At 54.5% G+C, this 115,343-nt stretch carries 101 protein-coding genes, 1 tRNA gene and 1 pseudogene (2 of these 103 only partly in view); 58 read left to right on the forward strand and 45 right to left on the reverse strand.

Features of this window, described 5'->3' with window-relative positions:
• Nucleotides 1–12 carry the start of an anaerobic glycerol-3-phosphate dehydrogenase subunit A gene (gene glpA, locus ACQ3G7_RS01825; RefSeq protein ID WP_430888628.1) on the reverse strand. Its footprint begins 1,611 nt before the window's first position, so only the first 12 of its 1,623 coding nucleotides appear in the window; its start codon is at nucleotides 10–12; its stop codon lies beyond the left edge, outside the window.
• A gap of 276 nt (nucleotides 13–288) precedes the next feature.
• Between glpA and glpT the strand changes: the two genes are divergently transcribed.
• Nucleotides 289–1,641 (forward strand): glycerol-3-phosphate transporter, encoded by a 1,353-nt coding sequence (gene glpT, locus ACQ3G7_RS01830; RefSeq protein WP_263100046.1) that lies wholly within the window; start codon nucleotides 289–291, stop codon nucleotides 1,639–1,641.
• A gap of 17 nt (nucleotides 1,642–1,658) precedes the next feature.
• Nucleotides 1,659–2,726: a glycerophosphodiester phosphodiesterase gene (glpQ, locus tag ACQ3G7_RS01835; RefSeq protein WP_430888890.1), complete on the forward strand. Its 1,068-nt coding sequence runs from the start codon at nucleotides 1,659–1,661 to the stop codon at nucleotides 2,724–2,726.
• A gap of 45 nt (nucleotides 2,727–2,771) precedes the next feature.
• Here glpQ and yfaE read toward each other — a convergent pair whose 3' ends face one another.
• The 4 genes from yfaE to ubiG all read right to left on the reverse strand — a co-directional run bounded on the left by yfaE (nucleotide 2,772) and on the right by ubiG (nucleotide 7,569).
• Nucleotides 2,772–3,026 (reverse strand): class I ribonucleotide reductase maintenance protein YfaE, encoded by a 255-nt coding sequence (gene yfaE, locus ACQ3G7_RS01840; protein WP_061499845.1) that lies wholly within the window; start codon nucleotides 3,024–3,026, stop codon nucleotides 2,772–2,774.
• 2 nt (nucleotides 3,027–3,028) lie between these two features.
• Nucleotides 3,029–4,159 carry a class Ia ribonucleoside-diphosphate reductase subunit beta gene (nrdB, locus tag ACQ3G7_RS01845; RefSeq protein ID WP_263100047.1) on the reverse strand — a complete coding sequence of 377 codons (1,131 nt, stop codon included), beginning with the start codon at nucleotides 4,157–4,159 and terminating at the stop codon, nucleotides 3,029–3,031.
• Nucleotides 4,160–4,212: 53 nt separating this feature from the next.
• Nucleotides 4,213–6,498, reverse strand: coding sequence for a class 1a ribonucleoside-diphosphate reductase subunit alpha (gene nrdA, locus ACQ3G7_RS01850; RefSeq protein ID WP_263100049.1), 2,286 nt, complete (start codon nucleotides 6,496–6,498; stop codon nucleotides 4,213–4,215).
• A 342-nt stretch (nucleotides 6,499–6,840) separates the two neighbouring features.
• Entirely contained in the window at nucleotides 6,841–7,569 is a 729-nt protein-coding gene (gene ubiG, locus ACQ3G7_RS01855; RefSeq protein WP_430888629.1) for a bifunctional 2-polyprenyl-6-hydroxyphenol methylase/3-demethylubiquinol 3-O-methyltransferase UbiG, read from the reverse strand.
• Between the two features lie 158 nt (nucleotides 7,570–7,727).
• On the opposite strand from ubiG, the gene gyrA reads away from it, so the two are divergent.
• Both gyrA and rcsC read left to right on the forward strand, forming a co-directional pair.
• On the forward strand, nucleotides 7,728–10,364 hold the full coding sequence (gene gyrA, locus ACQ3G7_RS01860; RefSeq protein WP_263100052.1) for a DNA topoisomerase (ATP-hydrolyzing) subunit A: 2,637 nt from the start codon (nucleotides 7,728–7,730) through the stop codon (nucleotides 10,362–10,364).
• Between the two features lie 114 nt (nucleotides 10,365–10,478).
• On the forward strand, nucleotides 10,479–13,322 hold the full coding sequence (gene rcsC, locus ACQ3G7_RS01865) for a two-component system sensor histidine kinase RcsC (RefSeq protein ID WP_430888630.1): 2,844 nt from the start codon (nucleotides 10,479–10,481) through the stop codon (nucleotides 13,320–13,322).
• A gap of 43 nt (nucleotides 13,323–13,365) precedes the next feature.
• On the opposite strand, the gene rcsB is transcribed toward rcsC, so the two are convergent.
• Entirely contained in the window at nucleotides 13,366–14,016 is a 651-nt protein-coding gene (rcsB, locus tag ACQ3G7_RS01870; protein WP_017458563.1) for a response regulator transcription factor RcsB, read from the reverse strand.
• A gap of 16 nt (nucleotides 14,017–14,032) precedes the next feature.
• Entirely contained in the window at nucleotides 14,033–16,702 is a 2,670-nt protein-coding gene (rcsD, locus tag ACQ3G7_RS01875) for a phosphotransferase RcsD (RefSeq protein WP_430888631.1), read from the reverse strand.
• An 842-nt stretch (nucleotides 16,703–17,544) separates the two neighbouring features.
• Between rcsD and ACQ3G7_RS01880 the strand changes: the two genes are divergently transcribed.
• The 6 genes from ACQ3G7_RS01880 (at nucleotide 17,545) to mgtE (ending at nucleotide 24,916) form a co-directional block, all read left to right on the forward strand.
• On the forward strand, nucleotides 17,545–18,684 hold the full coding sequence (locus ACQ3G7_RS01880) for a porin OmpC (protein ID WP_430888632.1): 1,140 nt from the start codon (nucleotides 17,545–17,547) through the stop codon (nucleotides 18,682–18,684).
• Nucleotides 18,685–18,794: 110 nt separating this feature from the next.
• Complete coding sequence (gene apbE, locus ACQ3G7_RS01885; protein ID WP_430888633.1) at nucleotides 18,795–19,832, forward strand: FAD:protein FMN transferase ApbE; 1,038 nt, start codon at nucleotides 18,795–18,797, stop codon at nucleotides 19,830–19,832.
• A gap of 72 nt (nucleotides 19,833–19,904) precedes the next feature.
• Nucleotides 19,905–20,966 (forward strand): bifunctional DNA-binding transcriptional regulator/O6-methylguanine-DNA methyltransferase Ada, encoded by a 1,062-nt coding sequence (gene ada, locus ACQ3G7_RS01890; protein WP_430888634.1) that lies wholly within the window; start codon nucleotides 19,905–19,907, stop codon nucleotides 20,964–20,966.
• Nucleotides 20,966–21,616 carry a DNA oxidative demethylase AlkB gene (gene alkB, locus ACQ3G7_RS01895; RefSeq protein WP_430888635.1) on the forward strand — a complete coding sequence of 217 codons (651 nt, stop codon included), beginning with the start codon at nucleotides 20,966–20,968 and terminating at the stop codon, nucleotides 21,614–21,616. Before ada ends, alkB begins: the two co-directional genes overlap by 1 nt.
• A gap of 73 nt (nucleotides 21,617–21,689) precedes the next feature.
• The gene (locus tag ACQ3G7_RS01900) at nucleotides 21,690–23,333 is read left to right on the forward strand and encodes a multidrug ABC transporter permease/ATP-binding protein (protein ID WP_430888636.1); all 1,644 of its coding nucleotides are present in this window, start codon (nucleotides 21,690–21,692) and stop codon (nucleotides 23,331–23,333) included.
• A gap of 146 nt (nucleotides 23,334–23,479) precedes the next feature.
• The gene (mgtE, locus tag ACQ3G7_RS01905) at nucleotides 23,480–24,916 is read left to right on the forward strand and encodes a magnesium transporter (RefSeq protein ID WP_430888637.1); all 1,437 of its coding nucleotides are present in this window, start codon (nucleotides 23,480–23,482) and stop codon (nucleotides 24,914–24,916) included.
• Here mgtE and ACQ3G7_RS01910 read toward each other — a convergent pair.
• Nucleotides 24,879–26,114, reverse strand: a complete 1,236-nt coding sequence (locus ACQ3G7_RS01910) for a SulP family inorganic anion transporter (RefSeq protein WP_430888638.1) — start codon at nucleotides 26,112–26,114, stop codon at nucleotides 24,879–24,881. The genes mgtE and ACQ3G7_RS01910 overlap by 38 nt on opposite strands.
• A 273-nt stretch (nucleotides 26,115–26,387) precedes the next feature.
• Between ACQ3G7_RS01910 and mqo the strand changes: the two genes are divergently transcribed.
• Nucleotides 26,388–28,043: a malate dehydrogenase (quinone) gene (mqo, locus tag ACQ3G7_RS01915; protein WP_263100063.1), complete on the forward strand. Its 1,656-nt coding sequence runs from the start codon at nucleotides 26,388–26,390 to the stop codon at nucleotides 28,041–28,043.
• A gap of 26 nt (nucleotides 28,044–28,069) precedes the next feature.
• Here the strand turns inward: mqo and ACQ3G7_RS01920 are convergent.
• Nucleotides 28,070–28,285, reverse strand: a pseudogene (locus tag ACQ3G7_RS01920) (cation efflux transmembrane domain-containing protein); the annotation flags it as partial.
• Nucleotides 28,286–28,453: 168 nt separating this feature from the next.
• Between ACQ3G7_RS01920 and ACQ3G7_RS01925 the strand changes: the two are divergent.
• Together ACQ3G7_RS01925 and cybB are read left to right on the forward strand one after the other, a co-directional pair.
• Entirely contained in the window at nucleotides 28,454–29,143 is a 690-nt protein-coding gene (locus ACQ3G7_RS01925; RefSeq protein ID WP_430888639.1) for a VIT1/CCC1 transporter family protein, read from the forward strand.
• A 31-nt stretch (nucleotides 29,144–29,174) separates the two neighbouring features.
• Nucleotides 29,175–29,711 carry a cytochrome b561 gene (cybB, locus tag ACQ3G7_RS01930; RefSeq protein WP_430888640.1) on the forward strand — a complete coding sequence of 179 codons (537 nt, stop codon included), beginning with the start codon at nucleotides 29,175–29,177 and terminating at the stop codon, nucleotides 29,709–29,711.
• Between the two features lie 150 nt (nucleotides 29,712–29,861).
• Here the strand turns inward: cybB and ACQ3G7_RS01935 are convergent.
• The 3 genes from ACQ3G7_RS01935 to ACQ3G7_RS01945 form a co-directional block, all read right to left on the reverse strand.
• A tRNA-Pro gene (locus tag ACQ3G7_RS01935) sits at nucleotides 29,862–29,938 on the reverse strand.
• A gap of 76 nt (nucleotides 29,939–30,014) precedes the next feature.
• Nucleotides 30,015–31,775, reverse strand: coding sequence for an LPS biosynthesis-modulating metalloenzyme YejM (gene yejM, locus ACQ3G7_RS01940; RefSeq protein ID WP_430888641.1), 1,761 nt, complete (start codon nucleotides 31,773–31,775; stop codon nucleotides 30,015–30,017).
• A gap of 18 nt (nucleotides 31,776–31,793) precedes the next feature.
• Complete coding sequence (locus tag ACQ3G7_RS01945; protein ID WP_061493966.1) at nucleotides 31,794–32,021, reverse strand: YejL family protein; 228 nt, start codon at nucleotides 32,019–32,021, stop codon at nucleotides 31,794–31,796.
• A gap of 136 nt (nucleotides 32,022–32,157) precedes the next feature.
• On the opposite strand from ACQ3G7_RS01945, the gene yejK reads away from it, so the two are divergent.
• Nucleotides 32,158–33,165 carry a nucleoid-associated protein YejK gene (gene yejK / locus ACQ3G7_RS01950; RefSeq protein WP_061493967.1) on the forward strand — a complete coding sequence of 336 codons (1,008 nt, stop codon included), beginning with the start codon at nucleotides 32,158–32,160 and terminating at the stop codon, nucleotides 33,163–33,165.
• 91 nt (nucleotides 33,166–33,256) lie between these two features.
• Here the strand turns inward: yejK and rplY are convergent, their stop codons facing one another.
• Both rplY and radD read right to left on the reverse strand, forming a co-directional pair.
• The gene (gene rplY / locus ACQ3G7_RS01955) at nucleotides 33,257–33,541 is read right to left on the reverse strand and encodes a 50S ribosomal protein L25 (RefSeq protein WP_263100070.1); all 285 of its coding nucleotides are present in this window, start codon (nucleotides 33,539–33,541) and stop codon (nucleotides 33,257–33,259) included.
• 125 nt (nucleotides 33,542–33,666) lie between these two features.
• The gene (radD, locus tag ACQ3G7_RS01960; protein WP_430888891.1) at nucleotides 33,667–35,427 is read right to left on the reverse strand and encodes a DNA repair helicase RadD; all 1,761 of its coding nucleotides are present in this window, start codon (nucleotides 35,425–35,427) and stop codon (nucleotides 33,667–33,669) included.
• A gap of 149 nt (nucleotides 35,428–35,576) precedes the next feature.
• Between radD and rsuA the strand changes: the two genes are divergently transcribed.
• The 3 genes from rsuA (at nucleotide 35,577) to ACQ3G7_RS01975 (ending at nucleotide 38,173) form a co-directional block, all read left to right on the forward strand.
• The gene (rsuA, locus tag ACQ3G7_RS01965; protein WP_430888642.1) at nucleotides 35,577–36,284 is read left to right on the forward strand and encodes a 16S rRNA pseudouridine(516) synthase RsuA; all 708 of its coding nucleotides are present in this window, start codon (nucleotides 35,577–35,579) and stop codon (nucleotides 36,282–36,284) included.
• A 15-nt stretch (nucleotides 36,285–36,299) separates the two neighbouring features.
• Entirely contained in the window at nucleotides 36,300–37,493 is a 1,194-nt protein-coding gene (locus ACQ3G7_RS01970) for a Bcr/CflA family multidrug efflux MFS transporter (RefSeq protein WP_263100072.1), read from the forward strand.
• Nucleotides 37,494–37,828: 335 nt separating this feature from the next.
• Nucleotides 37,829–38,173 carry a YejG family protein gene (locus tag ACQ3G7_RS01975; RefSeq protein ID WP_263100073.1) on the forward strand — a complete coding sequence of 115 codons (345 nt, stop codon included), beginning with the start codon at nucleotides 37,829–37,831 and terminating at the stop codon, nucleotides 38,171–38,173.
• Nucleotides 38,174–38,176: 3 nt separating this feature from the next.
• Here the strand turns inward: ACQ3G7_RS01975 and yejF are convergent, their stop codons facing one another.
• The 9 genes from yejF to ACQ3G7_RS02020 form a co-directional block, all read right to left on the reverse strand.
• Nucleotides 38,177–39,766, reverse strand: a complete 1,590-nt coding sequence (gene yejF / locus ACQ3G7_RS01980) for a microcin C ABC transporter ATP-binding protein YejF (RefSeq protein ID WP_430888643.1) — start codon at nucleotides 39,764–39,766, stop codon at nucleotides 38,177–38,179.
• Nucleotide 39,767: 1 nt separating this feature from the next.
• Nucleotides 39,768–40,793 carry an ABC transporter permease gene (locus ACQ3G7_RS01985; RefSeq protein WP_430888644.1) on the reverse strand — a complete coding sequence of 342 codons (1,026 nt, stop codon included), beginning with the start codon at nucleotides 40,791–40,793 and terminating at the stop codon, nucleotides 39,768–39,770.
• Complete coding sequence (locus ACQ3G7_RS01990; RefSeq protein WP_061493974.1) at nucleotides 40,793–41,893, reverse strand: microcin C ABC transporter permease YejB; 1,101 nt, start codon at nucleotides 41,891–41,893, stop codon at nucleotides 40,793–40,795. The genes ACQ3G7_RS01985 and ACQ3G7_RS01990 overlap by 1 nt, the downstream gene beginning before the upstream one ends.
• Nucleotides 41,894–41,902: 9 nt before the next feature.
• A complete protein-coding gene (locus ACQ3G7_RS01995) occupies nucleotides 41,903–43,711 on the reverse strand; it encodes an extracellular solute-binding protein (protein ID WP_430888645.1) in 1,809 nt (602 codons plus the stop codon).
• A 95-nt stretch (nucleotides 43,712–43,806) separates the two neighbouring features.
• Nucleotides 43,807–45,366, reverse strand: coding sequence for a cyclic di-3',5'-guanosine monophosphate phosphodiesterase PdeN (pdeN, locus tag ACQ3G7_RS02000; protein ID WP_430888646.1), 1,560 nt, complete (start codon nucleotides 45,364–45,366; stop codon nucleotides 43,807–43,809).
• Between the two features lie 165 nt (nucleotides 45,367–45,531).
• A complete protein-coding gene (gene mepS / locus ACQ3G7_RS02005) occupies nucleotides 45,532–46,095 on the reverse strand; it encodes a bifunctional murein DD-endopeptidase/murein LD-carboxypeptidase (protein WP_061493977.1) in 564 nt (187 codons plus the stop codon).
• A gap of 424 nt (nucleotides 46,096–46,519) precedes the next feature.
• Nucleotides 46,520–47,221 (reverse strand): phosphatase PAP2 family protein, encoded by a 702-nt coding sequence (locus tag ACQ3G7_RS02010; RefSeq protein ID WP_430888647.1) that lies wholly within the window; start codon nucleotides 47,219–47,221, stop codon nucleotides 46,520–46,522.
• Nucleotides 47,222–47,264: 43 nt separating this feature from the next.
• The gene (locus ACQ3G7_RS02015) at nucleotides 47,265–48,242 is read right to left on the reverse strand and encodes a CobW family GTP-binding protein (RefSeq protein ID WP_430888648.1); all 978 of its coding nucleotides are present in this window, start codon (nucleotides 48,240–48,242) and stop codon (nucleotides 47,265–47,267) included.
• 117 nt (nucleotides 48,243–48,359) lie between these two features.
• A complete protein-coding gene (locus ACQ3G7_RS02020) occupies nucleotides 48,360–49,826 on the reverse strand; it encodes a mannitol dehydrogenase family protein (RefSeq protein WP_430888649.1) in 1,467 nt (488 codons plus the stop codon).
• A 204-nt stretch (nucleotides 49,827–50,030) separates the two neighbouring features.
• Here ACQ3G7_RS02020 and uxuA point away from each other — a divergent pair, with 204 nt between their 5' ends.
• Nucleotides 50,031–51,221 carry a mannonate dehydratase gene (uxuA, locus tag ACQ3G7_RS02025; RefSeq protein ID WP_430888650.1) on the forward strand — a complete coding sequence of 397 codons (1,191 nt, stop codon included), beginning with the start codon at nucleotides 50,031–50,033 and terminating at the stop codon, nucleotides 51,219–51,221.
• An 80-nt stretch (nucleotides 51,222–51,301) separates the two neighbouring features.
• Here the strand turns inward: uxuA and yeiP are convergent, their stop codons facing one another.
• Complete coding sequence (gene yeiP / locus ACQ3G7_RS02030) at nucleotides 51,302–51,874, reverse strand: elongation factor P-like protein YeiP (RefSeq protein WP_061493982.1); 573 nt, start codon at nucleotides 51,872–51,874, stop codon at nucleotides 51,302–51,304.
• A 165-nt stretch (nucleotides 51,875–52,039) separates the two neighbouring features.
• On the opposite strand from yeiP, the gene ACQ3G7_RS02035 reads away from it, so the two are divergent.
• Nucleotides 52,040–52,294 (forward strand): YkgJ family cysteine cluster protein, encoded by a 255-nt coding sequence (locus tag ACQ3G7_RS02035; RefSeq protein ID WP_430888651.1) that lies wholly within the window; start codon nucleotides 52,040–52,042, stop codon nucleotides 52,292–52,294.
• Here the strand turns inward: ACQ3G7_RS02035 and setB are convergent.
• Nucleotides 52,291–53,472, reverse strand: coding sequence for a sugar efflux transporter SetB (gene setB, locus ACQ3G7_RS02040; protein WP_430888652.1), 1,182 nt, complete (start codon nucleotides 53,470–53,472; stop codon nucleotides 52,291–52,293). The two genes, ACQ3G7_RS02035 and setB, sit on opposite strands and share 4 nt — an antisense overlap.
• Nucleotides 53,473–53,838: 366 nt before the next feature.
• On the opposite strand from setB, the gene fruB reads away from it, so the two are divergent.
• From fruB to fruA, 3 genes are read left to right on the forward strand one after another with little or no spacing between them, the layout of a single operon-like run.
• On the forward strand, nucleotides 53,839–54,969 hold the full coding sequence (gene fruB / locus ACQ3G7_RS02045; protein WP_430888653.1) for a fused PTS fructose transporter subunit IIA/HPr protein: 1,131 nt from the start codon (nucleotides 53,839–53,841) through the stop codon (nucleotides 54,967–54,969).
• Nucleotides 54,970–55,908 carry a 1-phosphofructokinase gene (gene fruK / locus ACQ3G7_RS02050; protein ID WP_061493985.1) on the forward strand — a complete coding sequence of 313 codons (939 nt, stop codon included), beginning with the start codon at nucleotides 54,970–54,972 and terminating at the stop codon, nucleotides 55,906–55,908.
• Between the two features lie 16 nt (nucleotides 55,909–55,924).
• Nucleotides 55,925–57,616 (forward strand): PTS fructose transporter subunit IIBC, encoded by a 1,692-nt coding sequence (gene fruA, locus ACQ3G7_RS02055; protein WP_430888654.1) that lies wholly within the window; start codon nucleotides 55,925–55,927, stop codon nucleotides 57,614–57,616.
• A gap of 51 nt (nucleotides 57,617–57,667) precedes the next feature.
• Here the strand turns inward: fruA and nfo are convergent, their stop codons facing one another.
• Entirely contained in the window at nucleotides 57,668–58,525 is an 858-nt protein-coding gene (gene nfo / locus ACQ3G7_RS02060; RefSeq protein ID WP_430888655.1) for a deoxyribonuclease IV, read from the reverse strand.
• Between the two features lie 70 nt (nucleotides 58,526–58,595).
• The gene (locus ACQ3G7_RS02065; protein ID WP_430888656.1) at nucleotides 58,596–59,645 is read right to left on the reverse strand and encodes a YeiH family putative sulfate export transporter; all 1,050 of its coding nucleotides are present in this window, start codon (nucleotides 59,643–59,645) and stop codon (nucleotides 58,596–58,598) included.
• Nucleotides 59,646–59,748: 103 nt separating this feature from the next.
• On the opposite strand from ACQ3G7_RS02065, the gene yieE reads away from it, so the two are divergent.
• The 7 genes from yieE (at nucleotide 59,749) to cirA (ending at nucleotide 67,526) form a co-directional block, all read left to right on the forward strand.
• Nucleotides 59,749–60,615, forward strand: coding sequence for a DNA-binding transcriptional regulator YeiE (gene yieE / locus ACQ3G7_RS02070; RefSeq protein ID WP_263100090.1), 867 nt, complete (start codon nucleotides 59,749–59,751; stop codon nucleotides 60,613–60,615).
• Nucleotides 60,616–60,791: 176 nt separating this feature from the next.
• Entirely contained in the window at nucleotides 60,792–61,577 is a 786-nt protein-coding gene (locus ACQ3G7_RS02075) for a transporter substrate-binding domain-containing protein (RefSeq protein ID WP_061499851.1), read from the forward strand.
• Nucleotides 61,578–61,581: 4 nt separating this feature from the next.
• Nucleotides 61,582–62,247 carry an amino acid ABC transporter permease gene (locus tag ACQ3G7_RS02080; RefSeq protein ID WP_263100091.1) on the forward strand — a complete coding sequence of 222 codons (666 nt, stop codon included), beginning with the start codon at nucleotides 61,582–61,584 and terminating at the stop codon, nucleotides 62,245–62,247.
• Nucleotides 62,247–62,903: an amino acid ABC transporter permease gene (locus tag ACQ3G7_RS02085; protein ID WP_263100092.1), complete on the forward strand. Its 657-nt coding sequence runs from the start codon at nucleotides 62,247–62,249 to the stop codon at nucleotides 62,901–62,903. Before ACQ3G7_RS02080 ends, ACQ3G7_RS02085 begins: the two co-directional genes overlap by 1 nt.
• Nucleotides 62,884–63,621 (forward strand): amino acid ABC transporter ATP-binding protein, encoded by a 738-nt coding sequence (locus ACQ3G7_RS02090; protein WP_430888657.1) that lies wholly within the window; start codon nucleotides 62,884–62,886, stop codon nucleotides 63,619–63,621. Before ACQ3G7_RS02085 ends, ACQ3G7_RS02090 begins: the two co-directional genes overlap by 20 nt.
• A gap of 181 nt (nucleotides 63,622–63,802) precedes the next feature.
• Entirely contained in the window at nucleotides 63,803–65,272 is a 1,470-nt protein-coding gene (locus ACQ3G7_RS02095) for an amino acid permease (protein ID WP_263100095.1), read from the forward strand.
• Between the two features lie 271 nt (nucleotides 65,273–65,543).
• Nucleotides 65,544–67,526, forward strand: coding sequence for a catecholate siderophore receptor CirA (gene cirA / locus ACQ3G7_RS02100; RefSeq protein ID WP_430888658.1), 1,983 nt, complete (start codon nucleotides 65,544–65,546; stop codon nucleotides 67,524–67,526).
• Between the two features lie 38 nt (nucleotides 67,527–67,564).
• Here cirA and fghA read toward each other — a convergent pair whose 3' ends face one another.
• Nucleotides 67,565–68,401 carry an S-formylglutathione hydrolase gene (gene fghA, locus ACQ3G7_RS02105; RefSeq protein ID WP_430888659.1) on the reverse strand — a complete coding sequence of 279 codons (837 nt, stop codon included), beginning with the start codon at nucleotides 68,399–68,401 and terminating at the stop codon, nucleotides 67,565–67,567.
• A 148-nt stretch (nucleotides 68,402–68,549) separates the two neighbouring features.
• Here fghA and ACQ3G7_RS02110 point away from each other — a divergent pair, with 148 nt between their 5' ends.
• The 9 genes from ACQ3G7_RS02110 (at nucleotide 68,550) to ACQ3G7_RS02150 (ending at nucleotide 77,788) form a co-directional block, all read left to right on the forward strand.
• Nucleotides 68,550–69,698, forward strand: a complete 1,149-nt coding sequence (locus ACQ3G7_RS02110; RefSeq protein ID WP_430888660.1) for a YbfB/YjiJ family MFS transporter — start codon at nucleotides 68,550–68,552, stop codon at nucleotides 69,696–69,698.
• 104 nt (nucleotides 69,699–69,802) lie between these two features.
• A complete protein-coding gene (gene folE / locus ACQ3G7_RS02115; RefSeq protein ID WP_061493997.1) occupies nucleotides 69,803–70,471 on the forward strand; it encodes a GTP cyclohydrolase I FolE in 669 nt (222 codons plus the stop codon).
• A 19-nt stretch (nucleotides 70,472–70,490) separates the two neighbouring features.
• The gene (yeiB, locus tag ACQ3G7_RS02120) at nucleotides 70,491–71,651 is read left to right on the forward strand and encodes a DUF418 domain-containing protein YeiB (RefSeq protein ID WP_430888661.1); all 1,161 of its coding nucleotides are present in this window, start codon (nucleotides 70,491–70,493) and stop codon (nucleotides 71,649–71,651) included.
• A 155-nt stretch (nucleotides 71,652–71,806) separates the two neighbouring features.
• A complete protein-coding gene (galS, locus tag ACQ3G7_RS02125) occupies nucleotides 71,807–72,832 on the forward strand; it encodes an HTH-type transcriptional regulator GalS (RefSeq protein WP_263100102.1) in 1,026 nt (341 codons plus the stop codon).
• 293 nt (nucleotides 72,833–73,125) lie between these two features.
• On the forward strand, nucleotides 73,126–74,124 hold the full coding sequence (gene mglB, locus ACQ3G7_RS02130; protein ID WP_263100103.1) for a galactose/glucose ABC transporter substrate-binding protein MglB: 999 nt from the start codon (nucleotides 73,126–73,128) through the stop codon (nucleotides 74,122–74,124).
• An 86-nt stretch (nucleotides 74,125–74,210) separates the two neighbouring features.
• On the forward strand, nucleotides 74,211–75,731 hold the full coding sequence (gene mglA / locus ACQ3G7_RS02135; protein WP_061494001.1) for a galactose/methyl galactoside ABC transporter ATP-binding protein MglA: 1,521 nt from the start codon (nucleotides 74,211–74,213) through the stop codon (nucleotides 75,729–75,731).
• A gap of 15 nt (nucleotides 75,732–75,746) precedes the next feature.
• Nucleotides 75,747–76,757 (forward strand): galactose/methyl galactoside ABC transporter permease MglC, encoded by a 1,011-nt coding sequence (gene mglC / locus ACQ3G7_RS02140; protein WP_263100105.1) that lies wholly within the window; start codon nucleotides 75,747–75,749, stop codon nucleotides 76,755–76,757.
• 167 nt (nucleotides 76,758–76,924) lie between these two features.
• Nucleotides 76,925–77,152, forward strand: coding sequence for a BssS family protein (locus tag ACQ3G7_RS02145; protein WP_263100106.1), 228 nt, complete (start codon nucleotides 76,925–76,927; stop codon nucleotides 77,150–77,152).
• A 210-nt stretch (nucleotides 77,153–77,362) separates the two neighbouring features.
• A complete protein-coding gene (locus ACQ3G7_RS02150; RefSeq protein WP_430888662.1) occupies nucleotides 77,363–77,788 on the forward strand; it encodes a hypothetical protein in 426 nt (141 codons plus the stop codon).
• Nucleotides 77,789–77,795: 7 nt separating this feature from the next.
• Here ACQ3G7_RS02150 and sanA read toward each other — a convergent pair whose 3' ends face one another.
• The 4 genes from sanA to ACQ3G7_RS02170 all read right to left on the reverse strand — a co-directional run bounded on the left by sanA (nucleotide 77,796) and on the right by ACQ3G7_RS02170 (nucleotide 80,745).
• Nucleotides 77,796–78,515, reverse strand: a complete 720-nt coding sequence (gene sanA, locus ACQ3G7_RS02155) for an outer membrane permeability protein SanA (RefSeq protein WP_263100108.1) — start codon at nucleotides 78,513–78,515, stop codon at nucleotides 77,796–77,798.
• A 125-nt stretch (nucleotides 78,516–78,640) separates the two neighbouring features.
• Complete coding sequence (cdd, locus tag ACQ3G7_RS02160) at nucleotides 78,641–79,525, reverse strand: cytidine deaminase (protein ID WP_430888663.1); 885 nt, start codon at nucleotides 79,523–79,525, stop codon at nucleotides 78,641–78,643.
• Nucleotides 79,526–79,654: 129 nt separating this feature from the next.
• The gene (locus ACQ3G7_RS02165) at nucleotides 79,655–80,350 is read right to left on the reverse strand and encodes a CidB/LrgB family autolysis modulator (RefSeq protein WP_430888664.1); all 696 of its coding nucleotides are present in this window, start codon (nucleotides 80,348–80,350) and stop codon (nucleotides 79,655–79,657) included.
• Entirely contained in the window at nucleotides 80,347–80,745 is a 399-nt protein-coding gene (locus ACQ3G7_RS02170) for a CidA/LrgA family protein (protein WP_263100111.1), read from the reverse strand. The genes ACQ3G7_RS02165 and ACQ3G7_RS02170 overlap by 4 nt, the downstream gene beginning before the upstream one ends.
• A 229-nt stretch (nucleotides 80,746–80,974) precedes the next feature.
• Here ACQ3G7_RS02170 and dusC point away from each other — a divergent pair, with 229 nt between their 5' ends.
• The 6 genes from dusC (at nucleotide 80,975) to ACQ3G7_RS02200 (ending at nucleotide 88,804) form a co-directional block, all read left to right on the forward strand.
• Complete coding sequence (gene dusC, locus ACQ3G7_RS02175) at nucleotides 80,975–81,931, forward strand: tRNA dihydrouridine(16) synthase DusC (RefSeq protein WP_430888665.1); 957 nt, start codon at nucleotides 80,975–80,977, stop codon at nucleotides 81,929–81,931.
• Between the two features lie 258 nt (nucleotides 81,932–82,189).
• Entirely contained in the window at nucleotides 82,190–83,512 is a 1,323-nt protein-coding gene (locus ACQ3G7_RS02180) for an OprD family outer membrane porin (protein WP_430888666.1), read from the forward strand.
• Nucleotides 83,513–83,528: 16 nt separating this feature from the next.
• Nucleotides 83,529–84,401 (forward strand): 5'/3'-nucleotidase SurE, encoded by an 873-nt coding sequence (surE, locus tag ACQ3G7_RS02185; protein ID WP_430888667.1) that lies wholly within the window; start codon nucleotides 83,529–83,531, stop codon nucleotides 84,399–84,401.
• 158 nt (nucleotides 84,402–84,559) lie between these two features.
• A complete protein-coding gene (bglG, locus tag ACQ3G7_RS02190) occupies nucleotides 84,560–85,393 on the forward strand; it encodes a transcriptional antiterminator BglG (RefSeq protein WP_430888668.1) in 834 nt (277 codons plus the stop codon).
• 144 nt (nucleotides 85,394–85,537) lie between these two features.
• Nucleotides 85,538–87,397, forward strand: coding sequence for a PTS beta-glucoside transporter subunit IIABC (gene bglF / locus ACQ3G7_RS02195; RefSeq protein WP_430888669.1), 1,860 nt, complete (start codon nucleotides 85,538–85,540; stop codon nucleotides 87,395–87,397).
• 15 nt (nucleotides 87,398–87,412) lie between these two features.
• A complete protein-coding gene (locus ACQ3G7_RS02200) occupies nucleotides 87,413–88,804 on the forward strand; it encodes a glycoside hydrolase family 1 protein (RefSeq protein ID WP_430888670.1) in 1,392 nt (463 codons plus the stop codon).
• A gap of 39 nt (nucleotides 88,805–88,843) precedes the next feature.
• On the opposite strand, the gene ACQ3G7_RS02205 is transcribed toward ACQ3G7_RS02200, so the two are convergent.
• Nucleotides 88,844–89,758 carry a LysR family transcriptional regulator gene (locus ACQ3G7_RS02205; protein ID WP_430888671.1) on the reverse strand — a complete coding sequence of 305 codons (915 nt, stop codon included), beginning with the start codon at nucleotides 89,756–89,758 and terminating at the stop codon, nucleotides 88,844–88,846.
• 73 nt (nucleotides 89,759–89,831) lie between these two features.
• Here ACQ3G7_RS02205 and ACQ3G7_RS02210 point away from each other — a divergent pair, with 73 nt between their 5' ends.
• Nucleotides 89,832–90,785 carry an MBL fold metallo-hydrolase gene (locus ACQ3G7_RS02210; protein ID WP_430888672.1) on the forward strand — a complete coding sequence of 318 codons (954 nt, stop codon included), beginning with the start codon at nucleotides 89,832–89,834 and terminating at the stop codon, nucleotides 90,783–90,785.
• A 40-nt stretch (nucleotides 90,786–90,825) separates the two neighbouring features.
• Here the strand turns inward: ACQ3G7_RS02210 and ACQ3G7_RS24780 are convergent, their stop codons facing one another.
• A complete protein-coding gene (locus tag ACQ3G7_RS24780) occupies nucleotides 90,826–90,912 on the reverse strand; it encodes a small membrane protein YohP (RefSeq protein ID WP_088238073.1) in 87 nt (28 codons plus the stop codon).
• A 107-nt stretch (nucleotides 90,913–91,019) separates the two neighbouring features.
• Here ACQ3G7_RS24780 and ACQ3G7_RS02215 point away from each other — a divergent pair, with 107 nt between their 5' ends.
• Complete coding sequence (locus tag ACQ3G7_RS02215) at nucleotides 91,020–91,793, forward strand: SDR family oxidoreductase (RefSeq protein ID WP_430888673.1); 774 nt, start codon at nucleotides 91,020–91,022, stop codon at nucleotides 91,791–91,793.
• Here the strand turns inward: ACQ3G7_RS02215 and ACQ3G7_RS02220 are convergent.
• Nucleotides 91,790–92,377 (reverse strand): DedA family protein, encoded by a 588-nt coding sequence (locus ACQ3G7_RS02220; RefSeq protein WP_430888674.1) that lies wholly within the window; start codon nucleotides 92,375–92,377, stop codon nucleotides 91,790–91,792. The genes ACQ3G7_RS02215 and ACQ3G7_RS02220 overlap by 4 nt on opposite strands.
• Nucleotides 92,378–92,550: 173 nt before the next feature.
• Between ACQ3G7_RS02220 and ACQ3G7_RS02225 the strand changes: the two genes are divergently transcribed.
• A complete protein-coding gene (locus ACQ3G7_RS02225) occupies nucleotides 92,551–93,138 on the forward strand; it encodes a Yip1 family protein (RefSeq protein ID WP_263100123.1) in 588 nt (195 codons plus the stop codon).
• A gap of 182 nt (nucleotides 93,139–93,320) precedes the next feature.
• Nucleotides 93,321–94,268 (forward strand): D-alanyl-D-alanine endopeptidase, encoded by a 948-nt coding sequence (pbpG, locus tag ACQ3G7_RS02230; protein ID WP_061494020.1) that lies wholly within the window; start codon nucleotides 93,321–93,323, stop codon nucleotides 94,266–94,268.
• Here pbpG and ACQ3G7_RS02235 read toward each other — a convergent pair whose 3' ends face one another.
• Together ACQ3G7_RS02235 and dld are read right to left on the reverse strand one after the other, a co-directional pair.
• Nucleotides 94,269–94,823, reverse strand: a complete 555-nt coding sequence (locus ACQ3G7_RS02235) for a GNAT family N-acetyltransferase (RefSeq protein ID WP_263100125.1) — start codon at nucleotides 94,821–94,823, stop codon at nucleotides 94,269–94,271.
• A gap of 106 nt (nucleotides 94,824–94,929) precedes the next feature.
• Nucleotides 94,930–96,657 carry a D-lactate dehydrogenase gene (gene dld, locus ACQ3G7_RS02240; protein WP_430888675.1) on the reverse strand — a complete coding sequence of 576 codons (1,728 nt, stop codon included), beginning with the start codon at nucleotides 96,655–96,657 and terminating at the stop codon, nucleotides 94,930–94,932.
• Between the two features lie 188 nt (nucleotides 96,658–96,845).
• Between dld and bglX the strand changes: the two genes are divergently transcribed.
• From bglX to ACQ3G7_RS02265, 5 genes are all read left to right on the forward strand, one after another.
• Nucleotides 96,846–99,143 carry a beta-glucosidase BglX gene (gene bglX / locus ACQ3G7_RS02245; RefSeq protein WP_430888676.1) on the forward strand — a complete coding sequence of 766 codons (2,298 nt, stop codon included), beginning with the start codon at nucleotides 96,846–96,848 and terminating at the stop codon, nucleotides 99,141–99,143.
• Between the two features lie 148 nt (nucleotides 99,144–99,291).
• Entirely contained in the window at nucleotides 99,292–100,209 is a 918-nt protein-coding gene (gene osmF / locus ACQ3G7_RS02250) for a glycine betaine ABC transporter substrate-binding protein OsmF (protein ID WP_430888677.1), read from the forward strand.
• Between the two features lie 8 nt (nucleotides 100,210–100,217).
• Nucleotides 100,218–101,369 carry an ABC transporter permease gene (locus ACQ3G7_RS02255; RefSeq protein ID WP_263100129.1) on the forward strand — a complete coding sequence of 384 codons (1,152 nt, stop codon included), beginning with the start codon at nucleotides 100,218–100,220 and terminating at the stop codon, nucleotides 101,367–101,369.
• Entirely contained in the window at nucleotides 101,366–102,313 is a 948-nt protein-coding gene (locus ACQ3G7_RS02260; RefSeq protein WP_430888678.1) for an ABC transporter ATP-binding protein, read from the forward strand. Before ACQ3G7_RS02255 ends, ACQ3G7_RS02260 begins: the two co-directional genes overlap by 4 nt.
• Entirely contained in the window at nucleotides 102,297–103,034 is a 738-nt protein-coding gene (locus ACQ3G7_RS02265) for an ABC transporter permease (RefSeq protein WP_430888679.1), read from the forward strand. The genes ACQ3G7_RS02260 and ACQ3G7_RS02265 overlap by 17 nt, the downstream gene beginning before the upstream one ends.
• Here the strand turns inward: ACQ3G7_RS02265 and ACQ3G7_RS02270 are convergent.
• Nucleotides 103,009–103,122 carry a protein YohO gene (locus ACQ3G7_RS02270; RefSeq protein WP_263100133.1) on the reverse strand — a complete coding sequence of 38 codons (114 nt, stop codon included), beginning with the start codon at nucleotides 103,120–103,122 and terminating at the stop codon, nucleotides 103,009–103,011. The genes ACQ3G7_RS02265 and ACQ3G7_RS02270 overlap by 26 nt on opposite strands.
• Nucleotides 103,123–103,180: 58 nt before the next feature.
• The gene (gene mlrA, locus ACQ3G7_RS02275) at nucleotides 103,181–103,903 is read right to left on the reverse strand and encodes an HTH-type transcriptional regulator MlrA (protein WP_430888680.1); all 723 of its coding nucleotides are present in this window, start codon (nucleotides 103,901–103,903) and stop codon (nucleotides 103,181–103,183) included.
• Between the two features lie 210 nt (nucleotides 103,904–104,113).
• On the opposite strand from mlrA, the gene ACQ3G7_RS02280 reads away from it, so the two are divergent.
• The 3 genes from ACQ3G7_RS02280 to ACQ3G7_RS02290 are packed head-to-tail and all read left to right on the forward strand — an operon-like array spanning nucleotide 104,114 to nucleotide 107,039.
• Nucleotides 104,114–105,802, forward strand: a complete 1,689-nt coding sequence (locus ACQ3G7_RS02280) for a LytS/YhcK type 5TM receptor domain-containing protein (RefSeq protein ID WP_430888681.1) — start codon at nucleotides 104,114–104,116, stop codon at nucleotides 105,800–105,802.
• Nucleotides 105,796–106,515 carry a two-component system response regulator BtsR gene (gene btsR, locus ACQ3G7_RS02285; protein WP_061494030.1) on the forward strand — a complete coding sequence of 240 codons (720 nt, stop codon included), beginning with the start codon at nucleotides 105,796–105,798 and terminating at the stop codon, nucleotides 106,513–106,515. Before ACQ3G7_RS02280 ends, btsR begins: the two co-directional genes overlap by 7 nt.
• A 53-nt stretch (nucleotides 106,516–106,568) precedes the next feature.
• Nucleotides 106,569–107,039: a YehS family protein gene (locus ACQ3G7_RS02290; protein ID WP_263100139.1), complete on the forward strand. Its 471-nt coding sequence runs from the start codon at nucleotides 106,569–106,571 to the stop codon at nucleotides 107,037–107,039.
• A gap of 87 nt (nucleotides 107,040–107,126) precedes the next feature.
• Here ACQ3G7_RS02290 and ACQ3G7_RS02295 read toward each other — a convergent pair whose 3' ends face one another.
• Entirely contained in the window at nucleotides 107,127–107,582 is a 456-nt protein-coding gene (locus ACQ3G7_RS02295) for a YehR family lipoprotein (protein ID WP_263100140.1), read from the reverse strand.
• A gap of 70 nt (nucleotides 107,583–107,652) precedes the next feature.
• A complete protein-coding gene (metG, locus tag ACQ3G7_RS02300; RefSeq protein WP_430888892.1) occupies nucleotides 107,653–109,686 on the reverse strand; it encodes a methionine--tRNA ligase in 2,034 nt (677 codons plus the stop codon).
• Nucleotides 109,687–109,850: 164 nt separating this feature from the next.
• Between metG and apbC the strand changes: the two genes are divergently transcribed.
• A complete protein-coding gene (gene apbC / locus ACQ3G7_RS02305; RefSeq protein ID WP_430888682.1) occupies nucleotides 109,851–110,960 on the forward strand; it encodes an iron-sulfur cluster carrier protein ApbC in 1,110 nt (369 codons plus the stop codon).
• A gap of 83 nt (nucleotides 110,961–111,043) precedes the next feature.
• Here the strand turns inward: apbC and ACQ3G7_RS02310 are convergent, their stop codons facing one another.
• From ACQ3G7_RS02310 to ACQ3G7_RS02325, 4 genes are all read right to left on the reverse strand, one after another.
• Nucleotides 111,044–111,472 carry a GNAT family N-acetyltransferase gene (locus ACQ3G7_RS02310; protein ID WP_430888683.1) on the reverse strand — a complete coding sequence of 143 codons (429 nt, stop codon included), beginning with the start codon at nucleotides 111,470–111,472 and terminating at the stop codon, nucleotides 111,044–111,046.
• Nucleotides 111,473–111,485: 13 nt separating this feature from the next.
• Nucleotides 111,486–111,815 (reverse strand): RcnB family protein, encoded by a 330-nt coding sequence (locus ACQ3G7_RS02315; protein WP_263100143.1) that lies wholly within the window; start codon nucleotides 111,813–111,815, stop codon nucleotides 111,486–111,488.
• Between the two features lie 199 nt (nucleotides 111,816–112,014).
• Complete coding sequence (locus ACQ3G7_RS02320; protein ID WP_430888684.1) at nucleotides 112,015–113,028, reverse strand: zinc-binding alcohol dehydrogenase family protein; 1,014 nt, start codon at nucleotides 113,026–113,028, stop codon at nucleotides 112,015–112,017.
• A gap of 139 nt (nucleotides 113,029–113,167) precedes the next feature.
• Nucleotides 113,168–114,277 carry an ABC transporter ATP-binding protein gene (locus ACQ3G7_RS02325; RefSeq protein WP_263100145.1) on the reverse strand — a complete coding sequence of 370 codons (1,110 nt, stop codon included), beginning with the start codon at nucleotides 114,275–114,277 and terminating at the stop codon, nucleotides 113,168–113,170.
• Between the two features lie 353 nt (nucleotides 114,278–114,630).
• Here ACQ3G7_RS02325 and ACQ3G7_RS02330 point away from each other — a divergent pair, with 353 nt between their 5' ends.
• Nucleotides 114,631–115,343: the 5' portion of an extracellular solute-binding protein gene (locus tag ACQ3G7_RS02330; RefSeq protein ID WP_430888685.1), read on the forward strand. The gene runs 523 nt beyond the window's last position; 713 of the gene's 1,236 nt are visible here — the first part of the coding sequence; its start codon is at nucleotides 114,631–114,633; its stop codon lies off the right edge, out of view.

The raw sequence follows: 115,343 nt of genomic DNA on the forward strand, positions 1-115,343 counted from the left end.
GGAGTTGCGCATGTTCGCGTCCTTCTGTTCGACGTTCTTTAACGACCATTTAGCCACACTCTTGCTGTGGTTTGTTTGATATCGCGCATATTCGAGCAAAAAACGAAAGTTCGGTGTGCTTTTATGCGTGAATGGAGACTTTTTGTCATATTTCTGTAACATTCTGTGCGACAACTCACCCTCTCTGATTAAAACTTTCAATACAATTCGCCGCGACTAACTGAGGTTATGTTCGTTTTCACTCATTGATGACAGGCATCATGAGTTCACCGCGCCACGGAGGCCGTTATGTTGAGCATTTTTAAACCTGCCACCCATCAGTCGCGTCTGCCCGCAGAGCAGATCGACCCAACCTACCGTCGTTTACGCTGGCAGATATTTCTGGGGATTTTCTTTGGTTACGCCGCCTATTACCTGGTGCGTAAAAACTTTGCATTGGCGATGCCGTATCTGGTTGAGCAGGGGTTTTCGCGGGGTGATTTAGGCTTTGCGTTGTCGGGCATTTCAATCGCCTATGGTTTTTCAAAATTCATTATGGGTTCGGTGTCTGACCGCTCGAACCCGCGCGTGTTTCTGCCTGCCGGGTTGATTCTGGCGGCAGCGGTGATGCTGTTTATGGGCTTTGTGCCGTGGGCAACCTCCAGCATCGCCATTATGTTTGTGCTGCTGTTCCTGTGCGGTTGGTTCCAGGGCATGGGGTGGCCACCGTGCGGGCGCACCATGGTGCACTGGTGGTCGCAGAAAGAGCGTGGCGGTATCGTGTCGGTATGGAACTGCGCGCATAACGTTGGCGGTGGTATTCCGCCATTGCTGTTCCTGCTCGGTATGGCGTGGTTTAACGACTGGCATGCGGCGCTCTATATGCCTGCGTTTGGCGCGATCCTGGTGGCAATTTTTGCGTTCGCACTGATGCGTGATACTCCGCAATCCTGCGGTTTGCCGCCGATTGAAGAGTACAAAAACGATTACCCGGATGATTACAGCGATAAGCATGAAGAAGAGCTGTCGGCAAAACAGATCTTTATGCAGTACATCCTGCCCAATAAGCTGCTGTGGTACATCGCGGTGGCGAACGTCTTCGTTTATCTGCTGCGTTACGGCATCCTCGACTGGTCGCCGACCTATCTGAAAGAGGTGAAGCACTTCGCGCTGGATAAATCCTCGTGGGCGTACTTCTTTTATGAATATGCGGGGATTCCCGGTACGCTGATTTGCGGCTGGATGTCGGACAAAGTCTTCCGCGGCAATCGCGGCGCGACCGGGGTGTTCTTTATGACGCTGGTGACCATCGCGACGATTGTTTACTGGCTAAACCCGGCGGGTAATCCGACCGTGGATATGGCCTGCATGATCGTGATTGGTTTCCTGATTTACGGCCCGGTGATGTTGATTGGTCTGCATGCGCTGGAGCTGGCACCGAAAAAAGCCGCAGGCACGGCGGCGGGCTTTACCGGTCTGTTTGGTTATCTTGGCGGGTCGGTGGCCGCCAGCGCAATTGTCGGTTATACCGTGGATTTCTTCGGCTGGGATGGCGGCTTTATGGTGATGATTGGCGGTAGCATTCTGGCGGTATTGTTGCTGATTATCGTGATGATTGGCGAGAAGCGCCACCATGCAGATGTGCTTGCGCGTCGCCAATAATGAATAAAGGAGCCATGATGAAAAGCACCTTCACCCGTATGACCACCGGTTTGCTGTTGGCGGGACTTGCCTCCTGCCAGGCGCTGGCGGCAGATCAAATCGTTATTGCCCATCGCGGCGCCAGCGGTTATTTACCGGAGCATACCCTGCCGGCGAAAGCGATGGCCTATGCGCAAGGCGCGGATTATCTCGAGCAGGATCTGGTGATGACCAAAGACGACCAGCTGGTCGTGCTGCACGATCATTACCTCGATCGCGTTACGGATGTGGCGGAGCGCTTTCCGGACCGCGCCCGTAAAGATGGCCGTTTTTACGCTATCGACTTTACGCTGGATGAGATCCGTTCGCTGAAATTTACCGAAGGTTTTGAGCTGGAGAAGGGAAAAAAAGTGCAGGTTTTCCCGGGGCGCTTCCCGATGGGCAAATCCGATTTCCGTATTCATACCTTTGAAGAGGAGATCGAGTTTGTGCAGGGGCTGAATCACTCCACTGGTAAAAACATTGGTATCTATCCGGAAATCAAAGCGCCGTGGTTCCACCATCAGGAAGGGAAAGACATTGCCGCGAAGACGCTGGACGTGCTGAAAAAGTACGGCTACACCAGCAAGCAGGACAAGGTGTATCTGCAATGCTTTGACGCCAATGAACTGAAGCGGATTAAGCATGAACTGGAGCCGCAGAGGGGGATGGATCTCAATCTGGTGCAACTGATTGCCTATACCGACTGGAACGAAACGCAGGAGAAGCAGGCGGACGGCAAATGGGTGAACTACAGCTACGACTGGATGTTTACACCCGGTGCGATGAAACAGATTGCGCAGTACGCCGACGGGATTGGCCCGGATTACCATATGCTGGTGGCGAAAGGCTCAACGCCAGGGCACGTTACGCTGACGGCGATGGTGAAAGAGGCGCATGCCAGCCATTTGCAGGTGCATCCGTTTACCGTGCGTGCGGATAAACTGCCGGGTTATGCCAGCAATGTGGACCAGTTGTATGAGGTGTTGTATCGCCAGGCGGGCGTCGACGGTGTATTTACCGATTTCCCGGACAAAGCCGTGCAGTTTCTTCACCGGCAACCGTAAATAAAAAAGGCCTGAAAAGGCCTTTTTTTATGACGCTGACCCGGCTTACATCTCGATTTCAATGTCGCCTTTTGCCCGGCAGCAGCAGGGCAAAATTTCCCCGTCGTTGATAAAAGCCAGCGGTTCGGCAATCCAGTCCACCTGGCCTGCCACCAACCGACAGCGGCAGGAGCCGCAGTAGCCTTCACGGCACTGGTACTCCACTTCAACCTGTTGTGATTCCAGCGCCACCAGCAAAGAGGGGTGTTCATCCCGGCACAGGACCTGGGTGCCGGAAAGGCGCAGCGTGATGCGGCTCATCATCAGAGCTGGAAGTTGCTCAAATCGTCAGTATCCACTTCCGCGTCGATCTGACCAACGAGGTAGGAGCTGACTTCCACTTCCTGCGGCGCCACCTGCACGTTATCGGACACCAGCCAGGTGTTGATCCACGGAATCGGGTTGGAGCGGGTCTGGAACGGTAAATCAAGGCCCACCGCCTGCATACGGATGTTGGTGATGTACTCGATGTACTGGCAGAGAATGTCTTTGTTCAGGCCGATCATCGAGCCGCCCTGGAACAGATATTCCGCCCACTCTTTTTCCTGCAATGCCGCCTGCACGAACAGGTCATAGCACGCTTGTTTGCACTCTTGCGCAATCTCCGCCATCTCCGGATCGTCCACGCCAGAACGCAACAGGTTCAGCATATGCTGGGTGCCGGTCAGGTGCAGCGCTTCATCACGGGCGATCAGACGGATGATTTTTGCATTGCCTTCCATCAATTCGCGCTCGGCAAAGGCAAAGGAGCAGGCAAAGCTGACGTAGAAGCGAATCGCCTCCAGCGCATTGACGCTCATCAGGCACAGGTAGAGTTTCTTTTTCAACTCGCGCAGGTTCACGGTGACGGTTTTGCCGTTTACCGTGTGCGTGCCTTCACCCAGCAGATGCCAGTAACTGGTCATCTCGATCAGGTCATCATAGAAGTGCGAAATACCTTCTGCGCGCTTGAGGATCTGCTCGTTGGTGACGATGTCGTCAAACACCACCGCCGGATCGTTAACGATATTGCGGATAATGTGGGTGTAAGAGCGGGAGTGTATCGTCTCTGAGAACGCCCAGGTTTCGACCCAGGTTTCCAGTTCCGGAATGGAAATCAGCGGCAGCAGTGCGACGTTCGGGCTGCGGCCTTGAATGGAGTCCAGCAGCGTCTGGTACTTCAGGTTGCTGAGGAAGATATGTTTTTCATGTTCCGGCAGTGCCTGGAAGTCGATGCGATCGCGGGAAACGTCCACTTCTTCCGGACGCCAGAAGAAGGAAAGTTGCTTTTCAATCAGCTTTTCGAAGATGTCATATTTTTGCTGATCGTAGCGCGCCACGTTAACCGGCTGGCCGAAGAACATCGGCTCCTGCAGCTGATCGTTTTTCGTCTGTGAAAAAGTGGTGTATGCCATTGAATGTGGGTCCTGTCTTGCGAAAGAAAAGGGCGGGTTTCCCCGCCCCTTTGTTAGATCTTACATGCGCCGCTTTCGCAGCCGTCGTCCTGGATGGAAGGCACCAGATCATCCTGGGCATCTTCTGCGCCATCGCGGGTGTTCTGATAATACAGCGTCTTCACACCAAATTTGTAGGCGGTGAGCAGGTCTTTCAGCAATTGTTGCATCGGCACTTTACCCGACGGGAAACGTGACGGATCGTAGTTGGTGTTTGCTGAAATCGACTGGTCGATAAATTTCTGCATGATGCCAACCAGTTGCAGGTAGCCGTCATTGTTCGGCATTTCCCACAGCAGTTCATAGGCGGTGCTCAGTTTTTCGTAGTCCGGCACGACCTGGCGCAGGATCCCGTCTTTCGACGCTTTGATGCTCACATGACCGCGCGGCGGCTCAATGCCGTTGGTGGCGTTGGAGATCTGCGACGACGTCTCTGACGGCATCAGCGCGGAGAGCGTGGAGTTACGCAGACCGTGCGTTTTGATAGATTCGCGAAGCGCTTCCCAGTCGTAATGCAGCGGCTCGTTGGTAATGCCGTCGAGATCTTTCTTATAGGTATCGATCGGCAGAATACCCTGCGAGTAGGTGGTTTCGTTAAACCACGGGCACGCGCCTTGCTCTTTCGCCAGCTCGTTCGAGGCTTTCAGCAACCAGTACTGAATGGCTTCAAACGTCTGGTGCGTCAGGTTATTGGCGCTGCCGTCGGAGTAACGTTTACCGTTTTTCGCCAGCCAGTAAGCAAAGTTAATGACACCAATACCCAGCGTACGACGGCCCATCGCACCGCGTTTTGCGGCGGGGATCGGGTAATCCTGATAGTCGAGCAGGGCATCCAGCGCACGTACCGCCAGCGTTGCCAGCTCTTCCAGCTCATCGAGGTTTTTAATCGCCCCGAGGTTAAACGCGGAAAGCGTACAGAGCGCGATTTCGCCGCTCTCGTCGTTGACGTCGTCCAGCGGTTTGGTCGGCAGCGCGATTTCCAGGCACAGGTTGGACTGACGGACCGGTGCAACCACCGGATCGAACGGGCTGTGCGTATTGCAGTGGTCCACGTTCTGAATGTAGATACGGCCGGTAGAGGCGCGTTCCTGCATCATCAGCGAGAAGAGTTCGACGGCTTTCACACGCTGTTTGCGGATGCTGTCGTCTTTTTCGTATTTCGTGTACAGGCGTTCAAATTCGTCCTGATCGGCGAAGAACGCATCGTACAGCCCCGGAACGTCGGACGGGCTGAACAGGGTGATCTCTTCCCCTTTCAGCAGGCGGGTGTACATCAGTTTGTTGATCTGCACGCCGTAGTCCATATGACGCACGCGGTTGCCTTCGACGCCGCGGTTATTTTTCAGTACCAGCAGGCTTTCCACTTCCAGGTGCCACATTGGGTAGAACAGTGTGGCCGCACCGCCACGCACGCCGCCCTGAGAGCAGGATTTCACCGCCGTCTGGAAGTGTTTGTAGAACGGAATACAGCCAGTGTGGAAGGCTTCGCCGCCACGGATCGGGCTACCCAGCGCACGGATGCGACCGGCGTTGATGCCGATGCCGGCACGCTGGGAAACGTATTTCACAATCGCGCTGGAGGTGGCGTTAATGGAATCCAGGCTGTCGCCGCACTCGATCAGTACGCAAGAGCTGAACTGACGAGTAGGGGTACGCACGCCGGACATGATCGGCGTCGGCAGCGAAATTTTGAACGTGGATACCGCATCGTAGAAACGCTTTACATAATCCAGACGGGTTTCACGCGGGTAGTTCGAGAACAGGCACGCTGCAACCAGGATATAGAGGAACTGCGCGCTCTCGTAGATCTCGCCGGTCACGCGGTTCTGAACCAGATACTTGCCTTCAAGCTGTTTTACTGCAGCGTAGGAGAAGTTCATATCACGCCAGTGATCGATAAACCCATCCATCTGCTTGAACTCTTCTTCCGTGTAGTCTTCCAGCAGATGATGATCGTATTTGCCCAGTTCGATCATTTTGGTGACGTGATCAAACAGAGCCGGCGGTTCGAACTGACCGTAAGCTTTTTTACGCAGGTGGAAAATCGCCAGGCGCGCTGCCAGATATTGGTAATCCGGCGCGTCGCGGGAGATCAGGTCCGCGGCAGCTTTAATAATGGTTTCGTGAATGTCAGACGTTTTGATCCCATCATAGAACTGAATGTGCGAACGCAGCTCGACCTGAGAGATGGAGACGTTATTCAGCCCTTCTGCCGCCCAATCCAGCACCCGATGAATTTTGTCGAGATTGATGCGCTCTGTGCCACCGTCACGCTTTGTCACCAGCAGACTCTGATTCATGTGATTACCTGTCCGTGAAATAAAAGTATCCCCCCTTTATCCACAGTCAGACGCTGTGACTAACTCTGTGGATAAATACTAGATATAGGGGGTTTGCGATAAGAAAAACGCTATATGGTGAGTATTCTAGTAAGGATTCTTTTCAGTACAAGAGTTGATTTTGAGGTTAAATTGAGGTTGCGAAAGCGTAATAATCGCTAAGTCCTCGTACCGTAAGGCCTGGCGGGGATGTCAATATTTCGCAAAAAAAAATGAATTTTTGATCAAGTGCTGATTTCTTCATCGGGAATGACAACTGCGCAGTTTGACACTGCGCAATCTTTATAACTTTAACTGATGACCTTAGTCGTTTTTTGCCGTTGTATGTAACATGTAATTAACATCAACACCTGGCCCTAAGGTAAATTTATCCAGTAACGGATTATAGTGTAACCCGGTGATGTGACGCTCTTTTAACACGGTGCCATCGACCCAGGTGAGCAGCTCGGCAGGTTTGATGAATTTTTTCACGTCGTGCGTGCCTTTCGGCACCATCCGCAGAACATATTCCGCACCGACCACCGCCATCAGCCAGGCTTTGCCGTTGCGGTTAATGGTGGAAAAGAACACGTGGCCGCCGGGTTTGACCAGGTGCGCACAGGCTTTCACGACGGATTGCGGGTCCGGTACGTGCTCCAGCATCTCCATGCAGGTGACGACGTCGTATTGCCCGGCGTGTTTCGCCGCATGCTCTTCGACGGTTTCCTGCACGTAATTCACCTGAATGCCCGATTCCAGCGCATGTAAGCGCGCGACCTGCAAAGGTTCAAAGCCCATATCCAGGCCGGTGACGTTAGCGCCTTCGCGCGCCATGCTCTCCGCCAGAATACCGCCGCCGCAGCCCACATCCAGCACGTTTTTCCCAAACAGGCCATCCGCATGCCCGGCAATATAGTTCAGGCGCAGGGGGTTAATGCGGTGCAGGGGTTTAAACTCGCCCTCTTTATCCCACCAGCGCGAGGCGACCGCTTCAAATTTGGCGATTTCAGCATGATCAACGTTCTGAGCGACCGACGATTTTTCGGCATTCATGGGGGCAATTACTCCTCTCAAAAGTAGACTGCCGAGTATATCAGGCCGACGGGATGAATAAACCTTTGCGCGGGTGTTATAGATTTACCTGTCTCAAAGCGGTTGTGTTATAATTTGCGACCTTTGAATCCGGGATACAGTAGAGGGATAGCGGTTAGATGAGCGACCTTGCGAGAGAAATTACACCGGTTAACATTGAGGAAGAGCTGAAAAGCTCCTATCTGGATTATGCGATGTCGGTCATTGTCGGCCGTGCGCTTCCGGACGTCCGAGATGGCTTAAAACCGGTTCACCGTCGCGTACTTTACGCCATGAACGTATTGGGCAATGACTGGAATAAAGCCTACAAAAAATCTGCCCGTGTCGTTGGTGACGTAATCGGTAAATACCATCCTCATGGTGATTCCGCGGTGTATGACACCATTGTCCGTATGGCGCAGCCGTTCTCGCTGCGTTACATGCTGGTTGATGGTCAGGGTAACTTCGGTTCCATCGATGGCGACTCCGCGGCGGCGATGCGTTATACGGAAATCCGCCTGGCGAAGATCGCCCATGAATTGATGGCCGATCTGGAAAAAGAGACGGTGGATTACGTCGATAACTACGACGGCACCGAAAAAATTCCTGATGTAATGCCTACCAAGATCCCGAACCTGCTGGTTAACGGTTCTTCGGGTATCGCGGTCGGTATGGCGACCAACATTCCGCCGCACAACCTGACGGAAGTGATCAACGGCTGTCTGGCCTATATCGACAATGAAGACATCAGCGTTGAAGGGCTGATGGAGCACATTCCGGGGCCGGACTTCCCGACCGCCGCCATTATTAATGGCCGTCGCGGCATTGAAGAGGCTTACCGCACCGGTCGCGGCAAAATCTATATTCGCGCCCGCGCAGAAGTGGAAACCGATGCGAAAAGCGGTCGTGAAACGATCATCGTTCACGAAATTCCGTATCAGGTGAACAAAGCGCGTCTGATCGAGAAGATCGCCGAGCTGGTAAAAGACAAACGCGTGGAAGGCATCAGCGCGCTGCGTGACGAGTCTGATAAAGACGGCATGCGCATCGTGATTGAAGTGAAGCGCGATGCGGTGGGCGAAGTGGTGCTGAACAACCTCTACTCCCAGACGCAACTGCAGGTCTCCTTCGGCATTAACATGGTTGCTCTGCACCATGGTCAGCCGAAGATCATGACGCTGAAAGAGATCCTGGCAGCGTTTGTTCGTCACCGCCGTGAAGTGGTGACGCGCCGTACAATTTTCGAACTGCGTAAAGCGCGCGATCGTGCGCATATCCTTGAAGCGCTGGCGGTTGCGCTGGCGAATATCGACCCGATCATTGAACTGATCCGTCGTGCGCCGACACCGGCGGAAGCGAAAGCGGGCCTGATCGCACAGCCGTGGGATCTGGGTAATGTCGCCTCTATGTTGGAGCGCGCTGGTGATGACGCTGCGCGTCCGGAGTGGCTGGAGCCGGAGTTCGGGATTCGCGATGGTAAATACTATCTGACCGAACAGCAGGCACAGGCGATTCTGGATCTGCGCTTGCAGAAACTGACCGGCCTTGAGCATGAAAAACTGCTCGAAGAGTACAAAGAGCTGCTGGAGCAGATCGCTGAACTGCTGCACATTCTTGGTAGCGCAGAGCGCCTGATGGAAGTGATCCGCGAAGAGCTTGAGCTGGTTCGCGAACAGTTTGGCGATGCGCGTCGCACGGAAATTACCGCCAATACCGCGGATATCAATATCGAAGACCTGATCAACCAGGAAGACGTTGTTGTCACGCTGTCGCATCAGGGCTATGTGAAGTATCAGCCGCTGACCGATTACGAAGCTCAGCGTCGTGGTGGAAAAGGGAAATCCGCTGCGCGTATTAAAGAAGAAGACTTTATTGACCGTCTGTTGGTGGCCAACACCCACGACACGATCCTCTGCTTCTCCAGCCGTGGTCGTCTGTACTGGATGAAGGTTTACCAGTTGCCGGAAGCGAGCCGTGGGGCGCGTGGTCGTCCGATCGTTAACCTGCTGCCGCTGGAGCCGAATGAACGTATTACGGCGATCCTGCCGGTGCGTGAGTACGAAGAGGGCGTTAACGTCTTTATGGCGACCGCCAGCGGCACCGTGAAGAAAACGGCGCTGACCGAATTCAGCCGTCCGCGTTCCGCCGGGATTATCGCCGTTAATCTGAATGAAGGCGATGAGCTGATTGGCGTGGATCTGACCTCGGGCAATGACGAAGTGATGTTGTTCTCCGCCGCCGGTAAAGTGGTGCGCTTTAAAGAGGGTGCGGTGCGTGCGATGGGTCGTACGGCGACCGGCGTACGCGGCATTAAGCTTGCCGGAAACGACAGCGTCGTTTCGCTGATTGTTCCGCGTGGCGAAGGCGCCATCCTGACGGTGACGCAGAACGGTTACGGTAAACGTACTGCGGAAACGGAGTACCCGACTAAATCTCGTGGTACGCAGGGCGTTATCTCCATCAAGGTCACCGAGCGTAATGGCGCTGTGGTGGGCGCGGTGCAGGTTGATGATTGCGACCAGATCATGATGATTACCGATGCCGGTACGCTGGTGCGTACGCGCGTGTCTGAAATCAGCGTGGTGGGCCGTAATACCCAGGGCGTTATTCTGATCCGCACCGCGGAAGACGAAAACGTGGTGGGGCTGCAACGTGTCGCTGAGCCGGTGGACGACGAAGAGCTGGACTCCATCGACGGTAGCGTAGCGGAAGGGGACGATGATATCGCGCCGGAAGCTGACACCGATGATGATGTCGCAGACGACGACGCCGAATAATGCGTTTCAAAGGGCCGGTTTCCGGCCCTTTTTCATGGCCGTTGCGGGCTTCGCGTTTTACCGCTACCTTAACCACACCCTTTTTTATCTTCCTTGTGGCGGAGTTTTTCCAGGTTGAAATACCTTGTCTCTTTTCGCAGTACCCTGAAAGTCTCCCGCTATCTGTTCAGGGCGCTGGCGCTACTGCTTTGGCTATTGATTGCCTTTTTCTCCGTCTTCTACATCGTTAACGCTCTGCATGATAAAGAGTCCGAAATCCGCCAGGAGTTTAACTTAAGCTCCGATCAGGCGCAGCGCTATATCCAGCGCACCTCGGATGTGATGAAAGAGCTGAAGTATATTGCTGAGAATCGCCTGACGGCGGAAAACGGCATTCTCACTTCGCGCAACCGCGACGATAAAACCGATGTGCCAACGTTCTCGCCGCTGTTCCCGGATTCCGACTGTTCAGCGATGGGCAATTCTTGGCGCGGCTCGCTGGAGTCGCTGGCCTGGTTTATGCGCTACTGGCGCGACAATTTCTCTGCGGCTTACGATCTCAACCGCGTATTTTTAATCGGCAGCGATAATCTCTGTATGGCGGATTTTGGCCTGCGGGATCTGCCCGTTGAGCGGGATGACACCCTGAAAAGCCTGCACGAACGCATTGTGAAATACCGCAATGCGCCACAGGATGAACGCAGTAACAATGTCTACTGGATGAGCCAGGGGCCGCGTCCGGGTATTGGCTACTTTTATGCGCTGACGCCCGTCTATCTGGGGAATCGTCTGCAGGCGCTGCTGGGCACTGAGCAATCTATCCGCATGGAGAATTTCTTTACCCCAGGCAGTTTGCCGATGGGGGTCACGATTCTCGATGAAAGCGGACACTCGCTGATTTCGCTCGCCGGGCAGGATAACGGGATTTCTGCTGATCCGCGCTGGATGCAGGAGCGCTCCTGGTTTGGTTATACCTCCGGTTTTCGCGAGCTGATCCTGAAAAAGAGCCTGCCGCCGTCGTCGCTGAGCGTGGTCTACTCCGTACCGGTTGATATGGTGCTGGAGCGCATTCGTATGCTGATCCTCAACGCCGTGTTGCTCAACGTGCTGGTGGGTGTGGCGCTGTTTACCCTCGCGCGAATGTATGAACGACGTATTTTCATTCCGGCGGAAAACGATGCGCAGCGGCTGGAAGAACATGAGCAGTTCAACCGCAAGATTGTTGCCTCGGCGCCGGTTGGCATCTGTATTCTGCGTACTCAGGATGGGACCAATATCCTGAGTAACGAACTGGCGCATAACTACCTGAATATGCTGACGCATGAAGATCGGCAGCGGCTGACGCAGATCATTTGCGGCCAGCAGGTCAATTTCGTCGATGTGCTGACCAGCAATAACACCAACCTGCAAATTAGCTTCGTCCACTCACGTTATCGTAATGAAAACGTGGCGATTTGCGTGCTGGTGGACGTCTCTGCGCGCGTAAAAATGGAAGAGTCATTGCAGGAGATGGCGCAGGCGGCAGAACAGGCAAGTCAGTCGAAATCAATGTTCCTTGCGACCGTCAGCCATGAGCTGCGCACGCCGCTGTACGGCATCATTGGCAACCTCGACTTGCTGCAAACGAAAGAGCTGCCGAAAGGGGTCGACAGGCTGGTGACGGCGATGAACAACTCTTCCAGTCTGCTGCTGAAAATCATCAGCGATATTCTCGATTTCTCGAAAATTGAGTCCGAGCAGTTGAAGATTGAACCGCGCGAGTTTTCTCCGCGTGAAGTGATGAGTCATATCACCGCGAACTATTTGCCGCTGGTCGTGCGTAAACAGCTCGGGCTGTACTGTTTTATCGAACCCGATGTTCCCGCAACGCTCAATGGCGACCCGATGCGTTTGCAACAGGTGATCTCTAACCTGTTGAGCAATGCCATCAAATTTACCGATATTGGCTGCATTATTTTGCACGTCCAGCGCGATGAGGATTACCTCAGCATCCGTGTACGGGACACTGGCGTCGGCATTCCTGGTAAAGAAGTGGTGCGGTTGTTTGATCCTTTCTTCCAGGTCGGGACCGGCGTGCAGCGCAACTTCCAGGGAACCGGGCTGGGGCTGGCGATTTGCGAAAAGCTGATCAGCATGATGGATGGCGATATTTCGGTGGATACCGAACCGGGCATGGGTAGCCAGTTTACTATTCGTATCCCGCTGTATGGCAGCGTGCCTCCTGCGCCGGTGGACGTGGATGGACTGGCTGATACCTGCTGCTGGTTGGCGGTGCGTAATGCGTCACTGTCCGGGTATCTGGAAACCTTGCTTAAGTGGCAGGGGATCACGGTGAAACAGTATGACGGGCGGACGCCAGGCAACCTGGACACGCTGATCACCGACGATGAACTCTCCTCGCCATGGACCGGTCGTGCAGTGGTGACTTTCTGCCGTCGCCACATTGGCATTCCGCTGGAGCGTGCGCCGGGAGAATGGTTGCACAGCGTGGCATCTCCGCACGACCTGCTGGCGCTGTTGGGGCGTATTTATCGCGTGCAGGTTGTTGAAGATCAGGTTGACGCCTTGCCAGAAACGGTTATCGAGGCGGCGCGCAATGACGATATGATGATTCTGGTGGTGGACGATCATCCTATCAACCGGCGTTTGCTGGCCGATCAACTGGGTTCGCTGGGGTATCAATGTAAAACCGCGAACGATGGCGTGGATGCGCTGAATGTCCTGAGCAAGAACCATATCGACATCGTTCTGAGCGATGTCAACATGCCGAATATGGATGGTTACCGTCTGACGCAACGTATTCGCCAGCTTGGCCTGACGCTGCCAGTGATTGGCGTAACGGCCAATGCGCTGGCGGAAGAGACACAGCGTTGTCTGGAGTCGGGGATGGATAGCTGTCTGTCGAAACCGGTCACGCTGGATGTGATCAGGCAAACACTGGCGGCTTATGCCACGCGAGTCAGAAACAACCGGCGGTAATGCGGATAAAAAGAACCCCGGCAGAGGCCGGGGTTTCGGGGAATTACTCTTTTTCCGTTTGCGTCAGCGTGACGGAGGAGAGGTAGTTCAGCAGCGCGATATCGTTGTCCACGCCCAGTTTCATCATTGCGGATTTTTTCTGGCTACTGATGGTCTTGATACTGCGGTTCAGTTTTTTGGCGATTTCCGTTACCAGGAAACCTTCTGCAAACAGACGCAGTACTTCGCTCTCTTTCGGTGACAGACGTTTGTCGCCATAACCCCCGGCACTGATTTTCTCCAGCAGGCGTGAAACGCTTTCCGGGGTGAACTTCTTCCCTTTTTGCAGCGCTGCCAGCGCTTTTGGCAGATCGGTCGGCGCGCCCTGTTTCAGCACGATGCCTTCAATGTCCAGATCCAGCACAGCACTCAGGATTGCCGGGTTGTTATTCATGGTCAGCACAATAATCGACAGCGTCGGGAAATGACGCTTAATGTACTTGATCAACGTGATGCCATCGCCGTACTTGTCGCCTGGCATTGACAGATCGGTGATCAATACATTTGCCTCAAGTTTCGGCAGGTTGTTGATGAGCGCTGTAGAGTCTTCAAATTCACCGACTACATTGACCCATTCGATTTGTTCGAGTGACTTACGAATACCGAACAGTACAATCGGATGGTCATCGGCAATAATTACGTTCATATTGTTCATGTATTAGGCTACCTTGCTACAGCAAGCTCTTGACGTAAGCGTCAATGTCGCTGATGTAATTTTCTATACCTGGAGCATCTGATTCACGAATTAATTGCTCCAGCGTTTCGCATAACTGCTTACCAGGTACCAGATTAAGCATGGCAAACACGCCTTTCAAGCGGTGTGCCGTCTGCGCCAGCGCAGCGAAATCGCTCAACGCCGACTCAGTATACAACCTCTTAACATCATCGGGTACTGTGTCAACAAACAGCGCGTAATAGCCGCTGGCGTGGAGTTCGGCGTTTTCGTCACCCCCCAAAGGCGACTCCGGTACATCCTCCTGCGCCAGTTGCTCCTCAATAAGCTGCAATATTGCTCCTTGCATTGCATTGCTCATATTAAAGTTGACGCGCAACTGACCAGGGCCAATTTTCCGCACGCCTGCCTCATCATCGCTTAAAAGCAAGCCCGAGGCAGTAAGATTAGACGGATTATCTGTCAAAAAGAGATCATATTCTTGACTCGAAAGCCGTTCATCCGGGGAAATACAGCTTGCGCCCCAGTTTTCCAACTGGCGAACGACAATATTGCGGATTTCAACCGAGGTAATATCAATCATCGCCACGACGTCATCGAGCAATTTTTCTTCGCTTTCTTCCTGCTGCGGACGGGCGGCCATTTTCACATGCAGTGAATAGCGGGTGCCAAGATCTTCCCGTGCCTTGATGTTCAAATGCCCACCCAGTTTTCTGGCCAGTTGATCGCATAACCAGAAGGTGAGGGCGTCGGCTTTACCGTACTGGTCGCCCTGCGTGGGATTCAGGAACGGGAAGTGCAGATTATCGATCTCACTGTTGCTCACCCCAATGCCGGTGTCGAGGATACGGAACGTCAGACGATCGCCCGCTGACTCGTCCATATTCACCTCAAGGGTGATTTTGCCCATCTGCGTGGTTGTTACCGCATATTGGATCAGCAGCAGCAATATCCGGCGCAGCGCATCACGGTCACCGTGGCGTTCTTCGTTCGCCGGAAGATGGTTGTTAATCAGCAACTGCAAGCCTTTGCGTTTGATGACCGGCAGAACGTCCGGCACCACTTCATCGATCAAATCCTGGATGGAGAACAGAGTTGACGAGCCTTTCCAGCTATCGCTTTCCAGCATGTTCGCCAGTTGGATCTCATCAACCAGTTGCACCAGCCTGTCGGCGTGATCCGCCAACTGGTTGCCTTCCTCGGTTTGTAATGCGGCGGCTTCGCTGGCCAGCGTTTTCACCGGTAGTTTCAGCGCATCCGCGAGATTGTTCATAAAGATGGCGCGGCCCTGTTGGTTTTTTTCATACAGACGCTGTGCCTGTTTCAACTTTTTATTCACCAGCACTTCTCTGTCCTGGTCGCGAATAATAAAGATCTGCGTGCGCGAGGCAACCTGGCTGCGGAACTGACGGATCTCGTACAGCTCATTATTTACCGTCGCCTGAATCACCCCCTGATGCTGGTCCGCCATGGCGGTGATGTTTTGCAGATTCAGGTGCGGTAAGAGATGGTCGGCAATCTTATTACTCAACACCGTGCGGTTCGCTTCCAGGTCATGCACCAGCAGACCGAGCGGCAGCAATGAAACAATCTCTTCATTAAAGGCGCGCATCACGCGCAGCTCATTACTCGTACCGGCAGGCGCCAGCGTATCGTTTTTACGTCCCGTTTGATGGCGGAAGGTGGTGTAGCCGAACAGCGCCAGCGCAAGCAGGCCGATATTCAGCAGTAAGGGCAGTAAGATATTTTGCAGGGTATCAAGCAGGAGTGTGCCAAACGGCACCTGCCAGATCAGCCGCAGCCCGGTGCCGTTAAGCGAAGAGGAGATCTCGATTTTAGCGCTGTTAAAATTGACCGAGGCGCTGTCGGCAGCGTCTTTATCCTGCGTGCGAGCGTTTGTTTGCGCGGTATCGGGGTCAAGGCGAAAGCTGTCCAGCGTCATCCCCGGAGGAATCAGATCGTTAATCGGCAGATCAAAGGCGACGACGGTCGCCAGATGCCCAGGCTGGTTAAACGTTGTGCGCAGCGTAAAGTAGTGCCCATTTTGCCAGGCCAGACGGCGCAGAGGAGAGAAACTTTCGCGCTCATCCAGCGCATTGGCCTGCTGCAACATTTCCGCCCGGCGGGAGTCGACAATATTGCTGATAGTGGTGTCTTTAAAGCCGGAGGAGAGATCTTTCAGCGGCAGCGTGGAGACCAGGATCATGCTGTTGTCCTGGCCATTGAGGTAGTACATAGACCATGGCACCGTTTCTGCACCCCAGAGCGTATCCAGATAGGTGGAGATACGCTGGGTCATTTCCAGAGTGGAGCTGTCATGCGAGCCGAAGATCAGCGCTTCGGTTTTTCGCCGGGTTTTTTCCAGGTAGTAGACATCCTGTTTTAACCGGGTTTCCTGCAGACCATCACTGGGACTGGAAGCGGGTGCCGCGGCGATATTGTCGTAGATCTGCCAGGTTGCGTAGCGCCAGGTATCTATACGTTTATGAATCGCATGCGTCACATCGACGATTTGATAGCTTTTATCCTTTAGCCAGGCGTTGACCGCACTTTGGATCATCACGCCTAACGTCACCAGCAGGACAATTATCAGCAAAAGAAAGAAACGGGTAATGTTGCCCGGTATCAGGGAAAATTTGCCAGGGATCATTGTGTCAGATCGACTCATTCGTGTGTGTAACCCGTTATGACAACACTGCCAGGACATTCAGCGGTGTTCGCTGAGACAATGTTGCTGCCATGCCGTAAGAACCGCCTGTTGTCTGCACGGCGTACTAATAGATGTCGTGTTGCAGAGCAGTGCACAGCAGGCAGTATATCGGTTAATCAATGAATTTCCAGACTCTCTTTCAGTGAATGCCTGACGCCTTATTGAAGCAGGCGCTTCGGTAAGCGCAGCGGTAAAAATGTACAACGGCGTAAAAACCGTACAAATATTTACCGTTACGCTTCAGAAAGATCGCACGAAATAACAAGAAATTAATTATGCCGACATGGCAATAGGAAAAATCTGGCATGGATATTGATTAATTAATAGTCGTTACAAATAGTGATTATATGTATATTGATATTCAAGCTGAGTAAAGAAAGGTAAAAAAAAACCGAATGCGAAGCATCCGGTCATAAGAGGGGTAAACAGACATTCAGATTCGAATGACGGTAATAAATAAAGTTAATGATGATAGCGTTGATAATATTAGTTGCGATCGAAGATGAGAGTTTTGCATTCAGTGCTATAACGTTATTTTCTAATAACTCATTGTATTTATTGTTATTTTTAATATGTTTTGATTATTTGTGCGCTATTTTTTGTCTATTTGTGCTAAAAAAAGTTCCCTCATATTTACATCTTGAAACATCTATTGATGAATATGAAACATCTTAAAAGTTTTCGTATCATATTCTAGTTGGATTATTCTTCTTTTTTAGAGAGAATGAATTTGCCAACTGATTAGAGGGTTAGTCAGTAAGCAGTGGCAATAAAAATGCATATAACAGAGGGTTAATAAAATGAAAGTTAAAGCACTATCCCTCCTGGTACCGGCTCTGCTGGTAGCAGGCGCAGCAAATGCGGCTGAAGTTTATAACAAAGATGGCAACAAATTAGATCTGTACGGTAAAGTCGACGGCCTGCACTATTTCTCCGACGACAAAGGCAATGATGGTGACAAGTCGTACGTGCGTTTCGGCTTTAAAGGCGAAACTCAGGTAAACGACCAGGTTACTGGCTACGGTCAATGGGAATACAACGTTCAGGCGAACGAGAGCGAATCCGCCAGCGATCAGGCATGGACCCGTCTGGCATTCGCCGGTATCCGCGTGGCTGACGCCGGTTCTATCGACTATGGTCGTAACTACGGCGTGATCTACGACGTAACCTCCTGGACTGACGTACTGCCGGAATTCGGCGGTGATACCTACGGTTCTGATAACTTCATGCAATCCCGTGCTAACGGCGTTGCAACTTACCGTAATACCGACTTCTTCGGTCTGGTTAACGGCCTGAACTTTGCACTGCAGTATCAGGGCAAAAACGGCAGCGTAAGCGGTGAAAACAACAGCGGTCGTAGCACATTGCAACAGAATGGCGACGGTTACGGCGCATCCCTGACCTACGATCTGGGCGCAGGCTTCAGCGTGGGTGGTGCAATGTCTTCTTCCCGCCGTACTGCTGACCAGAACGCAACCAGCGCTGCACTGTACGGTGAAGGCGACCGTGCTGAAGTGTACAGCGGCGGTCTGAAATACGACGCCAACAATATCTACCTGGCGGCGCAGTACACTCAGACCTACAACGCAACCCGTTTTGGTACCTCTAACGGCTCCAGCCCGTCCGACGCTTACGGTTTTGCTAACAAAGCGCAAAACTTCGAAGTGGTTGCACAGTACCAGTTCGACTTCGGTCTGCGTCCGTCCATCGCTTACCTGCAGTCCAAAGGTAAAGACATCACCAACAACACCGGTACGGTTAACTACGGTGATCAGGATATCCTGAAATACATCGATGTTGGCGCGACCTACTACTTCAACAAAAACATGTCCACCTATGTTGATTACAAAATCAACCTGCTGGATGAAAACGAGTTCACTCGTGCTGCCGGTATCGGTACCGACAACATCGTTGGCGTAGGTCTGGTTTACCAGTTCTAAGTCAGCAACCAAAAATTATTCAGGGGCCGGAAGGCCCCTTTTTTATTGTCGGTATCTTTTAAATAGAACGATTTGGTGTACGCTTGCCGCCAGCAAGGAGGTCACAAAACATGGCGATAACTTTTCTTCGTGCCGGCATGATGGCGGCACTTTTGTTACTGGCGGGTTGCGACAACGGCGAACAGGCAAAGCCGACGGTGCTCGAAGGCAAAACGATGGGTACCTGGTGGCGTGTCAGCGTGGTGGATATCAACACGCAACAGGCGCAGGCGTTGCAGCAAAAAATTCAGGCTCAACTGGATGGTGACGACCACTTACTGTCCACATGGAAGAACGACTCAGTGCTGATGCGTTTTAACCACGCCACCAGCACCGCGCCCTGGCCCGTCAGCGCTGCCATGGCGGATATCGTCACCACGTCGTTGCGCGTTGGCGAGAAAACCGACGGCGCGATGGATATTACCGTGGGACCTCTGGTGAATTTGTGGGGCTTCGGGCCGGACAAACAGCCAGTCAAAACGCCGGAACAGGCGCAGATTGACGCGGCGAAAGCGCGTACAGGCCTGGCGCATTTAATGGTAATTAACCGCGCAGGTGAGCAGTTCCTGCAAAAAGATCTGCCCGATCTGTTTGTTGATTTATCGACAGTGGGCGAGGGTTATGCAGCGGATCATCTGGCGCGGCTGATGGAGCAGGAAGGGATCGCCCGCTATCTGGTGTCCGTTGGCGGTGCGCTCGCCAGCCGTGGTATGAATGCCCAGGGGCAACCCTGGCGCGTGGCGATTCAGAAACCTACCGATCGCGAAAATGCCGCCCAGGCGGTCGTGGACATAAACGGTCACGGCATCAGCACTTCCGGCAGCTACCGTAATTACTACGAGCTTGATGGTAAACGCATCTCGCACATTATTGATCCACGCAACGGGCGGCCGATCCAGCATGCGCTGGTCTCCGTTACGGTGATCGCGCCAACGGCGCTGGAAGCGGATGCCTGGGACACCGGTCTGATGGTGCTCGGTACTGAGCAGGCAAAAGAAGTCGTGAAGCGCGAAGGGTTGGCGGTATTTATGATAATCAAACAGGGAGAGGGGTTCACCACCTGGATGTCACCGCAGTTCTCCACCTTTTTGATCAGCGAAAAAAATTAAACCGCAAGATTGCAGGTGTCAGGTGGCGCGCTAACGGGCACAGTGAGGCTAAGCTTATATGAGGAGCCTGACATGAATAACGCCATTTTATCTGATGAACAGCGCTGGCAGGCGGTGCTGGCGCGCAGCCCACAGGCCGATGGTCAGTTCGTTTTTGCCGTACTGACCACCGGTATTTTCTGCCGCCCCTCCTGTACGGCGCGCCATGCGTTGCGCCAGAATGTGCGTTTTTACCCGGACGCGCAAAGCGCCGTAGCTGCCGGGTTTCGTCCGTGCAAACGCTGCCAGCCGGATACTATCCACCCGCAGCAACAGCGGCTGGATAAAATCGCTAATGCCTGCCGTCTGTTAGAGCAGGATGCGCCTGTCACACTGGCGCGGCTTGCTGAGCAGGCGGCGATGAGCCCCTACCATTTTCATCGTTTATTTAAGTCCGCCACCGGGATGACGCCAAAAGCCTGGCAACAGGCATTTCGCGCCCGGCGCTTACGCGCGACGCTTGTGGACAGTGACACCGTTACTGACGCGGTGCTGGCGGCGGGTTTCCCGGACAGCAGCACGTATTACCGCCATGCAGACGCCTCATTGGGTATGACTGCGCGCCAGTTCCGCGCGGGGGGCGACGATACGGAGGTCTGGTTTACTCTGAGCGACTGTTCGCTGGGACGCTGCCTGGTGGCAGAGAGTGCGCGGGGTATTTGCGCCATTTTGCTGGCAGACAGCGATGAGCCACTGATTGCTGAACTGAGTGCTATCTTTCCGCATGCGCATCGGGCGCAGGGAAATGAAGCCTTTACCCGCCGTGTGACGCAGGTGATCCAGCGTATCGACAATGCGGATTCCCCCTTCACGCTGCCGCTGGATCTGCGCGGAACGGCTTTTCAACTGCAGGTGTGGCAGGCGTTGCGGGAGATCCCGGTGGGGGAGACCGTGAGTTACCAGGCTCTGGCGCAAAAGATAGGCAAACCTCGTGCAGTACGGGCCGTTGCCAGCGCCTGTGCGGCGAACAAACTGGCGATTATTATTCCCTGTCACCGCGTGGTGCGGGGCGATGGCGCACTCTCCGGTTATCGCTGGGGGACGGTGCGCAAAGCGCAATTGCTGCGACGGGAAGAAAATAAAGAGGAGACCTGATGCTCGATCTGTTTGCGGATGAAGAACCCTGGCTGGAGCCGCTGGCGCCTGGCGCCGTGGTGCTGAGGCGTTTTGCCCTGCCGCACGTCGAGGCGTTGATGCAAGGGATCGCACAGGTTATCAGCCAGTCGCCGCTGCGCCATATGGTGACCCCCGGCGGGTACACCATGTCTGTGGCAATGACCAATTGCGGCGCGCTTGGCTGGACCACCGATCAGCACGGTTACCTCTATGCACCCGTCGATCCGCAAACCCGTCGTCCGTGGCCGGAGATTCCTGAGGCATTCCTGGCGCTGTGCCAGCAGGCCAGCGTTGCTGCGGGATACCCGGACTTCCGACCGGATGCTTGTTTGATCAACCGCTATGCGCCTGGCGCGAAGCTCTCGCTGCATCAGGATAAGGATGAACCGGATCTGCGCGCGCCTATCGTTTCGGTGTCGCTGGGGTTACCGGCAATATTTCAGTTCGGCGGGCTTAAACGCAATGATCCGCTGCAACGGCTGATGCTGGAGCACGGGGACATTGTGGTCTGGGGCGGTGAGTCGCGGCTCTATTATCATGGCATTGCGCCACTGAAAGCGGGTTACCACCCGATCACCGGCGAGTGCCGTTATAATCTCACTTTTCGTCATGCCAGTAACAGCGAATAAAAATAAGAATTATTCTTGATGTAAATTGCCAGCCGTTTAAACTGCTGGCTGTTTTTGTTGACCGGGTCGTTTTATGCAACTTCTCCTTCTTGTCTGGCGACAGTATCGCTGGCCGTTTGTGGCCGTACTGGCGCTCACCCTGGCCAGCGCCGCGTTGGGTATCGGACTGATTGCCTTTATCAACCAGCGGTTAATTGAAACCGTGGATATTTCATTGACGGTACTCCCGGAATTTCTCGGTTTACTGCTGTTGCTGATGGCGGTCACGCTGGGCTCACAACTTGCGCTGACCACGCTTGGTCATCACTTCGTTTATCGCCTGCGCAGCGAATTTATCAAACGCATCCTCGACACGCCGGTAGAGCGGATCGAACAGTTGGGCAGCGCATCGCTGCTGGCGGGGCTGACCAGCGATGTCCGTAATATCACCATTGCATTCGTGCGCCTGCCTGAATTGGTGCAGGGGATCATCCTGACCATTGGTTCGTGCATTTATCTCGCCATGCTCTCCGGTAAGATGCTGGTGATTACCGCGCTGTGGATGGCGCTGACCATCTGGGGCGGTTTTGTGCTGGTCTCCCGCGTTTACAAACATATGGCGACGCTGCGCGAGACGGAAGATAAGCTGTATAACGATTTCCAGACCGTACTGGAAGGACGTAAAGAGCTGAATCTGAACCGTGAGCGTGCTGAACATATCTTTGAACAGATGTACCTGCCGGACGCGCGTGAGTACCGCCATCATATTATTCGCGCCGACACCTTCCACCTGAGCGCAGTGAACTGGTCGAATATCATGATGCTCGGCGCCATTGGCCTTGTCTTCTGGATGGCAAACAGTCTTGGCTGGGCCGACACTAACGTGGCGGCGACCTATTCGCTCACTCTGCTGTTTCTGCGTACGCCGTTGCTCTCCGCCGTGGGCGCGTTGCCGACGCTGTTAAGCGCTCAGGTCGCCTTTAATAAGCTGAAAAAGTTTGCGCTGGCACCGTACCAACCCGCGTTCCCCCGTCCGCAGTCGTTTGCTGGCTGGCAAACGCTGGAGCTGCGTAGTGTCACCTTTAAATACCAGGATAATGACTTTGCGATTGGTCCGGTCAATATGACCCTCAATCGCGGCGAGCTGGTGTTTTTGATCGGCGGTAACGGGAGCGGCAAATCGACGCTGGCAATGCTGCTGACCGGGCTGTATCAACCGGCATCCGGTGAGATCCTGCTGGATGGCAAACCCATGGCGCACGACAAACCGGAAGATTACCGCAAGCTCTTCTCGGCGGTGTTTACCGACGTCTGGCTGTTTGACGATTTACTGGGACCGGAAGGGAAGCAGGCGGATCCGGCACTGGTGGACACATGGCTCGAACAGCTAAAAATGGCGCATAAGCTGGAGCTGAACAACGGCAAGATCCTGAATCTTAAACTGTCGAAAGGGCAGAAAAAGCGCGTCGCGCTGCTGCTGGCGCTGGCGGAAGAGCGCGACATTTTGCTGCTTGATGAGTGGGCGGCGGATCAGGATCCCCATTTCCGTCGCGACTTTTATCAGGTGCTGCTGCCGCTGATGCAGCAAATGGGGAAAACCATTTTTGCGATCAGCCATGATGATCACTACTTTATTCACGCCGACCGCCTGCTGGAGATGCGCGACGGTCAGTTGAGTGAACTGGTCGGTGAAGAACGCGAAAAGGCCTCCCGCGACGCGGTTGCCCGTACAGCCTGATGATCCACGCCCCTGTGTTGCAGGGGCTTCGCTGCTTTTTTGCCCGAACACCCCCGCCGTTTATTATTTTTTACAAACTCACCCGCTATGCTTAACGCTGTTCTGCTTCGGTTTGCCGGAGCCTTTTGCCATTCAGGGACTGTCCAATGTCGGTGATGAAAAAAAACAGCGTCAAACTGCGTGATGAGGAGCGTGCGCGCCTGATTTGGCTGCTGACGACGCATAAAACGCTTACCGCTACGCTACTGGGAGAGATAACCCTCGTCGAGCCGTTGGATGGGGAGACTCTCGAGCAGGATCTGGCGGAAGTCCGTGCGCTGGTATCCCATCTGCCGCCGCCGGATTTGGCTGACACACTTGAAGCGTTACCGGTGGCTGAACGTCATGCGCTGTGGCGGCTGGTGGAGGATGACAAACGCGGGAAAGTGCTGCTTGAAGCTTCGGAAAATGTCTGGGATGACCTGATTGATGAGATGAGCGATCGCGCACTGCTCGCTATCCTGGAAACTGTGGATATCGACGACCGGATTTGGCTGGTTCAGCATCTGCCGCGTAATCTCATCGGGCGGTTAATGGCGACGCTGCCGCCGGCAGAACGCGCCCGTGTCCGTCAGGTGATGCGTTACGCTAAAAACTGTGTTGGCGCGATCATGGAGTTCGAGGTCATCACCGTACGTTCAGAGGTGACGCTGGGGGCGGTACAGCGCTATTTGCGCAGGCTTGGCAGGATGCCGGAAAACACCGATAAGCTGTTTGTCATCGGGCGTGATAACCGCCTGATGGGGGAGCTCGGGCTGCAAACCATTCTGCTTAATGCCGCAGGCAAGCGGGTGAGCGACGTGATGGATGCCGATCCGGTGATGTTTTCGCCCGAGGACGACGCGGAGAAGGTCGCGCGTACCTTTGAACGTGACAACCTGGTCAGTGCGGCGGTGGTAGACAGTAACGGCATGCTGATGGGGCGTCTGACCATTGATGAGATCGTCAATGTGGTATACGAAGAAACCGACAATGATATGCGGCAGATGGGCGGCCTGAGTACGGAAGAAGATGTGTTTGCGCCAGTGACGAAAGCCGTCAGAACGCGCTGGGTGTGGCTGGCGACCAATCTTTGCACCGCATTTATCGCCTCCCGGGTGATCGACGGTTTTGAACATACGATTTCGCAACTGGTGGCGCTGGCGTCGTTGATGCCAATCGTCGCCGGGATCGGCGGTAACACCGGTAATCAGACCATTACCATGATTGTCCGGGCGCTGGCGCTACAGAACATTCAGCCGGGTAACTTTACCTTTTTGATCCTGCGCGAGATGGGCGTGGCGCTGATTAACGGCCTGGTTTGGGGCGGGATCATGGGCGGTGTGACCTGGTGGTTGTATAACGACGCTGCGCTGGGTGGCGTGATGACGCTGGCGATGGTGCTGAACCTGCTGATGGCCGCGCTGATGGGGGTATTAATCCCGATGATCATGACCCGGCTGGGGCGCGACCCGGCGGTCGGCTCCAGTGTGATGATCACCGCGATTACGGATACCGGTGGTTTCTTTATTTTTCTCGGGCTGGCGACACTGTTTCTGCTGTAGTTTGCGGTTTCTTCCGCCACTTCGCAGGCGTGATCGCCAGTGTAACCAACCCGGCGACAACGCCGAGCGCCAGGTTAGCAGTGCCGATGGTTACCGCGACGGTTATCAGCATCACACCGCTCTCCACCACGGGCGCGCGTTTCAGCGCTGCGGGTTGCAGGCTGCCCCAGTTAAACGTTTTACAGGCCACAATGGCCATAATCCCTGCCAGCACCACCATCGGGATTTTCGCCATCATGCTGCTTAAGGCGGTCACCAGCAGTAATAGCACCACGCCGGCGGCGAGCGTGGAGAGGCGGGTCCGCCCTTTGCCCATCTCCACGTTCACGATGGTTTGCCCAATCATCGCGCAACCGGCAATGCCGCCATAGAACCCCGCGAGGATATTCGCCACGCCCAGCCCGACACTCTCTCGTCCCTTGTCAGACGGCGTATGCGTCAGATCGTCCACCAGTTTGGCGGTCAGCAAAGATTCCATTAAGCCGACAAAGGCGATACTCAGCGCGCAAGGCCAGATAATGCCTAAGGTGTGCAGATTAAAAGGCACAAGCCATTGCGTCAGGCCCGGCAGGCCGCTGCTCATCGGGCCTTCGTCCCCCACGGTCGGCAACTGCTGCCCGGAGAAAACGGTAAAGGCGGTAAGCACCACAATCGCCACCAGCGGGGCGGGAACACTTTTCAGCCAGCGCGGCAACCACAGCACGATCAGCAAGGTCAGGACAAACAGCGCCACAATCAGCGGATCTTTGCTCCAGAAATGCGGCACCTGCGCAAAAAAAATGAGGATGCCCAGCGCATTAACAAAACCGGTCATCACCGCGTGAGGAATAAAGCGCATCAGGCGCGCCATGCCGGTCAGACCAAAAATGATTTGTATGACTCCCGCCAGTAACACGGCGGGCAAAATGTATTCCACACCGTTTTGATGAACCATCGGTCCAATAACTAATGCGACTGACCCCGCTGCCGCCGTTACCATTGCCGGTCGTCCACCGAATAGCGACATGGAAAGGCACAGCACAACAGAGGCAATCAGACTCACTTTGGGATCAACGCCGGCAATTACCGAAAAGGAGATCACTTCAGGGATCAGCGCCAGTGCGGTAATCACTCCGGCCAGGACTTCGCGGGTGAACAACTGCGGCGAGCGCAGGACATGGCTTCTCTGCTGTGCAGAATGGCGTGCTTTTTCGGTCATAAGATTTTGCAGGTGAGGGCACCTCGTCGCATTGGAAAAGGCATCCGTTCAGGCGGAAAAACGCAGGACTATAGCAGACTTCGGCCGTTTATGACCAGCGAAAAGCGTTAAATCTAATGCAAAAAATAAACTTATTAGTAACATTTATACAATGGAAATTTAATGATTAAACATTATTTAAATCTCAGATTGTAAGTGCTACGTTAGAAGCGCTAACGACTTTACCCTCAATAAATGCGAATAAAACAGCACTAAAAGTAAGGCAATGACAACATGAAAAAAATGACTGCCAGGCTGTTTTCGATGGCTGTCGGGCTAAATGCTGTCTCGAAAGCAGCAAAAGGTTCCGCATCGAAAGAGCAGGAAACAGATGTGCTTTTAATTGGTGGTGGGATCATGAGCGCCACGCTGGGAACCTGGCTGCAAGAGCTGGAACCCGACTGGTCGATCACCATGGTAGAGCGGCTGGATGCCCTTGCGGAAGAGAGTTCGAATGGCTGGAACAACGCCGGAACCGGGCACGCCGCATTAATGGAACTGAACTACACGCCGCAAAGCGCGGATGGCGCCATCAGTATCAAAAAAGCGATTGAAATCAACGAAGCGTTCCGTATTTCTCGCCAGTTTTGGGCGCATCAGGTGAAGACCGGTGTGCTGAGCGAACCCCGCTCCTTTATTAATACCGTGCCGCACATGAGCCTTGTGTGGGGCGATGATAACGTCAACTTCCTGCGCGCCCGCTATAAAGCGTTGCAGCAGAGTTCTCTGTTCCGCGGCATGCGCTACTCCGAAGATGCTGAGCAGATCAAACAGTGGGCGCCGCTGGTGATGGAAGGGCGCGACGCGAAGCAGAAAATTGCCGCCACCCGGACGGAAATTGGCACCGACGTGAACTTCGGTGAACTGACCCGTCAGATGATTGGCGCGTTGCAGAAAAAAGAGAACTTCTCACTGCAACTGGGTACGGAAGTGCGCGGTCTCAAGCGCAATGCGGATAATAGCTGGAGCGTGACGCTCCATTCGCTGAAAGGCGGCGGTGAGCAGGTTATCCGGGCGAAGTTTATCTTTATCGGCGCGGGCGGTGCGGCGCTTAAGCTGCTGCAAGAGTCGGGTATCCCGGAAGCGGCGGATTATGCCGGTTTCCCGGTGGGCGGCCAGTTTCTTGTTTCCGAAAACCCGGATGTGGTGAATCATCATCTGGCAAAAGTCTACGGTCAGGCCACCGTGGGCGCGCCGCCGATGTCTGTGCCGCATATTGATACCCGTATTATTGACGGTAAGCGCGTGCTGCTGTTTGGGCCGTTTGCCACCTTCTCGACGCGTTTCCTGAAAAACGGATCATTGTGGGATCTGTTACGCTCCACCAATACCTCCAACGTATTGCCAATGCTGACTGTCGGCATGACCAACTTTAGCCTGGTAAAATACCTGGTCGGTCAGGTGCTGCAAAATGAAGACGATCGTTTTGATGCACTGCGTGAATACTACCCGCTGGCGATGAAAGAAGACTGGCGTTTATGGCAGGCCGGTCAGCGTGTGCAGATCATCAAGCGTGAACCCGGCAAGGGCGGGGTATTGCGACTGGGCACGGAAGTGGTCAGTGATAAAGAAGGCACCATCGCCGCGTTGTTAGGGGCATCGCCGGGGGCATCGACCGCTGCGCCGATTATGCTGGAACTGATGGAAAAAGTGTTCACGGAACGCTTTGCTTCCGCCGGCTGGCAGGCAAAACTGAAAGAGATCATCCCTTCGTTTGGCACAGAGCTGAACGGTGATATCGAAGCTGCTGACGCTGAGCTGCGTTACACCAGTCAGATTCTGGGGCTGAAATGTGACGAATCGCTGATTGCCGACATTACACCGCCGGTGCAAAAACCTGCTCTGCATCCGCAGAGCGACAGCGAAACCGTGGCGGATATCGCGCTGTAACCGCACCTGAAGCAAAAAGCCGTAACGGATCCGTTACGGCTTTTTTTATTGGCGAACAACACGACAAAATCGGCAATTAAATCAGAAAGTGAATGAATACCATCAGCAATAAGCCCCTGAGAGCCTGAAAATAAGCCGGTAATAACCTGAATGCAAGAGAGTATAAAATTAACCACCACGCTGATGACGGTACTTCTTTGCGCCATTCTTGATCGGTTATGATATCCATTATCATTTCGCATATAAATATTCCATTTATGAGGGAAATCTCAAGGCAGGGATTATATTTGTATAATCTTAATGTAGCGTTAAGCATAAAGAAATAAATTGCTTAATGTTGGGCCGGTAATTTTTCATATATCAATAATACCGAATGAAATGAGTATATTGATAAACAGGAAAACACAACTATGCACCGTGAACGCCACAGTATTGGAAGGGTAGGATGGCTCAGGGCCGCCGTGCTCGGAGCAAACGACGGTATTGTCTCAACCGCCAGCCTTGTGCTGGGCGTTGCTTCGGCGCAGACATCCTCCTCTGGCGTGCTACTGGCTGGCGTTGCCGGGTTGGTGGCGGGGGCCATGTCGATGGCAACCGGCGAATATGTCTCTGTCTCCTCGCAGGCGGATACGGAAAAAGCCGCGCTGGCGCAGGAAAAAGAAGAGCTCGCTGTGAATTATGAAGGCGAAGTGCAGGAGCTTATGTCGCTGTACGTGAAACGGGGTCTGGAGCCCGCGCTTGCTCATCAGGTTGCAGAGCAGTTAATGGCCCACGATGCGCTGGATGCCCATGCCAGAGAAGAGCTGGGGCTAACAGACACGAATAGTGCGCGCCCGCTTCAGGCGGCGCTCTTTTCCGCCGTCAGCTTTTCTGCCGGGGCCGTATTGCCTGTTATGGTCGCCTGGTTAACACCCGCCGGGTTTGTTCTGCCGTTGGTTATCCTCTCCACGCTGTTGTCCCTGGCGGTGCTCGGATACATTTCATCCGTTGCAGGGAAGGCGCCTGCGACGATGGCAATTATCAGAATTACGTTCTGGAGCGCGCTGGCGATGGCGCTTTCGATGGGAGCAGGTTCGCTTGTCGGCCACGCGCTGGCATAGCGTCCCGTTTATTTCACAGGAATGATTAAAAATGAAAAAATACTCCGGAAGTCAGATGATTATGCACTGGCTGGTTTTACTGCTTATTATCGTGACCTATGCGGCTATGGAATTTAAGGGGATTTTCCCCAAAGATTCTGTCGGTCGCTATTGGATGGGGATAACACATTACACGTGTGGTGTGACAGTATTTATTCTGATGATAATCAGACTGGTATTGCGAGTCATAAATACTGAACCGCCGGTGGTCCCGCCACTGCCGTTATGGCAGAAGCGGAGCGCCTCTTTTGTGCATATAATATTATATGTCCTTTTTATTTCTCTGCCGGTGCTTGGCGTAGCGTCACTCTTTTTTGGCCAGAAAGAATGGGCTTTCTTTTTTATAACGATGCCGGTATCTGCTGTTAAAAATAGTTTATTACAGCACAGCCTGAAGGACGTACACGAGGCTCTGGCCAATGCGGGATACTTTATTATTGGTTTGCATGCTGCTGCGGCATTACTGCACCACTATGTGTTACGGGATAACACGCTGCTCAGGATGCTTCCCGGAAAGCGTGCCGAGTAATCGGTGTGATGGCGGGCATTTCCCCGGGCAGGTGTTTCGCAAAGCAGGCCGCCATCTGACAGCGTTCCTTGATTTTACCTTTGTTTTACCTTTTCTAAATCGCAGGCATAAAAAAACCAGCCTTAATAGGCTGGTTTTCTTGGGGAATTTTGGTCGGCACGAGAGGATTTGAACCTCCGACCCCTGACACCCCATGACAGTGCGCTACCAGGCTGCGCTACGTGCCGACATGTGGCGCTAATAGTACCCTTTTCATCGCTGAATGCAAGTGAAGGGCAAGCTGAGTGATTCATAATTAATCAATCAGTTAGCGATAAAACGTTTTTCATCCGTCAGAACCTGCAGCAGCAAACTGAGCTGTGGTTTCTGTTCACGGAACTTCTCGCCCTGTGCATTCCAGGTGCGGTAATTCCCGTTCTGATCGAGCACCAGCGTTATCTCAGGTGTGGTGATGGCCAGCGTATCGCCATTAGCCGCTGTGACCCAGTTATTGCGCCGCGTGGCGTTAAACAGATCCTGCCCCTGTGAGTACTCATTAGCAGGCGTGCTGACATGCAGCAGGCGCTGCATCAGCGTGGTCATAATATCTTTATGATCCGTCAGCTTGTTGATGCGTTGAGCCGGTGTTCCCGGCCAGTGCACGACCAGCGGAACGTGCAGCCTGCTGCGCGACCAGTCGAAATTAGCGTCATCTTTGCTTTCTGGCATACCGCGACCGGCGGTGATAATCACCACGGTATCATCCAGCTTGCCAGACTCGCGCAGCGCATCCAGCACGCGGGCGATTTGCGCATCGACATCAGATGCGGCGCGACTGTATTTACGGGCAAAGCCTTGCTGATTGCTGTCCAGCGCGGCGGTGCCATTCAGCGATACCCAGGAGAACCAGCGGTTATCATCCTGCGCGTAGTGCCCCAGCCAGTTAATCCACTGATCGGCGGTTTGCTCATCACTTTGTGGTTTTGCCGCCGGCAGCGAGAAATCAGACAGTAGCGCCTGACGATAGAGCGGGCTGCTAAAGCCATCGGATGAGAACAGACCCAACTGATAACCTTGCTGGTTGAAGGCGGTGATCAGCGCGGCCGGAATGCGCGCCGACAGCACGCCATCCATATAACTTGCCGAGATGCCGTAGAACAGGCCGAAATAGCCGCTATCTGCGGTATTGCCTGAACTCATATGCTGCGTAAACGCCACATTCTGCTGCGCGAAACTGGCCAGTTGCGGCATCTGTTTTTCATACCGCGAATAGTTGAGGCCATCGACAGTAATCAGCAACACGTTATGACCCGCGCCCATATCCTGATAGCGCAGGTCGCTTAATGGGTATTGAACCGAAACCGCTTCCGGATTCCCTTGTTCCACCAGGCGACGTTGATAATCCTGCGCATCCAGCAGCCCGTGTTTTTCCAGAAAACGACGCGCGGTCATAGGATAAGAGAGCGGCAGGTTGGCGCGCTGCATGGTAATAGGGCGATAAAAATTAGCGTCCGCCCAGATGTACATCACATGGGTGGCGACAAAGGCGACGAAGAAGAACGCGGCGACGGGTTTGGCATAATGGCGACGCCGGGTGAGGCTGCGCAGCTTTTGCCAGCTCCAGGTCGCAAACAGCATCTCAATCAGCAGGATCACCGGCACGCTAATAAACATCAGCTGCCAGTCCCGCGCCATCTCATTTTGATCCGGGTTAATCACCAGTTCCCAGACGACAGGGTTAAGGTGCAGGTGGAAACGGGTAAAGACTTCGCTATCGATAAGCAACAGCGTCATGCCGGCTGTCGCGAGGATCGCAGACAGCACCCGCATAAGCCGCTGCGACATCACAATAAAGGTCAGCGGAAAGAGGATCAGCAAATAGGCGGCGAACACCAGAAAGCTGAAATGCCCGGCAATGCTCAGGTACGAATAGAGGCGACCGGAGAGCGTGGTGGGCCAGTCGGCGACGAACAGATAGCGGCTACCCAGTACAATGGACAACAGAATGTTGAACAAAGCAAACCAGTGTCCCCAGCTAACCATCTGGGAGACTTTTTCAAAGTAGCGCTGACGATTCGTCACCATAAACTGTCGATATTTCCCTTAATGCGCTTTGTCGTCGCCAATTGACGATTGTAACGCCTGAGCAAACGACTTTGCGATAGCCTGACGCTGCGCAGGGGCGACGCTGGTATTAATCAGGTTCGTCACCATATTGCCCAGCACCATCAGGGACAGATCGGTCGGCGTTTTGTGTTTTTCCAGCACGCTGGCAAGCTCACTGAGCAGTTGTTCAACGTGTTCATCGCTGTAACGGGAGATTTGTGGCATAAATCGACATCAGTTTGTGTGTTCATGAAAGGGCAACATATTACCGTAGCAACAGCTTTTTTTCTGCTTTTTTATCTGCTGTTGCACAGTCGCGTTGGTGGTGGTTGAATACCGCGGTCTAAAAGGAGAGTTTATCATGAGCCTGGATATCAACCAGATTGCCCTGCATCAGCTTATCAAACGCGATGAGCAAACCCTTGAGCTGGTGCTGCGCGATTCTTTGCTGGAACCTACTGCGCCTGTTGAAGAGATGGTCGAAGAGCTGCACCGGGTGTATAGCGCAAAAAATAAAGCTTACGGCCTGTTTAACGAAGAGAGTGAGCTGGCGCAGGCCCTGCGTTTGCAACGCCAGGGCGAAGAAGAGTTTCTTGCCTTCAGCCGTGCGGCGACCGGGCGTTTACGTGATGAACTGGCGAAATATCCGTTCGCTGATGGCGGTATTGTCCTGTTTTGCCACTACCGTTACCTGGCGGTGGAATATCTTCTGGTGGCGGTGCTGAACAACTTAAGCAGTATGCGCGTTAACGAGAATCTGGATATCAGCTCCACGCACTATCTGGATATTAATCATGCGGATATTGTGGCCCGTATCGATTTAACCGAGTGGGAAACGAACCCGGAGTCGACGCGTTACTTAACCTTCCTGAAAGGGCGGGTAGGGCGCAAGGTTGCCGATTTCTTTATGGATTTCCTTGGTGCCAGCGAAGGGCTGAACGCCAAAGCGCAAAACCGCGGTTTGTTGCAGGCGGTGGATGACTTTACCGCGCAGGCGGAACTGGATAAATCAGAGCGTCAGACCGTGCGCCAGCAGGTCTATACCTATTGCAACGAACAGCTGCAGGCGGGTGAGGAGATTGAATTAGCCTCGCTTTCAAAAGAGCTGGCGGGCGTGAGCGAAGTGAGTTTCGAAGAGTTTACCGCCGGTCAGGGCTATGAGCTGGAAGAGAGCTTCCCGGCGGATCGCAGCACCTTGCGTCAGCTTACCAAGTACGCGGGTAGTGGCGGCGGTCTCACCATCAATTTTGATGCGTTGCTACTCGGCGAGCGTATTTTCTGGGATCCGGCGACCGACACGCTGACCATTAAAGGTACGCCGCCAAACCTGCGCGACCAGTTGCAGCGCCGTTTTAACGGCGGAAAATAGCCTGAGAATCCTGCCCGCAAGGGCGGGTTTCTGTAAAGTGCAGGTATAAAAAAACCCCGCCGTGGCGGGGTTTCTTCAACTTTGTCGGCGATTAAGCGCGAACGAAGTCGATGTGAGACAGTTTCGGTTTGTAAGCGTGACGCTGTACAGCCTGAACTTTCACTTTTACTTCTTTGCCATCAACAACGATGGTCACAACTTCGCTATAGAACTCAGCTTTCGCCTGCAGGTTCCACAGTTTGTCATGATCCAGTTCGATAGCGATCGGAGCTTCAGTTCCACCGTAAACGATAGCCGGGAACTTGTTAGCTGCGCGCAGGCGGCGGCTCGCACCCTTACCCTGCTCTTTACGTACGTCTGCGTTAATAGTAAACATTTAAATCTCTCTTAAATAGATCCTGTTACAGGCGACCCAGCAACAGGCAGATGATCGGCTTTCGCGGATGCAAAAGCGGGCGGTATTCTATCCCCGAATACCCGATACATCAATCAAAAGCGCGTTTATCCGCGTAATTCATATGCCCGACGAAAGCGACCTTCATAATCGAAGACTTTTTCCCGCACTTGCCAGAACTGCCCCTTGAGGCGCGCTACCACAAAATCCGGGTGTCGTAGCAGTGCCTGTTGCGCGACGATATCCGCGGCAACAATCCAGCGCAGCGGTACGCCAGGCGTACGGGTATGTGGGCGAATGAACAGTTGTTCGAAAGCGGTGCGCTGAGCGGCGGTTTGCAGACGGAAGCACTCACTGACATCCGCGCCGTCTTCGTCGTAGTAAGTGATTTTCAGCCATTCGCCTTTCGCATCTGCCCCTTGCTGTAATGTCATCCCACTACAGCGCAGTACCAGTGCATCCTTGAGCTTCAGCGCCGCTTTCAGCATATCGTCGGGATCAACCAGCACGCAGTCGCAGCGGCGGCAGCGGCGGGCGGCAATGTCATTTTCCGCATTACATTGCGGGCAGTTTTTAAAGCGAAAGCGATAATCACACTGCTCCCGATGGCCTTCATCATCTTCCAGCCAGCCCTGGCAACGGCGGCCAAAATGCTCGATCAGCGTGCCATCGGCAGTGGTTTTCCCCCAGAATGTGTTGGCAAAACCGCAACCGGGGCAGAACACCTGTACCGGAACATTGTCGCTTTTGCCTTTGGGCGCACCAATTTCCGGCGCGTAGAGATCGTGGGGGTTGCCTGCGTAATCCAGGATCAGGCAGTCGGTTTTCCCGGGCGCCAGCCGCAGACCGCGCCCGACGATTTGCTGATACAGGCTGACAGACTCCGTCGGACGTAAAATGGCAATCAGATCAACATGCGGCGCATCGAAGCCGGTGGTCAACACCGACACATTAACCAGATAACGAAACTGTTGTTGTTTAAACGCCGCGATCAACGCATCGCGTTCCGGGCCGGCAGTATCACCGGTGATGAGCGCGGCGTCATCGGCGGGCAGCAGGCCGGTAATCTCTTTGGCATGTTCAACGGTGGCGGCAAAGATCATTACTCCTTTGCGCGTCTGCGCAAATTCAACGATCTGGCTGACAATATGCGGGGTAATGCGTTGCTGTTTTTTCAGCTCGCGGTTCAGATCTGCTTCACTGAACAGACCGTTGCTCTGCGCCTGCAGACGGCTGAAATCGTACTGCACCACGGGCATATCCAGCCGCTCCGGCGGAGTAAGATAGCCGTGTTTAATCATATAGCGCAGTGGAAGCTCATAAATGCAGTCGCGGAACAGCGCCTTTTCGTCGCCGCGCACCATCCCATGATAATGAAAACGGTAAATCCAGCCTTTACCCAGACGAAAGGGCGTTGCCGTTAAACCGAGCAGACGTAAGTGGGGGTTGACTTCGCGCAGATGCGCCAGGATTTGCTGATACTGACTGTCGTCATCATCACTAATGCGGTGGCACTCATCTACCACTAATAATGAAAACTCGCCCTGAAACTGCGCCAGGTTGCGTGCCACGGATTGCACGCTGCCGAACACCACTTTGCCGTTGCTCTGTTTACGCTTTAACCCGGCGGCGAAGATATCCGCTTCCAGTCCAAGCGCAACATACTTGGCGTGGTTTTGCGCCACCAGTTCTTTGACATGCGCCAGTACCAGCACACGACCGCGCGCCAGACGCGCCAGTTCGGCGATCACCAGGCTTTTCCCGGCGCCGGTTGGCAGTACGATGACCGCAGGTTCAGCATGTTGACGAAAATGGGCGAGGGTGGCGTCCACCGCTTCGCGTTGGTAAGGGCGCAGCGTAAAAGTCATTGTCTCAATAAGGTTGCAGATAGACGGCGCATAGTATGCCACGAATCTTTCCCTTGAGCGGTGTATGATGGCCGCTATACTACTCACGTTTATAACGTCTTTTTTGGGCGTCATGCCCGCATCCAGCACCATACAGGCTAAAAAACTTCATGCGACTTGATAAGTTTATCGCTCAGCAACTTGGCGTCAGCCGCGCCATTGCCGGGCGTGAAATCCGTGCCCATCGTGTTACCGTCGATGGTGAGATTGTGAGAGATACCGCGTTTAAACTGCAACCCGAGCACGATGTTGAATACGACGGCAACGCCCTCGTTCAGCAAACGGGTCCGCGTTACTTTATGCTCCACAAACCGGAAGGTTATGTCTGCTCAACGGACGACCCGGATCATCCGACAATCCTCTATTTTCTTGATGAGCCGGTCGCGCATAAGCTTCATGCCGCAGGACGTCTGGATATCGACACCACCGGTCTGGTGCTGATGACCGATGACGGTCAATGGTCGCACCGCATCACGTCGCCACGCCATCATTGTGAAAAAACCTATCTGGTTACCCTGGAATCGCCGGTGAGCGACGACACGGCGGAACAATTTGCCCGCGGCGTACAGTTGCATAATGAAAAAGATCTCACCAAACCCGCTGTGCTGGAGGTGGTGACGCCGAACCAGGTTCGTCTGACCATCAGCGAAGGCCGCTACCATCAGGTTAAACGCATGTTTGCCGCCGTTGGCAATCATGTTGTGGGGCTGCATCGCGAACGTATTGGTGCGATTGCACTGGATGCGGATCTGGAGCCCGGTGAGTACCGTCCACTGACGGAAGATGAAATTGCCAGTGTGGGCATGTCCTCACGCTAATATCAGGAGACTGACGTGACCTCAAGGCCACACTCTTCGTTGAGCATTGTGTTTATTCTCGGCCTGCTGGCGATGTTGATGCCACTGTCCATCGATATGTACCTGCCTGCGCTGCCTGTGATTGCTGAGCAGTTCGGCGTACCGGCCGGCAGTGCGCAAATGACGTTGAGCACCTATATTCTGGGGTTTGCGGTCGGTCAGTTGCTCTATGGCCCGATGGCTGACAGCATCGGTCGTAAGCCGGTTATTCTCGGCGGAACACTGATTTTTGCGGCAGCGGCAGTGGCCTGCGCGCTGGCGCAAAGTATTGATCAGTTAATCACCATGCGTTTTTTCCACGGTCTTGCCGCCGCTGCGGCAAGCGTGGTGATTAATGCCCTGATGCGCGATATCTACCCGCGGGAAGAGTTCTCGCGCATGATGTCGTTTGTCATGCTGGTCACTACCATCGCTCCATTACTGGCGCCAATGGTGGGGGGCGCGGTGCTGATTTGGTTCAGCTGGCATGCGATTTTCTGGATCCTCGCCATTGCTGCATTGCTGGCCTCAGCGATGATTGCCTTTTTTATTCGCGAAACGCTGCCGGTGGAAAAACGGCATAAATTCCATTTGCGCACGACGATAGGCAACTTCGCTTCGCTGTTTCGTCATAAACGCGTGCTGAGCTACATGCTGGCGAGCGGTTTCAGCTTTGCCGGAATGTTCTCGTTTCTGAGCGCCGGGCCTTTCGTCTATATACAGATCAACCACGTTTCGCCGCAGAATTTCGGCTACTACTTTGCGCTGAATATTGTCTTTCTGTTTGTCACGACCATTATTAATGGCCGTATTGTTCGCCGCGTGGGGGCACTAAACATGTTCCGCAGTGGGCTGTGGGTACAGTTTGTCATGGCGCTGTGGATGGTCGTGACGGCGCTGCTTGATGTTGGTTTCTGGTCGCTGGTGCTTGGTGTGGCGGCATTTGTGGGTTGTGTCTCGCTGGTCGCCTCTAACGCCATGGCCGTCATTCTTGATGAGTTTCCACATATGGCGGGTACGGCGTCTTCCCTGGCCGGGACCTTTCGTTTTGGCATTGGCGCGATCGTTGGTGCACTGTTGTCGATGGCGACCTTTAACTCAGCCTGGCCGATGATTTGGTCCATCACGTTTTGCGCAACCAGTTCCATTCTCTTCTATCTCTACGCCAGTCGCGGTAAAAAACCGGCGTAACCCTTCACAACAGGGAGCGAAAACGCTCCCTTGTTTGATGCATATCAACTTAGACTGACATACCTTCAGACATGTTTGTTTATTTTATGTAAAATCCATTTATGTAAAAAGTCACACTATTGTAGTGAAAAAGGTTGAGTTAGATCGCAGAAACGGGTACATATACCCCGAAAGTCGGCCCGCCGCTTAGCCATTAAAACCCTGATAAATGAGCGACCAGCCCTCACGCTACGCAGGATTTGACCTTTTCTGCGAGGTTGACAGGACGATTTGTCAATAGTGTGTTAATATAAATGTAAAATATTTGTGAAGTAAAAGTGCTTCGGGGAAAGAAAGTGAATACATTCCAGCTCTCCATCATCCACCGCCTGCCCCAGTGCTATCGCTGGCTGGAGGGTTTTGCAGGCGCAAAAGTTGAACCGATTCCGCAAAATGGTCAGTCTGCGGATGACAGCCTTGTGGCATTGAAACTGCTGAGTCCGGACGGCGACAACGCCTGGCCGGTAATGCACAAACTCAGCCAGGCATTGAGCGATATCGAAGTGGATTGTTCGGTACTGGAATGTGAAGGCGAACCGTGCCTGTTCGTTAACTGCCAGGATGAGTTTGCCGCGACCTGTCGCCTGAAAAACTTCGGCGTTGCCATCGCGGAACCGTTCTCCGGTCAGAACCCTTTCTGAACGTCAGCTTAATGCGAGAAGCTGGCGTGTATAAGCCTGCTGAGGCTCGCTAAAGACACACCGACACTCTCCCTGTTCAACGACTTCCCCTTGTTTCAGCACAATCACCTGGTGACATAATGCGCGCACCACGTGCAGATCGTGGCTGATAAAGATATACGCCAGCCGGTGCGTCTCCTGTAGTGATTTCAGCAGCGTGAGGATTTGCGCCTGCACGGTGCGATCCAGTGATGACGTGGGTTCATCCAGAATGATCAGTTCCGGTTTGAGGATCAGGGCGCGGGCAATGGCAATGCGCTGGCGCTGACCTCCCGAGAACTCGCCGGGGAAACGACGCCGGGTTTCCGGATCCAGCCCCACTTCCTGCATCACCTCAATCACCCGTTGCTCACGGGCGCTACGCGTCAGCGCTGGCTGATGAACGCGCAAACCCTCTTCGATAATTTGCTGCACATTCAACCGCGGGTTGAGCGCGGAGTTGGGATCCTGAAACACCACCTGAATCCGGTGCCGTACCGGCAGCATCTGCTTGCGGTTCCACTGGTGCAGTGGTTTACCGTCGAAGAGGATGGCACCGCGTGAGGCGACCAGGCGCAGCAGGGCAAGGCCGGTGGTGCTTTTTCCCGATCCTGATTCACCAACCAGTCCCAATGTCTCGCCGGGGCGTAAGGTAAAGCTGATATTCTTCACCACCGCATTGTGGTCAACCACGCGACGCAGGATCCCTTTACGCACCGGGAAGCTCACAGCAAGATTTTCCACCTGCAGCAGCGGCTGCGCATCCGGAGGCAGGGCAACAGGCTCCCCACCGGGTTCGCTATTGATCAGTTTTTGCGTATACGGATGCGCCGGGGCGGTGAACAACGCCCGGGCACTATTTTGTTCGACGCATACCCCGTTTTGCATCACCGCAACGTTATCCGCCAGCTTGCGTACGATACTGAGGTCGTGGGTAATAAACAGCAAACCCATATTCAGCTCATCGCGCAGTTCACGCAGTAACGCCAGGATCTGCGCCTGTACGCTCACATCCAGTGCCGTGGTGGGTTCATCGGCAATCAGCAGTTCCGGGCGTGTTAACACGGCCATGGCGATCATCACGCGTTGGCGTTCACCGCCGGAAAGCTGGTGTGGAAAATCGCCCAGCCGAGCACGGGCATTGCGGATACCGACGCGTTCCAGGCAATCGAGAATTTCCGCCCGCGCGGCTTCCCGCCGCATACCGCGATGCAGCGACAGCACTTCATAAAGCTGTTTTTCCAGCGTATGCAGAGGGTTAAGGGAAACCATCGGCTCCTGGAAAATCATGGCGATTTTATTGCCGCGCACGCCGCGTAGCGTTCTTTCGCTGGCGTGCAGCAACGATTCGCCATGAAACAGAATATCGCCGGAGGGGTATTCCACGGGAGGAGAAGGCAGCAAACGCAGGATCGATAATGCACTGACGCTTTTACCGGAGCCGGATTCGCCGACCAGTGCCAGCGTTTCGCCCGCATCAATGCGCAGCGATAAATCGCTGACCACCGTTCGCAGCGTATTCTGCTGGCGAAAAGCAACGGTCAGGGAATCAATAGTCAGCAGGGGAGACGTCATCTTACACCGCCTTATTAGGATCAAACGCGTCGCGCACCGCTTCGCCAATAAAAATCAGCAGCGAAAGCAGCAGGGCGGTGGAAATAAAAGCGGCGATACCGAGCCAGGGTGCCTGTAAATTGTTTTTCCCCTGGAGCAGCAGTTCGCCCAGCGACGGAGAACCCAACGGCAGGCCGAAGCCGAGAAAATCGAGCGACGTCAGGGTGGCGACCGAGCTGCACAAAATAAACGGCAGTAGAGTTAAGGTCGCGACCATCGCATTGGGCAACATATGGCGCAGCATAATGCCGCGATCGCTCACGCCCAGCGCCTGTGCGGCACGGATGTAATCAAAGTTACGTGTGCGCAGGAACTCGGCGCGCACCACGCTGACCAGCGCCATCCAGCCAAACAATACCGTGATGCCTAACAACCACCAAAAACCGGGTTGGATCACGCTGGAGAGCAGAATAATCAGGAACAGCGTCGGCATTCCGGACCACACCTCAATAAAACGCTGCCCCCAGAGATCAATTTTGCCGCCGTAATACCCCTGTATTGCACCGGCCAGCACGCCGATCACGCTGGAACAGAAGGTCAGCATCAAGCCGAACAGCAAGGAGATCCGGGTGCCATAGAGAATGCGCGCCAGTACGTCGCCGCCGTTAGCGTCGGTGCCGAGCCAGTTTTTTGCTGAAGGGGCAGAGGGAAAGGGTTCCGTGGTGGCATAGTTAATGCTGCGCGCGCCAAAACGCACGGGCGCCCACAGTGTCCAGCCGTGCTCATCGAGCTGTTTACGTAGCCACGGATCCTGATAATCCGCCGGGGTGGCAAAGGGACCGCCAAAATCGCTCTCGCTGTAATTGATGAGCGCTGGCGCAAACCATTTGCCTTCGTAGCGCACCAGCAGTGGCTTGTCGTTGGCCACCAGCTCTGCGCAGAGGCTGAGGATAAAAATCACCAGAAAGATCCACAATGACCAGTATCCGCGACGGTTGTGACGAAAACGCAGCCAGCGGGCCTGGTTGACGTAGCTTAATTGAATCATCAGCGTCCCTCAAAATCGATACGCGGATCCACCAGCGTATAACTGATATCACTGAGAATATTCAGCAGCAGGCCAATCAGAGTGAAAATATAGAGCGTGCCGAACATCACCGGGTAATCCCGGGAGACCGTCGCTTCGTAGCCCAGCAGGCCAAGGCCGTTAAGGGAGAAAATCACCTCGATCAACAGCGAACCGGTAAAAAACATGCTGATAAAGGTCGCCGGGAAACCCGCAATCACCAACAACATGGCGTTGCGAAACACGTGCTTACGCATGATATTGCGTTCGCTCACGCCTTTGGCGCGGGCGGTGACCACATACTGTTTACGGATCTCATCAAGAAACGAGTTTTTGGTCAGCATGGTCAATGCGGCGAAACCGCCAATCACCGTCGCCAGTACCGGCAGGGTGATATGCCAGAGATAATCCAGCGCCTGTTTGTACCACGGCAGGGCGTCGAAATTGCTTGAGGTGAGCCCGCGTAAGGGGAAAAGATCGTAGTAGCTGCCGCCGGCAAAAAAAACAATCAGCAGGATAGCGAACAGAAACGCCGGGATAGCGTAACCGACAATGATCAGCGCGCTGCTCCAGATATCAAAGCGGCTCCCGTTGTACACCGCTTTGCGAATGCCAAGGGGAATCGACACCAGATAAATAATCAGCGTTCCCCACAGCCCCAGCGTTATCGACACCGGCATGCTGTCTTTGATCAGTTGCAGCACCGATGCGCTGCGGAACAGACTATTGCCAAAGTCGAAGCGCAGATAATCCCACAACATTTTGAAATAGCGCTCATGCAACGGTTTATCGAAACCGTAGCGCTGTTTTATCTCTTCAATAACTTGCGGATCCAGACCGCGCCCGCCGCGATAGTGGCTGTCATTGCTTAGCGCGTCGCCCACACCGGTGCGGGCATGCGTGGCGCCCATTCCACCGCCGCTGCTGCCCGGCATCGTGCCTTTATCGCCAAACTCAATGGCGGCAATTGCCTGGTCGACCGGGCCGCCCGGCGCGATTTGCACAATAAAAAAGTTAATAGTGATGATCGCCCAAAGGGTGGGGATTATCAGTAATAAACGCCGAATGAAATACGCGCCCATCCCTTCTCCTTAGCGTCTGGCGGCGGGCAATTTCGCCGCCTTGTTTACGTCATACCACCAGGTGTCAAACCCCAGCGAATAGACCGGGCGAATGCCGGGCATGGAAAACTTATCCCAATAGGCGACGCGATCCGCCGCCATGTACCACATGGGCAGCATGTAATAATTCCAGGTTAGCACCCTGTCCAGCGCGCGGCCAAGCGGCAGCAGCTTCTCTTTATTGCCCTGCCAGCGGTTAATTTGTGCAATCAGGTTGTCTACTGCCGGATTTTTCACGCCGGGAGCGTTATAAGAAGAGTCGATATACTCCGAACTCCACGCAATTTGCAGATCGCCGCTTGGCCACGGTTGCGCACGCCACAGGCGTGGCATCATGTCATAGTCACGGCTGCGCATGCGGTTGGTGGCTTGTGAGTTATCGACCTGGCGGATCTCCATCGTGATGCCCAGCCGGGACAGATTATGCTGGAATGGCAACACCCATTGGGTATTCCCGCCCGAGGGCAGCAGCAATTCGAACGTAAACGGTTTGCCGGTTTTCTCATCCACGCGTTGCTGATTTTTCAGCACCCAACCCGCCTGTTTTAACAGCGCATCCGCTTTCAGCAGATTTTCCCGATCATAGCCATCGCCGTTAGATTTTGCCGGTGAGTAGATGGAAGTGAAAACCTCGGGCGGAACCTGCGCTTTGAGCGGGGCCAGCAGCGTGAGCTCATCGGCATCCGGATAGGTGTGCGCGGCGTATTCCGTGTTCTGGAAATAGCTGTTCGCCCGGCTGTATGCCCCATAAAACAGCGCCTTGTTCATCCATTCAAAATCAAACGCCAGCGAGATGGCTTCCCGCACGCGGCGATCGTTAAATACCGGGCGGGTAATGTTAAACGCCAGCCAGCGCGTGTCCTGCGCGGACGTATTGGGCTGCTCATCTTTGACAATGTAGCCACGGCTGAAGTTAGTGCCGATATAGCGCGTGGCCCAGTTTTTGGCATCCCCTTCGCTACGCAGGTCAAACGCGCCCGCTTTGAAGGCTTCGAAGGCGACATTGTCGTCCAGATAGTAGTCATAGCGGATATTATCGAAATTCCAGCGTCCCCGGTTAACGGGCAGATCCGCAGCCCAGTAATCCCGCACGCGGGTATAGGCGATGTATTGCCCCATGCGCCAGCTACTGATGCGATACGGCCCACTGCCCAGCGGCGGGCGATTCAGTGGCTCGCTCAGTTTATGATCTTTCCAGAATTTTTCTGGCATGACCGGCAGCGTCAGCAGGCTGAGCATATCTTCTTTGCCGGGTTTCGCCAGTTCAATACGCACCGTTAACGGTGAAATGGCTTTAACAGTGGTGCCTTTATAGATCAGGCGGAATTGCGGCACCCCTTCGGTCATAAATTTGTTGAAGGTGAAGGCGACATCGCTGGCGCGAATGGGCGAACCGTCGTGAAAAGTCGCGCGCGGGTTAATGCTAATCTCCATCCATGCGTAGTCATCGGCATAGCGCGCCATCTCTGCGATAAGCGGATAGTAACTGCCCGGCTCGTCGTCAGACGTGGTAAACAGCGCATCGTAGAGTGATTCGGTACGCACAGCGGGATTGCCGCGTAAGGCAAAGCGGTTAAAGTTGTCAAACGTACCCAGCACTGACAGCGTGACATTGCCGCCTTTCGGTGCGGCAGGATTAACATAGTCAAAATGGGAAAAGTTGATGGCATATTTCGGTTCGCCAATCACGGCGAAAGAATCACGTTCCTTGATGGTTTGCGCCTGACAGGCCAGACCGACAAACGCCAACAATAACGCTGAAATGCGGACAAACTTCATTGTGTGTTCCTTTGACCCCGCCTGCGCGGCAGGCGCGCTAAGCTCTTATTGTTGAATAATAAGGGAGCCCTGGCCTGATGTGAAATAATTCGCGCCTACAACAGGGCATCAAAAGAAGGAACCTGCCAGTTAACAAACTGCTCCAGCGTCATCGGGCGGCTGAAATAGTAGCCCTGCATAAAATGCACGCCATGTTCGCGCAGCCATCGCGCCTGCTCGGGCGTTTCAACGCCTTCGGCAACGGTGAGCATATTCAGGCGTTTCGCCAACGTTAGCACGGCATCCAGTACCGGTGAGGTCACGGTTTCGGTGCCAATCGCATTCACAAAGCCCCGATCGATTTTCAGATAATCCAGGGTAAAGCGCTCCAGATAGATCAGGGCGCTGTGGCCGGTGCCGAAATCATCAATCGCGATTTCATATCCTTCGGCGCGCAGCCACTCAAACAGTTTTGTCACTTCGGTGTAGCGCAGCATATCCCGCTCGGTGATCTCCAGCACGATGCTGAAATGGTGCTGCGGGAGTGAACGCGCGAAGGCATGGATATCATCGGCAAAGCTCTCTGCATGCAGATGCCCCGGCGCAATATTAATTCCCAGCTTTGATCCTTCCGGCAGCAGCGTTTTCAGCACCGGCGCATCGCGGGCTATCAGGCGGAACAAATGTAATGTCAGTGGGATAATCAGTTGCTGCGCTTCAGCAAAATGAATAAAAGCGTCCGGCGGGATTTCACCTGCGGTGGGGTGTTTCCAGCGCATCAGCACTTCGACGCCGCTGACTTTCAGGCTCTTTGCATTCACCACGGGTTGGTAGACCACATAAAACTGTTCCCGCTTGATGGCGGTCAGGATCTCCTTGCCCGGTCGCAGGCGCGTGTACAACACGTAAGCAGTGAGCAAAGCCATCAGCATACCCACCGTTGCGCCGAGCAGGGCGGCAAACTGGGCGTCTTCCTTGCGCCATTCTTCCGCGTAGAGATACAGCGTCAGCGGAGTGCCTCCCACATGTGCGATGCGAAAAGGGCGCTGGTTAAAATTCGCCAAATCAATCAACCCGATGGTAAAGGTTGAGATGGCACGATCATTGATACCTATCGCAATCCCCGCCAGATCCGGCTGTTCCGAACTGTACATCATGTAGGGCGTCAGGTTGATGTTCAGCGAGGCAAATACGCCGCGGTCGTCGAGTAGCGGGCTGCGGAACCACAATGCCATTGCCGGTTTGTCCGGCATCATCGGGGTTCCGGGCAAAACCACCATATCGGTCGCTTTATTCAGATCAATATCGGGCACCAGATCTTTCATAGGGACATTCATGACACCTGTTGCCGAGGAGCAGATGGCGTTTTGCCCTTTAACCAACAGAAAGGCGCGCACGTTCATCGAAAATGCGGCGCGGGATGTGAGCTCACTGACAACATCGTGGCAGTCGCTCAGCGTGAGGGGCTGTAAGGCTTCCGCCGTGGCGCGAATTTCACCGAGATACGCTGAAAACCAGCTCGAAACGCCGTTCAGTAAGGCATCGTAGCGGGTAATGCGTTTTTCTTGCTCAAGCCAGAACTGGAACCCGCCGACCGCAAACGCTGTAAGCAGACCGGTAAGAATACTGATCAGCACAATTTTTCGGTTCAGGTGGAAAAAATAGCGGGTGAACATAATGTTGGACCCATTTATACGCATTCAATGATGGGGCGGTTGGCGGCTTACTTTTCTGGACTATAGCCCGAAAAACGTTACGAGGATAGCAGACATAAAAAAACACTGCCGGGGCAGTGCTTTTTTATGCTTAACGCCAGCCAAGGGAAAACCGGCGTTAAGTGATTAGCTGCGGGTCAGGATCCGTCGCGCTTCATTGTAGCGCTTCTTCCAGTAAGGCTCGTCCATGCTGGAAATCATCACACCGTTGCTGGTGGAAGCATGAACAAATTGGTTATTACCAATATAAATGCCGACATGTCGACCGGTAGAACCTGCTCTGAACAAAACCAGATCGCCCGTACGCAAACTGGTGCGCGAAATGGACTTACCTGTTTCCTGTTGTTCCCAGGTGGAACGCGGCAGTTCTAAACCAAACTGTTCACGGAACGTGCGCTGCACGAAACCAGAACAATCGATGCCTTTTTTGGTGTCGCCGCCCAGACGGTAGCGTACGCCTTTCCAGTCAGCATATTGATCCATAATTCGGGATTTGACATCCAGATTACGAACCATATTTTCAAATTCATCCTGAGAGGTTTGCAGTGAAGAAGCATCTTCACCCACAGCAAGCGTCTCAGAATGCACATTCTTTGCGGTATTGGTTGAGCAAGCTGACAGCAGTACCGCTACCGCTATCGCGGGGATCGCCCGCAAGATATATCTCACAATCGGCTGAGATTTGACCATATTGCTTATTTTCCCTTGAAGTCCTTAACGATAAATATCGTTATAAAAAATGCCAACGCAGCGAGATTAATTATCTGTAAGCAACGAGACAATTACTCATGGTCAGATCTGTGGAAGAACGCACAAATTTACGCACAATGAGAATAAAAGCACTCTTTGCGACAAGACGAACCCGAGATTACCCTAACCCTCCCGGCATTGCGAGCGCTTTTCCGCGTTTTTTTATAAGAAATTATGATACAGAAAGTGAATATTCAGGATTGGTCACAAAACCGGCAATTTAGTTTAAATAGCGTACAAATTGCTCTTTTATAGGCAGATTGTTATGACGTGAAAATGACAAAATTAGGAAAGAGCCGGGAATTTGCATCAGGGATCGAAAACGATCCCTAATGAATGGGGCAAAACAATGTTGTTTACTTGTTTAAAGCTTGTTATTTCCGGGCAAATAACGATCAAAGCATAGAATAATTTTATCGCTAAGCGGTGTCATCAAACACCATGGCAACCCAATCAGCACTGACGACAGCGAACCCACCGCAATATCAGTAAACCAGTGAGCGCCGATCATGACGCGCGGGAAGGCGAAAACCACAACAATAATCAGGGCAATGCCAAAGGCTTTCTTACCAAAATAACGCAGCATAACGGCGGAAAAAATAAGCAACATCATGCCGTGATCGCCGGGAAAACTGTCTTTTGAGGCATCTTTGGTCGGGAAGTCGAGCAGATCGCTGACCCGATAAATATCCGTAAAGAAGAGCGACGGGCTTTCACGTTGCACGGGCATCAGCAACTGCGCCAGCTGGTTTAATACCACCGCAATCAGCAACATGGTCAGGCCAATCATCACAACCCGACGACGGCCGCTGCGATCTTCCCGCAGCCAGAACGTCAGCATCAGGCAGCCCATTGCGAGCAGTGAGCAGGCATCAAAAGCGCGGTTATTGGTCAGCGCAACGAACCATAAATAGGCACGGTTTTCAGTCAGGCCGCGGTTGAAAAAATGGAAAATGGTTGAGTCCAGCGGGAACCAGAAACCATGATTTACGGGCAGATACCAGGAAAAAAAGAGCGCCAGACCGGCGACGTTAAGCAGCAAAATCAAAGAATAACGAGTTTTCATCTTCACAGCATTTTCAATTAACACAGACGCAACGTTAGTGTTGTTAACTTAAACGAAGCTTCAACAGAGTGGACTGAAGCGCGTTCCAGTCGGCTTCAGAGGCGGTAATCAGCTCGATTCGACTATCCGGCGGCGCGGCCTGTTGGGTTTCGATATGCAAATCCTGCCCCTGGCGGTTAACGCGCAACAGGCCTTCAGGAATGCGCAGCACGCCTTTAACGCGTTCGACAGGCGCAAGCCGCGCCCATTCCAGCAAACCAACGGTATCAAACACGGTCTCGGCATCGAAAATCCAGCCGCAGGCATGGTGGCCCTGGCCGCTGTTCAGGTTGCGACGCCAGCGCTGATGCGCCGGTAAGCTCAACGCAGCCAGCCCCTTGTTTACCGCATGGGAATGGTCATGCGCGGCACTGGTTGGCAGTTCACGCAGGTTACGGCGCGGCAGATCGAGCAACGCCCCGTCGATGGCACCCTGCGTGGCGCTGACCTGTAAACGGTCGCCGCCGAACGTTTGCCACCAGCTTTCCAGCGCGTGCTGGCTCTGCGACGTGGCGCGATCCTGCTTATTCGCGACAATAATGTCGGCCGCAGCCAGCTGATCGCGGAAGTTTTCATTGTTGACTGCTTTCTCATCCAGCAACTGGCGCGGATCGAGCAGGCACAACGTTGCACGAAGGTCGATCCACGGCTCGTAAACCGGGGCATTAAGCATGTCGAGGATCTGTTTGGGGTGACCTAACCCTGTAGGTTCAATCAGCAAACGATCGGGTTTTCCCTGGCGCAGCAGCGTATTCAGCCCGACCTGCATAGGCAGGCCGTTGACGCAGCACATGCAGCCGCCGGGGATCTCTTTGAGCAGCGCCCCGCTGTCTGCCAGCAAAGCGCCATCAATACCGACTTCGCCAAATTCATTCACCAGCACTGCCCATTTTTCCTGCGGATCTTTGTTGGCCAGTAAATGCAGTATTGACGTGGTTTTGCCACTGCCAAGGAAGCCGGTAATGAGGTTGGTTTTTGTCACGGAAACTCCCTAGATCAACAAAATTGCATGTTGAAGGGATCCTGGCGAAAAAAAAAGAAAAAGAGAAGGGCACGGGCGATGTAAAGCACGTATCGCCCGCAGTAATAGCAGTAAATGTTAAGTATTGAGCAAGGATTTCACTGCGCCATGCGCGCCGTTGGCGGCGATGTTGCGCCATGCGTCGGTAATGGCATCGACAAATACCGGGTTTTGCGGCAGGTCAGCGCCAAAGATTTCTTGCAGCGTGAGTAATGCGGTGACGCGTTCCGCTTCACTGCTGGTGTCGACGATGGCGCGAATTTTATCCACCAGTGGGTCGCGAACATCAATCATGTTACCAGCATCATCAACGCCGCTAACATAATGCATCCAGCCTGCTATCCCCAATGCCAACAGCGGCCAGTGACTTTCCCGTTGTAAATGCATGCGAATGCCGTCCAGCATACGTTGCGGCAGCTTCTGGCTTCCATCCATGGCGATTTGCCAGGTACGGTGTTGTAACGCCGGGTTAGCGAAACGCGCGATCAGACTGTCGGCGTAGGCGGTGAGATCAACCCCGGTTATCCGCAGTGTTGGCGCCTGTTCCTCAAGCATCAACCGTCGCGCAGCGCTGCGAAACGCGCTGTCCTGCATACACTCGTTAATATGGGCGAACCCGGCAAGATAGCCAAGATACGCCAGGAATGAATGACTGCCGTTAAGCATACGTAATTTCATCTGTTCCCAGGGTTGTACATCCTGGACTAACTGCACGCCCGCCGCTTCCCACTCCGGCCGCCCGGCCACGAAATTATCTTCAATGACCCACTGAATAAAGGGTTCGCAACTGATTGCGCAGGGATCCTCAACGCCCAGTATTGTACTGATTTCTGCCAGCGATGCTTCCGTTGCCGCCGGTACAATTCGGTCTACCATGGTTGCCGGGAAGCTCACGTGTTCCGCGATCCACTGCGCCAGTTCCGGCGAACGGGCCTGCGCCATACCCAGCACGGCATTTTTCACCACGTGACCATTATCAGGAATATTGTCACAAGAGAGGACGGTAAACGGCCCCAGCCCACGCTGGCGACGGCGGTGCAGGGCTTCAACCAGAATGCCTGGTGCAGAGTGCGGCTCGTCGGGATGTTGCAGGTCATGTTCAATGCGCGGCTGGCGTAAATCCAGCTTGCCGCTGGCAGGGTCAATGCAATAGCCTTTTTCGGTGATCGTCAGTGAAACAATGGCGACCTGCGGTTCACAAAACTTTTCAATAATTGCCGCCAGTGAATCGAGTTTTGCATTCAGGCATTCGCTCACCGCGCCAACAATAATCGGCTGGTTACCGTCCGCGCCTTTTTCCAGCACCGTATACAGATGATCCTGCGCGCGCAGCTGCGTCATTAACACATCACCGCTAAACAAGCTGATTTCACAGATGCCCCAGTCACCGCCCCGGGCATTCAGTACACGGTTGGTTAACAGCGCCTGATGCGCGCGGTGAAATGCGCCAAAACCGAAGTGCACAATACGCGAACGCAGCTTCGTACGATCATACTGGGGTTGCTGGACGGCAGCGGGAAGCGTTATCGAGGCAATTGTCTTCATCTATATACACCTGATTAACCAATAATTAACAATGAGCAGTGTAAAGTTATATGACAGCAAAAAGAATTGGTATGCCGTAATTATCCGGGGAATGTGAGCTGGATCAATCATTGCTGCGGGAGAGTTTGACCCTTCTGATTAAACATGTATGGTAGTCGTCATGCGGTTATGTGTATTGGTATAACAACTTTAGAGGGTAAGGCGATGGAACAAACCTGGCGTTGGTATGGACCGAACGATCCGGTATCTCTTGATGACGTGCGTCAGGCGGGCGCTACAGGCGTAGTCACTGCGCTGCACCATATCCCTAACGGCCAGGTCTGGCCGGTGGAGGAGATCAAAGCGCGTCAGGCGCTGCTGGCGGAGAAAGGGCTGGTCTGGTCAGTCGTGGAAAGTATCCCGGTACATGAGGATATTAAAACCCATACCGGGCAGTACGACACCTGGATTGCTAACTACCAGCAGAGCATTCGCAACCTGGCGGCCTGCGGTATTGATACCGTGTGCTACAACTTTATGCCGATCCTCGACTGGACGCGTACCGACCTGGAATATCAACTGCCGGACGGCTCCAAAGCGCTGCGTTTTGATCAGATTGCGTTTGCCGCGTTTGAAATGCATATCCTGAAGCGTAAAGGCGCGGAAGCGGATTACAGCGATGAAGAGCAGCGCCAGGCGCAGGCCTACTTTAACGCGATGAGCGAAGCGGAAGTGGAAAAACTGACGCGTAACATTATCGCGGGTTTGCCGGGGGCGGAAGAGGGCTACACGCTGGCGCAGTTCCACGCGCGTCTCGCGGAATACGACGGTATTGATAAAGCGCAGTTGCGTGAAAATATGGCGTATTTCCTGCGGGCTATTGTCCCTGTGGCACAGGAAGTGGGGGTCCGCATGGCGGTGCACCCGGACGATCCGCCGCGTCCGATCCTCGGCCTGCCGCGCATTGTTTCCACGATTGAAGATATGCAGTGGCTGAAAGACGCGGTCAACAGCATCAACAACGGCTTTACCATGTGCACAGGCTCATACGGTGTGCGTGCGGATAACGACCTGGTGCGGATGATCGAGATGTTTGGCGATCGCATTCACTTTACGCATCTGCGTTCAACCTGCCGTGAAGACAACCCGAAAACCTTCCATGAAGCGGCGCATTTGCAGGGCGATGTGGATATGGTGTCGGTTGTTGCTGCGATCCTGAGTGAAGAGCAGCGTCGTAAGAAAGCGGGCGATCTGCGTCCTATTCCGTTCCGTCCGGATCATGGTCACCAAATGCTTGACGATCTGCGTAAGAAAACGAATCCAGGCTACTCGGCGATTGGTCGTCTGAAAGGGATGGCGGAAGTGCGCGGTGTTGAACTGGCACTGAAGAAAACCCTGTTCCGCGATTTGCTGTAAGCATCCCTGGCGGGTAAACGCCGTCAGCAGGTAAAAGAAAAAGCCACTTCATTGAAGTGGCTTTTTTACTGCGTTACTTATCAGTCGGCGCGGCCCATATAGCGGCGCTCTTCGATATGGATACGGATTTTCTCACCCGTGGTCAGGTATTCCGGAACCTGTACCACCAGGCCTGTGTTCAGCGTGGCGGGTTTGGTGCGGGAGCTGGCAGATGCGCCTTTAATACCCGGAGCCGTTTCAACGATTTCCAGATCGACAGTTTGCGGCAGTTCCAGCGCCAGCAACTGGCCATCCCACAGCAGAACCTGCATATCCGGCATGCCGCCTTCCGGAATAAACTGCAACTCTTCTTCAATCTGATCTTTGTTGAAGGTATACGGGGTATAGTCTTCTTTATCCATAAACACGTATTCGTTGCCGTCAACATACGAGAAGTCGACAAAACGACGGTTCAGGGTCACGGTATCAAGGATATCGTCGCCTTTAAAACGCTCTTCTACTTTCAGCCCGGTACGGACATCAGAGAAGCGCATTTTGTACAGCGTTGCTGCGCCGCGGGCGCTGGGTGACTGAATATCAATATCTTTTACAATCAGCAGTTTGCCATTGTAATTCAGCACCATACCTTTTTTAATTTCGTTCGCTCTTGGCATTGCAAGGGTCCTGTAAAATGAAAATCACGAAAATATCGCGACAAAGTACTCGCGAGGGCCTTTTCAGGCAAGTGGAATTGGCGAGTTTTGCATTCCATCAGTAAAAGATGGTAGCGTGCGCCTGTTCGCGCCACTCCGACGCGTAATAAATGAAAGAGAGCCATTATGGAATGCCGCCCGGACTGCGGAGCTTGCTGTACTGCCCCGTCCATCAGTAGCCCGATCCCCGGCATGCCCAACGGCAAACCGGCCAACACCCCGTGCGTGCAACTCGACGCGCAACAGCGCTGTAAAATCTTTGGCTCGCCGCTGCGCCCGAAAGTGTGCTCAGGCCTGCAACCTGGCCGTGAGATGTGCGGGCAGAGTCGTGCTGACGCCATGATTTATCTGCTCGATCTGGAACGCCAGACCGCGCCTTAAACGTCTTTGATTCGCGCCAGGCATACTTGCGTCAACAGGGCCATCGCCAGCGCAATCCAGAACACTGCATGATAACTCCAGATTTCCGCCACCACGCCCGCCAGTGAACCGGCGATGATCCAGCCTACGCGCGTAGTATTAGTATAAAGGGTCGTCGCAGAACCGGCCTGACCCGGCATTAAATCCTGGAAATAGAGCATGCCAATCCCGGCGAGAATGCCAATATAGATGGCGTTCAGCAACTGTAAAGCTAACAGGATGGCCGGGGTATGCACTGTCAGCATCCCGAGGTAGAAACAGGTACCCGCCACGGCGCTGACGCGCATCAAAAAGCGCTTGCCATAGCGTTTAGCGTAATAACCGGCAATCAGCATGGTGGGGATTTCCAGCCCGGCGGCGGTTCCCATCATCACCCCTGCCAGTTTCTCCGGGAGATGCAGCTCATCAATGATAAACAGCGGCATATTGATGATGTAAAGACTATTGGTGCCCCACATCAGGGTACAGATCACAAACAGCAGCAGCGCATCACGACGATGTGTCCGCGGCGCTTCCAGCACTGCCGACGTTGGCTGCGGAACTTTACGCATACTGGGCAGGAACAGCCACACCATCGCCGCACAGGCAATGAACGCGACAGCAGCGCATAAATACATCACCGTAAAACCAAATCCCATCGCCAGCGCGTACGCCAGCGGCGGGCCAATTACCCACGCCAGCGATACCTGCGCACGCAAAATGGAGCTGAACATCACCGCTTCCCGCCCGGTGTTATCCGCATGCTCCCGCGCCAGGGCGAACATCTGTGGGTTAGCCGTGGAACCAAAGCTGCTCAGAAAGACGCCCACAAACAGCAGGATAAAGTAATTGCGATTCCAGGCGAACAGCCCGCAGGCCAGCACGCCGAGCAGGCAGCAGAAAACGATCAGCGTCTTGCGATCGCCTTTGCGGTCGGAGCGCCCGGCCAGTAACTGGCTGACCAGAATGCCAATCACCGCGCTGCCGGTGAAGAAGAACCCCACCATAGCCGGACGGACATGCACTTCATTGGTTAAAAACAGGCTGAGCGTCGGCGTTTGCAAGGCGCCGGCAATACCGGTCAGGAACGCGACAATCAAAAACGCCGTCGATGTGAAATCAAACGCGCCAGGTCGGGCGGCGGCGGGGGAGTTTTGCATTTTACTCTGAGATCCAATTGGCAGACGCGGAGTGTACGCCGCTACGGGATAAAAACACAGATCCTAAGGTGCGATTGCCGTGAAAAAGCAAGCCGTTATTTCAACCGACGTTATTAAAGCTGACCGGTGCTGACGTTTACGTGCTGAAGGCAAAAACGGCTTCAGCAAATTTGCATCAGCCAACGGTGAAATGTGCTGTACCTCTAAATTTTGCAACGAAAATTCAGAGATTTCTTGATTGCTGAAGTAAAAAGGTGAAGACTCATTGAAACGTTTCAGCGTCATCGCGTAATGTCTGAACCAGGGCGGTGACGCATCATTTCTCAAGTTAGCTGAAACGATTCAATTTCAGCAGGAGAGGGTCACATGTTCCAGTTATCCGTTCAGGACATCCATCCCGGTCAGCAGGCCGGCAATAAAGAAGAGGCCATCCGCCAGATCGCGGCTGCGCTGGCAGAAGCAGGCAACGTTGCTGACGGCTACGTCAACGGCATGCTGGCGCGCGAGCAGCAAACTTCCACCTATTTAGGCAACGGCATCGCGATTCCACACGGCACCACGGATACCCGTGATCAGGTGCTGAAAACCGGCGTAAAAGTGTTCCAGTTCCCGCAGGGCATCCTGTGGAGCGAAGGACAGGTCGCGTATGTTGCTATCGGTATTGCCGCCAGTTCTGATGAACACCTGGGCCTGCTGCGTCAGCTGACACACGTGCTGAGCGATGACTCCGTGGCCGCGCAGCTGCAATCTGCAACCACTGCTGAAGAGCTGCGTGCGTTGCTGATGGGTGAAAAACAGAGCGCTTCGCTGAAGCTGGATATTGAAACGCTGACCCTCGATGTCGTTGCCAGCGATCTGGTGACTTTGCAGGCGCTGAACGCCGCACGTCTGAAAGAAGCCGGTGCGGTAGACGCAGCGTATGTTACCCGCGCTATCAATGAACAACCGCTGAACCTTGGTCAGGGCATCTGGCTGAACGACAGTGCTGAAGGCAACCTGCTGAGCGCTGTTGCTGTAAGCCGCGCCGCTGCGCCGTTTGACGTGAATGGTGAGCAGGCTGCGGTGCTGGTCAGCGTTGCGATGGCAGACGAACAGCCGGTCGCGGTGCTGAAGCGCCTGAGCGATCTGCTGCTGAGCAAGAAAGCTGAACATCTGTTGAATGCTGACGCCGCGACGCTGCTGGCGCTGCTGACCAGCGATGATGCGATTGCCGACGATCTGTTGAGCGCAGAGTTTGTTGTCCGCAATGAACACGGTCTGCATGCCCGTCCGGGCACCATGCTGGTGAACACCATCAAACAATTTAACAGTGAAATCACCGTTGCCAACCTGGACGGTACCGGGAAACCGGCTAATGGTCGCAGCCTGATGAAAGTGGTTGCGCTGGGCGTGAAGAAAGGTCACCGCCTGCGTTTCACTGCACAAGGGGATGATGCTGAACAAGCGCTGAAAGCGATTGGCGAAGCAATTGCCGCAGGTTTGGGAGAGGGCGCATAAATGAGCAGACGTGTTGCTACCATTACGCTTAATCCGGCCTATGATCTGGTGGGGTATACCCCTGAAATTGAACGCGGTGAAGTGAACCTGGTCCGTACGACGGGCCTGCACGCCGCCGGTAAAGGCATCAACGTTGCGAAAGTGCTGAAAGATCTCGGCATCGACGTGACCGTTGGCGGTTTCCTTGGCAAAGATAACCAGGACGGATTCCAGCAGTTGTTCAGCGAGCTGGGCATTGCCAACCGTTTCCAGGTGGTGCAGGGGCGTACCCGCATCAACGTCAAGCTGACGGAAAAAGATGGCGAAGTCACTGACCTGAATTTCTCCGGTTTTGAAGTGACGCCGACCGACTGGGAACGTTTTGTTGCCGACTCGCTGACCTGGCTGGGTCAGTTCGATATGGTCTGCGTGAGCGGCAGTCTGCCGTCTGGCGTCAGCCCGGAGGCCTTTACCGACTGGATGACGCGCCTGCGTAGCCAGTGCCCATGCATTATTTTTGACAGCAGCCGCGAAGCGCTGGTGGCCGGTTTGAAAGCCGCGCCGTGGCTGGTGAAACCGAACCGCCGTGAACTGGAAATCTGGGCGGGTCGTAAGTTGCCGGAATTGAAGGATGTCATTGAAGCCGCTCATGGGCTTCGCGAACAGGGTATCGCCCATGTGGTGATCTCTCTGGGAGCAGAAGGGGCGTTGTGGGTTAACGCTTCGGGCGAATGGATCGCCAAACCGCCGTCAATGGAAGTGGTAAGCACCGTTGGCGCAGGGGATTCGATGGTCGGTGGTCTGATTTATGGTCTGCTGATGCGTGAATCCAGTGAACATACGTTACGCCTGGCCACTGCTGTTGCTGCACTGGCGGTCAGTCAGAGTAACGTAGGTATTACCGATCGTACCCAGTTAGCCGCGATGATGGCGCGAGTTGACTTAAAACCCTTCAACTAACAGCAGGAGAGGCATAATGAAAACGCTGCTGATAATAGATTCCGAACTTGGGCAGGCTCGCGCTTATATGGCGAAGACCTTGCTGGGCGCGGCTGCGCAGAGCGCAAATCTGCAATTCATCGATAACCCTGGCGAAGCGGAACTGGCTATCGTTTTGGGCAGCCAGGTGCCGAATGACAGTGCACTGAGTGGGAAAAAAGTCTGGCTGGGCGATATTAATCGCGCAGTGGCGCACCCTGAGCTGTTCCTGAGCGAAGCGAAAAATCACGCGAAGCCCTACACAGCACCGGTGGCCGCTACTGTGGCGGCCACCAATGGTCCAAAACGCATTGTAGCTATTACTGCCTGTCCGACAGGGGTAGCGCACACCTTTATGGCGGCGGAAGCGATCGAAACCGAAGCGAAAAAACGCGGCTGGTGGGTGAAAGTGGAAACCCGTGGTTCCGTCGGTGCGGGCAACGCCATTACGCCGGAAGAAGTGGCGCAAGCCGATCTGGTGATTGTGGCGGCAGATATCGAAGTGGACCTGGCGAAATTCGCGGGTAAACCGATGTACCGCACCACTACCGGCCTGGCGCTGAAGAAAACAGCCCAGGAACTGGACAAAGCCGTAGCGGAAGCCAAAACGTACCAACCGACCGGCAAAGCGCAGGCTGAAGCAACAGAAACTAAACAAGAGAGCGCTGGCGCATACCGCCATCTGCTGACGGGCGTCTCCTACATGCTGCCGATGGTGGTGGCGGGTGGGTTGTTGATTGCCCTCTCGTTCGCCTTTGGTATCACGGCGTTTAAAGAAGAAGGTACGCTGGCGGCCGCGCTGATGAAAATCGGTGGGGGTTCTGCATTCGCCCTGATGGTGCCGGTGCTGGCAGGTTACATCGCGTTCTCCATTGCTGACCGTCCAGGTCTGACGCCGGGTCTTATCGGCGGCATGCTGGCAGTGAGCACCGGTTCCGGCTTTATTGGCGGTATTATTGCCGGCTTCCTCGCAGGTTACATTGCGAAAGCCATCAGCAAAAACGTCAAGCTGCCGCCGAGTATGGAAGCGCTGAAACCGATTCTGATCATTCCGTTGTTCTCCAGCCTGATTGTCGGTCTGGCGATGATCTACCTGATCGGTACGCCGGTTGCGAAAATCCTCGCAGGTTTGACCTCCTGGCTGCAAACCATGGGCACGGCTAACGCAGTCCTGCTGGGCGCAATCCTCGGCGGTATGATGTGTACCGACATGGGCGGCCCGGTGAACAAAGCGGCGTACGCATTTGGTGTCGGCCTGCTGAGTACCCAGACTTACGCACCGATGGCGGCGATTATGGCTGCCGGTATGGTGCCGCCGCTGGCAATGGGTCTGGCGACTCTGGTTGCACGCAACAAGTTCGACAAAGGTCAGCGTGAAGGTGGTAAAGCCGCACTGGTTCTCGGTCTGTGCTTTATCTCTGAAGGTGCGATTCCGTTTGCCGCCCGTGACCCGATGCGCGTTATCCCGTGCTGTATCGCCGGTGGTGCGCTGACTGGCGCTATCTCGATGGCGATTGGCGCGAAACTGATGGCGCCGCACGGTGGTCTGTTCGTCCTGCTGATCCCGGGTGCGATTACCCCGGTGGTGGGCTACCTGCTCTCTATCGTTGCAGGTACGCTGCTGGCGGGTCTGGTGTATGCCTTCCTGAAACGTCCGGAAACAGAAGCAGTGGTCGCAAAAGCTGCGTAATACAGTGTCAGTACCAGGGATATCAGAAGGGCCGCGCTTGCGGCCCTTTTTTTATGCTGCGGCGTCGGCGGTTTGTTGCGCTTTCAGCCAGGCGATCTCTTCTGCCCAGATATCCGGGTTAATGGTTTCCAGAATCAGGGGAATACCGTCAAAACGGCTGTCTTGCATAATCCAGCGAAACGCATCGTGGCCGATATTGCCCTCGCCGAGCGAGTGATGGCGGTCAACACGACTGCCGAAGGTGCTTTTCGCATCATTCAGATGCATTCCACGCAGATAGTTGAAACCCACCACGCGGTCGAATTCAGCAAACGTCTCGGCGGTGGCTTTCGCAGTGCGTAAATCATACCCGGCGGCAAAAGCATGGCAGGTATCAATGCAGACGCCAACGCGGGATTTGTCTTCCACGCCATCAATGATGGCTGCCAGATGTTCAAAGCGGAAGCCCAGATTACTGCCCTGGCCTGCGGTGTTTTCGATCACGGCGGTGACGCCTTCGGTTTGCGCCAGCGCGATGTTGATCGACTCGGCAATCCGCACCAGACACTCCTCTTCCGGGATCTGCATCAGGTGGCTGCCAGGGTGGAAGTTCAGCAACGTCAGCCCCAGTTGCTGGCAGCGCGTCAGCTCATCAATAAACGCGTCACGGGATTTTTCCAGCGCATCGGCGACCGGGTGCCCAAGGTTTATCAGGTAGCTGTCGTGCGGCAGGATCTGGCCCGGTTTGAAATGGTATTTTTCGCAGGCGGCTTTGAACTCATCAATGGTTTCTGTACTCAGCGGCGCAGCGCGCCACTGGCGCTGATTCTTGGTAAAGAGCGCAAACGCGGTCGCGTCGATTTCGGCGGCGCGGATGGCGGCATTCGCCACTCCACCTGAGGCGCTCACATGCGCACCAATGTATTTCATAAAAACTCCTTAAAACCCGCCAGGGGAAAGAAACCATCATAGCGGGTCTGCAGGAAAGGGATGTAGTGGTTTATGCCATCAGATGGTGAACAGCCAGGTTTATCGCGCCGCCGCCAACGATCAACCAGATAAACAGCACCAGCCCCAATGCCAGCGGTTTCGCCCCGGCGTTTTTCAGTGCGCTGATGTGAGTGGTCAGCCCCAGCGCCGCCATCGCCATCGCCAGCAGTAAGGTATCCAGTGTGTTTAGCGCCTGGATTAGCGCGGAGGGGAGCAGGTGAAATGAGTTAAAACAGGCGACAGCAACAAAGCCCAGCGCAAACCACGGGATCGTGAGTTTACTTTTCGCTTCGCCGGTGTGCGGGCTGAGTTGTTTAACGCGGGCCGCCAGCAACAATAAAAAGGGGGCCAGCATCATAACCCGCAGCATTTTGGCGATCACCGCCGCATTTTCCGCTTCCGGGCTGATAGCATGCCCGGCGGCGACGACCTGCGCGACTTCGTGCACCGTGGAACCTATCCAGATCCCGTAAGTTTCCGGGCTGAACCAATGCGCCAGCAGGGGATAAAGCGCCGGGTAGATAAAGATCGCCAGCGTCCCGAATATCACCACCGTGGCGACGGCAACCGTCACTTTGCTGGACTCGGCCTTCACCACCGGTTCCGTTGCCAGCACGGCCGCTGCACCGCAGATACTGCTGCCCGCGCCAATAAGCCAGCTGGTTTTTTTATCCAGCCCGAAGAGACGTTGCCCCAGCACGCAGGCCAGTAAAAAGGTACCGGACAGCGTCAGCACATCGATGACGATCCCGCTGACGCCGACCTCTGCGATTTGCGAAAAAGTCAGACGGAAGCCATAAAGAATAATACCCAACCGCAGCAGATGCTGCTTGGCGAACAACACGCCGCTATCGCATGAACGATGCAGGTGAGGGTAAAGCGTATTGCCCACGACCATGCCGAGCAGGATCGCCAGCGTCAGTGCACTGAAACCGATGCCGGCAATTGCCGGAAAGTGGCCGAGCCAGAGAGCCGCGCCGGTGATAAGCATGCTGAGCAGCAGTCCGGGGGCGAAGCGCCATGCAGGATGGCGCGCAGTGTGTAGTGTGATTTCTGTCATAACCTTCTCCTTTCAATAGCGAAAAGGGTACGGCGGACTGGTTTAAAGGTAAAATTGATTATATATTTATAATCAATCTTTATAAGTGGTAAGTGACCTCTCTATGCATATTACTTTGCGTCAGCTTGAAGTCTTTGCTGAAGTGCTGAAAAGCGGCTCCACCACCCAGGCTTCACAGAGGCTGGCGCTCTCCCAATCGGCGGTAAGCGCAGCGCTCACCGACCTGGAAGGCCAGTTGGGCGTGCAGTTATTCGATCGCGTCGGTAAACGACTGGTGGTCAATGAGCACGGTCGGCTGCTCTATCCCAAAGCGCTGGCGGCGCTGGAGCAGGCAACGGAAATAGAGCAACTCTTTCGTGAAGACAATGGCGCGCTGCGCGTGTTTGCCAGTAGCACCATTGGCAATTACATTCTGCCTGAAGTAATTGCCCGCTACCGTCGGGATTTTCCTGAGTTACCGCTGGAGCTGAGCGTAGGCAACAGTCAGGATGTGATCAACGCCGTGGCGGATTTTCGCGTGGACATCGGCCTGATTGAAGGGCCGTGCCACACCGCGGAAATCATTGCTGAACCCTGGCTTGAGGATGAGCTGGTGGTATTCGCTCCCCCTTCCGCACCGCTGTTGCAGAGCGAGGTCACGCTGGAGCGACTGGCCGCAGCGCCGTGGATCCTGCGTGAACGTGGATCCGGCACGCGTGAAATTGTCGACTATTTACTGCTGTCGCATTTGCCGCAGTTTCATCTCGGCATGGAGCTGGGCAATTCCGAAGCCATTAAGCACGCGGTTCGCCACGGTCTGGGCATCAGTTGTCTCTCCCGTCGGGTTATTGCTGAACAGCTGGACACTGGCACGCTGGTGGAAGTCCCGATCCCGCTCCCCCGCTTGGTGCGCACCTTGTGGCGCATTCATCACCGGCAAAAACACCTTTCCAGTGCGCTGAACCGCTTTATTCGCTACTGCGCCATCTGATTGCACCATCATCATGCGTCTGCACCGTTTCAGGGAGCAGACGCAGCGATGAAACTATCGATTCATCCTGAAACTCCACGAATTACGCGCGCTGAGCGCGATATATCGCGTTGGCACATTAGTTGCAGAAAGTGATTCAAAGAATCTTTTGTTTCATGAGCGATGAGGTGTTGACGATGAAAAAGTGGATGATGGCGGCAGCCGGTGCGGCATTAATGATGACATGCGCCGGGCAGGCGCTGGCGGATCAGTTGCAGGATATTCAGAAACGCGGCGTATTGCGCGTCGCCGTACCGCAGGATTTTCCGCCGTTTGGCTCGGTGGGCACGGATCTGAAACCCCAGGGTTACGACATTGATATGGCGGAATACCTGGCGAAAGGCATGAAAGTAAAACTGCAACTGGTGCCGGTCACCAGCGCTAACCGCGTTCCTTACCTGCAAACGAACAAAGTCGATCTGGTTATCTCAAGTCTTGGGAAAAACGCCGAACGCGAAAAAGTGATCGACTTCAGCCGGGCGTACGCACCGTTCTTCCTGGGAGTATTTGGTCCGAAGGAGGCCACATTGCCTGATGCGAAAGCATTGAGCGGCAAATCCATCGGCGTGACCCGCGGCGCGGTTGAAGATATGGTATTGACCGATATCGCCCCGAAAGACGCGGACGTGAAACGCTACGAAGACAACAACACCACGCTGTCGGCGTACATGTCCGGGCAGGTTCAGTACCTCGCCACCGGGAACGTGGTCGTTGCCGCTATCGCGCGTCAGAACCCGCAAAAAGCCCCGGTCAGCCAGTTTATGCTGAAAGACTCGCCGTGCTACATCGGGCTGATGAAAAACGAACCGGCGCTGAAAGCTGAAGTCGACAAGCTGGTGGATCAGGCGCTGAAAGATGGCTCACTGAACACCCTGTCGCAGAAATGGATGCAGGCACCGTTACCGGCCAACTTCGGCGCATAAACGCATGACGACCTCGCTTGATTTCGCTGCGCTCTGGCCTTTCTGGCCGGAGCTGCTGGCCGGATTGTGGACCACCCTGACGCTCACCGCGCTGGCGACGGTAGGCGGTGTGTCGCTGGGGATTGTCGGCGCGGCCCTGCGCAGTGGAAAACCCGGCCTGCTGAGCACGCTATGGGGCGCGTATGTGGAGTTGATCCGCAATACGCCGTTTGTGGTGCAACTGTTCTTTATTGTGTTTGGCTTACCCAGCCTTGGGGTGAAGCTGACCGCCGGGGAAGCGGCGCTGATCGCCATGCTGGTTAACCTCGGCGCGTATAGCACGGAGATTATTCGCGCCGGGATCCAGGTCACGCCGAAAGGGCAGTGGGAAGCAGCGCGTGTGCTGGGGCTGAACAAATCCCAGACATTTTTGCGGGTGATCCTGCCGCCCTCCCTGAAGCGCATTTACCCGGCGCTGGTCAGCCAGTGCATTATCGTGATGCTCGGTTCATCGGTGGTCTCGCAAGTCTCTTATGAAGAACTGACGTTTATGGCCAACCTGATCCAGTCGCGCACGTTTTTAAGTTTTGAAGTCTATTTCGTCACCACATTGCTGTATCTGGCGCTTTCACTGCTGATGCGCCAGGTGTTGCTGGCGATTGGCCGTAAATGGTTAGGGAGCGAGGGCTGATGAGTACCTTTACCGACTGGGATATTCTGCGCAATCTGCTGCTGGCGGCGCGCTGGACGGTGCTGCTGTCGCTGATTGCGTTTCTGTGCGGCACGCTGGTCACGCTGCCGCTGCTGGTATTGCGCATTAGCCGCTGGGGTTGGCCAAAACGCCTGATCAGCGGTTATGCCGCGCTGTTTCAGGGCACGCCGTTGCTGATGCAGCTGTTCCTCGCTTTTTTCGGTCTGGCGCTGTTCGGTATCGATGTAAGCGCATGGACCGCCGCTACGCTGGCGCTCACGTTGTTTACCAGCGCGTTTCTGCTTGATATCTGGTACGGCAGTATCAAAGCCCTGCCAAAAGGGCAGTGGGAAGCTTGCCGCTGCCTGGGATTAAGCTTCGGGCAGACGTTATTTCGCGTGGTTGCACCACAGGCAATACGCATTGCCATTGCGCCCACGGTGGGCTTTTCTGTGCAGGTGATCAAGGGTACGGCGCTGGCATCTATCATCGGCTTTGTTGAGTTAACCAAAGCCGGGACGATGCTGAATAACGTGACCTTTGCCCCGTTTAAAGTCTTTGGCCTGGTCGCACTGGGCTACTTCCTGCTGTGTTATCCGCTGTCGCGCTACAGCCGTTATCTGGAGAAAAAATTCCATGCCGCTCATCACCATTAATGATGTTCAGAAATATTATGGCGACAACCACGTATTAAAAGGCGTAAGCCTGGATATCGAAATGGGCGAAGTGGTGTCGATTATTGGCCGCAGCGGATCTGGCAAAAGCACATTATTACGTTGTATGAATGGGCTGGAAGGTTACCAGGATGGCAGCATTAAGCTCGGCGGTATGACGGTCACCGACAGAGAATCTCAGGCGCGGGAAATCAGCCGTTCTGTGGGCATGGTTTTTCAAAGCTTCAACCTGTTTCCGCATATGACCGCGCTGGAGAATGTGATGCTGGCACCGCGCCGGGTACTGAAATTGCCTGCCGATGAGTGCCGTAAGCTGGCCACTGAAATGCTGGAAAAAGTAGGGCTGGGCGAGCGTATTGATTACTACCCTGCGAACCTCTCGGGCGGGCAACAGCAGCGTGTGGCGATTGCCCGTGCGTTGGCGATGAAACCGAAAGTCTTGCTGTGCGATGAAATTACCTCTGCGCTGGATCCGGAACTGGTCGGCGAGGTGCTGCGCGTGCTCGAGCAGCTTGCTGCCGAAGGGATGACGCTGATCCTCGTCACGCATGAAATGAATTTCGCCCGTGAAGTGGGCGACCGCGTGGTGTTTATGCATCAGGGCAAAGTCTGGGAGCAGGGGGAGAGTAAGTCCTTCTTTACGCAACCCCGTACGCCGGAACTCCAACAGTTTATCGCCTCGGTTCGTGGTCTGAATTGATCCCCCGCTCCCGCAGCCCTGCGGGAGCGTGCTTACACCCTCGTAACATCATCCATTCACTGCTTTACTTATAATTCGCTGCCTATCATGAAGGTCTCTAATAACAGACGTTTTATGCCAGAAGGGCTCCGTTTCGTTTGCTACAATCGCGCCTCATTTTTTGGATGGATAGCTTTTTCTTATGGTTTCCGAAACAAAAACCACACAAGCGCCCACGCTGCGTCGTGAACTGAAGGCGCGTCACCTGACGATGATCGCGATTGGCGGTTCAATCGGCACAGGGTTGTTTGTCGCATCCGGGGCGACCATTTCTTCAGCGGGCCCGGGTGGCGCGCTGTTCTCCTATATTCTTATTGGTTTGATGGTTTACTTCCTGATGACCAGCCTTGGCGAACTCGCCGCGTTTATGCCGGTCTCCGGCTCATTCTCGACCTACGGTCAGAAGTATGTGGAAGAAGGCTTTGGCTTCGCGCTGGGCTGGAACTACTGGTACAACTGGGCGGTGACCATCGCCGTTGACCTGGTGGCGTCGCAACTGGTGATGACCTGGTGGTTCCCGGACACGCCTGGCTGGATCTGGAGTGCGCTGTTCCTGGCGGTGATTTTCCTGCTGAACTACATCTCCGTAAAAGGGTTTGGTGAAGCGGAATACTGGTTCTCGCTGATTAAAGTGGCGACGGTGATTATCTTTATCATCGTTGGCGTGATGATGATTGTCGGTATTTTCCAGGGGGAAAAACCGGCGGGCTGGAGTAACTGGGCCATTGGTGATGCGCCGTTTGCTGGTGGTTTATCGGCGATGATTGGCGTGGCGATGATTGTCGGCTTCTCCTTCCAGGGGACGGAACTGATTGGTATCGCAGCGGGTGAATCGGAAGATCCGGAAAAGAATATTCCGCGCGCGGTGCGTCAGGTGTTCTGGCGTATCCTGCTGTTTTATGTGTTTGCGATCCTGATCATCAGCCTGATTATTCCTTACACCGACCCGAGCCTGCTGCGCAATGATGTGAAAGACATCAGCGTGAGCCCGTTCACCCTGGTGTTCGAGCATGCGGGCCTGCTCTCTGCGGCGGCGGTGATGAATGCGGTGATCCTGACGGCGGTACTGTCGGCGGGTAACTCCGGCATGTATGCCTCCACGCGTATGCTTTACACGCTGGCCTGTGACGGCAAAGCGCCGCGCATCTTCGCCAAACTGTCGAAAGGCGGTGTGCCGCGTAATGCGCTGTATGCCACCACGGTGATTGCTGCGTTGTGCTTCCTGACCTCGATGTTCGGTAATCAGACGGTGTACCTGTGGTTACTCAATACCTCCGGTATGACCGGCTTTATCGCCTGGCTGGGTATTGCCATCAGCCACTACCGTTTCCGCCGTGGTTACGTTGCGCAGGGCCATTCACTGGATAATCTGCCGTACCGCTCCGGTTTCTTCCCGATCGGGCCGATCTTCGCCTTCGTGTTGTGCCTGATCATCACTCTGGGGCAGAACTATCAGGCGTTTCTTGCTGATACCATTGACTGGGGAGCGGTCACGGCGACCTATATCGGTATTCCGCTGTTCCTGGTTATCTGGCTCGGTTACAAATTCTCTAAAGGCACCCGTTTCGTGCGTTACAGCGAAATGGAGTTCCCGGAACGCTTTACCAAGTAAATTCACTCTTTAGCCCTCTGTCCGGAGGGCTTTTTTTTGCCTGCCTGTCTCGCCTGACGTTGTAACAATTTACATAACTTTGAATTTCTAAAATTGATAATAATTATCGTTTACATTAATGTAACTTACTGAATAACAAGGTATCAGCCTGTTTTTTCAGCGCCAGAATACCCCTGACACACCGCCGCCCCGTCAATGTAATGGGGCGCGGTTTATTGCATGTGAGCAGTATTTTTAGCAATTTTTTGTAGTTACCTCATGGAGTTACGGAATGTTTACCTTGAATCCCATCGTCCGGGGAGGCCTCTGCGCGTCCGCACTCTCCCTGGCGCTGCCAGCGATGGCTGCCGTAGAGAGTGGTGAAACGTTGGTGGTGACCGCGTCAGCCAGCGAACAGAACCTGAAAGATGCCCCCGCCAGTATCAGCGTCATTACGCAACAAGACCTCCAGCGTAAACCGGTGCAAAACCTGAAAGATGTGCTGAAAGAGGTGCCTGGCGTACAGCTCACCAATGAAGGGGATAACCGTAAAGGTGTCAGTTTGCGCGGTCTCGACAGCAGCTACACCTTGATCCTGATTGACGGCAAACGCGTCAACTCCCGCAATGCGGTATTCCGCCACAACGATTTCGACCTCAACTGGATCCCGGTGGAAGCGATTGAGCGTATTGAAGTGGTGCGTGGGCCGATGTCTTCTCTGTATGGTTCCGATGCTCTTGGCGGCGTGGTGAATATCATCACCAAAAAAATCGGCCAGAGCTGGACCGGCAGCGTGACCGCTGACAGCACTGTCCAGGAGCACCGGGATCGGGGCGATAGCTGGAATGGTCAGTTCTACACCAGCGGCCCGCTGATTGATGGCGTGCTGGGGCTGAAAGCATACGGCAGTGTGGCGAAGCGCGAGAAAGATCAGCAGCAACCTTCGCAGACCGATGCCAGCGGCCTTACGCCGCGCATGGAGGGCTTCACCAGCCGTGACGGCAACGTTGAGTTCGCCTGGACGCCGACGGCGGATCACGATTTTACCGCCGGTTATGGCTACGATCGCCAGGACCGGAATTCCGACTCGCTGAATAAAAACCGCCTCGACAGGCAGAACTACTCACTGGCGCATAACGGCCGCTGGGGCGTCGGCAACAGTGAACTGAAATTCTACGGTGAGACGATCGACAATAAAAACCCTGGCAACAGCAGCCCGATCCGTTCGCAAAACACCACCGTCGATGGCAAGTATGTGCTTCCGCTTGGCGCTATCAATCAGTTGGTCACCGTTGGCGGTGAGTGGCGGCACGACAAATTACAGGATCCGGTCAACCTGACAGGGGGAAGCAGCAGCGAAACCTCAACTAACCAGTACGCGCTGTTTGTGGAAGATGAGTGGCGCATTGTTGAGCCGCTGGCGCTCACCACCGGCGTGCGCATGGACGATCATGATACCTATGGCGATCACTGGAGCCCGCGTGCTTACCTGGTCTACAGCGCCACCGATACCGTCACGGTCAAAGGCGGCTGGGCGACGGCATTTAAGGCTCCGTCACTGTTGCAGCTCAGCCCGGACTGGGCGACCAACTCTTGTCGTGGCAGTTGCCGCGTGGTGGGCAGCCCGGAACTGAAACCGGAAACCAGCGAAAGTTTTGAACTGGGCCTTTACTACAACGGCGAAGAGGGATGGCTGGAAGGGGTTCAGGGCAGCGTGACCGCCTTCCAGAATAACATTGAGGACATGATCAATATCAGTCGCACCGCCAGCCTGACTGAGGCTCCGGGTTACGCCAACTTCGTTGGCTTTGAACGTAATGCTAACGGCAGACTGGTGCCGGTATTCCGTTACTACAACGTCAATAAAGCGCGGATCCAGGGGCTGGAAACCGAACTGAAAGTGCCGTTGGGCGAGGCATGGAAAGTGACGCTGAACTACACCTATAACGATGGTCGCGATCTCAGCGGCGGTGGCAATAAACCGTTGCAGGATCTGCCGTATCACACCGCCAATGGTACGCTGGACTGGCAAGCGACGCAGGACTGGTCGTTCTATCTCTCCGCAAACTATAGCGGTGAAAAACGTACCGTATCGCAGGGCATGACGCCTGGCGGTTATGTTATCTGGAACGTGGGCGGTGCCTGGCAGGCGAGCAAGAACGTGAAACTGCGCTCCGGCGTGCTGAACCTGGGTGATAAAGATCTGAACCGCGACGACTACAGCTTCAATGAAGAAGGCCGTCGCTACTTTATGGCCGTCGATTACCGCTTCTGACGGGCAAACCCGGCGGTGGGAAGCCGCCGGGGCTGAGATCACTTCAGCAAATACTGCGCATGGAAGCGCAGATGATCTTCAATAAACGACGCAATAAAGTAATAGCTGTGATCGTAACCGGACTGAATACGTAACGTCAGCGGCCAGGATTTTTGCCGCGCGGCTTCCGCCAGCCGTGCCGGTTGCAGTTGATCGGCGAGGAACTGATCGTTATCGCCCTGATCAATCAGCGTTGGGATGGCATCCGCCTCGCCACTTTCCAGCATCAGTACGCAACTGTCCCAGGCACGCCACTGTTCGCTGTCTTCCCCAAGGTAGGCCGCAAACGCTTTTTGCCCCCATGGTACCTGCAACGGGTTAACGATAGGCGCAAACGCAGAAACGCTGGTGTAACGACCGGGGTTTTTCAGCGCCATGATCAGTGCGCCGTGGCCGCCCATAGAGTGCCCGCTGATCGCACAACGTGAACTGACCTTAAATTCCGCAGCGATCAGCGCCGGCAGCTCATCTCGCAGATAGTCATACATCCGGTAATGTGCAGCCCACGGCTGCTGCGTGGCGTTGAGGTAGAACCCGGCGCCTTTGCCTAAATCGTAGCTGTCGGCATCGGCCACCTCGTCGCCGCGCGGGCTGGTGTCCGGCATCACCAGCACAATGCCCAGCTCTGCTGCTACGCGTTGCGCACCGGCTTTGGTGGTGAAATTCTCATCATTGCAGGTCAGGCCGGAGAGCCAGTACAGGACGGGCGGCGCTGTCGCCGTACGCTGCGGCGGTAAAAAGATGCTAAAGGTCATCGTACAGTTGAGTACGGCGGAGTCGTGGCGCCAGCGCTGTTGCCAGCCTTCAAAACAGCGGTGCTCTTCGAGCAATTCCATGCAGGGCTCCTCAGTTAATTCGGGGGTTAGGATGGGGGACATCCATAATAATACAGATTATTCATTGCCCTGTGAGTAACTTTCACTTCCGCATAAATGCCACATATTGCATCATAAACATAACTTTACTTTAACAAACGAGGTGCTCATGGCACGCAAAGTTGCGCTTTGCGGGTTTATTGTGCTGGTGGTGGCGATGGGAATCGGGCGTTTTGCCTTTACGCCGCAGGTGCCGTTAATGATCCGCGATGGCCAGCTCACGTTGACCAGCGCCGGGCTGGTCGCCGCCATCAACTATCTCGGTTATCTGCTGGGTGCGTGGGATGCGATGCGCGCCAGGCATCATATTGAACTGCGCCTGTATGCTGGCATTGGCGGCGCGGTGGCGCTGACGTTCTTGTCATCGATTGCCGATAACGCGCTGCTGCACGGTGCGTTACGGCTGGTGATCGGCGCAATGAGCGGCTGGGCGATGGTGCTGATCGCCGCCTGGACCAACGATCGTCTGGCGCAGGCCGGGCGGCCGGGCTTGAGCGCCGCAGTGTTTGCCGGGCCAGGCGCGGGTATCGCATTGAGCGGTCTGCTGGCGGTGGCGATCCAGGCCAAAGGGCTGACGGCGGCATCCGCATGGCAGGTCTATGGCGTGCTGGCGCTGTTACTGGTGACGTTTATCGCGCGTTATCTGCCGCGACCGGGTGAGTGGCACCGGCCTGGCGTAAAAGCGCAGCCGCTGCACCTGACGCCGGATCTCAAGCGTCTGGTATGGAGCTATAGCCTTGCCGGATTTGGTTATATTTTGCCAGCGACATTTCTGTCGCAAATGGCGGCGCTGCGTTTTCCTGGCAGTATATTCGCCCAGTTTGTCTGGCCGGTATTTGGCGCGGCATCGGTGGTGGGAATTACGTTAAGCATCTTGCTGCGTCATGTGGGCCACAGCTATCAACGTCTGGCGATCGTCCTGTGGTTACAGGGTGCTGGCGTGCTGGCGGCATGGCTGCTGCCTGGGATGAGCGGTCTGGTCATTGGCGCGCTGCTGGTGGGCGGTGGTTTTCTCTGTGCGGTACAGTTGTCGCTGTTGTACGGACGGGAACTCGCCCCCGATCACACCCGCTATATGGCCGGGTTGCTGACCACCGGTTATGCGTTGGGGCAACTGGTGGGGCCGATGACGTCGGCGCTCTCGACCTGGCTGACGCAACGCCTTGAACCGGCGCTTGGGGTGGCGGCGTTAGCCCTGCTGATTGGCGGTGTTCTGGTGTGGAAACCGACACCCAGAAAGTCGGCGGAATTTCAATAATTATCGGCGTCAGGACTGGATTATGTGCGCGACCTCACGCACAATGATCGTTCACTTCGCCTGCGCTAAAGGCGAAGCACGCCACACCTGCAGGAGAATAAAAAATGTCATCACTCAGTAAAGAAGCGGCTCTCGTCCATGAGGCTTTAGTCGCCCGCGGCCTGGAAACACCGCTGCGTCCGCCGGTCCGTGAAACGGACAACGAAACCCGCAAGCGTCTGATTGCCGGCCATATGACCGAGATTATGCAACTGCTTAACCTCGATCTGAATGATGACAGCCTGATGGAAACGCCGCATCGCATTGCCAAAATGTATGTCGATGAGATCTTCTCCGGCCTTGATTACGCCAACTTCCCGAAGATCACCGTGATTGAAAACAAAATGAAAGTGGATGAGATGGTCACGGTACGCGATATTACGCTGACCAGCACCTGCGAGCACCACTTCGTGACCATCGACGGGAAAGCGACAGTTGCGTATATCCCGAAAGAGTCGGTGATTGGTTTATCAAAAATTAACCGCATTGTGCAGTTCTTTGCCCAGCGTCCGCAGGTGCAGGAACGCTTAACGCAGCAGATCCTTACAGCGCTGCAAACCTTGCTTGGCACCAATAATGTGGCGGTATCCATTGATGCAGTGCATTATTGTGTGAAAGCGCGCGGCATCCGCGATGCCACCAGCGCCACCACCACCACCTCTCTGGGCGGTTTGTTCAAATCGAGCCAGAATACCCGCCAGGAGTTCCTGCGCGCTGTTCGCCACCATAACTGATTATCGGGGAGCCGGAGACATGGAACGGAATGTCACGCTGGATTTTGTTCGTGGCATCGCCATTCTTGGGATCCTGCTTCTGAATATCACCGCCTTTGGGTTACCAAAGGCGGCCTATACCAACCCTGCCTGGTATGGCGAGATCACGCAACGTGACGCCTGGACCTGGGCGTTGCTCGATCTCTTCGCGCAGGTAAAATTCCTTTCGCTGTTTGCCCTCTTATTTGGTGCGGGTTTGCAAATGCTGCTGCCGCGCGGTAAACGCTGGATCCAGTCGCGGCTGACCTTGCTGGTCTTGCTGGGCTTTATTCACGCTCTCTTTTTCTGGGATGGCGATATTCTTCTGGCTTACGGGCTGGTGGGGTTGATTGCCTGGCGCATGGTGCGTGATGCGCAAAGTGTGAAGACGATGTTCAATACCGGCGTTGTGCTCTATCTGATGGGCATTGTGGTGCTGCTGTTGCTGGGCGGTATTTCTGGCAGTGAGCCAAACCGCTCCTGGTTGCCGGATGCGGCGAACCTGCAATATGAAGTCTGGTGGAAAACCAGCGGCAGCATGATAGAAGCGATCAGCAACCGGGCGGACATGTTATCCAATGCGTTGCTGGCGCTCGGCGCGCAGTATGGCTGGCAACTGGCGGGATTGATGCTGCTGGGGGCAGCGCTGATGCGCAGCGGTTGGCTGAAAGGGCAATTCAGCCTGCGGCATTACCGGCGCGTTGGCGCGCTACTGATTACGCTGGGTATGCTGATTAACCTGCCTGCGATTGTCGCGCAGTGGCAGCTTGGCTGGTCATATCGCTGGTGCGCCTTTATTTTGCAGGCACCGCGCGAACTGAGCGCGCCGTTTCAGGCCATAGGTTATGCCGCGCTGGCGTATGGCTTCTGGCCGCAGATTGGCGCCAGCAAATGGGCCAATGCGATCGCCTGCGTTGGCCGCATGGCATTAAGCAACTACCTGCTGCAAACGGTGATTTGCATTACCTTGTTTAATCACTTCGGCTTATTTATGAAGTTCGACCGTCTCCAGTTGCTGGCCTTTGTTCCGCCGGTATGGGCTGCCAACATTCTGTTTTCTCTCTTCTGGCTTAAGCATTTTCGTCAGGGGCCGATGGAGTGGTTGTGGCGGCAATTCACCGCGCGTGCTGCGGGGACAGCATTAGCGCGAACATCCAGATAACGATCTGGATCACAATCGTTAACAAAACGGATGTAACCGTTTCCATTCATGTGATGTCACTCACGCAGCAATCTCCCGCCGACTGACAGAATAGCCTCCTTACTTAACCCAGGGGGTGACTGTGAACTGCCGCAATCCAGTAAAGGTGAGTAAAAATGATCACCATTCGTGACGTTGCCCGTCAGGCGGGCGTCTCTGTCGCGACGGTTTCCCGCGTGCTGAATAACAGCGCGCTGGTAAGCCAGGATACGCGTGAAACGGTGATGAAGGCGGTCGCTCAACTTGGCTATCGCCCGAATGCCAACGCGCAGGCGCTTGCCACGCAGGTCAGCGATACCATCGGCGTGGTGGTGATGGATGTGTCCGACGCCTTCTTCGGCGCACTGGTGAAGGCGGTAGACACCGTGGCCCAGCAACATCAAAAGTATGTGCTGATTGGCAACAGTTACCACGAGGCGGAAAAAGAGCGTCATTCCATTGAGGTTCTGATTCGCCAGCGTTGTAACGCATTGATTGTTCACTCGAAAGCGTTAAGTGATGAAGAGCTGATTGGCTTTATGGATCAGGTGCCGGGCATGGTGTTGATCAACCGTCTGGTGCCGGGTTATGCCCATCGCTGCGTCTGTCTGGATAACATCAGCGGCGCGATGATGGCGACGCGTATGTTGCTCAACCATGGTCATCAGCGCATCGGCTATCTGGCTTCCAGTCACCATATTGAAGATAACGATTTGCGCCGCGAAGGCTGGTTCCGCGCCCTGGAAGAGCAGGGGATAGCTGCGCCGGATAGCTGGGTTGGCACCGGCTCGCCGGATATGCAGGGCGGAGAAGCGGCGATGGTTGAACTGCTGGGGCGCAATTTGCAGCTCACGGCGGTGTTTGCCTACAACGACAGCATGGCTGCCGGGGCGCTGACTGCGCTGAAAGATAACGGCATTGCGGTGCCACAGCATTTGTCATTGATTGGTTTCGATGATATCCCGATTGCGCGCTACACCGACCCACAGCTCACCACCGTGCGCTATCCGGTGGCGTCGATGGCGCGCCTCGCGACCGAGCTGGCGCTGCTGGGGGCCGCAGGAAAGCTGGATCCGCAGGAATCTCACTGCTTTATGCCCACGCTGGTGCGCCGCCATTCGGTGACCGGCCGACAAACTGTGGCTTCGATCACTAACTTATAATGTTCGTGGATGTAACCGTTTTCAATCTGTGAGTAAATTCACAGTATCTTAACAAGGCGCTGACTATGATGTCAGCGTCTTAGAAGCTGAAACACGATGTAACGGTGATTATTCACTTTAACAGCGCATAGCTGCGCTGACACATCGAAGAAAGCGAATTTTTGGAGCGTTACCGTACACGGACGAATGGATTTTTTAGAGTGAACTTCGGTCGAAAGTAACGTTTCAATAACATACTTCCCACCGAGCATTTTTCACAAGAACTACCCTGCATATAAAAAACCGGAGATACCATGAATAAGAAGGTGTTGACTCTGTCTGCTGTAATGGCAAGCATGCTTTTCGGCGCAGCCGCACACGCAGCGGATACCCGCATTGGTGTGACCATCTATAAGTATGACGACAATTTTATGTCCGTTGTGCGTAAGGCGATTGAGAAAGATGCCAAAGAAGCGCCGAATGTTCAGCTGCTGATGAACGACTCCCAGAATGACCAATCCAAACAGAATGACCAGATTGACGTTCTGCTGGCGAAAGGCGTGAAAGCGCTGGCCATCAACCTGGTTGACCCGGCTGCTGCAGGCACCGTTATTGAGAAAGCCCGTGGTCAGAATGTGCCAGTGGTGTTCTTCAACAAAGAACCTTCCCGTAAAGCGCTGGATAGCTATGACAAAGCGTACTACGTCGGTACCGACTCTAAAGAATCCGGTGTGATTCAGGGTGACCTGATCGCCAAACACTGGGCGGCAAACCAGGGCTGGGACCTGAACAAAGACGGCCAGATCCAGTTTGTACTGCTGAAGGGTGAACCGGGCCATCCGGATGCGGAAGCGCGCACCACTTACGTTATCAAAGAGCTGAACGATAAAGGCATCAAAACCCAGCAACTGGCGTTAGATACCGCAATGTGGGATACCGCTCAGGCGAAAGACAAAATGGACGCCTGGCTCTCCGGCCCGAACGCAAACAAAATTGAAGTGGTTATCGCCAACAACGACGCCATGGCAATGGGTGCTGTTGAAGCGCTGAAAGCGCACAACAAGAGCTCAATTCCGGTATTTGGCGTAGATGCGCTGCCTGAAGCCCTGGCTCTGGTTAAATCCGGCGCAATGGCGGGTACCGTACTGAACGATGCCAACAACCAGGCGAAAGCCAGCTTCGATCTGGCGAAAAACCTCGCCGAAGGTAAAGGCGCGGCCGATGGCACCAACTGGAAAATCGAAAACAAAGTTGTTCGTATTCCTTACGTTGGTGTAGATAAAGACAACCTCGCTCAGATTGCTGGTAAATAATATTTAGCTAGTCTGTTTTCACAGGGCGTATTAAAAAATACGCCCTTTTATAACAACATGATATGCCAGGCCAACAAGGTACAATTATGGTCAGCAATAATACTCAGTCGTCAGGTGAATTCTTGTTGGAAATGAGCAATATCAACAAGTCTTTTCCAGGCGTAAAGGCACTCGATAATGTCAATTTAAAAGTTCGTCCTCATTCCATTCATGCATTAATGGGTGAGAACGGTGCGGGTAAATCAACGTTATTAAAATGTCTTTTTGGGATCTATCAAAAAGATTCCGGCAGCATCCTTTTTCAGGGGAAAGAGATCGATTTCCATTCGGCTAAAGAAGCACTGGAAAATGGTATCTCAATGGTTCACCAGGAACTTAACCTGGTGCTGCAACGTTCCGTGATGGATAACATGTGGTTGGGGCGTTATCCCACTAAAGGCGTGTTTGTCGATCAGGATAAAATGTACCGCGATACGAAAGCTATCTTTGATGAGCTGGATATCGATATTGACCCGCGAGCACGCGTGGGCACATTATCTGTTTCGCAAATGCAGATGATTGAAATTGCGAAAGCGTTCTCCTATGACGCCAAGATCGTTATTATGGATGAACCGACGTCGTCATTGACGGAAAAAGAAGTCAATCATCTGTTTAAAATTATCCGTAAGCTGAAAGATCGCGGCTGCGGTATTGTTTATATCTCTCATAAAATGGAAGAGATATTCCAGCTTTGCGATGAAATAACCATCCTGCGTGACGGCCAGTGGATTGCCACTCAGCCGCTGGAAGGACTGGATATGGATAAGATCATCGCCATGATGGTAGGGCGTTCGCTGAACCAGCGCTTCCCGGACAAGCATAACGAGCCGGGCGAAACGATCCTTGAAGTGCGTAACCTGACCTCGCTGCGTCAACCGTCTATTCGCGATGTCTCCTTTGATTTGCGCAAGGGCGAAATCCTCGGTATCGCCGGTCTGGTTGGCGCAAAACGTACTGATATTGTCGAGACGCTGTTTGGTATCCGCGAGAAATCCGCCGGTACCATTAAACTGCATGGCAAGCTGATTAATAATCATAATGCGAATGAAGCGATTAATAATGGCTTTGCTCTGGTAACCGAAGAACGCCGTTCAACCGGTATTTACGCTTACCTCGATATTGGTTTCAACTCACTGATTTCCAATATTCAGAATTACAAAAACAAAGTCGGTCTGCTGGATAATAGCCGTATGAAGAGTGATACCCAGTGGGTTATCGACTCGATGCGTGTGAAAACACCAGGACACCGTACGCAAATTGGTTCACTGTCTGGTGGTAACCAACAGAAAGTGATTATTGGTCGCTGGTTATTAACCCAGCCAGAAATATTAATGCTCGATGAACCAACACGTGGTATTGACGTTGGCGCGAAATTTGAAATTTATCAGTTGATTGCCGAATTGGCGAAAAAGAATAAGGGGATCATTATTATTTCCTCTGAAATGCCTGAGCTGTTAGGCATCACTGACCGTATTCTGGTAATGAGCAATGGCCTCGTTTCCGGGATTGTTGACACTAAAACCACAACGCAAAACGAAATTCTCCGTCTTGCGTCTTTGCACCTTTAAGATCAGGGGCTCCTCATGAGTGCGTTAAATAAAAAAACTTTTCTCACTTATCTGAAAGACGGCGGCATTTATGTTGTTCTTTTAGTGTTACTGGCCATTATTATTTTCCAGGATCCCACATTCTTAAGTCTGCTGAACTTAAGTAACATTCTGACCCAATCTTCGGTGCGTATTATTATCGCGCTGGGCGTGGCGGGACTGATTGTTACACAGGGTACTGACCTTTCCGCCGGGCGCCAGGTGGGCCTTGCTGCGGTGGTTGCCGCAACACTGCTGCAATCAATGGAAAACGCCAATAAAGTCTTCCCCGATATGGCCACCATGCCGATTCCGGTGGTGATCCTGATTGTTTGCGCCATTGGCGCGATTATCGGGCTGGTGAACGGTATCGTTATTGCTTACCTGAACGTAACGCCGTTTATCACCACGCTGGGTACGATGATTATCGTTTACGGTATTAACTCCCTGTACTACGACTTTGTAGGCGCGTCGCCGATTTCCGGCTTCGACAGCGGTTTCTCTACCTTTACGCAGGGCTTTATTGCGCTGGGCAGTTTCCGCCTGTCGTATATCACCTTCTATGCGTTAATTGCCGTCGCCTTTGTCTGGATCCTGTGGAATAAAACCCGCTTTGGCAAAAATATTTTCGCTATCGGTGGTAACCCGGAAGCGGCGAAAGTGTCCGGCGTGAACGTGGCGCTGAACCTGCTGATGATTTATGCGCTGTCCGGTGTGTTCTATGCCTTCGGCGGTATGCTGGAAGCGGGCCGTATCGGTTCTGCAACCAACAACCTCGGCTTTATGTATGAGCTGGATGCTATCGCGGCTTGTGTGGTGGGCGGCGTTTCCTTCAGCGGCGGCGTGGGTACCGTACTGGGCGTGGTGACCGGTGTGATTATCTTCACCGTTATCAACTACGGTCTGACCTATATCGGTATTAACCCGTACTGGCAGTACATCATCAAGGGCGGCATCATCATCTTTGCCGTGGCGCTGGATTCCCTGAAATACGCGCGTAAGAAATAAGCGTGTCATATTCAACAAGCCCGCTGTTTCAGCGGGCTTTTTTTATGCCTGTCATTAATACGTCATGGATGGGGCGGGTGCGAAAAAACTTTGTCTAAACAAATTTGTTAAATTTTCCGCTTCGATGCTACGCTCAAATAAGGCACAGCATTAATGAGGCAATTCTGATGGACAAAGAATTCGTGTTTCCTGCTTTTCCTGTTATCGGCTGGCAAGTTGGGCCGGTGGAAGATTTGAATGGTGTGGTAGTCAAATTTGGCTACAGTACGTCGCCCTATGGACCTGGCGCGACAACCTTTGATTCGCAATTTTTTAGCCTGACGCCGGAAATGGTCAAAAGCCTGATCTACGACCTGGAGCGCAGTTTGCACCGGTGTGAAGACAAAGTCGCCTGACATGCAACCGAGAGACTACGCGCAGTCGCTGTTGAGACTCTTTTGTGCCCTGCGCGGTAGTTTTCCCTCTTGCAAATATTCGTCCTGACGCGTGTGCAACTGACCGCCGCATTAACAATTAAGTCTATTCTGAATGCCTTCCGCTCCGCAGGTACTTACGCTTGAAAGATAAATCTCTGAAATTAGTATCTGCAGCTCAGAGGGGCGCCTATGAATGTTGTGTATTTTAAAGTTGATCACCTTCCGCACGAAAAAACCGAACATGTGAATTTCTACCTTAAGGGCATTGAATTACTGCGTGATGGCGAAGTGGTTGCCACCCCCGGTGATATCAAGGTCACATTCCTGCCGTTTTACTGTTTTTGCACGGTGCCTACCGGCTTTCGCAAAATCGAATTCAAAATGAAGAACGCAGCACCAGCCCGTATTCACTGCTCGGCGGGGTATTTGAAAACCGGGGAGTACCTTGTCGAAACGCCGGAGGGGGAGACGATATTCTCGTTTAATGCGCTGAGCGGCTTATGGACGCTCGACAGGAATGAGGAGGAGGTTATCGATCACCGCGCGTTTAAGGCACGGGATTTTACCCTTATCAGACCCGTGAAGAACGCAAATCGCAATGTGTCGGCGTACTGACGCCGGATCAGTTTTTCCCTTTCTTTTGCATCTCAAACAGTTGCCCGGCAGTGACGGCCGGGTAACCTTGCGCATTATCCGGAACTTCCTGCAATGACGGAATGGGAACCAGCGGGCCTAAAAAACGTGGCTCGCGCTTGAACATGTACAGATCCGCGATGGTGCCGAGCCGCGCACCGAATTCCCGCACCCGAACGCTCCACATATCTTTTGGCGATGGCACAGCGTAACACTGCGCCTGGATCCCCATATGCTGGGCGATAAATAGCGCGCGCTCACAGTGGAAACGCTGGGTGATAATGATGAAATCGTTGGTATCAAAGACTTTACGCGTGCGGACAATCGAATCGAGGGTGCGAAAACCGGCATAGTCGAGCACGATGTCGGAGGGATCGACGCCAGCGGCAATCAGATCTTTACGCATGGTCATCGGCTCATTATAGCTCTGCAACGCGTTATCGCCGCTGAGCAACAGATAGTTGACCTTGCCGCTGTTATAGGCGTTCAGCGCGCCCTGAATACGGTAACGGTAATATTGATTGATAACGCCAGTGCGGTAGTACTTCGCGGTGCCGAGCACAACGCCTACCTGCCGCCAGGGCAGATCCTGTAAGTCGTCGTAGATATAGGGCGAGGTTTTCCAGCTCATCCAGCGATCGAGACCAAGCGCTGTTAACAGCAGTAAGCCGATCAGGACTAACAGGCTGTATAGCAAACGCTTTAACATGCAGGAGACTCGGTACAGGATTGAAATTTAACTCAGGCTACTTTACCCGTCCGGCAAGCGCAAGAAACGGAGGTTCAATTGCGGGCTTTTTCATCACTGCGGGCGTGAACCCGCAGTAATGGAGATTATGCCAGCAGTATGCGATCGGTATGCTGGCAGCCCAATGCGCGCAGCGTGGCGACGGTCGCATCCCACTGCGTGAGCGGCGCATCGGCGCGTTCTGCGAGCAGCGCGCGTTGAATGTCTGCGTAATCAAAACCACTCAGGTTGAGCAGGTTTAGCGCCCCCTGCAACGGCGGCAGTGTCGGGTTGAAAGCGGCGTTTTCCGCATAGCTGCCGCAGAAAATACGCCCATCACGACATTCGAGCGCAACCCCGGAGGGGGAATGCGTGTAAGGGGAGTGGCTGCGGTTCGCTGCGCTGATGGCCGCTTGCGCTAATGGTTCTCCGCTCACGGCAAAACCGTGGTTCTGCTCGTCCATCAATAAGGTTTTGATCTCCAGATCTTTTGGGCCAAAAGCGTCCGGCAGATAATCGCCCAGCGTATGGGGCGCGCGTCCCGGCAGGTTAATGCGTAAACTCAGTCCGCTGTTCAGTTCATTCATAAACTGGCGGCAATGCCCGCAGGGGGTGTAGTTCACGGTGACGGAAGAGAGGGCTTTTTCGCCGCGTAACCAGGCATGGCTGATGGCGCTCTGCTCGGCGTGCACGGTTTGTTGCATCGTTGCGCCGCGGAACTCCATATTGGCGCCAAAGTACCAGATGCCGCTGACGCCACGGGCAATCGCGCCAACATTGAAATGCGATAAATCGGTGCGGGCACAGGCCGCAGCAAGCGGTAACAGCGCAAAGGCCAGCGCATCATCATCCATGCCGGTGGCGCTACGCAAAGTCGCCACCTGCTCCGCGCTCAGCATAGCGGGGAAGTGCTCATCCGCCAGCAGAGGCGCCAGCGCGGTTTGCAAATCTCCCGCCAGCCCGGAAAACGCAGTGTGAAAACGTGAATGCATGGCGTTGCCTCATAATCGTGTATTGGAACCGTAGTTTACGGGGCAATATCGTGATTATGTGTGATTTTACTCACACTATGTGTGCAACTTATGAAACTGAAATTAAAAATGCGCGACCAATCGCAAAGTTTAACGAAGTACCGCAACGATCAACGGAAACAGAAATGGTGCCACCAGTGAGGTAATAATTCCGCAGATCACCAATGCCAGCGAACTGAATGCCCCTTCCTGATAATCCACTTCGGCGCAGCGCGCGGTGCCCAGCGCATGTGAAGCCGTGCCCATCGCCAGCCCGCGGGCGGATTTGGTCTGTATGCGCATAAGATTGAGAAAGGTATGACCGAAGACGGCTCCCAGCACACCAACGAAAATCACGCAGACGGCGCTGATGGCGGGAATGCCGCCGATGCTGCCGCCCACGGCCATCGCAATCGGTGTGGTGACCGATTTCGGCAACACCGACGCGGCGATTTCCGGCGTTGCGCCCATCAGCAGGGCGATGGCGGTACCGGAAATCATCGCCACCAGGCTGCCGCAAAAGCAGATGGTGATAATGGATTTCCAGCGCGCGCGGATCTGGTGCAACTGCTCGTAAAGAGGAAACGCCAGCGCGACCACTGCAGGTTGTAGCAAGTCGTTGAGGATTTTGCTGCCCTGAAAGTAGTGATCGTAAGGGATACCGGTTAGCAGCAGGACGGGGATTATCACCACCATGGCGACAAGCAACGGGTTCAGCAGCGGCATTTTGAAACGCGCGGCAAGTTTACGGGCGGCGAAAAAGACCGCCAGCGTCAGTGGCAACGACCACCAAATATACGTCATCATTCTTTATTACCTTCTTGCCCGGCGATTTTACGTTCGCCATGCGCCAGATGGGTGCTCCAGCTCACCACCAGAAATACAATCACCGTACTGACCGCACAGGAAACAATAATCGGACCGAATTGCGCGCGCAGCAGGTCGTAATACTGCATTACGCCAACCCCGATAGGCACAAACAGCAGCGCCATATAACGGATCAATAGATAGCAGCCCGGATTGACCCACTTCGCGGGCAGGATTTGTAGCGCCAGCAGTACGAACATGATCAGCATACCGATAATGCTGCCGGGAATGGTGATGGGCAGAAGGGATGCGATATAGATCCCTGCGTACAGGCAGGCGTAGATAAGTACAAAAGCACGCAGATATTGCCAGATAATATTCAATGATTTACTCATGGTGAAAGCCCTTGCTGAAACGCATTCATCATACAATTAAAGCTAAAAACGTGCTACTGATCACATCATGAATTGTGAGCATACCAAACATTCCATTCTGGAACGTTATGCATTCCCACAAGATTTTCCCCGCGGGCTACCGGCAAGTGTAGTTTTTCCGCCCGATAAAGGCACTTTCCACACCGTGACAGAGACGCTACTATGGCGCCTCATTTTTTTGGGGTGATTTATGCGTGTATTACTGGCGCCAATGGAAGGTGTGCTCGATTCGCTGGTGCGCGAGCTGCTGACCGGGGTTAACGATTACGATCATTGCATCACCGAGTTTTTGCGGGTGGTGGATCAACTGCTGCCGGTAAAATCCTTCTATAAAATCTGCCCTGAACTGCACCGACAAAGCCGTACACCTTCCGGCACGCTGGTGCGCGTACAGCTCCTGGGGCAATACCCGCAGTGGCTGGCGGAAAACGCGGCCCGCGCGGTTGAACTCGGGTCATGGGGCGTGGATCTGAACTGCGGTTGTCCGTCAAAACTGGTTAACGGTAGCGGCGGCGGCGCGACGCTGTTGAAAGATCCTGAGCTGATTTATCGCGGTGCGAAAGCGATGCGTGAAGCCGTTCCTGTTCACCTGCCGGTCACGGTAAAAGTGCGCCTGGGATGGGACAGTCCCGCGCGGCAGTTTGAGATTGCCGATGCGGTGCAACAGGCCGGTGCGACAGAGCTGGTGGTGCATGGCCGCACCAAAGAAGATGGCTATAAAGCAGAGCGTATTAACTGGCAGGCCATCCGTGAAATCCGCCAGCGACTATCGATTCCCGTGGTCGCCAACGGTGAAATCTGGGACTGGCAAAGCGCGCAGGATTGCATGGCGGTCACCGGGTGCGATGCGGTAATGATTGGGCGCGGCGCATTGAATGTACCCAACCTCAGCCGGGTGATTAAGTTCAACGAGCCTCGCATGCCGTGGCCGCAAGTTGTTGCTTTATTGGCGCAATATGCCCAGTTGGAAAAACAGGGCGATACGGGCTTATATCATGTCGCACGTATTAAACAGTGGTTGGGTTATTTACGTAAAGAATATATAGAAGCCGGGGATTTATTTTCTATTATTCGAACCTGTAAAACGTCTGTTGCAATTGCAGCGGCAATTTCTCGCGAGCTAAATCACGTTTCTGCTGATTTATAAAATAAGCCTCTGGTAGGTTGGTGTGTAGCGTGTTATTTATATCCGCGCAGCACATCAGGATTGTTACTGTTATACAGGCAAAACCTAAACATCATAATTCATTGTTTATCGAATTATGGGTTTGGGTTTTTTGTTTTTTAATGGTCTGATTAATAGAAACGTTTACGCGAACCATTTAAATAAATACTGATTAGTCACAGGTGTCGAAAGTAATTCGACGGTATTCCTGTGGTTTGAATATAAAATGGAATAAACAGTATGACTCTATTTAAATTAACGTTACCTTTATTTTTTATTTCCGGCTGGAGTTGCGCAGCAATTTCCGCTAATGCCGTTCCTGTCGCCACCCAGGGATTTCTTGAAGATAGTCAGTTTACGGTCACGCTGAAAAATGTCTGGATGTTGAGCACCAACGATCAGCAAGAGCAGGCCGGTATCGGTAAACAAAATGCCTGGGCGCAAGGGGCGTTACTGGATTACCAAAGCGGCTGGTACCAGGAGACTGTCGGTGTTGATGCATCCTGGTACAGCGTGGCCAAACTTTACGCCAACGATGACTTCGCCGGTAGAGATCTGCTGCGCGATAAAAACGGTCATGCGGAAGGGTTCACCAAGATCGGTCAGCTCTATGCAAAGCTGAAATGGGAAGAGGGGGATGCCTACGCCAGGCTGTTTGCCGGTTGGCAACAGTTGTATAAGTTTGGCGTGCTCAACGTCACCCGCAGTCGCGTAGCCCCCAGTACCTGGCAGGGCATTCGCGCAGAAACGGGTTGGGGGACGTGGTCGGCTCGCGGCGCCTGGGTCACGCGTTTTTCCGAACGCGATGAACCGGAAAAGCGCGGTTTTTATACGCTGAAGAGTAATAAACTCATCGATTATATTGTCACCGGAGAAATGAGCTGGAGCCCAACGAAATATGCCCGTATGACCTGGGTTGCCGGTGAGAGTCATCATTATCTGTTGCGCCAGGGACTGGAGACGCAATTTACCGTACCGCTCGGCGAAAAAGAAAACCTCTTATTGCGCAGTGCCTGGTATTACAATCGCGGCCTGGATGAATGGGAGGGCGCTCGCGGTTTTACGCATGACGCTCAACATTTTTTCGCACTACTGGGTTATCAGTATCAGCAGATTGAATCCGGAATAGCCTGGTCAAAAACAAAAGCCCGTCTTGAAAATGGTCTGGGAAATTTTTACTGGCATATGGGGAAAAATACCCGCGGCGCATTTAATAGTCCGGCGGATGGTGAAGGGAATGATTATGTCAACGATGGCGAGCAGATGTTGTATTTATATGGGAAATATCGACTGTCGCCGGAATTAACCGTCGGGGTCTATGGCAATTATGGCTATGGAGCACAATATCAAACGACGGCATTAACGCAGTGGGAATACGGCGGATATGTTTCATGGACGCCGAAAAGTATTGCAGGTTTCTCTCTGTTTGCCGGATTTGGCCCGAGTTATAGCTGGAAGCTGGTGAATGGAAAACCGTGGCTGACGGACGATAAGCGGACATTTCACCGTTCGAAAGGGATCGGTGGCGGCGTGACAATGGAATACAAATTTGGTCTGCATTAATAAAAGGAAAATAAGGATGAATAAAACATTGCTGGCATTGCTACTCACTTCGCTCACCGCGGCGCATTCGCAGGCTGCTGAACAGGCGATGCGCATTCTGTTGGTTAACGACGACGGGTGTGAATCGGTGGGTACCACCTCTTTGCAGGAGAAACTTGCCGCCAAAGGGTACGACGTATGGATGGTGGCGCCCGCAACCAATCAGAGCGGTATTGGTTCGGCAATCACCTTTAAGCCCAACATGATTTTTGATGTGAAGAAGGTAGCGGAAAAACGCTATTGCTTCCCCGGTACACCCGCAGATTCACTGGATTTCGGTCTGCTTGGCGTGCTGAGAGACACACCGCCGGACCTGGTGATCTCCGGCGTTAACGACGGTCCGAACACCGGGGTGGCGCAACTCAATTCCGGTACCGTCGGCGCAGCGGCCCGTGCGGTGCGTTATGGCTATCCGGCCATTGCCGCCAGCATTGGCTATCTGTTTACAGCCGAAGAGATGAAAGCCGGCTGGCCCAGCACACACCAATATTGGCCGGACTCCGTTGACTACCTGGTTTCACTGGTGGACACGCTGCACAGCAAGTGGCAACCGGGACAGCCTGTATTGCCTGTGGGGTCCGGGCTCAGTATTAACTACCCGCCACTGGCGAAAAACACCATCAAGGGGGAGAAGTACATCGGCAACGAGCGTTTCCCCGCGCCGCAGCACTACTACAAATTACTCAATGATGGTCGCGCACAGCAGATGATGAGCGAGAAAGTGCTGGAGCCAACAGAAGCAGACACCGATACCGGCTGGTTGAATAAGGGCTATATCACCTGGACGCTGTTGGACGGCGAGTGGAATGCGCCGCAGTATGAATCACAATACAAAGCGCTTTTTCGTTAAGCGCCTGGCTGAGACGACGATCACAGTTTGTTTTTTGTCTCGTTGTTCGGCGTAGGGAAGCTGGTAGAGTGCTCAGGTGGATTGTTACTGCGAAAGCAGGCTAAACCTGATTATCTGGCTTCTGTCGGAGATCAGGTTTTTTTGTTTCTGGGGTCGTGATGAAGATCGCCAAAGTATTAAACAACAACGTTGTGGTGGTGCTGGACGAGCACCAACGCGAGCAGGTGGTGATGGGCAGAGGAATCGCCTTTCAGAAACGTCCCGGCGATCAACTGGATGAACGCTGTATCGAAAAGGTGTTTGCGCTGCAAAGCGATGAGCTGGTGCGTCGTCTTGGTGAACTGCTGAGTCAGATCCCGCTGGAGGTGATGACTGCCTGCGATCGCATTATCGAACTGGCGCGCGAGCGGCTCGGCAAGTTGCAGGAGAGTCTTTACATCACCCTGACCGATCACTGTTTTTTTGCCATTGAGCGGCAGAAAAAAGGGGCGGTGATCCGCAATGTGCTGTTGTGGGAGATTAAGCGTCTCTACCCCAAAGAGTTTCAGTTGGGTCAGGAAGCGCGGGCGATCCTCGCCAAACGCCTTGGGGTGGAGTTAGAAGAAGATGAGGCCGGTTTTATTGCCCTGCATCTGGTGACCGCGCAACTGAACAGCGAAATGCCGGAGGTGATGCATATCACCAAAGTGATGCAGGAGATTCTGCATATCGTGAAGTACCAGTTAAAGCAGGAATATGATGAGGAATCCCTTAGCTATCACCGCTTTGTGACGCATCTGAAGTTTTTCTCTCAGCGTATGCTGAGCCGCACGGTAGTGGAAGACGACGATCTCTCCCTGCACCAGGCGGTCAAAGAGAACTACAGCCTGGCATGGCAGTGTGCGGAAAAGGTGGCTCGTCATCTGGTCAGCACCTATCAGCGTGAGTTGACCACTGAGGAAATTATGTTTCTCGCCATCCATATTGAGCGAGTGAGAAAAGATCGGCGCTAAGGCTACGCCTCGCGTTCTGGCATTACCTGGATTGTTACTGCGTGATACAACGCAGGCAAAACCTGAGTTCGGCACCGCGAGGCGCCGGTCTCAGGTTTTTTTTTACTCAGTCACCGCCCTCGGGCATGAAGCAAGGAACACAGCATGGAATATCAAGCGCTGGCGAAAGAGATTCTGAGCCACGTTGGTGGAAAGGAAAACATCAACAGTCTGGTGCACTGCGCTACGCGGTTGCGCTTTAAATTAAAAGAGATGAAAAAAGCCGATGCCGAAGGGTTGAAAGCCAATCCCGGCGTGATCATGGTCGTCGAAAGCGGTGGGCAGTTTCAGGTGGTGATCGGCAACCATGTCCACGATGTCTGGCAGGCGGTGCGCGACGAAGCCGGGCTGACGGACGACACGCCCGCGGCGACCTCCGAAGAGAAGGGCAACCTGTTCGGGCGATTGATCGACATTGTCTCCGGCATTTTTACGCCATTTATTGGCATTCTGGCCGCGTCGGGGATCCTCAAAGGGCTGCTGTCGCTGGCGTTGGTATGCGGCTGGCTCACCGCTGAAAGCGGAACGTACAAAATCTGGTTCGCCGCCAGTGACGCGCTCTTTTTCTTCCTGCCATTGGTGCTGGGCTATACCGCCGGAAAGAAATTTGGCGGCAATCCTTTTGTCACCATGGTGATTGGTGGCGCATTAACGCATCCGCTGATGCTCAGTGCCTTTAACGCCAGTCAGGGGGCTGATGCAGTCAGTGAAAGCTTTCTCGGTATCCCCGTGACGTTTCTGAACTACAGCGGCTCTGTAATCCCGATTATTCTTGCCGCCTGGGTAAGCTGCTGGCTGGAGAAACAGGGGAATCGCTTTTTACACTCCGCCGTCAAAAACTTTATTGCGCCACTGCTGTGCATCGCCATCACCGTACCGCTGACATTTTTGATCATCGGCCCGGTGGCGACCTGGCTGAGTCAGATGCTGGCCTTTGGTTATCAGACCATCTACATGCTGGCGCCGTGGGCGGCAGGCGCAGCGCTGGGCGCGCTGTGGCAGGTTTGCGTGATTTTCGGTCTGCACTGGGGGCTGGTGCCGTTGATGATCAATAACATTGCGGTATTTGGTCAGGACACGATGTTGCCGATCCTGCTGCCGGCGGTATTCGGTCAGGTGGGGGCAACGATGGGCATCTTCCTGCGTACCCGCGACGGGCGGCAAAAAGCGCTGGCGGGCTCCTCAATTGCGGCGGGCATCTTCGGCATCACTGAACCGGCCGTTTACGGTCTGACATTACCGCTGCGTCGTCCCTTTATTTTCGGTTGTGCGGCCGGGGCGTTGGGCGGCGCGATCGTCGGCTTTAGCGGTACCCATGTCTACTCTTTCGGTTTCGGGAATATCTTCACGTTTGCGCAGATGATTCCGCCTGGCGGTGTAGATGCGACCTTGTGGGGCGGGATCCTCGGCAGCGTCATCGCACTGGTGTTGTCCTGCGTGCTGACGTTTATTGCCGGGTTGCCGCAGGCGTCCGCCGAAAGCGATAAGCCGCTGATGGTCGCCGCCACGGATGATAACGCACTGCTTGCGCCGATGAGCGGCACCGTGCTGGCGCTGGACCAGGTGCCGGACAGCACCTTCGCCAGCGGTCTGTTAGGCCAGGGCGTGGCCATCATTCCGCAGGAGGGGCGAGTGATTGCACCGTTCGCCGGGGAAGTCGCCTCATTGTTTGAAACCAAACATGCGATTGGTCTGCTCAGCGACAGCGGCATTGAAATGCTGATTCATGTCGGCATCGACACGGTCAAGCTGGACGGAAAACCCTTCACCGCTCATGTCCGGGTAGGGGACAAAGTGCAGCCGGGCGACCTGCTGCTGGAGTTCGACCGCGCTGCGATAATCGCCGCCGGGTTCGATCTTGCCACGCCGATTATTATCAGTAACAGCGACAGCTTCGGTGGCGTCAGCACCGTTGCGTCAACCTCAGTTCAAGCCGGGATGCCGCTGCTGGCGGTTGCCCGCTAATCAAAGGAGCCAGTAATGAAATCGTTTCCGAAAACATTCTTATGGGGCGGCGCGATTGCCGCAAATCAGGTCGAAGGCGCGTATCTGGAAGACGGGAAGGGACTTTCCACCTCCGACGTGCAGCCGAAAGGGGTATTCGGCGATGTGGTTGAACGTGTGCCGGGCGACAGCGCCCTGAAAGATGTCGCCATCGACTTTTATCATCGCTATCCGGAAGATATTGCGCTGTTTGCCGAGATGGGGTTTAGCTGCCTGCGCGTGTCAATCGCCTGGACGCGTATCTTTCCCAATGGCGATGAAAGCACGCCGAATGAAGCCGGGTTGGCCTTTTATGACAAGCTGTTTGATGAATTAGCGAAACATAGCATTACGCCGCTGGTCACACTCTCTCACTACGAAATGCCGTGGGGGCTGGTGAAACAGTATGGTGGCTGGGGCAATCGTAAAACCATCGCCTTTTTTGAACGCTATGCGCGTACGGTGTTCACCCGTTATCAACACAAGGTCAAGCTGTGGCTGACCTTTAACGAAATCAACATGTCATTGCATGCGCCGCTGACCGGTGTGGGTTTGCCGGAAAACAGCAGCAAAGCAGAAGTCTTCCAGGCCATTCATCATCAGTTGGTCGCCAGTGCGCTGGCGGTAAAAGCCTGCCATGACATTATCCCGGACGCGAAAATCGGCAACATGCTGTTGGGCGGCCTGATGTACCCGCTGACCTGCAAGCCGGAGGATATTTTCGAAACGCTGCAGCAGAACCGTAGCTGGGAGTTCTTTGGCGACGTTCAGTGCCGTGGCGCGTATCCGGGTTATATGCTGCGCTACTTCCGCGACAACGGCATCAGCATTGAGATCACGGATGCCGACCGCGACGCGCTAAAATCGACCATCGATTTTATCTCCTTCAGCTACTACATGACCGGTTGTGTCACTACGGACGAAGAGCTGAATCAGAAAGCGCGCGGCAACATTCTCAGCATGGTGCAGAACCCGCACCTGGCAAGTTCCGAATGGGGCTGGCAGATCGATCCCATCGGTTTGCGCACTCTGCTGAATATGCTGTGGGATCGCTGGCAGAAGCCGCTGTTTATCGTGGAAAACGGGCTTGGCGCGAAAGACAACGTTGAAGCGGATGGCAGCATTAACGACGACTACCGTATCGACTACCTGAACGATCATCTGGTGCAGGTGCGCGAGGCGATTGAGGACGGCGTTGAGGTGATGGGCTACACCAGTTGGGGGCCGATCGACCTGGTGAGCGCGTCGAAAGCCGAAATCTCCAAACGCTATGGTTTTATCTATGTCGATCGTGATGACTGCGGCAACGGTACGCTGGCGCGCAGTCGCAAGAAAAGTTTTTACTGGTACCGCGATGTGATCACCAGCAATGGGGAAAGCCTGAAGTAAGCGGAATATGCCCGGTGTCTGATGCGCCGGGCAATATTGTTACATCAGCAATCCGGCGATAAAGGTTTTCAGCCACATCACTGCCGGATCGCTACTGTGACGCTGGTGCCACAGTAGCGCCACCTCTACCGGCTCCGTCTCCAGCGGCACCGGACTTGCCATCAGACCGCGTGTACGCTGCCATTCTGCGGCCAGGCCTGAGGGCACCGTAGCCAGCGCAGGCATCGTCTCCAGCAAACCCGGCAGCGCAGCGAAATGCGGCGTCGTGTAATGGATACGACGCTGGTGGCCGGTTTTAGCCAGCAGTGTATCAAAATGGCTGCCGGTGGCTTCCCGGTAGCTGACCATCAGATGGGGTTGTGCGGCAAAGCTGTCGATATCCAGCGGCGTGGTTAACGTTAACTGCTGCGGATGCCAGAGCGTGACAAACGACATGGTCGTCAGGACTTCCCGTTCCAGCCAGCGTGGTCCTGCCGTGGCGACGCTTATTGCCATATCCATTTCCCCGCCTTCCAGTCGCGTGGCATCGCTAAACGGATCGCTGGCGACCACATTCAGGCGCATACCCGGTGCGGCCTGCTGTAACGCCGGGATCAGCGTCGGCATCAGCCACATCTCAACCCAGTCAGCCATGCCGAGCGTCAGCGTCACAGTGACCGTGCGCGGATCGAACGCCGCTTGCTGAAACAGCGTGCTCTGCAATTGTTCCAGCAGAGGTAACAACCCGGTATGCAGTTCTTCCGCGCGGGCGGTGGGTTGCATGCGATGACCACTGCGGATAAACAAGGGATCGTCGAACAGGGTGCGCAGGCGCGACAGCACACCGCTTACCGCGGGCTGACCCAGGTGCAGTTTATCCGCCGCCGCTGAGACGCTCTGTTCACGAAACAGCACTGCAAAGGCGATCAACAGATTAAGGTCGATCTTACGGAAATCATTCTCTTTGATAGTCATTATTGCTCCAATCAATTGGAGTGATAGTAGCGGCGGCGGGATACTGGCGCAACTGAAACTATCGGAGCAGGCAATGAAACATTATCCATTATTACTGGCGCTGCTGGTCTCTGGCGCAAGCCTCAGCGCGCTCGCGACGCCGCTGTCGACGCAACAGGCGCAGGCACCGGGTTACTACCGTATGGCGTTGGGCGACTGGCAAATCACTGCGGTTTCCGACGGCACCGTGGCCGTGCCGTTTGATAAATTGCTCACCCCGATTACGCCGGAAAAGCTGAAAGCGCGGATGGCGCAGGCAAACCTGCCGGTAAACGCAGAAACGTCCATCAACGCATTTGTGATCAACACCGGTAAGCAACTGATCCTGGTGGATGCTGGCGCCGGGCCATTATTTGGCGGCGCGGGCGGTCACCTGCCGGAGAACCTGCGGGCAGCAGGTATCGATCCGAATGCCATTGATACTGTGTTATTGACCCATATCCATGCCGATCACTCCGGCGGTGTACAGCGCGAGGGCAAACCCGTCTTCCCGAATGCCACCGTGCGCGTGGATCAGCGCGATGTGGATTTCTGGCTCAACCCCGCGCATCAACGCGAGGTGGAAGAGGGGCAACGCCATACTTTCGCCGAGTCTGAGCGTTCGCTGCGTCCGGTGATAGATGCCGGTAAGCTCAGCCCTTTCCGTGCGCCGGTGCAGATTATGCCCGGCATTGATGCTATTCCCGCCGCCGGTCATACACCCGGCAGCGTGATCTACCGTGTCAGCCACGCGGGTAAAACGCTGCTGTTGTGGGGCGATATCATTCACGCGCACCCGGTGCAGTTACCTCAGCCTGAGGTGGCTATCCATTTTGACGTCAATCGCCAGCAGGCGGTGGCGACGCGGGAGAAAGTGCTGGCCCAGGCTGCGCGTGAAGGTGACTGGATAGCGGCGGCGCACATTGCCTTCCCCGGCATTGGTAAAGTGATGAAAGCCGAAGAGGGATACCGCTGGGTGCCGATCAATTACAGTGCGCAGGGCAAATAGCCTGCACGACCGGGTGTGCATGAGCGCACCCGGTTTACCCTCAAAAAATCATCTTAAACACGCCCGTCACCACCAACAGACCAATCAAGAAGATAATCAGGATCACCCAAAGTAAAATCTTTAACATTTTCCTCGTCCTTCCGGCTGTTCAGGTAGTGCAAAGCTTAGGCAATCTCTCAGCATTCTGCCTTTTTTCTATACTTAGCTGTTCATAAGTTAACCGGAGGGTGAAACATGTCTGCAACGAAAGTCGCGATTGTTACTGCAGCAGATTCCGGTATCGGCAAGCAATGTGCGCTGATGCTGGCGGAGCAGGGGTTTGATATCGGTATCACCTGGCATTCCGATGAACAAGGCGCCAAAGAAACAGCACGGGACGTTGAAAAACGGGGGCGGCGTGCGGAAACCATCCAGCTCGATCTCAGTCAGTTACCGCAGGGAGCACAGGCGATTGATTCGCTGATTGCCCGCTTCGGGCGTATCGACGCGTTAGTGAATAACGCCGGAGCCATGAGCAAAGCGCCGTTTCTTGATGTGACATTTGAAGAGTGGCGCACCATTTTCACCGTGGATGTTGATGGCGCGTTTCTTTGCTCACAAATCGCCGCCCGGCAGATGGTTAATCAGGGGCAGGGAGGACGTATTGTGAACATTACCTCGGTACATGAGCACACGCCGTTGCCGGAAGCCAGCGCTTATACTGCGGCCAAACATGCGCTGGGCGGGTTAACAAAATCCATGGCGCTGGAGCTGATTGAGTACAACATCCTGGTCAATGCCGTCGCACCCGGCGCGATAGCCACGCCGATGAACAACATGCGTGATGAAGATGCCACACCGGGTTCAATGCCCGACATTCCGCTGGCGCGACCGGGCAGAACCCAGGAGATTGCCAGTATGGTTGCCTGGCTCTGCTCTGACGACGCCAGCTACACCACCGGTCAATCGATGATTATCGATGGCGGCTTTATGCTGGCGAACCCGCAATTTAAACCGAAAACCGGCTAGTCCTCCTCAGCGGAGCGGCTCTGGCGTTTTTTCCGACGATGCCGGAGCCAGCCACGCAGGCACAACACCAGTACCACTGCGAGGATCAGCCAAATCCAGCGTTTCACATGCTGGTCGAACTGGTGCAGCCACGGACCAATCACCTCGCCGCCAACATACCCCAGCGTGGTGAAGAGGAGCGCCCAAACGATAGCGCCAATGATGTTCAGCGGCAGGAAAATTTTTGGTCGCAGATGGCTGGTGCCAATTAATAGCGGGCCGATAATGCGAAAGCCGTACATAAATCGCGAACCAATCACAAACAGGTAAGGATGACGACGGATTAATGTTTGCGCCTGATGGATCTTCGCGCGGTGGCGGGAAAAACGCCGCAGGATCTTCATGCCATAACGCCTGCCCAGCAAATAGAGCAACTGGTCGCCAATCATCCCCCCCAGCGCAACAGACAGCACCACCAGCGGGAAACGCAGTAACCCCTGATGCGCTGCTACCCCGCCCAGCAGGGTAATGGTTTCTCCTTCGGCAACGCTGCCAATAACCAGTGCGGCGTAGCCATACTGGCTAATCAGATGATTGATATCCATTGTGTTTACGTCCTCCCGGTAAAACGCCTGTAAGCATACACCCGATATCACGCTCTTGCCGGAAGAAGAGAGTACTTTGCCTGCGGCGGCATTTTTTGAGTTGTACATAAAATAAGCGAAATAGTGAATTATACTGAAAGTGTCGATGTCCGGGCATTCAGCAAGGGGGCGTTATGAACCATGTCTGGGGACTTCTTTCCCATCCCGATCGTGAAATGCAGGTTATCAGAGGTGAAAACGAAACCATTTCGCATCACTACACTCACCATGTATTAATCATGGCGGCAATTCCGGTGATTTGCGCCTTTATTGGCACCACGCAAATCGGCTGGAATTTCGGTGAGAACAGTGTCGTGACGTTGTCATTGGTGACCGGTTTCTCTCTGGCTGTGCTGTTCTATGCCCTGATGCTGGCGGGCGTAGCGGTGATGGGGCGCGTGATCTGGTGGATGGCGCGCAGCTACCCGCAACGGCCGTCACTGGGGCGCTGTATGGTGTTTGCCGGCTATGTGGCGACGCCGCTGTTTCTCAGCGGTATTGTGGCGCTTTACCCGCTGGTATGGCTGTGCGTGCTGGTGGGGACGGTGGCGCTGTTCTACACCGGTTATCTGCTCTATGTCGGTATCCCGACATTCCTGAGTATCAACAAGGAAGAGGGGCTGAGCTTTTCCAGTTCAACGCTGGCGATCGGCGTACTGGTGCTGGAAGTTTTGCTGGCGCTAACGGTGATCCTGTGGGGTTACGGCTACCGGTTGTTCTGATACCTGTTCTCTGAATCTTGCGTTGCTGGTGTAAAAGCCGGCAACGCAATCTCTCGCAATGATTATCCTCTGGCGACAACCCTGCATGGCGGCTATTATGCCAAAGCCAGCTCTGCTATTGCTCCGGCTAACAGACGCGGTGTGCGTAATAACGTGCGTGAATAATCTTCAGAAGTCTCATCATGCAGAAATTTCGAGTCTCCTTATTAAGCCTGGCCTTATTATTGGCTGCGCCTGTGGCGCCGTTTGCTGTTGCGAAAACGACTACCCCGACTGTTGCCGCACAACCTGAGATTGCTTCAGGCAGCGCGATGATTGTCGATCTGCAAACCAATCAAGTTATCTATTCCAGCCATCCCGATCTGGTGCGTCCTATTGCCTCCATCACCAAACTGATGACGGCGATGGTGGTGCTGGATGCGCGACTGCCGCTTGATGAGAAACTCACGGTGGACATCAGCCAGACGCCGGAAATGAAAGGGATTTACTCCCGCGTGCGTTTGAACAGCGAAATCAGCCGTAAAAATATGCTGCTGCTGGCGCTGATGTCATCGGAAAACCGTGCGGCGGCAAGCCTGGCGCACCACTATCCGGGCGGCTATAACGCCTTTATTGCGGCGATGAACGCCAAAGCGAAAGCGCTCGGCATGAGCAATACCCATTTTGTTGAGCCGACCGGGTTGTCGATCCACAACGTTTCTACCGCGCGGGATTTGACCAAACTGCTGATCGCGACCAAACAATATCCGCTACTGGGGCAACTGAGCACCACGCGTGAAGAGATGGCGACCTTTGCAAACCCGGCGTATACGCTGCCGTTCCGCAATACCAACCATCTGGTCTATCGCGATAACTGGAATATTCAGCTGACGAAAACCGGCTTTACCAATGCGGCAGGACACTGCCTGGTGATGCGTACCGTCATCAATAACAAATCGGTGGCGCTGGTGGTGATGGATGCGTTTGGGAAGTTCACACACTTTGCAGACGCCAGCCGTCTACGGACCTGGATTGAAACCGGGAAAGCGCAGCCGGTACCGGCTTCCGCGTTAAGCTATAAGCGCCAGAAAGCGGCGCAAATGGCGCAAAACCCGGCCGATGACGACGCGCAGACCGCGCAAAACGATTAATTATTCCGGCAGCGTCCAGTCACCGTCGTTGAGTGGGCGCTGCATAATCAACGTATCCCGCCAGTCCCCTTTTTTATAGCCGACGCTGCGCAGTTGCCCGGCCAGCTCAAACCCGTACTTTTTATGCAGGCGCAACGAGCCGGTATTATTGTTGCCATCGCCGATCACCGCAATCATCTGCCGCCACGGCCCGGCTTCGCAACGGGCGATGAGCGCGCCCATCAGCGTACTCCCAATGCCGCGCCCAATCATACTGGCATCGACATAAATAGACTCTTCAAGCGTGTAGCGATAGGCCTCGCGAGGGCGGTAGAAACTGGCATAACTGTAGCCGACCACAATGCCATGGTAGAGGGCGACCAGCCACGGCAGACCGTCTTTGGCAACCTTGTTCATGCGGCTACGCATGTCATCAATGGTGGGCGGGACTTCTTCGAAGGAGGCGCGGCCATGTAGCACGTGCCAGGCATAGAGGGAAGCAATAGCGTGAACGTCTTCAGGGCAGGCGTCGCGCACTTCTATCGCAGGACCGGATAAGACATCAACAGCAGACATGGCAGGTGTGCTCCTTCAAAGCAGAGAGCCATAGAAACGTTTCTATGGCTTTCGCTACTCTAGTACGAACGGAGCACACAATACAGTGCGCGGTGCGGTTATTTCGTCAGTGGTTCTGCGCCGTGTCAGCCGCTTCGCCTTCCTGCCAGAATTTACGCTTGCTGGTTTTCCCGATTCCGGGGTTCATGCTGTTTGTCGGGTCGTTATCCTGATAGAAACGTTTTAGCGTTTCTGTGGCTTCATACAGATGACCGACGTTATGTTCCGCAGGGTATTGCGCCCCGCGTTCTCGCAGCAGCGCCAGCATCTGCTCTTTGAGCGCATGCGCATCCACCCCTTTTTTGACGATGTAATCCTGGTGGAAAACGTGGCACAAAAAGTGTCCGTAGTAGAGCTTATGCACCAGCTGGCTGTCGATTTCCGGCGGAAGATGCTCAAACCACTCGGTATCGTTACGTCGGAGGGCAATGTCCAGCGGCAGAATATCCTCCACCTCATCGGCATGCACCGCCTGGTAACGGATAGCGGCGCCCGCTGCGGCAAAACGGTGTAAAAACGCTTTGCTGCCTTCCTCCGGCGTACAAACAAAAAATGCCCCCTCGGCGGTCGCGAAGTAGTCGTTTAACCAGCTTTGCGCTTCGGCAATACCGTCACCGGACATCTTCAACAGCAGATGGTGTTCGTATTTATTGCGCCACTCTTTCATGCGCGGCGGCAGGTGCGACGGGAATAAGCGGGTGATCTTTTGCAGTGAACGGTCGACAAAATGCGGCTTAAAGAGCGGAGATTTTTCCAGAAACGCATCCGTACGCCCCTTCAGGGTGAAGAAGAACGGCATTTTATCGGTGCCGAGCTTGTCGATCATCAGGAAGGTGTCTTTGCTGTACTGTTCGGCAATATCGTAGATATCCCGGTGCATATACTCCCCGGCGATCGGCAGATGCGTAAAGTTCGCCAGGATGTGACGGCGGATCTCCGTAAGCACTTCGGTCTGGTTGGTGCCGATATAGAACACCTGCTGGTTGGATTCCGCCAGGAAGGTATCCAGGCGAACGGCGAACACTGCCAGTTTTCCTGCGCAACCGGAGGATTCAAACAGCCGATCGGGGTCGGCGTTATAGCGCGCCGGGGAATCCGCTTCGATGTCGCGTACGCGGGTGACGTAATCATGATCGTACCCGTGGCGCTGGTCGTGGTGCACATCGGCATCAGTAATACGATCATCATCGAGTTTGCTGAGGATCGCTTCCGGCGACTGACCTAACTCAATCCCCAGATGATTCACCAGTTGCAATTTGCCCTGCTCATCAATGCGCGCGAACAGCGACATTTCGGTATAGGCCGGTCCGCGTTGCACCAGGGAACCGCCGGAGTTATTGCAGATCCCGCCGATCACCGATGCGCCGATACAGGATGAACCAATCACCGAGTGCGGTTCGCGGCCCAGCGGTTTCAGCGCTTTTTCCAGCGAATAAAGGGTGGTGCCGGGGTACGCCAGCACCTGTTGACCGTTGTCCAGCAGATGCAACTTATCCAGACGTAGGGTGCTGATAATGACGATATCGCGGTCGTAATCGTTGCCGTTGGGGGTGGACCCTTCGGTAAGGCCGGTGTTCGCCGCCTGCATCAGGATGATTTTATCGGCGCGAACACAAGCCTGTAGCACTCGCCAGAGTTCTACCAGCGTGCCGGGAAAGACCACCGCCAGCGCGTCGCCTTGACCTGAGCGGAACCCTTTGCGGTAACGGGCGGTTTTTGCCGGTTCGGTGAGCAGGTGAGATGCGCCAACCAGCCGTTTAAGTTCGTGTATAAAGGCATTATTTTCGTGTGACATGTTCCCCTCCTTGTGGCTAAACATGACTTTTCAGGCTTATTGATAGTAGTCCTGGAAAGCGAACGGGGGAATGAATTTGCATAAAAATCAGCGTCCAACTCTGCAAGATGCGCCAGGATTATGTCACACTGCGTGCTTTCGCGGCCCGCTCCGCGGTTTTGGGTGAAAATACAAGAGAGTAAAACGACATGAAATGGCTATGTTCTGTAGGTGTCGCCGTGAGCCTTGCGCTGCAACCCGCACTGGCGGATGAGATGTTTGGCAACCATCCGCTGACGCCGGAAGCAAGGGATGCGTTTGTCACCGACTTGCTCAAAAAAATGACTGTTGATGAAAAAATTGGTCAGCTACGCCTGATTAGCGTTGGTCCGGATAACCCAAAAGAGGCGATTCGCGACATGATCAAAGTGAGCCAGGTTGGCGCCATTTTTAACACCGTCACCCGCCAGGATATCCGCGCCATGCAGGATCAGGCGCTGCAGCTTAGCCGTCTGAAAATTCCACTCTTTTTCGCCTACGATGTGGTTCACGGTCAGCGCACCGTGTTCCCGATTAGCCTCGGTCTGGCCTCCAGTTTTAACCTTGAAGCGGTGAGAACCGTTGGCCGGGTGTCGGCCTATGAAGCCGCTGATGACGGCCTGAACATGACCTGGGCGCCGATGGTGGACGTTTCCCGCGATCCGCGCTGGGGGCGCGTCTCCGAAGGGTTCGGTGAAGATACTTATCTGACGGAAACCATGGGTCGCACGATGGTCGAAGCGATGCAGGGCAAAAGCCCGGCGGACCGCTACTCGGTGATGACCAGCGTCAAGCACTTCGCGGCGTATGGCGCAGTGGAAGGCGGCAAAGAGTACAACACCGTGGACATGAGCCCGCAGCGTCTGTTCAACGACTATATGCCCCCCTATAAAGCGGCGCTGGATGCCGGCAGCGGCGGGGTGATGGTGGCGCTTAACTCGCTCAACGGCACGCCAGCTTCTTCGGACGCCTGGCTGCTGAAAGATCTGCTGCGCGATGAGTGGGGCTTTAAGGGCATCACCATTTCCGACCACGGCGCAATCAAAGAGCTGATTAAACACGGCACCGCTGCCGATCCGGAAGACGCCGTGCGCGTGGCGCTGAAGTCCGGCATCAATATGAGCATGAGCGATGAGTACTACAGCAAGTATCTGCCTGGGCTGGTAAAATCCGGCAAAGTGACCATGGCGGAGTTGGATGATGCGACCCGCCATGTACTGAACGTGAAATACGATATGGGGTTGTTTAACGATCCCTACAGCCACCTCGGCCCGAAAGAGAGCGATCCGCAAGACACCAATGCTGAGAGCCGTTTACATCGTAAAGAAGCGCGTGAAGTGACGCGGGAAAGTCTGGTGCTGTTGAAAAACCGCCTCGACACTCTGCCGCTGAAAAAGTCCGGTACCGTGGCGGTGATTGGGCCGCTGGCGGACAGCAAGCGTGACTCAATGGGAAGCTGGTCTGCGGCAGGCGTGGCCGATCAATCCGTTACCGTGCTCACCGGCATCCGTAATGCGCTGGCGGGCAAAGGCAACGTGGTTTACGCCAAAGGCGCGAACATTACCAACGACAAAGACATTGTTAACTTCCTTAATTTGTATGAACCGGCAGTGGCGGTCGACCCCCGTTCGCCGAAAGCAATGATCGATGAAGCCGTGGCGGCAGCGCAGAAATCGGATGTCGTGGTGGCTGTTGTGGGTGAAGCGCAGGGGATGGCGCATGAAGCCTCCAGCCGCACCGATATCACCATTCCGCAGAGTCAGAAAGATTTGATCGCCGCGCTGAAAGCCACCGGTAAACCGCTGGTGCTGGTGCTGATGAATGGTCGCCCGCTGGCGCTGGTCAAAGAAGATCAGCAAGCGGATGCGATCCTCGAAACCTGGTTTGCCGGTACGGAAGGTGGTAACGCGATTGCTGATGTGCTGTTTGGCGATTACAACCCGTCCGGGAAGTTGCCCATGTCCTTCCCGCGCTCGGTCGGGCAGATCCCGGTCTATTACAGCCACCTCAATACCGGTCGTCCGTACGATGCCGATAAGCCAAACAAATACACCTCCCGTTACTTCGACGAAGCCAACGGCCCGCTGTATCCGTTTGGTTATGGTCTGAGTTACACCACCTTTAGCGTTTCCGATGTGAAAATGTCTGCGCCGACTCTGACGCGCAGCGGCAAAGTAACGGCCAGCGTGCAGGTGACGAACACCGGTAAACGTGAAGGTCAAACCGTGCTGCAAATGTATGTGCAGGATGTGACAGCCTCCATGAGCCGCCCGGTGAAACAACTGCGTGGTTTTGACAAGGTGAACCTGAAACCGGGTGAAACCAAAACCGTCAGCTTCCCGATTGATGTTGACGCGCTGAAGTTCTGGAACCAGCGCATGAAATACGACGCGGAACCTGGCAAATTTAATGTCTTTATCGGCGTTGACTCCGCCCGTGTTAAACAGGGTGAGTTCGAACTCCGCTAATCCCTTTCGGGCCGGGAAACCGGCCCGATTGTCTTCGCTATACCTTATTCCTTTATCGTTTAAATTGTTAACGCGACAAAGCCGCTATTTTTCAGCTACGCTTTTTTCTCAAACTGCTGAAAAAGGCAGTAAAACTGAGGAAAAGACAATGACAATCACGAAGAAGATTGCCTGTTCACTGGCGCTGATAGCCAGCGTGAGCTTACCTTTGCAGGCGGCGGAGCCCATTAAAGTCGGTTCTAAAATCGATACCGAAGGCGCGCTGCTGGGCAATATCATTTTGCAGGTACTGGAAAGTCATGGCGTAAAAACAGTCAATAAAGTCCAGCTTGGCACCACGCCGGTGGTCCGCGGGGCGATCACCTCAGGTGCGCTGGATATCTACCCGGAGTACACCGGTAACGGCGCGTTTTTCTTCAAAGATGAGAACGACAGCGCGTGGAAAAACGCGCAGCAGGGCTACGAGAAAGTGAAAAAGCTCGATGCTGAGCAGAACAAGCTGGTATGGCTGACGCCTGCGCCTGCCAACAACACCTGGACCATTGCGGTGCGCCAGGATGTGGCGCAGAAAAATAACCTCACTTCCCTTGAGGATCTCAGCCGCTACCTGAAAGCGGGCGGTGTATTCAAACTGGCGGCGTCGGCGGAATTTATTGAGCGTACCGATGCGCTACCTGCGTTTGAAAAAGCCTACAACTTCACCCTCAAGCAGGATCAACTGTTGTCGCTGGCCGGTGGCGATACGGCGGTGACGATTAAAGCGGCAGCCCAGCAAACGTCCGGAGTGAATGCGGCAATGGCGTACGGCACCGACGGTCCGGTTGCGGCACTGGGGCTGCAAACGCTGAGCGATCCGAAAGGCGTGCAGCCCATCTATGCCCCGACACCGGTCGTGCGCGAAGCCGTACTGAAAGCGTATCCGCAACTGGATGCGTGGCTGAAGCCTGTTTTTGCCAGCCTGGATGAGAAAACACTGCAAAAACTGAACGCCAGCATTGCCGTTGAAGGGCTGGATGCGAAGAAAGTGGCAGCGGATTATCTGAAAGAAAAAGGCCTGGTGAAATAAGCCGCGTGATGGAGGGATCATTACGCTGCCATAACCGCGTGCTGTTGCTGTTGGGGATACTGGCGCTGGCGGCGACCGGGCTGCCGTTTATTAACTATGCGCCCAACCGTCTGGTCTCCGGCGAAAGTCGTGCATTGTGGCAGCTTTTTTCGGCGCTGTGGTTGCTGCTGCCGTGCCTGCTGCTGGTATTCAGTTTTGTGCCGGGGCGGGGCGCGCAGATAGCGACGCTGCTGTTGGCGGAAGTGCTGGTCTGGCTGCTGGTCTGGAGCGCAGGCCGCGCGGCGACGGATCTTGCGCAAAACGGCAGTGCGCTGGCCCGCACCTCGCCCGGCAGCGGGTTGTGGCTGTGGCTGGCGCTGGCGTTGCTGGTCTGTAGCGACGCCATTCGACGTTTTGCCGCGCATCCGGTCTGGCGCTGGCTGCTGCATGCTCAGATTTGGGCGCTACCGCTTTTTCTGCTGCTCAGCGGCGAGCTGGATAATCTCTCACTGCTGCGTGAATACGCGAACCGCCAGGATGTGTTCAACGATGCACTGGCACAACACCTGACGCTGCTGCTGGGCACGCTGTTGCCTGCGCTGGCGATCGGCTTTGCCATTGGTTTGTGGTGCTACCGCCACCCGCTGCGCCAGGGGCCGGTGTTCGCCATCCTCAATGTTATCCAGACTGTTCCCTCAGTCGCGCTGTTTGGTCTGCTGATTGCGCCGCTCGCCGGGCTGGTGCTGCATTTCCCGTGGTTGTCGCGTTTCGGTATTGCCGGAACGGGCATGACCCCCGCCCTGATTGCACTGATTCTCTATGCGCTGTTGCCGATGGTGCGCGGTGTGGTGGCGGGGCTGAACCAGGTGCCGCAAGAGGTGCTGGAAAGCGCCAGTGCAATGGGCATGAGCGCCCGCCAGCGCTTCTGGCATGTGCGCGTGCCGCTGGCGTTGCCGCTGTTGCTGCGTAGCATGAGGGTGGTCTCTGTGCAGACTGTGGGAATGGCGGTGATCGCCGCGTTGATTGGCGCAGGCGGGTTTGGCGCGCTGGTTTTCCAGGGGCTGCTGAGCAGTGCGCTGGATCTGGTGCTACTGGGGGTTATTCCGGTGATTGCACTGGCGGTTGTCGTGGATGCGTTGTTCGGATTAGGGTTAGCGCTGCTGAAGGTGAAACAGCCATGATTGAGTTTAACAACGTCAGTAAAATTTTCGCCGGGCAGCGGGCGGTGAGCCATCTTAATTTGCACTTTAAAACCGGTGCGTTTTCCGTGCTGATTGGCACTTCGGGTTCAGGAAAGTCCACCACGCTGAAGATGATTAACCGGCTGGTGGAGCACGACGAAGGAACCATTCTGTTTGCCGGAGAGGATATTCGCCAGCAGCCTGTTCTTACGCTTCGCCGCCGTATGGGGTACGCCATTCAGTCGATTGGCCTGTTTCCGCACTGGACGGTGGCGCAAAACATCGCCACCGTGCTGCATTTGCAAAAATGGTCGCGGAGCAAAAGTAATGCCCGCGTGGATGAGCTGATGGCGCTGCTGGGGCTGGAGCCGTCGTTGCGCGAACGTTTCCCGCATCAGCTTTCCGGCGGGCAACAGCAGCGGGTCGGTGTGGCCAGAGCGCTGGCGGCGGATCCGGAAGTGTTATTAATGGACGAGCCGTTTGGCGCGTTGGATCCGGTGACGCGCGCGGCCTTACAACAGGAGATGGTGCGGATTCACCGTCTGCTTGGGCGCACCATCGTGTTGGTGACCCATGACATTGATGAGGCGCTGCAACTGGCCGATCATCTGGTGTTAATGGATAACGGCGAAGTGGTGCAGCAGGGGACGCCGCTGGACATGCTGACCGCGCCGCGTAACGATTTTGTGCGTGAATTCTTTGGTCGCAGCGAGCTGGGCGTGCGCCTGTTGTCGCTACGCCAGGTGCGCGACTATTTGCGACACGAGCCGCCGGTGGACGGTGAACCGCTGCGTGACGATATGTCACTGCGCGAGGCGTTGTCGGCCTTTGTTGCCCGGCAGTGCGATGTGTTACCCGTCTGCGATGCGCAGGGGCAACACTGCGGTACGCTGCATTTTCGCGATCTGCTGCGTGTGGAGGCCTCCGGTGACGTACCTGCGTGATCCGTTGTTATGGCTGGTGGCGTTGTTTGTTGCGTTGCTGCTCTGGTTACCACACAGCGCCGGGATATTTAGCGCGCTGTTCCCGCAGTTGCCGCGTCCGGTCTATTTGCAGGAGAGTTTTCTGGCGCTTACCGCCGCACATTTCTCGCTGGTGGCGGTCTCGAGCGTGATCGCCATTGTGATGGGCGTTGGGGTGGCTGTCGCGGTGACGCGCCCGGCCGGGCGTGAGTTTCGCCCACTGGCGGAGACCATCGCGGCGGTAGGGCAAACCTTCCCGCCCGTGGCGGTGCTGGCCATTGCGGTGCCGGTCATGGGCTTTGGCAAAGAACCGGCGATCATTGCGCTGGTGCTGTATGGCGTACTGCCGATTTTGCAGGGCACGCTGGCAGGCATTGCCGCCGTTCCCGACGGTGTGCAAAGCGTGGCGCAGGGCATGGGCATGAGCGGCGCGCAGCGTTTGTGGAAGGTGGAGTTACCGCTGGCGGCGCCGGTGATCATTGCCGGGGTGAGAACGTCGGTGATCATTAATATCGGCACCGCGACCATTGCCTCAACGGTGGGAGCCAGCACGCTCGGTACGCCGATCATTATCGGGCTGAGCGGGTTTAACACGGCGTACGTCGTGCAAGGCGCCGTGCTGGTCGCGCTGGCGGCGGTGATTGTCGACAGAGGGTTCGAGCGGCTGGCGAGCCTGCTTAACCGGCACCGCCACGTACAATAAACGAATAACCCGCCAGCATCACGCCGCTGATCCCGCCGATCGCCATCAGCAGAAAAAGGGTGATGACGAGAATTTTACCAGGCTTCATTTTTTGCTCCTTTTGTTAAGACGCGTAGTATAAAGGGAGCCGGGTTGTTGATAAAACATTAAATACCGAGAAGGTAGACCGTATGACCGGCGTCGCGCCATGCCAGTAGCTGTTGCTGCTGCGTGGCGGATGGCGTCTCGCCGCACCAGACTAACAATGTCTGGCCCTCGAACATCTCCGGGCGTACCTGCGGCAGTGAATGGGGCAGCACATCCACCCGCCAGCCCTGTTGGCTTGCCATCCAGCCCTCCAGCCACAGCTGTGTGGTGTCCTGAATATTCCAGCCGATCACCAGCGCGTGTTTATCGTTTTTTTTCCGCGCCGATGCCAGACAAACGGAGATATGGTTGATCAGCGCGCCATCCAGCAGACCCAGCAATGCGGGTTGTGCGCTTTGCAGACGGCGGCGTAACGGAGCGAACAGCCAGGTGTTTAGCGTCCGGGCGGGGTAGTCGCGGGCGCGCTCTTTGATCCATACATGCAGCCGGTTAAGGTTGCCCTCCTGCAAATAGTGCAGCCCGGTTTCCTGCTGGGCGCGCCAGCCGTTATGTGCCTCTTCCGTTTCGTTATACAGCAGTGAGCGTACTTTACTGACCTGGACGCCGGTGTCTATCCAGCGTTGGATTTCCCGGATACGGTCAATATCCGCGTCAGTAAACAGACGGTGCCCGCCATCCGTGCGTTGGGGTTTTAATAATCCGTATCGCCGCTGCCAGGCGCGCAGCGTCACGGGGTTAATATCACACAACACTGCCACTTCGCCGATCGTGTAAAGCGCCATGGTTTCACCTTTGCCTGCACTCTCCCCACACTAACTGTAGCTGCTGTTTATCGCGGCCGGGCTTGGGGTTGAAAATTTGCGTTATGGGTTTATTCCGTTGGATGACTTTGTGATATTGAGCACGATTTGGCATTTTTTTGGAAAGCTTCAAAGAAACGCGCAGCGACTCCCTGTATGTTACGCGCTTTCGGTTGATGTGGTTTGGCGGGTATGTACGAGTTCAATCTGGTGTTGTTACTGCTCCAGCAAATGTGCGTGTTTTTAGTCATCGCCTGGCTGATGAGCAAAACGCGTCTGTTTATTCCGCTGATGCAGGTCACGGTACGTCTGCCGCACAAGCTGTTGTGCTATGTCACCTTCTCCATTTTTTGCATTCTCGGCACCTATTTTGGTCTGCACATTGAAGACTCTATCGCCAATACCCGTGCGATTGGCGCGGTGATGGGCGGTCTGCTCGGCGGCCCGCTGGTTGGCGGCCTGGTGGGGTTAACCGGCGGTCTGCATCGCTACTCGATGGGCGGCATGACGGCGCTCAGCTGTATGATCTCTACCTTTGTTGAAGGGCTGCTCGGCGGCCTGATGCACAGCATTCTGATCAAGCGCGGGCGCACCGATCTGGTGTTTAGCCCGTTTACCGCAGGTGCGGTGACCTGCGTGGCGGAGCTGATACAGATGCTGATTATTCTGTTGATTGCCCGGCCGTTCGACAGCGCGCTGCACCTGGTGCAGAGCATCGCCGCGCCGATGATGGTGACCAATACCGTGGGCGCCGCGCTGTTTATGCGCATCCTGTTGGATAAGCGCGCCATGTTTGAAAAATACACCTCGGCATTTTCCGCCACTGCGTTGAAAGTCGCCGCCTCAACAGAAGGTTTTTTGCGCCAGGGCTTTAATGAAGTGAACAGCATGAAAGTGGCGCAGGTGCTGTATAAAGAGCTGGAAATCGGCGCAGTGGCGATCACCGATCGCGAAAAATTGCTGGCGTTTACCGGCATCGGTGACGATCACCATCTGCCCGGGCGGCCAATCTCCTCGGTGTGGACGCAACGCGCGATCGAGACAGGGGAGGTGGTTTATGCCGACGGTAACGAAGTGCCGTACCGCTGCTCGCTGCACCCCCACTGCAAATTAGGCTCGACGCTGGTGATCCCCTTGCGCGGTGAGAACCAGCGCGTGGTGGGCACCATTAAATTGTATGAGGCGAAGAATCGTCTCTTCAGCTCCATCAACCGCACGTTAGGGGAAGGTATTGCCCAGTTGTTGTCGGCGCAGATCCTGGCCGGGCAGTATGAACGTCAGAAAGCGCTGCTTACCCAGTCAGAAATCAAACTGCTGCACGCACAGGTTAACCCGCATTTCTTATTTAACGCGCTGAATACGCTGAAGGCGGTGATCCGCCGCGATAGCGATCAGGCCGGGTTGCTGGTGCAGTATCTGTCGACCTTTTTTCGCAAAAACCTGAAGCGGCCATCGGAGATTGTCACGCTGGCGGACGAAATCGAGCATGTGAACGCGTATCTGCAAATTGAAAAAGCGCGTTTCCAGTCGCGTTTACAGGTGCAGTTGCACGTGCCCGAAACGCTCGCGCATCTGCATCTGCCCGCCTTTACCCTGCAACCGATCGTGGAAAACGCCATCAAACACGGCACTTCACAACTGCTTGGCGTCGGCGAAATCTCAATCAACGCCAGTCTCGAAGGGCAACATCTGCTGCTGGCGATTGAAGATAACGCGGGTTTGTACCAGCCGAAGGGCGACGCCAGTGGGTTGGGCATGAGCCTGGTGGATAAGCGCTTACGCGCCCGTTACGGTAACGAGTGCGGGATAACTATCGCCTGTGAGCCGGACATCTTTACCCGCATTACCTTACGACTCCCGCTGGAGGAACACGCATGTTAAAAGTGCTGATTGTTGATGACGAACCGCTGGCCCGGGAAAACCTGCGTATTCTGCTCCAGGAAGAGAGTGATATAGAGATTGTTGGCGAGTGCAGCAATGCGGTTGAAGCGATTGGCGCGGTGCATAAGCTGCGCCCGGACGTCCTGTTTCTGGATATTCAGATGCCGCGCATCAGCGGGCTGGAAATGGTCGGCATGCTGGATCCGGAAAACCGGCCTTATGTGGTGTTTCTGACCGCCTTTGATGAATACGCGGTGCAGGCCTTTGAAGAGCACGCGTTTGATTATCTGCTCAAACCCATCGAAGCGCGCCGGCTGGAGAAAACGCTCACCCGTCTGCGCCAGGAGCGTAATGAACAGGATGTTTCCGTATTGCCGGAAAATCAGGACGCGCTGAAGTTTATTCCCTGCACCGGGCATAGCCGCATCTGGCTGTTACAGATGGAGGAGGTGGCGTTTGTCAGCAGCCGGATGAGCGGGGTGTATGTGACCAGCCATGAAGGCAAAGAGGGGTTTACCGAGCTGACTTTGCGCACGCTGGAGAGCCGTACGCCGCTGATCCGCTGTCATCGTCAGTATCTGGTGAATCTGGCGCACCTGAAAGAAATTCGTCTTGAAGATAACGGGCAGGCGGAATTATTGCTGCGCGATGGCCTGACGGTGCCGGTAAGTCGCCGCTATCTGAAAAATTTAAAAGAGGCGCTGGGGTTGTAAATTCCTGCGCGATGCCTAAACTGCGCGCTGGTTCATCATTTCCGGGAAACAACATGCTTAATAACGATATCCTGCGCAGCCTGCGTTACACCCTGCAAGTGGACAATGCTGCACTGGTGCGGATCCTGGCGCTGGCGGACACGCCCGTCACCGTCGAACAGTTAGCCCCCTGGCTGCGCAAAGAGGACGAAGCGGGTTATCAACCGTGTCCGGATATTGTGTTGTCCGCTTTTCTGAACGGCCTAATCTACGAAAAACGCGGGAAGGATGAGAGTGCGCCACCGCTGGTTGCCGAGCGTAAGCTGAATAACAATATCGTGCTGAAGAAGCTGCGCATCGCGTTTTCATTAAAGACAGACGATATTCTGGCGATCCTCACTGCACAGCAATTCCGCGTCTCGATGCCGGAAATCACCGCCATGATGCGCGCGCCGGAGCATAAGAATTTCCGCGAATGCGGCGACCAGTTTTTGCGCTACTTCCTGCGCGGCCTGGCGGCGAAAGGGCAAAAGCCACAGAATTAACGCAAACAGGCCGGATAGCGGCTGAGCCTTATCCGGCCTGCGCAGGCACCTGTTGCAGGCCCTGTGAGCGTCATCGGGCAATGCCGCTTATTTCACCTCTTTAAAGCCGCGCGCTTTCAACAACGCTTCTGACTTTTTCATGCTGATGCCGTCTTTCACCTCGCCGGTGAATTCCGCACCCTGCAGGGCGTTCAAATCGGCAAAATTCACCGTGCTGTAATCCACATTCAGCGTTTCCAGCGCGTAGGTGTCCTGGTAATCCACCTTTTCCGTGATGCCTTTTATGTTCTGGTATTTCTGGCTGACAGGGCCGAGGATGCTTTTTGCCTCTTCTTTGCTTTTCACACCGACGGCGGCGTAGTCAAACTTATTGTTTGCCGTCTGGCGCAGGACTTTGTCATCTTTATAGTAATAGGTCAGCGTCATTTCTGTACCCTGCCCGGACCACTGAAAGGATTTACTCTGCTCTTTTTCCTCACAACCACTCAGGCCGAGCAGCAACGCGACAGAAAAGAGTGCAGCAATAAGTTGACTGAATTTCACGATGTTCCCCTGTGTCTCATTGAGTCTGTTCAGTATAGAAAAAAGGCGCTGATATCAGCGCCTTTTTGACTTATTTGACCTGCTGGCCTGCTTTTGCGCCGCTGTCCGGGCTTAACAGGAAGATATCTTTCCCGCCAGGACCTGCTGCCATCACCATTCCTTCGGAGATGCCAAAGCGCATTTTACGCGGAGCGAGGTTGGCGACCATCACCGTCAGGCGACCAATCAGCGCAGCCGGGTCCGGGTACGCAGAGCGAATACCGGAGAAGACATTGCGTTTTTCACCGTCCAGATCCAGCGTCAGGCGCAACAGCTTATCGGAGCCTTCAACGAATTCGGCGTTCTCAATCAGCGCTACGCGCAGATCGACTTTGGCGAAATCATCAAAACTGATGGTCTCCTGAATTGGGTTATCCGCCAGTTCGCCGGTCGCCGGAGCGGCAGCCGCTTTCACTTCCTCTTTAGAGGCTTCCACCAGTGCTTCCACCTGTTTCATCTCAATGCGGTTATACAGTGCTTTAAACGCATTCACTTTGTGGCTCAGCAGCGGCTGGGCAATGGCATCCCACTCCAGCGTGGTGTTCAGGAACGCTTCCGCACGCTCCGCCAGCGACGGCAGTACCGGCTTCAGGTAAGTCAGCAACACGCGGAACAGGTTGATGCCCATTGAGCAGATGGCCTGCAGGTCGGCATCGCGGCCTTCCTGTTTTGCCACCACCCACGGAGCCTGCTCATCGACATAACGGTTCGCCACATCCGCCAGCGCCATAATTTCGCGCACCGCTTTACCAAACTCGCGACTTTCCCATGCTTCGCCAATGGTGGCTGCGGCATCGGTAAAGGTTTTGTACAGTTGCGGATCCGCCAGTTCAGCCGCCAGCACGCCGTCAAAACGCTTGGCGATAAAGCCAGCGTTACGGGAGGCGAGGTTCACCACTTTGTTAACGATATCGGCGTTCACGCGCTGGATAAAATCTTCCAGGTTCAGGTCAATATCATCAATGCGTGACGAGAGCTTCGCGGTGTAGTAGTAGCGCAGGCTGTCGGCATCGAAGTGGTTCAGCCAGGTGCTGGCTTTGATAAAGGTGCCGCGGGATTTGGACATCTTCGCGCCATTCACCGTCACATAACCGTGGACGAACAGGTTGGTCGGTTTACGGAAACCGCTGCCTTCCAGCATCGCAGGCCAGAACAGGCTGTGGAAATAAACGATGTCTTTACCGATAAAGTGATACAGCTCGGCGTCGGACTCTTTTTTCCAGTACTCGTCAAAGCTGGTGGTGTCACCGCGTTTGTCGCACAGGTTTTTGAACGATCCCATGTAGCCGATTGGCGCGTCCAGCCAGACGTAGAAATATTTGCCCGGTGCATTCGGGATTTCGAAACCGAAGTAGGGCGCATCGCGGGAGATATCCCACTGTTGCAGGCCGGATTCGAACCACTCCTGCATTTTGTTCGCCACTTGCTCCTGCAGCGCGCCGCTGCGGGTCCATGCCTGCAGCATTTCGCTGAACGAGGGCAGATCAAAGAAGAAGTGTTCAGAGTCACGCATCACCGGGGTAGCGCCGGAGACCACGGATTTCGGTTCGATAAGCTCGGTCGGGCTGTAGGTCGCGCCACACACTTCGCAGTTATCGCCGTACTGATCCGGAGATTTACATTTCGGGCAGGTACCTTTCACAAAACGGTCCGGCAGGAACATGCCTTTTTCCGGATCGTAAAGCTGAGAGATGATGCGGTTTTTAATAAAACCGTTCTCTTTCAGGCGCGTGTAAATCAGCTCCGACAGCTCGCGGTTCTCGTCGCTGTGCGTGGAGTGATAGTTGTCGTAGCTGATGTCGAAGCCAGCGAAATCGGTCTGATGCTCCTGACTCATTTCGGCAATCATCTGCTCCGGCGTGATGCCAAGCTGCTGTGCTTTCAGCATGATCGGCGTACCGTGCGCATCGTCCGCGCAGATGAAATTGACCTGATGGCCGCGCATTCGCTGGTAACGGACCCAGACATCAGCCTGGATGTGCTCCAGCATATGGCCGAGGTGGATGGAGCCGTTGGCGTACGGCAATGCGCACGTTACCAGAATTTTCTTCGCGACTTGAGTCATAGTAGGCATTACATCTTCTTGAGAAAAAGGGGTATCGATAGTACCAAAAGGGGAATTACTGCGCCAAGCGATAAGGGCATTTATCCGTAAATGAATAATTATTACCCCCAGGGTAAACTGGGTAGCTACAATGTCGTTTTCAGAACAACTACAAAGGAGTCGGGATGAGTTCGCAATCCCAGGCCAAATCCCCGGAAGCCTTGCGTGCGATGGTCGCCGGGACGCTGGCTAATTTTCAGCACCCAACCCTGAAGCACAATCTCACCGCGCTGAAAGCGCTGCACCATGTCGCCTGGCTGGATGAGACCCTGCATATCGAGCTGGTTATGCCGTTTGTCTGGCGCAGCGCGTTTGGCGAATTGCAGGCGCAATGTAGCGCGGAGCTGCTGCGCATTACCGGTGCGCACGCCATCGACTGGAAACTCTCTTACAACATCGCCACCTTAAAACGCGTGAAAAATCAGCCGGGCGTTAACGGTGTGAAGAACATCATTGCCGTCAGTTCTGGCAAAGGTGGGGTAGGGAAGTCGTCGACGGCGGTTAACCTGGCGCTGGCGCTGGCGGCGGAAGGGGCGAAAGTCGGTATCCTCGACGCCGATATTTACGGGCCGTCCATTCCGGTGATGCTGGGTGCGGAAGATCAGCGCCCCACTTCGCCAGACGGTACGCATATGGCGCCGATCATGGCGCACGGGCTGGCGACCAACTCGATCGGTTATCTGGTGACCGACGATAACGCCATGGTCTGGCGCGGCCCGATGGCCAGCAAGGCGCTGCTGCAACTGTTGCAGGAGTCCATGTGGCCGGATCTGGACTATCTGGTGCTGGATATGCCGCCAGGTACTGGCGACATCCAGTTGACGCTGGCGCAGAACATTCCGGTGACGGGTGCGCTGGTGGTGACCACGCCGCAGGATATCGCGCTGATTGATGCCAAAAAAGGCATCGTCATGTTTGAGAAGGTCGAGGTGCCGGTGTTGGGCATCGTGGAAAACATGAGCGTGCATATTTGCAGTCACTGCGGTCACCATGAGCCGATTTTCGGCACCGGCGGCGCAGAGAAGCTGGCACAGCAATACCATACGCAGCTGTTAGGCCAGTTGCCGCTGCACATCACGTTGCGTGAAGATCTCGACAAAGGCACGCCGACGGTGGTCAGCCGCCCGGACAGCGAGTTCACCGCGCTGTACCGCCAGCTTGCCGGGCGCGTTGCCGCACAGTTGTACTGGCAGGGTGAAGTGATCCCTGGCGATATCGCTTTCCGCGCCGTGTAAAAAATAGAGGCCTGATGGCGCGACGCACATCAGGCCTGGAGATACACATCAGGTGCAGGCAGGGTAAATCTATCCGGCGGCGATCACCGCGTCAGCACATAGTGCATCAGCAAATAGTCCCCTTGCGGTGAGACGCCCTGTGCTTCGACATGCCAGCCGTGGCGCTGATAGAATTTCAGCGCCCCTTCGTTAAGCGACAAACACTTCAGCGCCCCGGTGTGGGTAAACGTTGACTGCGCATGCGTGAGTAACGCGCTACCCACGCCTTTTCCCTGAAAGTCCGGATCCACAAAAAGATTGTGCAGGAAATTATCGTTCTCGTAGACCGAGGCGAATCCCATCCGGTGACCTTCCTCTTCCGCCACCCAAATCGCTTCACCAAGGGTGACGGCATCGAATTCTTCCAGCCGCCACGCACTGGCATCGAGCCACGTCCAGCTGTTTTTTCGGGCGCGCAGATAGAGGGTGCGTAAAAACGGCCGATCGCTTTCCTGCCAGCGGCGGATAATCACAGGCGTTCCTTACTTAGCGGTGGTAGAAGATGTCGCCGTTATAGGCTTTGAGAATTTTACCGTCAGCGTCGGTAATCAGCACATAGTTACCGCCCATATAGGTCCAGTGGCTGCCAGCGTCAGGGGCGGGCAGGTTACGTAACTGCCACTGTTTGATGTTGTACTCCTGGCTGCGGTACATTTCCGGCACCACATCGCCAATGTGGAATTTCGTGAAGTCAGCGACGAATTCGTTAATCTCGTACGATTGCGGCCCTGTAGCAGTGGCTGTTTGCGGTGCGGCAAATGCGGAACTGGCGGTTGCCAACAGCGCGCCCAGAAGCATCATTTTTGTTTTACGCATACTCTCTCCAGGTTGTTCTTATCCATTTCACGTAGTTGCATAAATTAGCAGGTCATCATTGCTGTTAACTGACGACTGAGCAACCACGAAAAAATAACGCTTTGGTAAAAAGTGTAAGCAAACCCAGGAGAAAGCAGGAAAAGCGGACACCGGTTTTCGCTATCCGCTTGTAACGTTTGAGAATAATCCTGGCAAAGGATCAGTTGTCAAAGCCTTCCAGCACGATTTTACCCACCGCCCGCTGGCTTTCGAGCAGTGCATGGGCTTTACGCAGGTTTGCGGCGTTAATCGTGCCAAAGTGTTCGCCAAGGGTGGTTTTTAACACGCCCTCATCAATCAACGTTGCCACGCGGGTCAGCAACTGATGCTGGGCAATGATGTCCGCCGTGGTGAACATGGAACGGGTGAACATAAACTCCCAGTGCAGTGAAATGCTTTTGACTTTCAGCGGCAGCGCGTCAAGGCTTTGCGGGTCGTCAATCAGCGCCAGCTTGCCCTGAGGTTGCAGCGCGTTAATCAATTGCTGGTAGTGATCCTCGGTGTTTGTCAGGCTGGCGACATGGCTAACCTGTTTGACGCCAATACGTGCCAGCTCTTCCGTCAGCGGTTTGCTGTGATCAATCACATAATGCGCGCCGCGCGCTTTCACCCACTGCTGGCTGGCAGGTCGCGACGCGGTGCCAATCACCGTCAGGCGTGTCAGCTTACGCGCCAGTTGCGTAAGGATCGATCCGACCCCGCCCGCCGCGCCAACAATCAATAACACGTCGCCTTCGTTACCCTTTTCCTGCACGCCCAGACGATCGAACAGCAACTCCCAGGCCGTAATGGCAGTTAAGGGCAGGGCGGCGGCTGAGGCGTTATCCAGCGTTTTCGGTTTCAGCGCTGCAATACGTTCATCCACCAGTTGGTATTCACTATTACTGCCCGGCCGGGTCAGCGCTCCGGCGTACCAGACTTCATCTCCTGGCTGAAAAAGGGTCACGGCCTCGCCCACCGCTTTCACCACACCCACGGCGTCCCAGCCCAGTACGCGTGGCGTATCGGCGTTGAAACTGGCGCGAACTTTGGTATCGACCGGGTTTACGGACACGGCCCGTACTTCAATCAGCAGGTCGTGACCGTGGGCCTCAGGTTGCGGCAGGTCGATGTCGGTGAGGAAATCCAGGTTGCTGCCGTGCCGGGCAGCGTGGGTAATGGCGATAGCTTTCATACATGCTCCGTTAACACAGGGTTTCTGTTGATACCGATAAGGGTAGACAACCCCTTACTGATGAAAAACCCGCAAAACGGAGCAGCACTTATCCGCCAAAAGAGAAAATCAGGGTGTAGGCTTTACCGTGTTCGACCTGCTAATCATGATGGGGCACCGGGATATCGGCGCTGACGCGCTGATCCTGATCGTCAAAAATCATGCAGTGCTGGCTGTCGAAGGCGAGCGTAATTTGCTGCCATGGGCGGAAATGGACATCGCCTGGCAGCAGGATCTTGATATTGTCGTGGCCATAGCACTGACCGAACAGATACGTGTTGTTGCCCAGACGCTCAACCACTTCACACTGAAACGCCAGTGGCGTGCCGCGCGTGACGTCCGTCGAGAGATGTTCCGGGCGGATGCCCAGCGTAACGGCTGCGCCCGCCTGCAGCGGCGTGGTGGTGATCCCGAGGGTTAACTGATGCCCCTGCGCCAGCGTTACGCTCACTTCTCCCGGCTGCCAGTGATTGACGGTTGCAGGCAGGAAGTTCATTTTTGGCGATCCGATGAATCCGGCGACAAATTTGTTTTTCGGGTTGTAGTACAGCGACATCGGCGAACCCATCTGCTCGACATTGCCGTAGTTCATCACCACGATTTTGTCTGCCAGCGTCATCGCTTCCACCTGGTCATGGGTCACATACACCATGGTGGTTTTCAGCTCCTGATGCAGGCGGGCGATATGCAAACGCATCTCCACGCGCAGTTCAGCATCGAGGTTCGACAAGGGTTCATCGAACATAAATACCCGTGGGTTGCGCACGATGGCGCGGCCAATGGCAACGCGCTGGCGCTGGCCGCCAGAAAGCTGCTTCGGTTTTCTGTCCAGCAGATGTCCCAGTTGCAGGGTTTTCGCCACCATCTCCACCTGGCGACGGATCTCCTCTTTCGGCACCTTATTCACTTTCAGACCGTAGCCCATATTTTCCGCCACCGTCATATGCGGGTAGAGAGCATAAGACTGGAACACCATCGATACCCCACGGTGAGCCGGTGCGATGTCGTTCATCACTTCGTCGCCAATCAGCACCTCGCCTTCGCTGACCTCTTCCAGACCGGCAATCATGCGCAGCATGGTGGACTTACCACAGCCGGAGGGGCCGACAAACACGGCGAACTCGCCATCTTCAATCGACAGATTCACATTGTTCAGCGTCACTGTGTCGCCAAACCGTTTGGTGACATTCCTCAGTTGTATATTGGACATCAACGTTCCCCAAAATTAGTAGCCGTGATGGGCGGTCTTCAGGCCTGTTTTCGAACATTTTGTTTTACGTATAACAATTTTTCGATAACGCCGGTAAACCGCTAAAACTCATGCTCTGACTATAACTTCCAGCATTTTTGCACCCTATATCGAATTTTCATTTCTGGAATGACGGTCACACAACTCGCAGTTAATTCTCGTTTTATTTCGTCGTGAAGCGTAGCGTATAACAAATTCAATAAGGCGCGTGAATGCGTTTAAAGCCCAGCAATATCAGGTGATCTCTGTGATGGGTTGCCTGATATTGCGGAATAAAAACCACAAAATTGTTATACCTTGACATGAGGTTGATAATGAAAAAGAACACCCTTACTGCACTGATCCTCTCCGCGTTCGCTGTGGCGCAGTCAATCAGCCTGCCGGCACAGGCGGCGACCCGGCAGCTTAACGTCTGGGAAGACATCAAAAAATCGGTCGGCATCCAGGATGCCGTGCGCGATTTTGAACAAAAGTATGACGTTAAAGTGAACGTGCAGGAGATGCCTTATGCACAGCAACTGGAAAAATTGCGCCTCGATGGCCCGGCCGGTATCGGTCCGGATGTGCTGGTGATCCCGAATGACCAGTTGGGCGGCGCAGTGGTGCAAGGGCTGCTGACGCCCCTGACTCTTGATAAAGAAAAAGCCGACGCGTTTACGCCCGCGTCCATTAACGCCTTCCGTCTGGACAACACCTTATACGGCGTTCCCAAGGCCGTGGAAACGCTGGTGCTGATTTACAACAAAGAGCTTATCGACAAACCGCTCGATAACCTCACGCAATGGCTCGACTACTCGAAAAAACAGCGTGAACAGAATAAATACGGCCTGTTGGCGAAATTTGACCAGATCTATTACAGCTGGGGCGCGGTCGGTCCAATGGGCGGTTACCTGTTCGGTAAAAACGACAAAGGCGGCTACAACCCGCAGGATATCGGCCTGAACAAACCGGGCGCGGTGGAAGCGGTGACCTTCCTGAAAAAATTCTACAGTGAGGGCGTGTTCCCATCGGGCATTCTCGGTGATAA

It is taken from the genome of Kosakonia sp. N21 (assembly GCF_050587465.1).
Taxonomy (GTDB): domain Bacteria; phylum Pseudomonadota; class Gammaproteobacteria; order Enterobacterales; family Enterobacteriaceae.

Coding starts and splice junctions, on each gene's coding strand:
- glpT (WP_263100046.1), top strand. CDS start 289: ATGTTGAGCATTTTTAAACCTGCCACCCATCAGTCGCGTCTGCCCGCA.
- glpQ (WP_430888890.1), top strand. CDS start 1,659: ATGAAAAGCACCTTCACCCGTATGACCACCGGTTTGCTGTTGGCGGGA.
- yfaE (WP_061499845.1), bottom strand. CDS start 3,026: ATGAGCCGCATCACGCTGCGCCTTTCCGGCACCCAGGTCCTGTGCCGG.
- nrdB (WP_263100047.1), bottom strand. CDS start 4,159: ATGGCATACACCACTTTTTCACAGACGAAAAACGATCAGCTGCAGGAG.
- nrdA (WP_263100049.1), bottom strand. CDS start 6,498: ATGAATCAGAGTCTGCTGGTGACAAAGCGTGACGGTGGCACAGAGCGC.
- ubiG (WP_430888629.1), bottom strand. CDS start 7,569: ATGAATGCCGAAAAATCGTCGGTCGCTCAGAACGTTGATCATGCTGAA.
- gyrA (WP_263100052.1), top strand. CDS start 7,728: ATGAGCGACCTTGCGAGAGAAATTACACCGGTTAACATTGAGGAAGAG.
- rcsB (WP_017458563.1), bottom strand. CDS start 14,016: ATGAACAATATGAACGTAATTATTGCCGATGACCATCCGATTGTACTG.
- rcsD (WP_430888631.1), bottom strand. CDS start 16,702: ATGAGTCGATCTGACACAATGATCCCTGGCAAATTTTCCCTGATACCG.
- ACQ3G7_RS01880 (WP_430888632.1), top strand. CDS start 17,545: ATGAAAGTTAAAGCACTATCCCTCCTGGTACCGGCTCTGCTGGTAGCA.
- apbE (WP_430888633.1), top strand. CDS start 18,795: ATGGCGATAACTTTTCTTCGTGCCGGCATGATGGCGGCACTTTTGTTA.
- ada (WP_430888634.1), top strand. CDS start 19,905: ATGAATAACGCCATTTTATCTGATGAACAGCGCTGGCAGGCGGTGCTG.
- alkB (WP_430888635.1), top strand. CDS start 20,966: ATGCTCGATCTGTTTGCGGATGAAGAACCCTGGCTGGAGCCGCTGGCG.
- ACQ3G7_RS01900 (WP_430888636.1), top strand. CDS start 21,690: ATGCAACTTCTCCTTCTTGTCTGGCGACAGTATCGCTGGCCGTTTGTG.
- mgtE (WP_430888637.1), top strand. CDS start 23,480: ATGTCGGTGATGAAAAAAAACAGCGTCAAACTGCGTGATGAGGAGCGT.
- ACQ3G7_RS01910 (WP_430888638.1), bottom strand. CDS start 26,114: ATGACCGAAAAAGCACGCCATTCTGCACAGCAGAGAAGCCATGTCCTG.
- mqo (WP_263100063.1), top strand. CDS start 26,388: ATGAAAAAAATGACTGCCAGGCTGTTTTCGATGGCTGTCGGGCTAAAT.
- ACQ3G7_RS01925 (WP_430888639.1), top strand. CDS start 28,454: ATGCACCGTGAACGCCACAGTATTGGAAGGGTAGGATGGCTCAGGGCC.
- cybB (WP_430888640.1), top strand. CDS start 29,175: ATGAAAAAATACTCCGGAAGTCAGATGATTATGCACTGGCTGGTTTTA.
- yejM (WP_430888641.1), bottom strand. CDS start 31,775: ATGGTGACGAATCGTCAGCGCTACTTTGAAAAAGTCTCCCAGATGGTT.
- ACQ3G7_RS01945 (WP_061493966.1), bottom strand. CDS start 32,021: ATGCCACAAATCTCCCGTTACAGCGATGAACACGTTGAACAACTGCTC.
- yejK (WP_061493967.1), top strand. CDS start 32,158: ATGAGCCTGGATATCAACCAGATTGCCCTGCATCAGCTTATCAAACGC.
- rplY (WP_263100070.1), bottom strand. CDS start 33,541: ATGTTTACTATTAACGCAGACGTACGTAAAGAGCAGGGTAAGGGTGCG.
- radD (WP_430888891.1), bottom strand. CDS start 35,427: ATGACTTTTACGCTGCGCCCTTACCAACGCGAAGCGGTGGACGCCACC.
- rsuA (WP_430888642.1), top strand. CDS start 35,577: ATGCGACTTGATAAGTTTATCGCTCAGCAACTTGGCGTCAGCCGCGCC.
- yejF (WP_430888643.1), bottom strand. CDS start 39,766: ATGACGTCTCCCCTGCTGACTATTGATTCCCTGACCGTTGCTTTTCGC.
- ACQ3G7_RS01985 (WP_430888644.1), bottom strand. CDS start 40,793: ATGATTCAATTAAGCTACGTCAACCAGGCCCGCTGGCTGCGTTTTCGT.
- ACQ3G7_RS01990 (WP_061493974.1), bottom strand. CDS start 41,893: ATGGGCGCGTATTTCATTCGGCGTTTATTACTGATAATCCCCACCCTT.
- ACQ3G7_RS01995 (WP_430888645.1), bottom strand. CDS start 43,711: ATGAAGTTTGTCCGCATTTCAGCGTTATTGTTGGCGTTTGTCGGTCTG.
- pdeN (WP_430888646.1), bottom strand. CDS start 45,366: ATGTTCACCCGCTATTTTTTCCACCTGAACCGAAAAATTGTGCTGATC.
- mepS (WP_061493977.1), bottom strand. CDS start 46,095: ATGGTCAAATCTCAGCCGATTGTGAGATATATCTTGCGGGCGATCCCC.
- ACQ3G7_RS02010 (WP_430888647.1), bottom strand. CDS start 47,221: ATGAAAACTCGTTATTCTTTGATTTTGCTGCTTAACGTCGCCGGTCTG.
- ACQ3G7_RS02020 (WP_430888649.1), bottom strand. CDS start 49,826: ATGAAGACAATTGCCTCGATAACGCTTCCCGCTGCCGTCCAGCAACCC.
- uxuA (WP_430888650.1), top strand. CDS start 50,031: ATGGAACAAACCTGGCGTTGGTATGGACCGAACGATCCGGTATCTCTT.
- yeiP (WP_061493982.1), bottom strand. CDS start 51,874: ATGCCAAGAGCGAACGAAATTAAAAAAGGTATGGTGCTGAATTACAAT.
- ACQ3G7_RS02035 (WP_430888651.1), top strand. CDS start 52,040: ATGGAATGCCGCCCGGACTGCGGAGCTTGCTGTACTGCCCCGTCCATC.
- setB (WP_430888652.1), bottom strand. CDS start 53,472: ATGCAAAACTCCCCCGCCGCCGCCCGACCTGGCGCGTTTGATTTCACA.
- fruB (WP_430888653.1), top strand. CDS start 53,839: ATGTTCCAGTTATCCGTTCAGGACATCCATCCCGGTCAGCAGGCCGGC.
- fruK (WP_061493985.1), top strand. CDS start 54,970: ATGAGCAGACGTGTTGCTACCATTACGCTTAATCCGGCCTATGATCTG.
- fruA (WP_430888654.1), top strand. CDS start 55,925: ATGAAAACGCTGCTGATAATAGATTCCGAACTTGGGCAGGCTCGCGCT.
- nfo (WP_430888655.1), bottom strand. CDS start 58,525: ATGAAATACATTGGTGCGCATGTGAGCGCCTCAGGTGGAGTGGCGAAT.
- ACQ3G7_RS02065 (WP_430888656.1), bottom strand. CDS start 59,645: ATGACAGAAATCACACTACACACTGCGCGCCATCCTGCATGGCGCTTC.
- yieE (WP_263100090.1), top strand. CDS start 59,749: ATGCATATTACTTTGCGTCAGCTTGAAGTCTTTGCTGAAGTGCTGAAA.
- ACQ3G7_RS02075 (WP_061499851.1), top strand. CDS start 60,792: ATGAAAAAGTGGATGATGGCGGCAGCCGGTGCGGCATTAATGATGACA.
- ACQ3G7_RS02080 (WP_263100091.1), top strand. CDS start 61,582: ATGACGACCTCGCTTGATTTCGCTGCGCTCTGGCCTTTCTGGCCGGAG.
- ACQ3G7_RS02085 (WP_263100092.1), top strand. CDS start 62,247: ATGAGTACCTTTACCGACTGGGATATTCTGCGCAATCTGCTGCTGGCG.
- ACQ3G7_RS02090 (WP_430888657.1), top strand. CDS start 62,884: ATGCCGCTCATCACCATTAATGATGTTCAGAAATATTATGGCGACAAC.
- ACQ3G7_RS02095 (WP_263100095.1), top strand. CDS start 63,803: ATGGTTTCCGAAACAAAAACCACACAAGCGCCCACGCTGCGTCGTGAA.
- cirA (WP_430888658.1), top strand. CDS start 65,544: ATGTTTACCTTGAATCCCATCGTCCGGGGAGGCCTCTGCGCGTCCGCA.
- fghA (WP_430888659.1), bottom strand. CDS start 68,401: ATGGAATTGCTCGAAGAGCACCGCTGTTTTGAAGGCTGGCAACAGCGC.
- ACQ3G7_RS02110 (WP_430888660.1), top strand. CDS start 68,550: ATGGCACGCAAAGTTGCGCTTTGCGGGTTTATTGTGCTGGTGGTGGCG.
- folE (WP_061493997.1), top strand. CDS start 69,803: ATGTCATCACTCAGTAAAGAAGCGGCTCTCGTCCATGAGGCTTTAGTC.
- yeiB (WP_430888661.1), top strand. CDS start 70,491: ATGGAACGGAATGTCACGCTGGATTTTGTTCGTGGCATCGCCATTCTT.
- galS (WP_263100102.1), top strand. CDS start 71,807: ATGATCACCATTCGTGACGTTGCCCGTCAGGCGGGCGTCTCTGTCGCG.
- mglB (WP_263100103.1), top strand. CDS start 73,126: ATGAATAAGAAGGTGTTGACTCTGTCTGCTGTAATGGCAAGCATGCTT.
- mglA (WP_061494001.1), top strand. CDS start 74,211: ATGGTCAGCAATAATACTCAGTCGTCAGGTGAATTCTTGTTGGAAATG.
- mglC (WP_263100105.1), top strand. CDS start 75,747: ATGAGTGCGTTAAATAAAAAAACTTTTCTCACTTATCTGAAAGACGGC.
- ACQ3G7_RS02145 (WP_263100106.1), top strand. CDS start 76,925: ATGGACAAAGAATTCGTGTTTCCTGCTTTTCCTGTTATCGGCTGGCAA.
- ACQ3G7_RS02150 (WP_430888662.1), top strand. CDS start 77,363: ATGAATGTTGTGTATTTTAAAGTTGATCACCTTCCGCACGAAAAAACC.
- sanA (WP_263100108.1), bottom strand. CDS start 78,515: ATGTTAAAGCGTTTGCTATACAGCCTGTTAGTCCTGATCGGCTTACTG.
- cdd (WP_430888663.1), bottom strand. CDS start 79,525: ATGCATTCACGTTTTCACACTGCGTTTTCCGGGCTGGCGGGAGATTTG.
- ACQ3G7_RS02165 (WP_430888664.1), bottom strand. CDS start 80,350: ATGATGACGTATATTTGGTGGTCGTTGCCACTGACGCTGGCGGTCTTT.
- ACQ3G7_RS02170 (WP_263100111.1), bottom strand. CDS start 80,745: ATGAGTAAATCATTGAATATTATCTGGCAATATCTGCGTGCTTTTGTA.
- dusC (WP_430888665.1), top strand. CDS start 80,975: ATGCGTGTATTACTGGCGCCAATGGAAGGTGTGCTCGATTCGCTGGTG.
- ACQ3G7_RS02180 (WP_430888666.1), top strand. CDS start 82,190: ATGACTCTATTTAAATTAACGTTACCTTTATTTTTTATTTCCGGCTGG.
- surE (WP_430888667.1), top strand. CDS start 83,529: ATGAATAAAACATTGCTGGCATTGCTACTCACTTCGCTCACCGCGGCG.
- bglG (WP_430888668.1), top strand. CDS start 84,560: ATGAAGATCGCCAAAGTATTAAACAACAACGTTGTGGTGGTGCTGGAC.
- bglF (WP_430888669.1), top strand. CDS start 85,538: ATGGAATATCAAGCGCTGGCGAAAGAGATTCTGAGCCACGTTGGTGGA.
- ACQ3G7_RS02200 (WP_430888670.1), top strand. CDS start 87,413: ATGAAATCGTTTCCGAAAACATTCTTATGGGGCGGCGCGATTGCCGCA.
- ACQ3G7_RS02205 (WP_430888671.1), bottom strand. CDS start 89,758: ATGACTATCAAAGAGAATGATTTCCGTAAGATCGACCTTAATCTGTTG.
- ACQ3G7_RS02210 (WP_430888672.1), top strand. CDS start 89,832: ATGAAACATTATCCATTATTACTGGCGCTGCTGGTCTCTGGCGCAAGC.
- ACQ3G7_RS24780 (WP_088238073.1), bottom strand. CDS start 90,912: ATGTTAAAGATTTTACTTTGGGTGATCCTGATTATCTTCTTGATTGGT.
- ACQ3G7_RS02215 (WP_430888673.1), top strand. CDS start 91,020: ATGTCTGCAACGAAAGTCGCGATTGTTACTGCAGCAGATTCCGGTATC.
- ACQ3G7_RS02220 (WP_430888674.1), bottom strand. CDS start 92,377: ATGGATATCAATCATCTGATTAGCCAGTATGGCTACGCCGCACTGGTT.
- ACQ3G7_RS02225 (WP_263100123.1), top strand. CDS start 92,551: ATGAACCATGTCTGGGGACTTCTTTCCCATCCCGATCGTGAAATGCAG.
- pbpG (WP_061494020.1), top strand. CDS start 93,321: ATGCAGAAATTTCGAGTCTCCTTATTAAGCCTGGCCTTATTATTGGCT.
- ACQ3G7_RS02235 (WP_263100125.1), bottom strand. CDS start 94,823: ATGTCTGCTGTTGATGTCTTATCCGGTCCTGCGATAGAAGTGCGCGAC.
- dld (WP_430888675.1), bottom strand. CDS start 96,657: ATGTCACACGAAAATAATGCCTTTATACACGAACTTAAACGGCTGGTT.
- bglX (WP_430888676.1), top strand. CDS start 96,846: ATGAAATGGCTATGTTCTGTAGGTGTCGCCGTGAGCCTTGCGCTGCAA.
- osmF (WP_430888677.1), top strand. CDS start 99,292: ATGACAATCACGAAGAAGATTGCCTGTTCACTGGCGCTGATAGCCAGC.
- ACQ3G7_RS02255 (WP_263100129.1), top strand. CDS start 100,218: ATGGAGGGATCATTACGCTGCCATAACCGCGTGCTGTTGCTGTTGGGG.
- ACQ3G7_RS02260 (WP_430888678.1), top strand. CDS start 101,366: ATGATTGAGTTTAACAACGTCAGTAAAATTTTCGCCGGGCAGCGGGCG.
- ACQ3G7_RS02270 (WP_263100133.1), bottom strand. CDS start 103,122: ATGAAGCCTGGTAAAATTCTCGTCATCACCCTTTTTCTGCTGATGGCG.
- mlrA (WP_430888680.1), bottom strand. CDS start 103,903: ATGGCGCTTTACACGATCGGCGAAGTGGCAGTGTTGTGTGATATTAAC.
- ACQ3G7_RS02280 (WP_430888681.1), top strand. CDS start 104,114: ATGTACGAGTTCAATCTGGTGTTGTTACTGCTCCAGCAAATGTGCGTG.
- btsR (WP_061494030.1), top strand. CDS start 105,796: ATGTTAAAAGTGCTGATTGTTGATGACGAACCGCTGGCCCGGGAAAAC.
- ACQ3G7_RS02290 (WP_263100139.1), top strand. CDS start 106,569: ATGCTTAATAACGATATCCTGCGCAGCCTGCGTTACACCCTGCAAGTG.
- metG (WP_430888892.1), bottom strand. CDS start 109,686: ATGACTCAAGTCGCGAAGAAAATTCTGGTAACGTGCGCATTGCCGTAC.
- apbC (WP_430888682.1), top strand. CDS start 109,851: ATGAGTTCGCAATCCCAGGCCAAATCCCCGGAAGCCTTGCGTGCGATG.
- ACQ3G7_RS02315 (WP_263100143.1), bottom strand. CDS start 111,815: ATGCGTAAAACAAAAATGATGCTTCTGGGCGCGCTGTTGGCAACCGCC.
- ACQ3G7_RS02320 (WP_430888684.1), bottom strand. CDS start 113,028: ATGAAAGCTATCGCCATTACCCACGCTGCCCGGCACGGCAGCAACCTG.
- ACQ3G7_RS02325 (WP_263100145.1), bottom strand. CDS start 114,277: ATGTCCAATATACAACTGAGGAATGTCACCAAACGGTTTGGCGACACA.